This is a genomic window from Streptomyces ziwulingensis (assembly GCF_039542605.1).
GTDB lineage: Bacteria > Actinomycetota > Actinomycetes > Streptomycetales > Streptomycetaceae > Streptomyces > Streptomyces ziwulingensis.
Window position 1 is genome coordinate 1 of sequence record NZ_BAABIG010000061.1, and the last position, 115343, is coordinate 115343.

Annotated in this window: 95 protein-coding genes and 5 pseudogenes (1 of these 100 running past the window's edge); 46 read left to right on the plus strand and 54 right to left on the minus strand. The window is 74.1% G+C overall.

What is annotated here, in order from left to right:
- Together ABEB00_RS27035 and ABEB00_RS27040 are read right to left on the minus strand one after the other, a co-directional pair.
- A partial coding sequence (locus ABEB00_RS27035; protein ID WP_345622973.1) for a hypothetical protein occupies positions 1-357 on the minus strand: 357 nt, incomplete at its 3' end.
- Positions 358-454: 97 nt separating this feature from the next.
- Entirely contained in the window at positions 455-910 is a 456-nt protein-coding gene (locus tag ABEB00_RS27040; protein ID WP_345622974.1) for a YbaB/EbfC family nucleoid-associated protein, read from the minus strand.
- 341 nt (positions 911-1251) lie between these two features.
- On the opposite strand from ABEB00_RS27040, the gene ABEB00_RS27045 reads away from it, so the two are divergent.
- From ABEB00_RS27045 to ABEB00_RS27060, 4 genes are all read left to right on the plus strand, one after another.
- Positions 1252-2997 carry a glycosyltransferase family 2 protein gene (locus tag ABEB00_RS27045; RefSeq protein ID WP_345622975.1) on the plus strand — a complete coding sequence of 582 codons (1746 nt, stop codon included), beginning with the start codon at positions 1252-1254 and terminating at the stop codon, positions 2995-2997.
- Entirely contained in the window at positions 2994-3998 is a 1005-nt protein-coding gene (locus ABEB00_RS27050; protein ID WP_345622976.1) for a glycoside hydrolase family 26 protein, read from the plus strand. The genes ABEB00_RS27045 and ABEB00_RS27050 overlap by 4 nt, the downstream gene beginning before the upstream one ends.
- Complete coding sequence (locus ABEB00_RS27055) at positions 3995-5689, plus strand: ArnT family glycosyltransferase (protein ID WP_345622977.1); 1695 nt, start codon at positions 3995-3997, stop codon at positions 5687-5689. The genes ABEB00_RS27050 and ABEB00_RS27055 overlap by 4 nt, the downstream gene beginning before the upstream one ends.
- A gap of 259 nt (positions 5690-5948) precedes the next feature.
- Entirely contained in the window at positions 5949-8252 is a 2304-nt protein-coding gene (locus ABEB00_RS27060; protein WP_345622978.1) for a hypothetical protein, read from the plus strand.
- Here the strand turns inward: ABEB00_RS27060 and ABEB00_RS27065 are convergent.
- Together ABEB00_RS27065 and ABEB00_RS27070 are read right to left on the minus strand one after the other, a co-directional pair.
- Entirely contained in the window at positions 8233-9648 is a 1416-nt protein-coding gene (locus ABEB00_RS27065; protein WP_345622979.1) for a hypothetical protein, read from the minus strand. The genes ABEB00_RS27060 and ABEB00_RS27065 overlap by 20 nt on opposite strands.
- A gap of 54 nt (positions 9649-9702) precedes the next feature.
- Entirely contained in the window at positions 9703-13254 is a 3552-nt protein-coding gene (locus ABEB00_RS27070; protein WP_345622980.1) for a hypothetical protein, read from the minus strand.
- Between the two features lie 433 nt (positions 13255-13687).
- On the opposite strand from ABEB00_RS27070, the gene ABEB00_RS27075 reads away from it, so the two are divergent.
- From ABEB00_RS27075 to ABEB00_RS27085, 3 genes are all read left to right on the plus strand, one after another.
- Positions 13688-15745, plus strand: a complete 2058-nt coding sequence (locus ABEB00_RS27075) for a cysteine/serine endopeptidase inhibitor (protein WP_345622981.1) — start codon at positions 13688-13690, stop codon at positions 15743-15745.
- A 19-nt stretch (positions 15746-15764) separates the two neighbouring features.
- A complete protein-coding gene (locus ABEB00_RS27080) occupies positions 15765-16841 on the plus strand; it encodes an esterase-like activity of phytase family protein (protein ID WP_345622982.1) in 1077 nt (358 codons plus the stop codon).
- 80 nt (positions 16842-16921) lie between these two features.
- Positions 16922-17209 carry a hypothetical protein gene (locus ABEB00_RS27085; protein WP_345622983.1) on the plus strand — a complete coding sequence of 96 codons (288 nt, stop codon included), beginning with the start codon at positions 16922-16924 and terminating at the stop codon, positions 17207-17209.
- On the opposite strand, the gene ABEB00_RS27090 is transcribed toward ABEB00_RS27085, so the two are convergent.
- The 7 genes from ABEB00_RS27090 to ABEB00_RS27120 all read right to left on the minus strand — a co-directional run bounded on the left by ABEB00_RS27090 (position 17206) and on the right by ABEB00_RS27120 (position 26844).
- Positions 17206-19275: a hypothetical protein gene (locus ABEB00_RS27090; protein WP_345622984.1), complete on the minus strand. Its 2070-nt coding sequence runs from the start codon at positions 19273-19275 to the stop codon at positions 17206-17208. The genes ABEB00_RS27085 and ABEB00_RS27090 overlap by 4 nt on opposite strands.
- Positions 19276-19351: 76 nt before the next feature.
- A complete protein-coding gene (locus ABEB00_RS27095) occupies positions 19352-20929 on the minus strand; it encodes an ABC transporter substrate-binding protein (RefSeq protein WP_345622985.1) in 1578 nt (525 codons plus the stop codon).
- Between the two features lie 59 nt (positions 20930-20988).
- Entirely contained in the window at positions 20989-22080 is a 1092-nt protein-coding gene (locus ABEB00_RS27100; protein ID WP_345622986.1) for a hypothetical protein, read from the minus strand.
- 205 nt (positions 22081-22285) lie between these two features.
- Positions 22286-22936, minus strand: coding sequence for a helix-turn-helix transcriptional regulator (locus ABEB00_RS27105; protein ID WP_345622987.1), 651 nt, complete (start codon positions 22934-22936; stop codon positions 22286-22288).
- Positions 22937-23245: 309 nt separating this feature from the next.
- Positions 23246-25516 carry an FtsX-like permease family protein gene (locus ABEB00_RS27110; RefSeq protein ID WP_345622988.1) on the minus strand — a complete coding sequence of 757 codons (2271 nt, stop codon included), beginning with the start codon at positions 25514-25516 and terminating at the stop codon, positions 23246-23248.
- Positions 25517-25582: 66 nt separating this feature from the next.
- Positions 25583-26359, minus strand: a complete 777-nt coding sequence (locus ABEB00_RS27115) for an ABC transporter ATP-binding protein (RefSeq protein WP_425586575.1) — start codon at positions 26357-26359, stop codon at positions 25583-25585.
- Positions 26329-26844, minus strand: a complete 516-nt coding sequence (locus ABEB00_RS27120; RefSeq protein WP_345622990.1) for a PadR family transcriptional regulator — start codon at positions 26842-26844, stop codon at positions 26329-26331. The genes ABEB00_RS27115 and ABEB00_RS27120 overlap by 31 nt, the downstream gene beginning before the upstream one ends.
- A 157-nt stretch (positions 26845-27001) precedes the next feature.
- Here ABEB00_RS27120 and ABEB00_RS27125 point away from each other — a divergent pair, with 157 nt between their 5' ends.
- From ABEB00_RS27125 to ABEB00_RS27145, 5 genes are all read left to right on the plus strand, one after another.
- Entirely contained in the window at positions 27002-28270 is a 1269-nt protein-coding gene (locus tag ABEB00_RS27125; RefSeq protein ID WP_345622991.1) for an ABC transporter substrate-binding protein, read from the plus strand.
- 203 nt (positions 28271-28473) lie between these two features.
- Positions 28474-30120 (plus strand): glycoside hydrolase family 13 protein, encoded by a 1647-nt coding sequence (locus tag ABEB00_RS27130; protein ID WP_345622992.1) that lies wholly within the window; start codon positions 28474-28476, stop codon positions 30118-30120.
- Positions 30121-30156: 36 nt separating this feature from the next.
- Positions 30157-31485, plus strand: a complete 1329-nt coding sequence (locus ABEB00_RS27135; RefSeq protein ID WP_345622993.1) for an ABC transporter substrate-binding protein — start codon at positions 30157-30159, stop codon at positions 31483-31485.
- Between the two features lie 6 nt (positions 31486-31491).
- Positions 31492-32859, plus strand: a complete 1368-nt coding sequence (locus ABEB00_RS27140) for an ABC transporter permease (RefSeq protein ID WP_345622994.1) — start codon at positions 31492-31494, stop codon at positions 32857-32859.
- Entirely contained in the window at positions 32856-33695 is an 840-nt protein-coding gene (locus ABEB00_RS27145) for a carbohydrate ABC transporter permease (RefSeq protein WP_345622995.1), read from the plus strand. The genes ABEB00_RS27140 and ABEB00_RS27145 overlap by 4 nt, the downstream gene beginning before the upstream one ends.
- Positions 33696-33787: 92 nt before the next feature.
- Here the strand turns inward: ABEB00_RS27145 and ABEB00_RS27150 are convergent, their stop codons facing one another.
- On the minus strand, positions 33788-34564 hold the full coding sequence (locus ABEB00_RS27150) for a polysaccharide lyase family 7 protein (protein WP_345622996.1): 777 nt from the start codon (positions 34562-34564) through the stop codon (positions 33788-33790).
- A gap of 104 nt (positions 34565-34668) precedes the next feature.
- A pseudogene (locus tag ABEB00_RS27155) lies at positions 34669-35577 on the minus strand (chitinase); the annotation flags it as partial.
- 312 nt (positions 35578-35889) lie between these two features.
- On the opposite strand from ABEB00_RS27155, the gene ABEB00_RS27160 reads away from it, so the two are divergent.
- Positions 35890-36618 (plus strand): lysophospholipid acyltransferase family protein, encoded by a 729-nt coding sequence (locus tag ABEB00_RS27160; protein ID WP_345622997.1) that lies wholly within the window; start codon positions 35890-35892, stop codon positions 36616-36618.
- Between the two features lie 64 nt (positions 36619-36682).
- Here the strand turns inward: ABEB00_RS27160 and ABEB00_RS27165 are convergent.
- The 7 genes and pseudogenes from ABEB00_RS27165 to ABEB00_RS27195 form a co-directional block, all read right to left on the minus strand.
- A pseudogene (locus tag ABEB00_RS27165) lies at positions 36683-38086 on the minus strand (alpha/beta hydrolase); the annotation flags it as partial.
- 95 nt (positions 38087-38181) lie between these two features.
- On the minus strand, positions 38182-38955 hold the full coding sequence (locus ABEB00_RS27170) for an urease accessory protein UreD (RefSeq protein ID WP_345622998.1): 774 nt from the start codon (positions 38953-38955) through the stop codon (positions 38182-38184).
- Positions 38943-39626 carry an urease accessory protein UreG gene (gene ureG, locus ABEB00_RS27175; RefSeq protein WP_345622999.1) on the minus strand — a complete coding sequence of 228 codons (684 nt, stop codon included), beginning with the start codon at positions 39624-39626 and terminating at the stop codon, positions 38943-38945. Before ureG ends, ABEB00_RS27170 begins: the two co-directional genes overlap by 13 nt.
- Before the next feature lie 83 nt (positions 39627-39709).
- On the minus strand, positions 39710-40384 hold the full coding sequence (locus tag ABEB00_RS27180) for an urease accessory protein UreF (RefSeq protein ID WP_345623000.1): 675 nt from the start codon (positions 40382-40384) through the stop codon (positions 39710-39712).
- Between the two features lie 16 nt (positions 40385-40400).
- The gene (locus tag ABEB00_RS27185; RefSeq protein ID WP_345623001.1) at positions 40401-42122 is read right to left on the minus strand and encodes an urease subunit alpha; all 1722 of its coding nucleotides are present in this window, start codon (positions 42120-42122) and stop codon (positions 40401-40403) included.
- On the minus strand, positions 42115-42426 hold the full coding sequence (locus ABEB00_RS27190; protein WP_345623002.1) for an urease subunit beta: 312 nt from the start codon (positions 42424-42426) through the stop codon (positions 42115-42117). The genes ABEB00_RS27185 and ABEB00_RS27190 overlap by 8 nt, the downstream gene beginning before the upstream one ends.
- 11 nt (positions 42427-42437) lie before the next feature.
- On the minus strand, positions 42438-42740 hold the full coding sequence (locus tag ABEB00_RS27195; protein WP_345623003.1) for an urease subunit gamma: 303 nt from the start codon (positions 42738-42740) through the stop codon (positions 42438-42440).
- A gap of 704 nt (positions 42741-43444) precedes the next feature.
- On the opposite strand from ABEB00_RS27195, the gene ABEB00_RS27200 reads away from it, so the two are divergent.
- Complete coding sequence (locus tag ABEB00_RS27200) at positions 43445-43918, plus strand: C40 family peptidase (RefSeq protein ID WP_345623004.1); 474 nt, start codon at positions 43445-43447, stop codon at positions 43916-43918.
- Positions 43919-44209: 291 nt separating this feature from the next.
- Here ABEB00_RS27200 and ABEB00_RS27205 read toward each other — a convergent pair whose 3' ends face one another.
- A complete protein-coding gene (locus ABEB00_RS27205) occupies positions 44210-44674 on the minus strand; it encodes an ATP-binding protein (protein WP_345623005.1) in 465 nt (154 codons plus the stop codon).
- A gap of 211 nt (positions 44675-44885) precedes the next feature.
- Between ABEB00_RS27205 and ABEB00_RS27210 the strand changes: the two genes are divergently transcribed.
- A complete protein-coding gene (locus ABEB00_RS27210; protein ID WP_345623006.1) occupies positions 44886-45752 on the plus strand; it encodes a helix-turn-helix domain-containing protein in 867 nt (288 codons plus the stop codon).
- Positions 45753-45761: 9 nt separating this feature from the next.
- A complete protein-coding gene (locus ABEB00_RS27215) occupies positions 45762-45992 on the plus strand; it encodes a DUF397 domain-containing protein (RefSeq protein ID WP_345623007.1) in 231 nt (76 codons plus the stop codon).
- 43 nt (positions 45993-46035) lie between these two features.
- On the opposite strand, the gene ABEB00_RS27220 is transcribed toward ABEB00_RS27215, so the two are convergent.
- Positions 46036-47184 (minus strand): 8-amino-7-oxononanoate synthase, encoded by a 1149-nt coding sequence (locus ABEB00_RS27220; protein ID WP_345623008.1) that lies wholly within the window; start codon positions 47182-47184, stop codon positions 46036-46038.
- 152 nt (positions 47185-47336) lie between these two features.
- On the opposite strand from ABEB00_RS27220, the gene bioB reads away from it, so the two are divergent.
- From bioB to ABEB00_RS27260, 8 genes are all read left to right on the plus strand, one after another.
- Positions 47337-48467 carry a biotin synthase BioB gene (bioB, locus tag ABEB00_RS27225; RefSeq protein ID WP_345623009.1) on the plus strand — a complete coding sequence of 377 codons (1131 nt, stop codon included), beginning with the start codon at positions 47337-47339 and terminating at the stop codon, positions 48465-48467.
- Entirely contained in the window at positions 48460-49776 is a 1317-nt protein-coding gene (locus ABEB00_RS27230; protein ID WP_345623010.1) for an adenosylmethionine--8-amino-7-oxononanoate transaminase, read from the plus strand. Before bioB ends, ABEB00_RS27230 begins: the two co-directional genes overlap by 8 nt.
- Before the next feature lies 1 nt (position 49777).
- Positions 49778-50494, plus strand: a complete 717-nt coding sequence (bioD, locus tag ABEB00_RS27235) for a dethiobiotin synthase (RefSeq protein ID WP_345623011.1) — start codon at positions 49778-49780, stop codon at positions 50492-50494.
- A gap of 153 nt (positions 50495-50647) precedes the next feature.
- Positions 50648-51358 (plus strand): class I SAM-dependent methyltransferase, encoded by a 711-nt coding sequence (locus tag ABEB00_RS27240; protein WP_345623012.1) that lies wholly within the window; start codon positions 50648-50650, stop codon positions 51356-51358.
- Positions 51359-51437: 79 nt separating this feature from the next.
- A complete protein-coding gene (locus ABEB00_RS27245; RefSeq protein WP_345623014.1) occupies positions 51438-51866 on the plus strand; it encodes a GNAT family N-acetyltransferase in 429 nt (142 codons plus the stop codon).
- Between the two features lie 154 nt (positions 51867-52020).
- Positions 52021-53424, plus strand: a complete 1404-nt coding sequence (locus tag ABEB00_RS27250; RefSeq protein ID WP_345623015.1) for a hemolysin family protein — start codon at positions 52021-52023, stop codon at positions 53422-53424.
- Positions 53421-54434, plus strand: a complete 1014-nt coding sequence (locus tag ABEB00_RS27255; protein ID WP_345623016.1) for a hemolysin family protein — start codon at positions 53421-53423, stop codon at positions 54432-54434. The genes ABEB00_RS27250 and ABEB00_RS27255 overlap by 4 nt, the downstream gene beginning before the upstream one ends.
- A 98-nt stretch (positions 54435-54532) precedes the next feature.
- Complete coding sequence (locus tag ABEB00_RS27260; protein WP_345623017.1) at positions 54533-55339, plus strand: SGNH/GDSL hydrolase family protein; 807 nt, start codon at positions 54533-54535, stop codon at positions 55337-55339.
- A 41-nt stretch (positions 55340-55380) separates the two neighbouring features.
- On the opposite strand, the gene ABEB00_RS27265 is transcribed toward ABEB00_RS27260, so the two are convergent.
- From ABEB00_RS27265 to ABEB00_RS27295, 7 genes are all read right to left on the minus strand, one after another.
- Positions 55381-56748: a WS/DGAT domain-containing protein gene (locus ABEB00_RS27265; RefSeq protein WP_345623018.1), complete on the minus strand. Its 1368-nt coding sequence runs from the start codon at positions 56746-56748 to the stop codon at positions 55381-55383.
- On the minus strand, positions 56745-57959 hold the full coding sequence (locus tag ABEB00_RS27270) for a beta-ketoacyl-[acyl-carrier-protein] synthase family protein (protein WP_345623020.1): 1215 nt from the start codon (positions 57957-57959) through the stop codon (positions 56745-56747). The genes ABEB00_RS27265 and ABEB00_RS27270 overlap by 4 nt, the downstream gene beginning before the upstream one ends.
- A complete protein-coding gene (locus ABEB00_RS27275; RefSeq protein WP_345623022.1) occupies positions 57956-58210 on the minus strand; it encodes an acyl carrier protein in 255 nt (84 codons plus the stop codon). Before ABEB00_RS27275 ends, ABEB00_RS27270 begins: the two co-directional genes overlap by 4 nt.
- 71 nt (positions 58211-58281) lie before the next feature.
- On the minus strand, positions 58282-59277 hold the full coding sequence (locus tag ABEB00_RS27280) for a 3-oxoacyl-ACP synthase III family protein (protein WP_345623023.1): 996 nt from the start codon (positions 59275-59277) through the stop codon (positions 58282-58284).
- Between the two features lie 150 nt (positions 59278-59427).
- The gene (locus tag ABEB00_RS27285; RefSeq protein ID WP_345623024.1) at positions 59428-60810 is read right to left on the minus strand and encodes a WS/DGAT domain-containing protein; all 1383 of its coding nucleotides are present in this window, start codon (positions 60808-60810) and stop codon (positions 59428-59430) included.
- A gap of 74 nt (positions 60811-60884) precedes the next feature.
- Entirely contained in the window at positions 60885-61772 is an 888-nt protein-coding gene (locus ABEB00_RS27290; RefSeq protein ID WP_345623025.1) for an SDR family oxidoreductase, read from the minus strand.
- Positions 61773-61823: 51 nt separating this feature from the next.
- Positions 61824-63344 carry an ABC1 kinase family protein gene (locus ABEB00_RS27295; protein WP_345623027.1) on the minus strand — a complete coding sequence of 507 codons (1521 nt, stop codon included), beginning with the start codon at positions 63342-63344 and terminating at the stop codon, positions 61824-61826.
- A 276-nt stretch (positions 63345-63620) separates the two neighbouring features.
- On the opposite strand from ABEB00_RS27295, the gene purB reads away from it, so the two are divergent.
- Both purB and mug read left to right on the plus strand, forming a co-directional pair.
- Positions 63621-65063, plus strand: coding sequence for an adenylosuccinate lyase (gene purB, locus ABEB00_RS27300; RefSeq protein WP_345623028.1), 1443 nt, complete (start codon positions 63621-63623; stop codon positions 65061-65063).
- A gap of 8 nt (positions 65064-65071) precedes the next feature.
- Positions 65072-65617 carry a G/U mismatch-specific DNA glycosylase gene (gene mug / locus ABEB00_RS27305; protein WP_345623029.1) on the plus strand — a complete coding sequence of 182 codons (546 nt, stop codon included), beginning with the start codon at positions 65072-65074 and terminating at the stop codon, positions 65615-65617.
- Positions 65618-65635: 18 nt separating this feature from the next.
- Here mug and ABEB00_RS27310 read toward each other — a convergent pair whose 3' ends face one another.
- Complete coding sequence (locus ABEB00_RS27310) at positions 65636-66097, minus strand: hypothetical protein (RefSeq protein ID WP_345623030.1); 462 nt, start codon at positions 66095-66097, stop codon at positions 65636-65638.
- Positions 66098-66137: 40 nt separating this feature from the next.
- Positions 66138-66281, minus strand: a pseudogene (locus tag ABEB00_RS27315) (ABC transporter permease); the annotation flags it as partial.
- 186 nt (positions 66282-66467) lie between these two features.
- Here ABEB00_RS27315 and ABEB00_RS27320 point away from each other — a divergent pair.
- Positions 66468-66647: pseudogene (locus ABEB00_RS27320) on the plus strand (response regulator transcription factor); the annotation flags it as partial.
- A 100-nt stretch (positions 66648-66747) separates the two neighbouring features.
- Positions 66748-67902, plus strand: coding sequence for an ROK family transcriptional regulator (locus ABEB00_RS27325; protein ID WP_345623033.1), 1155 nt, complete (start codon positions 66748-66750; stop codon positions 67900-67902).
- 69 nt (positions 67903-67971) lie between these two features.
- On the opposite strand, the gene ABEB00_RS27330 is transcribed toward ABEB00_RS27325, so the two are convergent.
- Complete coding sequence (locus ABEB00_RS27330; RefSeq protein WP_345623034.1) at positions 67972-68733, minus strand: GntR family transcriptional regulator; 762 nt, start codon at positions 68731-68733, stop codon at positions 67972-67974.
- 266 nt (positions 68734-68999) lie between these two features.
- On the opposite strand from ABEB00_RS27330, the gene ABEB00_RS27335 reads away from it, so the two are divergent.
- The gene (locus tag ABEB00_RS27335) at positions 69000-69878 is read left to right on the plus strand and encodes an alpha/beta fold hydrolase (RefSeq protein ID WP_345623035.1); all 879 of its coding nucleotides are present in this window, start codon (positions 69000-69002) and stop codon (positions 69876-69878) included.
- Here the strand turns inward: ABEB00_RS27335 and ABEB00_RS27340 are convergent.
- Together ABEB00_RS27340 and ABEB00_RS27345 are read right to left on the minus strand one after the other, a co-directional pair.
- Complete coding sequence (locus ABEB00_RS27340) at positions 69830-70699, minus strand: esterase/lipase family protein (RefSeq protein ID WP_345623036.1); 870 nt, start codon at positions 70697-70699, stop codon at positions 69830-69832. The two genes, ABEB00_RS27335 and ABEB00_RS27340, sit on opposite strands and share 49 nt — an antisense overlap.
- Before the next feature lie 112 nt (positions 70700-70811).
- On the minus strand, positions 70812-71357 hold the full coding sequence (locus tag ABEB00_RS27345; RefSeq protein WP_345623037.1) for an SRPBCC family protein: 546 nt from the start codon (positions 71355-71357) through the stop codon (positions 70812-70814).
- Positions 71358-71723: 366 nt separating this feature from the next.
- Here ABEB00_RS27345 and ABEB00_RS27350 point away from each other — a divergent pair, with 366 nt between their 5' ends.
- From ABEB00_RS27350 to ABEB00_RS27375, 6 genes are all read left to right on the plus strand, one after another.
- Positions 71724-72389 (plus strand): hypothetical protein, encoded by a 666-nt coding sequence (locus ABEB00_RS27350; protein ID WP_345623038.1) that lies wholly within the window; start codon positions 71724-71726, stop codon positions 72387-72389.
- A 49-nt stretch (positions 72390-72438) separates the two neighbouring features.
- A complete protein-coding gene (locus tag ABEB00_RS27355; protein WP_345623039.1) occupies positions 72439-74238 on the plus strand; it encodes an NAD(P)/FAD-dependent oxidoreductase in 1800 nt (599 codons plus the stop codon).
- 156 nt (positions 74239-74394) lie between these two features.
- A complete protein-coding gene (locus tag ABEB00_RS27360; protein WP_345623040.1) occupies positions 74395-74919 on the plus strand; it encodes an RNA polymerase sigma factor in 525 nt (174 codons plus the stop codon).
- A gap of 109 nt (positions 74920-75028) precedes the next feature.
- Positions 75029-75922, plus strand: a complete 894-nt coding sequence (locus ABEB00_RS27365) for a TrbL/VirB6 family protein (RefSeq protein ID WP_345623041.1) — start codon at positions 75029-75031, stop codon at positions 75920-75922.
- A 100-nt stretch (positions 75923-76022) separates the two neighbouring features.
- On the plus strand, positions 76023-77594 hold the full coding sequence (locus ABEB00_RS27370) for an ABC1 kinase family protein (protein WP_345623042.1): 1572 nt from the start codon (positions 76023-76025) through the stop codon (positions 77592-77594).
- Positions 77595-77647: 53 nt separating this feature from the next.
- Positions 77648-78529, plus strand: coding sequence for an SAM-dependent methyltransferase (locus ABEB00_RS27375; RefSeq protein WP_345623043.1), 882 nt, complete (start codon positions 77648-77650; stop codon positions 78527-78529).
- 79 nt (positions 78530-78608) lie between these two features.
- Here the strand turns inward: ABEB00_RS27375 and ABEB00_RS27380 are convergent, their stop codons facing one another.
- The 9 genes and pseudogenes from ABEB00_RS27380 to ABEB00_RS27420 form a co-directional block, all read right to left on the minus strand.
- Positions 78609-79901, minus strand: coding sequence for a wax ester/triacylglycerol synthase domain-containing protein (locus ABEB00_RS27380; RefSeq protein WP_345623044.1), 1293 nt, complete (start codon positions 79899-79901; stop codon positions 78609-78611).
- A 52-nt stretch (positions 79902-79953) separates the two neighbouring features.
- Positions 79954-81273 carry an NAD(P)/FAD-dependent oxidoreductase gene (locus ABEB00_RS27385; RefSeq protein ID WP_345623046.1) on the minus strand — a complete coding sequence of 440 codons (1320 nt, stop codon included), beginning with the start codon at positions 81271-81273 and terminating at the stop codon, positions 79954-79956.
- A 137-nt stretch (positions 81274-81410) separates the two neighbouring features.
- Positions 81411-81983 (minus strand): annotated as a pseudogene (locus tag ABEB00_RS27390) (flavin reductase family protein); the annotation flags it as partial.
- The gene (locus ABEB00_RS27395) at positions 81955-82422 is read right to left on the minus strand and encodes an SRPBCC family protein (RefSeq protein WP_345623048.1); all 468 of its coding nucleotides are present in this window, start codon (positions 82420-82422) and stop codon (positions 81955-81957) included. The gene ABEB00_RS27395 and the pseudogene ABEB00_RS27390, both read right to left, overlap by 29 nt.
- A 74-nt stretch (positions 82423-82496) precedes the next feature.
- Positions 82497-83852, minus strand: coding sequence for an aspartate aminotransferase family protein (locus ABEB00_RS27400; RefSeq protein ID WP_345623050.1), 1356 nt, complete (start codon positions 83850-83852; stop codon positions 82497-82499).
- Positions 83849-84976, minus strand: a complete 1128-nt coding sequence (locus ABEB00_RS27405) for an SDR family oxidoreductase (RefSeq protein ID WP_345623051.1) — start codon at positions 84974-84976, stop codon at positions 83849-83851. The genes ABEB00_RS27400 and ABEB00_RS27405 overlap by 4 nt, the downstream gene beginning before the upstream one ends.
- A 78-nt stretch (positions 84977-85054) precedes the next feature.
- Entirely contained in the window at positions 85055-86188 is a 1134-nt protein-coding gene (locus ABEB00_RS27410) for an acyl-CoA dehydrogenase family protein (RefSeq protein WP_345623052.1), read from the minus strand.
- A gap of 114 nt (positions 86189-86302) precedes the next feature.
- A complete protein-coding gene (locus ABEB00_RS27415) occupies positions 86303-87265 on the minus strand; it encodes a bifunctional lysylphosphatidylglycerol flippase/synthetase MprF (protein WP_345623053.1) in 963 nt (320 codons plus the stop codon).
- Positions 87249-87749, minus strand: a complete 501-nt coding sequence (locus tag ABEB00_RS27420; protein ID WP_345623054.1) for a hypothetical protein — start codon at positions 87747-87749, stop codon at positions 87249-87251. The genes ABEB00_RS27415 and ABEB00_RS27420 overlap by 17 nt, the downstream gene beginning before the upstream one ends.
- Before the next feature lie 261 nt (positions 87750-88010).
- On the opposite strand from ABEB00_RS27420, the gene ABEB00_RS27425 reads away from it, so the two are divergent.
- The 3 genes from ABEB00_RS27425 to ABEB00_RS27435 all read left to right on the plus strand — a co-directional run bounded on the left by ABEB00_RS27425 (position 88011) and on the right by ABEB00_RS27435 (position 93361).
- Positions 88011-89597 carry an alkaline phosphatase D family protein gene (locus ABEB00_RS27425; RefSeq protein WP_345623056.1) on the plus strand — a complete coding sequence of 529 codons (1587 nt, stop codon included), beginning with the start codon at positions 88011-88013 and terminating at the stop codon, positions 89595-89597.
- A gap of 235 nt (positions 89598-89832) precedes the next feature.
- On the plus strand, positions 89833-91179 hold the full coding sequence (locus tag ABEB00_RS27430; RefSeq protein ID WP_345623058.1) for a GNAT family N-acetyltransferase: 1347 nt from the start codon (positions 89833-89835) through the stop codon (positions 91177-91179).
- A 493-nt stretch (positions 91180-91672) separates the two neighbouring features.
- Positions 91673-93361, plus strand: coding sequence for a DUF885 domain-containing protein (locus ABEB00_RS27435; protein ID WP_345623059.1), 1689 nt, complete (start codon positions 91673-91675; stop codon positions 93359-93361).
- Positions 93362-93429: 68 nt separating this feature from the next.
- Here ABEB00_RS27435 and ABEB00_RS27440 read toward each other — a convergent pair whose 3' ends face one another.
- The 5 genes from ABEB00_RS27440 to ABEB00_RS27460 all read right to left on the minus strand — a co-directional run bounded on the left by ABEB00_RS27440 (position 93430) and on the right by ABEB00_RS27460 (position 101767).
- On the minus strand, positions 93430-93951 hold the full coding sequence (locus ABEB00_RS27440; RefSeq protein ID WP_345623060.1) for an Imm21 family immunity protein: 522 nt from the start codon (positions 93949-93951) through the stop codon (positions 93430-93432).
- Positions 93952-93984: 33 nt separating this feature from the next.
- Entirely contained in the window at positions 93985-96978 is a 2994-nt protein-coding gene (locus ABEB00_RS27445; protein ID WP_345623061.1) for an AAA family ATPase, read from the minus strand.
- Complete coding sequence (locus ABEB00_RS27450; RefSeq protein WP_345623062.1) at positions 96975-98138, minus strand: exonuclease SbcCD subunit D; 1164 nt, start codon at positions 98136-98138, stop codon at positions 96975-96977. Before ABEB00_RS27450 ends, ABEB00_RS27445 begins: the two co-directional genes overlap by 4 nt.
- A 153-nt stretch (positions 98139-98291) precedes the next feature.
- Positions 98292-100010, minus strand: a complete 1719-nt coding sequence (locus tag ABEB00_RS27455) for an XRE family transcriptional regulator (protein WP_345623063.1) — start codon at positions 100008-100010, stop codon at positions 98292-98294.
- 215 nt (positions 100011-100225) lie between these two features.
- Complete coding sequence (locus tag ABEB00_RS27460; RefSeq protein WP_345623064.1) at positions 100226-101767, minus strand: hypothetical protein; 1542 nt, start codon at positions 101765-101767, stop codon at positions 100226-100228.
- Between the two features lie 161 nt (positions 101768-101928).
- On the opposite strand from ABEB00_RS27460, the gene ABEB00_RS27465 reads away from it, so the two are divergent.
- The 4 genes from ABEB00_RS27465 to ABEB00_RS27480 are packed head-to-tail and all read left to right on the plus strand — an operon-like array spanning position 101929 to position 109092.
- Positions 101929-104832, plus strand: coding sequence for an ATP-binding protein (locus tag ABEB00_RS27465; RefSeq protein ID WP_345623066.1), 2904 nt, complete (start codon positions 101929-101931; stop codon positions 104830-104832).
- Between the two features lie 5 nt (positions 104833-104837).
- A complete protein-coding gene (locus ABEB00_RS27470; protein WP_345623067.1) occupies positions 104838-105869 on the plus strand; it encodes a hypothetical protein in 1032 nt (343 codons plus the stop codon).
- Positions 105866-107620: a hypothetical protein gene (locus ABEB00_RS27475; RefSeq protein WP_345623068.1), complete on the plus strand. Its 1755-nt coding sequence runs from the start codon at positions 105866-105868 to the stop codon at positions 107618-107620. Before ABEB00_RS27470 ends, ABEB00_RS27475 begins: the two co-directional genes overlap by 4 nt.
- Positions 107617-109092, plus strand: coding sequence for a hypothetical protein (locus ABEB00_RS27480; RefSeq protein ID WP_345623069.1), 1476 nt, complete (start codon positions 107617-107619; stop codon positions 109090-109092). Before ABEB00_RS27475 ends, ABEB00_RS27480 begins: the two co-directional genes overlap by 4 nt.
- Before the next feature lie 19 nt (positions 109093-109111).
- Here the strand turns inward: ABEB00_RS27480 and ABEB00_RS27485 are convergent, their stop codons facing one another.
- Together ABEB00_RS27485 and ABEB00_RS27490 are read right to left on the minus strand one after the other, a co-directional pair.
- Positions 109112-109327, minus strand: coding sequence for a hypothetical protein (locus ABEB00_RS27485; RefSeq protein ID WP_345623070.1), 216 nt, complete (start codon positions 109325-109327; stop codon positions 109112-109114).
- Positions 109328-109515: 188 nt separating this feature from the next.
- Positions 109516-110142 (minus strand): YigZ family protein, encoded by a 627-nt coding sequence (locus ABEB00_RS27490; RefSeq protein ID WP_345623071.1) that lies wholly within the window; start codon positions 110140-110142, stop codon positions 109516-109518.
- A gap of 94 nt (positions 110143-110236) precedes the next feature.
- Here ABEB00_RS27490 and ABEB00_RS27495 point away from each other — a divergent pair, with 94 nt between their 5' ends.
- Complete coding sequence (locus tag ABEB00_RS27495; protein ID WP_345623073.1) at positions 110237-110644, plus strand: CoA-binding protein; 408 nt, start codon at positions 110237-110239, stop codon at positions 110642-110644.
- A gap of 60 nt (positions 110645-110704) precedes the next feature.
- Here ABEB00_RS27495 and ABEB00_RS27500 read toward each other — a convergent pair whose 3' ends face one another.
- Entirely contained in the window at positions 110705-111469 is a 765-nt protein-coding gene (locus ABEB00_RS27500; protein ID WP_345623074.1) for an acyltransferase, read from the minus strand.
- Between the two features lie 130 nt (positions 111470-111599).
- On the opposite strand from ABEB00_RS27500, the gene ABEB00_RS27505 reads away from it, so the two are divergent.
- On the plus strand, positions 111600-112133 hold the full coding sequence (locus tag ABEB00_RS27505) for a gamma carbonic anhydrase family protein (protein WP_345623075.1): 534 nt from the start codon (positions 111600-111602) through the stop codon (positions 112131-112133).
- Between the two features lie 35 nt (positions 112134-112168).
- Here ABEB00_RS27505 and ABEB00_RS27510 read toward each other — a convergent pair whose 3' ends face one another.
- Positions 112169-112825, minus strand: coding sequence for a DedA family protein (locus ABEB00_RS27510; protein WP_345623076.1), 657 nt, complete (start codon positions 112823-112825; stop codon positions 112169-112171).
- A gap of 40 nt (positions 112826-112865) precedes the next feature.
- Complete coding sequence (locus tag ABEB00_RS27515; RefSeq protein ID WP_345623077.1) at positions 112866-113312, minus strand: hypothetical protein; 447 nt, start codon at positions 113310-113312, stop codon at positions 112866-112868.
- Between the two features lie 84 nt (positions 113313-113396).
- Here ABEB00_RS27515 and galU point away from each other — a divergent pair, with 84 nt between their 5' ends.
- Positions 113397-114353, plus strand: coding sequence for a UTP--glucose-1-phosphate uridylyltransferase GalU (gene galU, locus ABEB00_RS27520; RefSeq protein WP_345623078.1), 957 nt, complete (start codon positions 113397-113399; stop codon positions 114351-114353).
- A gap of 77 nt (positions 114354-114430) precedes the next feature.
- Here galU and ABEB00_RS27525 read toward each other — a convergent pair whose 3' ends face one another.
- Positions 114431-114868: a DUF4442 domain-containing protein gene (locus ABEB00_RS27525; RefSeq protein WP_345623153.1), complete on the minus strand. Its 438-nt coding sequence runs from the start codon at positions 114866-114868 to the stop codon at positions 114431-114433.
- A gap of 122 nt (positions 114869-114990) precedes the next feature.
- Here ABEB00_RS27525 and ABEB00_RS27530 point away from each other — a divergent pair, with 122 nt between their 5' ends.
- Positions 114991-115343 carry the start of an MFS transporter gene (locus ABEB00_RS27530; protein WP_345623079.1) on the plus strand. 949 nt of this gene lie beyond the right edge of the window, so the window shows 353 of its 1302 coding nt (coding positions 1-353); it begins with the start codon at positions 114991-114993; the stop codon falls past the right edge of the window.

Below are 115343 nucleotides of genomic sequence, written 5' to 3' on the forward strand. Positions count from 1 at the left end.
GCGCCCCCCGCCGCCCTTCCCGCCACCCTCATTCAACTGATCGTTGAGCCGCGTCGCCGTGCTCCTCGCGCCGTCCTCCGCCGCCTCGAAGACGTCGGACAGGGACTCCAGTCCCTGTCCGGCGTTGGTCACGGCCGTACCCACACCCAGCACACCGCTTCTGACAAGGGCCGACTGAGGGTCGTGCTTGCCCTTGAACTGCTGGCCGAACTTGTCGTTGCCGGCGGGGTCGTTCAGGGCTTCGAGCTGATGCTGCACACCCTCGGCGAGCAGCCTGAGCCTCTCGGCCACGGGTCCCAGCGCCCCGGCAGCCCTCAGCAGTCCGTCGGTGTCGACGCGCAAGTTCTCCTGCGGCATGTCTCTCACTCCTCGGCGGGAAGGCGGGTTCGGCGGGGACGACGGGCGACGGGCGACGGGCGACGGGCGACGGAGCCAGGGTGTGAGTCGAAGTGGGTCAGTTGTGCGCGATCCTCGGACCGTCCCCGGTGTCCCGGGAGATGCGGCCCTGGTCCACGTACTCCCGTACCGCTTCCGGCATGGCGGGATCGCGCGGCATCAGCCGGCCCACGTCTGCGGTACCCCGCAGCAGGTGCTCGGCGTCCAGGCCCTCGGGCAGGTGCGGTGTCATCACCTGGGCCAGTTCGGCGGTGGCCTTCGCCCTCGCCTCCTGGACGGTGGAGACCACCAGGTCGGCCAGTTCCTTCGGCGTCATCCGCCGGTAGGCGTTGGTGGGGAACTCCACCGCGGTCAGCTCGCCCTGCGGGCCGACCGTCACCTTCATCGCCTGCGCCTTGGCCGTCGCGGTGCCGGACACCTCGCGCATCCTGCGCTGCAACTCACCGATCTGCTCAAGCTGCGCCCGGTAGGTCGCCTGCAGTTCCTCGATCTGCTCGTCGAACGGCGTGGACATCCGCTCACTCCTCCTCCGGCCGGTGATCTTCCGCCCGGAGCACTCCGGGGCGCGGCCGGCTCGACGCCACCGCACTGCACCCAATGAACACGAACCGGGCAGTGCGGGAAAACAGCAGGTCCGTGGGGCTGCCCGGTTGAACGCCGACACTGTCCGAAAGGACGGCCGCACCTTGGTGCAGAAGTCGTGCACCAACAGGCTCCGTTCGGACGGTCCGCGAGTGGCCCGCCGCGCGGCTCCCTAGCCTGACCCGCGTGCTGTCAGGCCGAACGGCGAGCGGACACCCGAGTCCGGCGCGTGCGGACAGCATCCCCACCAGCCGCCCTCTGGAGCCCGACGTCATGGCTGCCCACCGAGTCCTCCTGTCCACCGGGTCCGCACGACCGTCCCACCGGGCACACCGCCTTGCGGAGCGGCGGCCGGGACGCCCGGCGGCTCCCGACGGGCTGCTCCCCACGCCGCCCGACGACCACGAGAAGTACTCCTACGTCGTGCGCCGCACCTGGCTGCTGACCACGCTGTCGTTCCTCGGCTTCGTCTGCGTCCTCTACAGCCAGGTCGACTCCGCCCGGCACGGACCGTGGATCTGGCTGTTCGCGCCGGTCCTGCTGCTCTCCGCGCTGGGTTTCCTGATCTCGCTGCGGCTGGACCTGTTCACCTCCGACTTCGACGTCAAGGCGCACCGCGCGCTGGTGCGTTCCTGGTCGCCGCGCGAGTACCCGTCGGTCGACGTGTTCCTGCCGGTGTGCGGCGAACCCATCGAGGTGCTGCACAACACCTGGACCCATCTCCAGCGCCTGGTCGAGGCGTACCCGGGGACGGTCTCGCCCCTCGTCCTGGACGACTCCGACAGTCCGGAGGTCGCCGCCATGGCGGACGACTTCGGCTTCCGCTACCTGGTGCGGCCCAACCGCGGCTGGTACAAGAAGGCCGGCAACCTGCGCTACGGATTCGCCCGCTCGGAGGCCGAGTTCATCCTGATCCTGGACGCCGACTTCGTCCCGCGCACCGACCTGCTGGAGGAACTCCTGCCGTACATGGACGCCGCTGAGGACGTCGGCATCGTGCAGTCCCCGCAGTACTTCCGCGTGCTGGACCAGCAGAACTGGATCGAGCGCGGCGCGGGCGCCGTCCAGGAGTTGTTCTACCGCTCGGTGCAGGTCTCCCGGCAGCGCAGCGACGGCTCCATCTGCGTCGGCTCCTGCGCGGTGTACCGGCGTACCGCGCTCGCCGAGGTGGGCGGCACCAGCCTCATCGAGCACTCCGAGGACATGCACACCGGGTTCGACCTGCGGGCCCGCGGCTGGGACCTGCGGTACGTGCCGCTCGCGCTGGCCACCGGGCTGTGCCCGGACACCATCGGCGCGTACTACAACCAGCAGTACCGCTGGTGCATGGCGTCCATGAGCATGCTGGGCAGCCTGGAGAACTTCTGGAAGGTGCCGATGCGCTTCGCCGGCCGCCTCTGCTACATCTCGGGGTTCGTCTACTACATCGAGACGGCACTGCTGGTCTTCACCGGGCCGCTGATCGTCTCCGTGCTGCTGCTCTTCTTCCCCGAGCAGGTGAAGTTCACCGACATGCGGCTGCTCCTGCCCGGTGTGCTCTACCTCGTCGTGGTGTACCCGCTGTGGCACCGCAACCCGTACCGCCTGGAGGCGTGGGCGACGCGGGTCCTCTATAGCTGGTCGCACGTCTTCGCCATCTGGGACGTGCTGCGCCGCCGGGCCATGGGCTGGCAGCCCACCGGCTCGGGCGGCGCCCGCCGGAACAACACCCGGCGCCTGTGGACGGGCATCTGGGCGTGGACCGTCCCGGTCACCGTGCTGTGGGTCGGCGCCGCGGTGTGGCGGATGGCCACGATGGTGCCCGAGGACTTCGCCCTGCCGCTCGCCTCCGGTCTCTTCTACGCGGCCGCGGTGCTCCGCGTCGTCGTCCTTCCCCGCCCCGAGGAGCCCACCGCCGGGGCATCGGCGGCCGAGTACTCGGTGGCCGAACACTCCGGGGCCGAGCGCTCCGCGGCCGGGATGGATGCGGCCGGTGCCGCCGCGCCGTTCGCCGGCGCGCCGGAGAGGGCCTCCGTATGACCGCCGTCGCCCGCAGGGACGCGCTGCGCTGGACCCTGGCCGCGGCGGCCTCGGCGGCGGTGTCGGCGGGCTGCGCCCCGAGCCGTACCGCGCCGATCGGCGCCGGCGGGGAGGGTTCCGAACAGCGGACGGCGCCCTACGTCCCGTTCGACGTCACCTGGCTGATCCGGCCCAAGCGCGACCGCAAGTACCTGGGAGTCTCCTTCGCGGGCCGGCCGGTGACGGCGGGCTTCCTCGGCCTGTGGGCCGAGCGGACCGGGAAGGCGCCCACCCTGCTGTCCCAGCGCTTCGCCTGGGGCGAGGACTTCCCCACCGACCAGGTCCAGGCGGTGTGGCGGCAGCGGATGCTGCCGTTCCTCACCTGGGAGCCGTTCGAACCGACGCTCCGCGAGATCGCCGAGGGCCGCGAGGACGACTACGTGCGGCGCACCGCCGTGGCCGTCCGCGACCTCAACGTGCCGATCGCCCTCAGCTTCGCGCACGGCATGAACGACGACAGCCGTCCGTGGGGCACCGGCGGGGCCTCCCCGCGGGAGTTCGTCGCCGCGTGGCGCCGCCTCCACGACCTCTTCCAGGACACGGGGGTGTCGAACGTCGTCTGGGCCTGGAGCCCCACGGTGACCGCGAAGCCCCGGGTGCCGCTGAAGCCGTACTGGCCGGGTGACGCCTACGCCGACTGGCTGGGCCTGACCGGCTACTACACCAAGGCCGGCCCGCACGCCTACGACACGCTCTTCGCCCCCGCCGTGCGGGAGGCCCGCGCGTTCACCCGGGCCCCCGTGCTGCTCGCGGAGACCGCGGCGGCGCCCGGTGCCCGCAAACCGAAGGACGTCGAGAACCTGCTGCGTGCCGTGACCGGCCGCCGGGACGTCGTCGGCTTCGTCTGGTGGGACGCGCGGCAGGGGACCGACTGGCGGATCGACAGCGACTCCGGGGCGCTGGCGGCCTTCCGCCGCGGCGTCGCCGACGACCGGTTCGGCTTCGACGTGAGGCGCCCATGACGACCACCGACGACCGCGGGCCCGCCACCGGCGGGTACGACAGCGAGTCGACCCTCCAGTTGCGGGTGGCGCCGGTCCGGGGCCCGCACCCCGCCCCCGGTTACACCTTCGACGAGATCACCCGGGCGGACTGGGTGCTCGGCCGGATGCCGGACACCGGCTGGTCGGCCGCGCCCGGCCGCCGCCGCACCCTGGTCGCCCGCGTCCTGCTGGCCTGTCTGCTGCTGGTGCAGGCGACCTTGTCGCTGCGGCTGCACAACTCCGCCTTCGAGGACGAGGCGTTGTACGTGTACGCCGGGCACGCCATGATCGACCACCTGTTCCACGGCGCCCCCGACTACGGCGGTTTCGACACCTACTTCTCCGGCTCCCCCGCCCTCTACCCCGTCCTCGCCGCCTGGGTGGACTCCGCCGCGGGGCTGACCGGGGTACGGCTGCTGAGCCTGGCGTTCATGCTGGGCGCCACCGCCCTGCTCTACTCCTTCACCCGCATGTTCTTCAACGAGCGCACGGCGCTCTGCGCGGCGGGCATCTTCGCCTTCGCCCAGTCGACGCTGTTCCTGGGCAACTTCGCGACCTACGACGCCATGTCGATCTTCCTGCTGGCGCTGACGGCCTGGATCCTCGTCCGGGTCGCCCCGGGCCACTGGGCGCTGTCGCTGGCCGCGGCGCCGGTGGCGGCCTTCGCGGTAGGAGTGAAGTACGCCTCCGCGCTGTACCTGCCCACCCTCGCCGTGCTGCTGGTGCTGGTCGCCCACCGGCGGCTGGGCACGCGTCAGGCCCTGCGGCGCGGCGCGGTGTTCACCGCGGGCGTGACGGTACTGCTCGGCATCGCCCTGCTGAGCACCGACTACCTGCAGGCGATCCGGAGCACCACGACCGAGCGGGCGCACGGCACCACCTCCCTTCTCGATCTGGCCTGGGACTGCGTCAGGTGGGGCGGGCTGCTCTTCGGCCTGGCCTGCCTGGGCACGGTGCTGTACACGCGCCGGGCCGGGCTCGGCGAGGTCCCCGGCCGGCGGTGGGCGGCGCCGGTGCGCAACTGGCGGCTGGCGCTCGGCACGGTCCTCACCGGCACCGCGCTGCTGGCCCCCGCCTACCAGATCCACCTGCAGACCAGCATCTCGCTGCACAAGCACATCGGGTACGGCCTGCTGTTCGCCGCCCCGATGGCGGGGGTCGCCCTGACCCGCCTGATGGGGGCGCACTTCCGCCTCCCGCAGGCGGTCATCGCCGTCGGCGTGCTCGCCCTCACCTTCGGCATGTCGCAGTCGGCGCAGAACTACGGTGTCTGGCCCGACACCACCTATCTGATCCCGGAGCTGGCGAAGAACGTGCGGCCCGGGCAGAAGTGGCTGGGGCAGCCGCACGAGGGGCCCGTCTACTACCTCAGTGACCAGGGCCTGACCGACTACACCCTGTGGACCTCGATCTTCTACATCGACTACGCCGGGCGGAAGGACAAGCACCTCAGCGGTCCGGAGGGCTACCGGGCGGCGATCGAGGACGGTTACTTCGACGGGGTGGTGCTGGACTGGTCCGACCAGCCCGGTGACGTCCAGGCGCTGATCCGCGACGAGATGCGCCGCACCGGCCGGTACCGGCTGGGCAGCGCCCTGACGTACCGCACCTCGGTGGGCACCGGGCACTTCGAGATCTGGCTCCGCCTCCCCGCCGCGCACGGCTCCTGACCCACCGCCACGCGCCCGGCTGGGGGCGCCCTTCCGTGATCCCTGCCCGAAAGGGCACGGACACTTCCCCGCCGGGCGGCGGCAATGTCGGCGATGGCCGGTTTCTATATCATCGGCCCGGACGTCACGCCGAGATCCAGACCGCGGCGCGGACGAGCGGGCTCAGTACGACCACGGAGATACCGCGGATGAAACGCAGTCAGGCGACAGGGACGGCCGACCCCCGGCCCTCGTCTCCTTCCGGCGGGGACACCCGGCGTTGACCTCGAAGAACCGGGACGGCGGCGGTACCGCCGGCCGGAAGCGGCCCTGGCTGCCGTCGAGAACGCGCCCGGCACCGCCCCCCGTCGAGCAGCACCACGCGCCCGCCGGGCGGCCCGCGGACACCACCGGCACCGACACCGCGCGCCTCGCGGTGCGGCGGGTCGGCCACACCTGGCTGGTGCACCCGGCCCTCGGCTCCGACCGCCAGTCACGGCTGTTCGCCGCCGGTCTCGCCACCGACCCCGAGTACACCCTGGTGGTGGTCGACCTGCCGGCCGGATGGCCGCTGGACGCGGTGGAGGAGGCCGTGGCGGGCGCGGTGCCGACCGGTCCGCGCGGGCTGCGCGTGGTGTTCGGCAGGACGCCGGACCGGGGAGCCGTCACCGCGGGGCTCCGGCTGGCGCAGCGGCTGGGGAACCACGTGGTCGTCCCGGACGGCGTGGTCCGCCCCTCCGCCGGCGGCACCCTCTTCATCGGCGCCGACCGCGGCCGGGGCTGGGTGCTGTGCACACCGCAGGGCCAGGTCCGGTACGTCTCCCGCCGCTTCCCCCGGCCCGGGTGGGACGAGAGCCTGCCGGACCGGCCCCGGCCGGTGGGACCGTCCGCCGTGGCCGAACCGCTGGGCGCCGGGGTGTGGATACGTCCGGTGCGCGAGGACGCCGGCCGGCACCGCCACCGCGGTCACCTGGCCGCCCGGCTGCGCGGCCGGAGCGACGCGCCCACCGTCGTGATCGGTGCTCCCGGCGGTCCGGAACCGGTGCTGGAGGACCTCGCCCACTTCTGGCGGAGCCTCACCCAGGAGACCGCCGGCTGCGCGCCGCGCGCCGTGCTGTACGGGCCGGTGCGCCGGCCCGGGGGCCGCCCCTTCGGCGCGGCCCTCGCCGCGCTGACCGGTGAACCCGTCCATGTGTACAACGGCTTTCCCGTCAGCGATCCGCTGGTCGGCCGGGCCCCGTCCGACGAGGTCCTGCTCCTGGGCGGGGACGGCACCCCGGGCCGGCCCGTCTTCGCCCGCGAGTACCTCCACCTCCCGCCGGAACCCGGGGCCGCGCCCCACCCGATGCTCGCGGTGGACCACCGCTGGCCCCTCGGTCATCTGCCGATGCTCCGCCAGGGCCTGTACCGGGGCGGTCCGAGCGTCGCCCTGGAGGTGCTTCCCTGGGGCCTGTGGATCCGCCCCTCCGTCGAACCGGCGCACGCCGAGGCGGTACGCGCCGCGCCCGCCGACCCGCACCACGAGCTGATCCTGTGCGACGACAGCGTGCCGGGAGAACTGCCCCGGCTGCAACGGCTGGCCGAGGACGTCGTCCGGCGCCTGCCCGCCGAGAGCGGCCTGCTGGTCCGCGTACTGACGGCCGCCCGCCCGTGGGGCGCCCCGGCCGACGAGGCCGCCGTGGCCCCGGCGGCCGGTGACGGTGGCGGTGGCGGTGGCGGCATGACGGCCCAGGTCGGCGCTGTTCAAGGCGGTGATGACGTGGGCCGTGACGACTCGGGCCGGGTGGTCGCGGTCGACGGCCCCTCGACCGCGGTCGCGGTCCGCGAACCCGGCCGGGCTCTGCCCGCCACCCCCGCCGGGCCCCGTCCGGGGGCGGGTTCCCCGAAGGACGCGGCCGTCGTCGCCATGGCGCTGCGGCACGACCCCGGGCTGAGCGGGGACCTGCCGCCCGAGGCCGCCCTGGCCGGGCTCGTCGCCGTCCGCCTCCAGCTCACCGTGCACGGGTGGCACGCCGGGCTGGAGGAAGGGCGCCCCGGCGCGGGCCCGCCGCCGGTCGACGGCCCGGCGCTGGCCGGCCTGGCCCTGCTGCCCGTCCACCGGGGCGTGGTGGCGGTCCGCACCGACCTGGACCGGTCGTGGACCGGCTGGTACGAGGCGCGGGGCGAGGTGGTCACGCACCGCGTGTTCGCGGCGTCCCTCACCGGCAACCCCGGCAGACCGGGCAACGCCGACATCCTCATCCGCTCGGTCACCGGTCGCCGCACGGCGCTGCTGGAGCCCGAACGGCCGGACCGGGTGCTGTTCCCGCCGGGCACCCGGTTCGAGGTCGTGGAGGTACGGGACCGGCCGGGCGAGCGCGTCGTCGTGCTGCTGAGCGAAATACCGGCCGTCGCCGACCGCCGCGGGCGATCCGCGCCGCGCGAGTTCGAGGAGGCCCTGCGGGTGTGGCGGGCGGACGAGGAGAGCGGCGTCGTACGCGATCCGGCGCCGGACCCGTTCGCCGGTCCGCCCGGACCGGCCGCCGCGCCGGGACGGTTCCCGGTCGCGGCCCGGCCGGTCGCGCTCAGTGGGCGGTTCCGCTGACCCACAGGACGGTGCCGTCCTGCTGGATCACCACGTCCCCGTCGCTCTGCAGCACCAGTTCGGCGCCGTCGTGCCCCGCGGTCCCGGAGGACCAGGCCGTCTGGTCGTCCGCCGTGTAGACGACGAGGTGCCCGTCGGCCTGGAAGACCGCCTTGTGCCCCTTGCCCTCGGTGTGCGAGGACCAGCGGACCGTGCCGCTCTCGTCGGTGACCACCAGGTTGCCGTCCTCCCGCATGGACAGGACGGCCCGCTCCGACTCGACCGACTGGCCGATCTCCAGCACCCGGGTCGCCTGTACGACCGTGTCGCCCTGCGCCTCGGGGGCTTCGGTGCCCGCCTCGGTGGCCTCGGTGGCCTCGGTGCCGGTCTGGGTGGTCCGGGTGGTCTGTATGGTCTGCGCCGCCGGGTCGCCCGGGTCTCCCGGGTCGGGCGTCAGGGTCCGGGCGGCGGGGTCGGACGTCGCCTCGGGCGTCGTCGCCTCCTCGGTGACCTGGGCGGCCTGGGCGACCGGGGCCGGGGTCTCTTCGGGTTCTTCGGCTTTCTCGGGTTCCTGCGCGTCCGGGGTCTCGTCCGGGCTCGCGAGGAGCGCGACGGCGGTGTCCGGCTGCGTCGTACGGGCGGACAGCGGTACGGGGGTGACGGCCGCCGGGGCGTCCGAGTCCTCCGCGGTGTCCGACTCCGCCGGCGACTCCTCGCGCGCGATCGTCACCCGGTCACGGTCACGGTCACGGTCGCTGGAGGTGGTGGACGGCGCTTCGGCCCGGCGGGTGCTCTCCTCGGAGGACCCCGTGCCCTGGCGGGAGGACGAGGTGCCCGCGGCGGGGTGCGGGGCGCGGATGCCGGGGCCCTGGTAGGTCTTGCGGGGCGAGACGGGAATGGTCGAGTCCGGGTCGGGCGAGGAGGACGAGGAGGCCCGGGGCTCGGGCGTCCGGTCGGGCCGGGCACTGCCGGCGGTGGACTCCTGCGAAGGCTGGGGGGTCGGGACGTCGAGGGTGAAGTTCGGGCTCGTGTTCCCCGGGGAGGCGCTCTCGCGGCCCGAGGCCTCGTAGTCGACCTCGTTGTCGCTGTCGTTGCTGTTCAGGGCCAGCGGCAGCGCCACCAGGACGGCCCCGGCCACCGCCGCCGCGGCGAGCAGCGGCCGATGGCCGGACCTGGTGCTGGTGGTGGGTTCGGTGCCCTCCTCGCCCGCGTCGTCCGCGCCGCCGCCCGGCGGTCCCTCGGGCCGCTGTCGGCCGTGCCACTCCAGCAGGCCGGGCCGCGGCTCGGTGCGCCGCGTCGGTCGTGCGACGGGCTCCTCGGCGGCCGGGGCGGACAGGACGACCGCCCGCCGCATCCTCAACTGGTCGGTGGCCTCCGGTGCGGTGCCGCGCCGCGGCGTCCTGCGCTCAGCGGACATGTTCTTCTCCTTCGCGGTGGGATGGGGGCCGGCCCGGCGAGGCCGGCCGGGGTGTCAGGTGCCGATGCCTCTGTCCGGGAAGCGGATGGCCGGCGGTCCGGTCAGCCGGGGCGGCCACGGGGCGGTGGCCCCGCCCGCCGGGCTCCGGTCCGCCGCCTGCGTCAGTTGGGCCAGGGTGCCCCGGTCCTGGGCGTCCTGTTCGCCGGCGCGGGCGGCCGTCTCGGCGTCGGCCACCTCGCGCAGCAGTACGGTCGTCGCGTCCGGGCCGCCGTGGGTGCCGAGGACCCGGAAACGGGTTCCGGGAGCGAAGACGACCTCCTCGGCACTGCCCGCCCCGGGAGCGGTGTACAGACTGCGCACGCGTCGGCCGGTCACCGACCAGATCAGGTACCGGTGGGTCCCCGACGGGGGTGCGTGCTCCAGCTCGTACGTGGCGACCGGTCCCGGCGCGTGCAGTTCCCCGCCGGGCGCCGGTGTCCGCGCCCCCGGCGGGAGCGCGCCCGCGTCGCGGACGACGACGCCCCGGTACGACGGCAGCCGTCGCAGCCCGGACGCCAGACAGGCCAGGAACGGGTGGGCGTCGTCGGAACCGGACGCCAGTCGCCACTCCAGCCAGCTCCAACTGAGGGGCCCGTCGTCGAGGCTCAGGAAGGAACGTACGGCGATGAGATCGGCGAGCACGGCCTCGTCCTGCCCGGGGACGCGCAGCCCCGGCATCACGGTCAACGTGCGGGTGACCGCGGCCTGCTGCTGCCACCACTGCTCACCGGCGAGCCCCCGCAACGCCTGCCGCTCGGCGACACCGCTGCGGTGCAACGGCCCGACCCGCACCGGAGCGGCGCCGGGCGCCCTGGCCTCCCCGGCGGCCACCCGGCCGGGCACGGGCGGCAGTCGCGGCCCCCCGACCGGCGCGGAAGACCCGGCCGACCCGGCCGGTCCGGTCATCTGAGCGGGGAGCACCGGCGGATGCCCCGGTGCCGTCCCCCGAACCGGAGACACGGCCGGACCCCGGGGCCCCGCCACCGCGGCGGGAGCGAGGGGCGAACCTCCCCCGTGCACCGCCGCCGGAGCCGGAGCCGGAGGCCCAGCCGGGCGCCCCACGCCCGCGCCCGGGGCAGCAGGCACGGACGGATGCCCCGAACCCGGCGCGGGAGGCACGGGCGGCAGCCCCGGGCCGGTGACCGACGCGGGAGGCACGGGCGGCAGCCCCGGGCCCACCACCGGAGCGTGGGAGACAGGCGGGCCTCCCCCGTACGTCGCCGGCGCGGGAGGCACGGGCGGGTGTCCCGGGCCCGCCACCGGGGGGAGGCCGGCCGATGGCGGTGGCGTCGCCACCGGGACCGGTACGGCGGGTGCGGCCGGAGCCCCCGGGGCGCCGCCGCCCGCCGTGACGGCCTGCCCGGTGGCGGAGAGGGCGGTCGGCCCCCCGGTCGGCGCCGCCCGCTGAGTCCGCCAGGACGCGGATACGGGGCGGCCGGCCGGGCTGCCCGCCGGACGGGTCGCCGCGAACGCCTCCGCGAACCCCGGCGGCACCGCGCTCCGCACCCGGGAGCCGGGCGGCGTGACCGAACCGCCGACGCCACCCGACGCGTTCACCACCGCACCGCCGACAGCCGCCGGCCCGAGCCCGTCAGCACCGCCGGCTCCTGCCGTGGAGGACCCCCCGGAACCACCCGGAGCCGACGGAAAGGCCGCCGCGGAACCACCCGCCCCCGACACGGAAGCCGCCCCAGAACCACCCGCCCCCGAAGCCACCCCGAAACCACCCGCCCCCGACGAGGAGGTCACCCCAGGTCCACCCGACACCGGCACGGAAGTCGCCGGAGTATCGCCCCAGGCCGACGGGGAGGACGCGGCGCGGCCACCCGGCGCCGCCCCCGAGCCGCCGGCCGGCCCCCCGGTGGCCCCCATGCCCCTGCCGGACGGCACCCCGGCGGACCCCGTGGCCCCGCCCGACGTCACGCCGAGGGACCCGGCGGAGCCACCCCGCGCCGGGCCGGACGACGTGGCGCCGCCGGACGGCGACGGTGAGGTCAGCGTCGGGCTGTCCGCCCCCGCCGGGGGCGGGGCCGCGACGTGGCGGATGCGTACGCTCATCGGCGAGGCGTGCCAGGGCGCCTCCGCGGGGACGTCCGGCTGCGACGCGGACGGACCCGCGGGCTCCGTCCTGCCCGGCGCGGACCCGGCCGCCCGCGTCTGCGCGCCGTCCCGGCCGGCCGGCTCCGCCTCCTCGCCGACGGCACCCGTCTCCCCGTCGTACACGAGCGCGAGACCGCGGCGTTCGGTGACCCGGCGCAGGTGCCGCCGCCCCTGCGCGCCGCAGGTCCCCAGGACGTGGAGCGTCCTGCGCTCACCGCCCGCGGGTTCCAGTTCGCCCAGGAACGCGTCGAGCACCGGCCACAGGCCGTCGTCCAGCGGCCGGCCGGGCGCGCCGACGTCGACCACCATCGTCTCGGGGTCCAGCTCCCACCCGGCCGTGCCGGGCCGCGGGTCGTCCCGGGGCCCCACCCACAGGCCCGCGCGGGTGACGACGACCTGCCACTCGTCGTCCAGCAGCAGCGCCCCGTTCTCGGAGGCGGCGGGCAGCCCGGCGACGGGCGGCCGCCACTGCACGACGCGCGGCACCGGGGTCCGGCCGTCCTGCGCCGGGAGGCAGGCGACCGCTTCGGCGTAGGGCCGCCACGACGGTTCGCCGTCCGCTCCGATCAGTACCACGGCCGTCTCCGCCACCGTGCCGTCGGCCGACTCCAGCAGGGCCGGTACCCCGCTGACCACCTCCACCTCGGCGCCGAGCAGTTCCGCGGTCTCCTGCCCGGTGGCCAGCAGGTCCCGCCCGTCGCCTGGGACCAGCCGGACGGCGGCGCGGGCCCGGGAGGGCAGCAGGTTCAGCAGCGCGGCCAGCGCCGGGCCGGTCACCGGGGGCGTGCCGGGAGCGCCGACGACGACGGCGAGCCGGTGTTCGTCCACCGGCAGGGAGGCGGCGACGGCCCGCGCGGCCTCGGTCAGCGGGCCCGGCCGCCGGATCAGTACGCCCGCGGGTACGGACTCGACGACGTGGTCCGCGACGGCGTCGGCGGTCAGGTGGGCCGCCGCGTCCTCCCAGTTCGGCACGGGGTGGCGCAGGCCCAGGGGCCGCGGCCGGTCGAGGCCGGGGGTGAACCGCCACCAGCCGCCGGTGCCGTCGGGTGCGGCCGGGGCGAAGAGGGAGCCGCCGGGTGCGACCACGACGGGCCCGGCGGGGGCGACGACCTCCACCTGCCACTCCTGGCTGACGCGTCGGGCCACGGCGGGCCGGCCCGGCCGGTCGGCTCCGGCCCCCGCCCACACCAGACGTACGGAGGTGACACCGGTCTTGCGGAAACCGTCCAGGACCGGCGCGAGCTGCTTCCACCTGCCCCGGGAACCGTCGACGCCCGCGCCGACCACCACGGTCGCCTGCTCCGGTCCGGCCAGCCGCAGGGCGTCGGCCGTGGCGGCGAGGTCCGCCGTCTCCTCGGCGTCGGAGCCGAGCAGCCGGACGGGTCCGTAGCCGTCCTGGCCGGAGGCACCGCCGAGCCGGGCGGCAAGCGTGCGCAGGGGGTTGAAACCTCCGTTGCGCCGACTCACGCGGCGCCGCCCGCAGCGCGGGCGGCACTGTCGGACCGCTCAGCGAGTGTGAGCCGGTCAGCAGTCTCGCTCATGACCTTCCCACCGCTCGCCGTCACCTCGTCATCGCAGCAGAGGCACCCGGCGGCCCACAAGCGGGGCGGCCGGGTCGTGCACTTTTGTACGGCGCTTCGTGCACGAGTCGACAGCGGGCCGGCGGCGCGCGGCCGGCCTCGGGCCCCGGCCGCCGCCGGCCGCGTGGCCGAAGAGGCGAAGTGAGTGCCTCGCCGGGCACACGGGCGTCCGTTCGGCACCGGGTCCGCCCCTGATCTTCCATGATCGCCGCGAGTCGATCTCAAACATCGAACCTCACACCTCGAACTGCACACCTCGAACTTCACACCCGAACTTCACACCCGAACCTCACACCTCAAAAGACCGACCAGGAGCGATCGTGTCCATCCGGAACCGGAACCGGGTCATCGCGGGCGGCGCAGTCGCCCTGGTGGCCGTCACTCTGGGCGGTGTTTCCCTGGCGCTGGCCGACAACTCGGTCGACGGCCAGGAGATCTCCGGCCAGATGACGTACTACAACGACAGTGGGGCCGGCGCCTGCGGCACCCAGGTGGACGCGGCCTCCGAGGAGCTCGTCGCGGTGTCCCACGAGTGGTGGACGTCCGCCAACCCCAACGAGGACCCGCTGTGCGACGGCGTCTCCGTCAAGGTGTCGTACGAGGGCAAGACGATCACCGTGCCGGTCAAGGACATGTGCCCGTCCTGCGACTCCGGTCACCTGGACCTCAGCCAGCCCGCGTTCGAGCAGCTCGCGCCCCTGGACAAGGGGCTCGTCAAGGGCATCACCTGGAAGTTCGTCACCGCGGACGGCAGCGACCTCACTCCCGCGGCCACGCCCTCCGGCGGAACCGCCCCGGCCGGCCCGCACACCGGCATGGGCTTCCCCACCCGCTATGCCGCGCCGTACGTGGAGACGTGGAACTCGCCGTCCGCGCTGGAGGAGGCGCGTGCGGCGGGCCTGAAGTACGCGACGCTGGCGTTCGTGCTGGACGGCGGCGGCTGCAAGGCCACGCTCAACGGCAACACCCCCGTCACGGACGAGGGCTGGCTGGCCGCGGTGACGGGGCTGCGCGGTTCGGGCGGTGAGGTGATCGCGTCGTTCGGCGGCGCCTCGGGTACGGAACTGGGCCAGGCGTGCGACTCGGTGGAGGCGCTGCGGGAGCAGTACCGGTCGGTCGTGGACGCGTTCGGTCTGTCGCGGGTGGACTTCGACATCGAGGGCGCCGGGCTGGCGGACAAGGCGTCGGTGCAGCGTCGTAACCAGGCGCTGGCCGGGCTGCAGAAGGAGATCGAGTCGGCCGGCGGCCGGCTGGACGTGCAGTACACGCTGCCGTCCGGCCGCAAGGGCCTGGAGGCCGACGGGGTCGCGTTGCTGCAGGACGCGGAGAGCGCCGGGCTGCGGGTGTCGCTGGTGAACATCATGACGATGGACTACGGCGGCGCGGTGGCGGACATGGGGCAGGCCGCGATCGACGCGGCGACCGGTCTGCACGGGCAGTTGGGGCAGATCTGGCCGGCCAAGTCGGAGCAGGAACTGTGGGCGGCGCAGGGCAACACGCCGATGATCGGGGTGAACGACACCCCGGGTGAGACCTTCACGACCGCCGACGCCGAGCTGCTCGCGAAGTTCGCCGTCGACAAGGGCATCCAGCAGTTGTCGTTCTGGGCGGCCGGCCGGGACAAGGCCTGCCCCAGCGCCGGCACCCTCTCCGAGGACTGCAGCGGCACCGAGCAGGAGCCGTACCAGTTCCTGAAGACCTTCAACACCGTCAACACCACCGCCCCCGGCGGTACCGCCCCCCTGGCCGTGCCGAGCGGGCCCTCGTCGAGCCCGACGGCCACCGAGTCGCCCGAGGAGGAACCGGCCACGCTGCGCGACGCCATGGTCCCCGCGAGCCCCGACACCACCACCGGGAGCATGCGGATGGGCGGGGTCGCGGCCACCTCCGGCAAGACGATCGAGAACGCGTTCACCACGGGCTACACCTGGTTCGACAACACCCCCCGGGGCAGCGCGCAGATCTCCGACCCGGTCGTCCACCAGCAGGCCGGCGGCACCGGCACCTACGCCGACCCGATCACCGTCGCCGTCGGCCACAGCAACGAGGGCGGCAAGGACACCCTGGACTACCCCGCCGGGACCCGGTTCTACATTCCGAAGGTACGGCGGTACTTCATCGTCGAGGACGCCTGCGGTGACGGCGGCAGCCCGCAGAACGGGCCCTGCCACAGCCTGGACACCGCACCCGAGGGCGCGACGACCTGGCTCGACATGTACGTCGGCGGCGCCGAAGGCGACGACGAGGACGCCGTCCAGGACTGCACCGGCACCCTCACCGGCCTGACCACCGCCGTGCAGGACCCCGCCGACGACCTGCCGGTCGTCAAGGGCGCCCTGTTCGACAACGGCAAGTGCACCGAGCTGTACGACAACTGAGACCGAGGAGACTGACACCGTGCGCCTGCGTGCGCTTGTTCTCGCCGCCGCCACCCTGGCGGCCCTGTCCTGCCCCGCCGCCACCGCCACCCCGGCCCTCGCGTCGACCGGTACGTCCGGCGTGACCGGTGTGACCGGTGCTGCCACCGGCCGTGCCGCCTGCTCGCCCTCGACGGACATCCAGCGGTTCTCCGACACGCTCGACAAGACCGTCTTCGGCGGCGTGCCGGTGGCGGAGATCTCCGGGTTGGCCGTCGACCGCGACCACCGGCTGCTGGCCGTCGCCGACGAGTCGCACCTGTTCACGCTCGACGCCGGGGCCCGGCGCGTGGAGTCCGTCCAGGCGCTGGCCGACGGGCAGGGCCTGCCCCTGGATTCCGAGGCCGTCGCGGTGGACCGGGACGGCACCCGGCTGGTGGCGTCCGAGACGGAGCCGTCCGTCGCGCGCTTCAGCCGGTCCGGTGCCTTCCTCGGCCGGCTCGCCGCGCCGGACGCCCTGCGGGTCGCCCCCGCGGGGCGGGCGGTGCGCAACCAGACCTTCGAAGGGCTCGCCCTGCTCCCCGGCGACCGCACCCTGGTGGCCTCCATGGAGGGCGCCCTCACGGGCGACGGGGCCGACGTCCGGCGGCTGCAGACCTGGACCCGCGGGTCGGCGCACGGCGGGTTCCGCCCGGCCCGGCAGTACGCGGTCCGGGCCGACGCCGGTCTGACCGTCTCCGACATCACGGCGACCCCGGACGGCCGCCTGCTCGTCGTGGAGCGCGGCTTCACGGCGGGGGTGGGCAACACGGTGCGGCTCCAGCTCGTGGATCTGCGGCACGCCTCCGACGTCGGCGGCGTGGCGCGGGTCGACGGTGCCTCGGGCGTCCGGTTCGCGCGCAAGACGCTGCTGGCCGATGTCGCCGACTGCCCCTCGCTGGGGGCCACCAGCGCCCAGCCGCAGCCCAATCCGCTGCTGGACAACATCGAGGGCGTCACGGTGACGGGCCGCACCCGGGACGGGCGCCTGCGGCTGCTCATGGTCAGCGACGACAACCAGAGCGCCGGCCAGAAGACCCGGCTCTACTCGCTGACGACGCGGTTGCCGCGTCGCTGAGACGACGGCCAGGACGACGGGCCCGCCGCGACCCTCGCGGCGGGCCCGTCGTCCTCGCTCACGCACGGAGGAGGAACCTGATGGGCCGCATCAGCGCGCACACCCGTACCCGTAACGAGCGGGCCGTCCGGGACGCCATGGAACGCATCCTGTCGGGCTGCCTCGGCGAGGACCCGCGGTCCGGCCTGAAGACGCTGGCCGACGAGGCGGGAGTGCCCCGCAGCGGGTTCTACCCGCGCCTAAAGCCCGACGGGACCAGCGTCCCCGGCCCCTACCAGCACCTCGCCACCGAGTTCGCCCGCCGGCTGAGCGCCGTGCGCGCGGAGCGGGCGGCGGCCCCGGGGTGCGGGCCGGCGGCCGCTGGCTAGGGGACCTGCGCCCGCGAGGCCGGGTCCGGGTTCCGGTGCGGGTCCGGGTGCCATGCGTGCCAGGCCCGGGTCAGTTCGCGCACCGCCGCCCGGTCCAGTCGCTCGTCGGCCGGTGTCGCGTGCGGGCCGGTCTCGCGCATCATGACGACGCCGGGGACGGCGGAGTCGACGTCGAGCACCCGGAACCGGGAGCCGGGCAGGAACAGCACCCGGTCCGGGCAGAGCGGGTCGAGCAGGTCGGTACGGCGGCCGTCGGCGGACCAGATGAGGAAGTCGGTGTTGCCCGGTTCGTCGCCGGGGCCCAGGGTCGACGCCTCGCACGCGTTCGGGTCGGTCACGACCGGCCGGCCGGCGTACCACTGCCGCATCGGCTCGTCGAGCGTCGTGCGCAGCCCTGTCGCCCCTTGGTGGACGGGGAGCATCCGCAGCCCGCCGCGCAGCAGTTCGTCGGGGACCCCGGGTGCCGCCGTCCCGTCCGGTCCGCCGCCCGCCAGTCGCCGCAGTACGGCGGCGAGTTCGGCGGGGGCGTCCGGGTGCGGGTCGGCCCCGGCGAGACCGGGGTGCCTGCGCAGGATCTCGGCCGCGAGGGAGAGCAGCCCCAGGTGCCCGCCGGCCGAAGTGGCGGGCGGGCCGGGCGCGCCGGGCTGCGGCCGGGGCGCCGCGGCGGCGGTGGTGAGGGGGCCCGCTGCCGGGCGGGGGGAGCCGGGGCCCGGCGCGGGGACGACCGGTGCGGGGCGGCCGAGCGGGGCCGCGGGGCGGCAGACACCCACCCGTACCGTCCGGCGCAGGTCGGACGGGAAGGTGCGGACCAGGTCCTGGGCGAGCTGCCGAAGCCGGGGCAGGTCCTCCTCGGACCCGGCGTCGCACAGGACGCGTTCCCGTTCCGGGTCCGGGTCGGCGGACCGTACCTCGGCGGCGTGCGCGGGGTCCGGCGCGAGGCGCACCCACAGGCCGCTGGGCACCACCTCGACGACCACGCCGTCGGCGAGGCGGTGGGTGCCGGGACGGATCTCCGGCAGGTCGCCGAGCGGCCACCGGTGGACCGCCGCGTACGGGACGGGCGGCGCGCCCACCGTGTCGCTGGGCGGCGGGTGGACGAACTCGCGCGCCCGCAGCGGCCGGCCCGGTGTGCCGTCGTCCCGGACCAGCAGCACCTCGCCGGAACCGGCGTCGGAACCCTCGGGACCCTCGGAGCCGGCCGAGCCGCCCGCGCCCCGGGGCAGGCCGCTCAGCATGCGCACGGGTTCGCCGAGCACCTGGGCGAGTACGTCTGCGAGGTGTCTTCCTCCGCTCAGGCGCCCGGGGCCGTAACTCGCGAACCGCACCGCCGGGCGCAGGGGCGGGGGCAGTTGCTGCCAGAACCGGGCGATGTCCGCCACCGGCAGCGCCGGCTCCCCGGGCACGCCGATCACCACGGTGACCGACTCGGGGGACACCGCCGTACGGCCGCGCAGGGCCGACCGGTGTGCGGTCCTGGCCGGGTTCTCCTGAGCCGCGTGCAGCCAGACGCCCGCGGGCAGCGGCTCCGCCACGGTCCCGCCGAGGGACCAGGGCCGGTCGGGGAGGGCGGCGGCCCACGGGAGTCTGGGGAAGGTCCTGGAGTCGTGGGTCCCGAGTGCTCCGGGTGCGCAGCGGATCCACCCGGGGCCGCGTTCGGGGGGGATGAACAGTCCGCCGCCGGGGATCGGCTGCGGGGTGCCGGCCGCCGCGATCACCGTCCGGCCCAGGTGGTCGGCGAGCCGCCTGGCCACCTGCGCGGTCTCGCGGCGGGGCGGCCGGCCGAACACCACCCGCAGGCCGTCGCGCCCGGCGGGGACCGCGCGGGCCACCCGGTCGACGGTGTCGTCGTCCGCCCCGTCGGGCAGATCGACCACCAGGACGGTGCACTCGGGGTCGGGCGCGAGGCCGGCGGCGAACGCCAGCGCCCGCTCGTCCACCGGCCCGGCGGGGGCGATCAGCCATGCCGTGCCCGCTCGGTGGGCTCTGATCCCGTCCTCGGCCGTGCTCCGCCCGGCGGCGGCCGCCGGGCGCCGGATCGTTTCCGCTCCTGTTCGAGTGCCGCTCATGTCCTGCTTCTCCGTGGGGACGTGTCTCCCGGTCCGGAACGGGTGCGACCGCCCGGTCCCGGGACGCGGGCCGCCCTCAGTCCTTGGCGAGTTTCCAGAACCGGAAGACCGTGGAGGCGTCGAGGCAGTATTCGACGCCGTCCCGGACGTTCTCGCGGACGACGGCGTACTGCTTGGCCTGCCACACCGGCAGGATCGGGATCTGTTCGGCCACGATCTTCTGGAGCCGGCCGTAGTCCGGTTCGGTGGCGCTGCGGTTGCTCTCGATGGCCGTCCGCGGGATCAGCCGGTCGGTGATCGTGCGGTTCTCGAAGCCGTTCTGCAGCACGTTGTCCTCGCCGAAGAAGGGCGCGGTGAAGTTGTCGGCGTCCGGGTAGTCGGGCACCCAGCCCTTGACGTAGACGCCGTACTCGCCCGCCGAGATGCCCTTCTCGTACTTCTCGTAGGGCACGGACTTCATGTCGGCCTCGAAGAGTCCGCTGGCGTTGAGCTGTTCGGCGATGGCCGCCAGTTCGGCGTCGGTGGCCGGGCCGTACCGTGACGGGGTGGACCACAGGGTCAGCCGCACCTTGTCGGTGATGCCGTCGGCGCGCAGGGCGGCGGTGGCCTCGGCGGTGGAGGGGCGGTCGCCGTAGATGTCGAAGAAGGCCGTGCTGTGTCCGGCGATGCCGGCCGGGATGATCGAGTACAGCGGGATGGCCGTGTCCCGGTACACCTCCTTGATCAGGGCGTCGCGGTCGAGCAGGTGGGCCATGGCCTTGCGCACCGAGAGGCGGCCGGTCACCGGGTCCTTCATGTTGAAGACCAGGTGCTGGACCTCGGCGCTGCTGCCCTCGACCACCCTGACGTCGTCGCGGTCGCTCCCCAGGTCGATGTCGGCGATGTCGTCCGCCGACAGGCCGCGGTAGGCGATGTCCACCTCGCCGCCGAGCAGCGCCTTCTTCAGGGCCTGCTGGTCGCCGTGGAAGAACTTGAGGGTGACGCCGGTGTTCTCCCTCTCGGCGGTGCCCGTGTACTCGTCGTTGACCCCGAAGTCCGCCTCGGTCCTGCTCAGCCCTTCCAGTGTGTACGGCCCGGAGCCGACGGCGCCGTCGTCGTCGCGCAGCCGGGTCCGCGGGTACTCCCGGTGGTCGACGATGGAGCCCGCGCCCGAGGCGATCTTGCTGGGGAAGGTGGCGTCGGGGACGTTGAGGTGGAAGACGACCGTCCGCTCGTCCGGCGTCCGCACGCTGTCGAGGGAATTGAACATGACCGCCGGACCGGAGGGGTCGTTGATCCGCAGCATGCGGTCGAAGGAGAACTTGACGTCGCGCGAGGTGAGGTCGTTGCCGTTGGCGAACCGCAGGCCCTCCTTCAGCGTGCACGCGTAGACCCGGCTGTCGGCGTCGGTGAAGGAGCACGTCTTGGCGGCGTCCGGCTGCGGCTCGGTGCCCCCGCTGGGGAAACTGAGCAGCGACTGGAAGACGTTGTTGAACAGCATCCACGAGCCCGGGTCGTAGCCGGAGGCCGGGTCGGTGGCCAGCACCTCGTCGGAGATGCCGACGACCACCCGGGGTTCGTCGCCCGTCCCGATGATGGTTCCGCATCCCGTCAGCAGGCCGAGGGCCAGCCCGGCGGGGACGAGCGGACGTGCCCACGGGTAACGCCTGTTCACTTCAGGTGTCTCGTCTCTGGTGTGCGGTGGGGGGCGGGAGGCGAGGAGGTGAGGGGGTGTCACATCGCGGTGCCGGTGGACCACAGTACGGTGCCGCCCTGCTGGACGACCACGTTGCCGTCGGCCCGCAGCACCAGTTCGGCGCCGTCGTGGCCGTCGGTCCTGGAGGACCACGCGGTCTGTCCGTCGCCGGTGTAGACGGCCAGGTTGCCGTCGGCCTGGAAGACGGCCTTGGCACCTTGTCCGGCGGTGCCGGACCACCACAGGGGGGTGCCCTTCTTGTCGTAGAGCACCAGGTTGCCGTCGCCCTGGAAGATCAGGTCGACGCGGTTGGTGGACCAGCTCTGACCCGCCTCCAGGACGCTGGTGCCGTGCAGCACGGTCGTCGTCCAGTCGGGCTGCTGGGTGGTGGCGGCGGGCTTGGGGGTGGCACTGGCGCGAGAGGGCTTCGCGGTCGCGGTGCGGGTGGGGGTGCCGGACTCGGAGACGGCGGCCACCAGCCGGGCCTCCTGGGTGGGCGCGGTCGCCGCCACCTCGGCGATGCGGTCGCCCTTGTCGCCGGCCCTGCCGCTGTCCTTCGCCGCGCCGGTGGTGCCCGGCCGCGGGGACGCGCTGGTCGAGGGGTCGGGCTCGTCGGGGGTGTGGTCCGGGTCCACGTCCTCGGCGCCGGCCTGGACGGTCTGCGCCGGGGCGTTCTCGTCGAACCAGGAGGGGACGAGCAGGAAGAGGGCGCTGAGTACGCCCGCCCCGGCCAGTACCGGCTTGACGAGGGACGCCCGCGCGGCGGCGCGCCGCCCGCCGCCGGTGGAGTGGCCGTCGTGGCCCCGGGTACGGCGGCCGGCGGGCGCGGCGGCCGGCGCCGGGTCGGCGGCGGGCGTGATGTCGGTGCCGTGGCCGGCGGCGGGCGTCATGTCGAGGCCGTGGCCGGCGGTCCGGCCGGTGTGGAGGGCGTGCGCGCCGGGCTCTTCGGGCACCCAGGCGGCCAGGCGCCGGTCCGTCGTCTCGTCGGCCGCCGCGGGGGCCGGTTCCGCCGTGCCCGCCTCGTCCGGTGCGGCGAGCTGCCAGGGCAGTTCGCTCTCCCAGACCGCCTGTCCGCCCGACGGCCCGGCGAACTCGTCCGGACGCGCGGCGTCCGGCTCACGGTGGCTCATCTGCATGCCTTTCCCGGTCGTGCGGGTGGGGTCGATCGACGGCGGCCGAGGTCGACGGCGGCCGAGGGGGTGCGCTCCGCCCGGTGGTCACAGGCCCGCGCCCGAATCCTAGGGCCGGTGTCGCGGCGTACGGGCCGGTGACCACGATGCCTGCACGGACGTGCAGCAGCCGTACCCTTCTCGACACACCTCCCGGCGCCCGCGGTCACAGGATGCCCATACGGATGGCGTAGGCGACGGCGTGGGTGCGGTTGCGCAGTTGGAGCCGCTTGATGACGGACTGGATGACGCTCTTGATCAGGCGCTCCGAGTAACTGAGCTTGGTGGCGATCTCCACCGTGTCCATCCCCTCGGACAGCAGCCTGAGCACGTCGACCTCGCGCTGGGTCAGGTCCACCGGCAGCAGTCCGGTGGGGGAATCGCTCTTCTGCATGGTGCGCATGCGGTCCAGCAGCAGGTTCATCAGCACCGGGGGGACGGTCGACCGGCCCTGGTGCGCCTCGACGGCGGCCGCGAGAATCTGGCTGAAACTGGTGAACGGCCGTACCAGGAAGCTCACCAGGCCGTGGTTGACCGCGAGCGCGAGCTGCTGTTCCGAGATCTGGTCCGCGACCAGCACGATCCGGGTCCGTCCGCCGGTGAGCTGGGAGGCGCGGCTCATGGTGGAGAGCGTCTTGCCGCTGACCGAGGCGGTCAGCACCACCAGGATGTCGGCGTCGGCCAGTTCGTCGGCGGTCAGGACCCTGACCCGCTCGTCCGCCTCCAGGAAGGACACCGTCCCGTCACGGGTCAGAAGGTCGTCGGCCTGCACGACGACCGCCGGAACAGGGCGTGCTTCGATCTTGACGTCAGGCATGGGACTCCTTGTCGAGGCGCGGCACCGCGCGGGGGAATCGCGGAGCACGGCGCGGCCCAGTGCCACGAGCCATACCTGTGGGGTGGAACGGTCCAGGCGGCCTCGGACTGGGCGGGCCTTCGAGTACGCACTCATTCGCTCAGGACCGATCATCACAGGTCGCGGGAGCTGTCCGCGCGGTCAGCGGATGACGATGCACTAACAAGCAAAAGCCATGCACTGAGGTGCAAAGCCCCGAACTAAAACGCCTGGTGAGCGGGTGTCAGGCGGTGTCCCGGGCGGTCGTCGCGGGGGTGCTCGGCCGTCCTGTCAGCGCACCGCGTCCGCGCGGTGGCGGTGGGCCGCGCGGGCGGCGGGCAGCACGGCGAGGACGGCCGCGCCGGCCACCGCGGTCAGGGCGAACGCCAGCAGCCGGCCGGCCGGGGGCAGGTGGGCGATGCCGGCGCCGATGCCCGTCGACCGTCCGTGCGCGTCGATCAGCCGGCCGGCCAGCGGCAGGCCGGCCGCCAGTCCCAGGGCGACCGCCGCCAGGGCGGTGCAGGCGGTGGCGGTGACGGTGATCGCGGTGATCTGACGCGGGGTCAGGCCGATCGCCTTCAGCGCGAGCAGGTCCCCCTCGCCCTCCCGGACGGCGGCGCCGATCGAGGTGAGCAGTTCCACCAGCCCGATGAACGCGAGGACGGCGATCAGACCGGCGATGACACTGCGCAGCGGTGACAGTCCGTCGGTGGGGTCGGCCACCGCGTGCACGTCGAGGTGGCCGCCGCCGCGCGCGGCCACCGCCGCGGCGACCGCGCCCGCGTCCGCGCCGGGGCGGAGCCGGAGCTGGTAGAGGGTGGCGCCCAGTTCGGGGTCGCCCGCGCGCAGGTTGTCCAGGGAGGTGGAGACGACCCGGCCGGCGTTCTCCGGTTCGATGGCGCGTCCCACGAGGTGCAGGACGTGCGGGTGCGCGCCGACGGTCATCCGCACCCAGTCGCCGACCCGTACGTGCAGCAGGTCGAGCAGGCCCTGGCCCGCCACGGCCTCGCTCGGGCCGTGCGGGGCGCGGCCCTCGGCGAGGGCGTACGGGTAGGGGTCCGGGCCGGTGCCGAGGCCGCGCAGGGCGATGGTGGCGTTCTGTCCCGGTACCAGGGCGCTCACCTCGACGCCCGGGTAGACGGCCGCGATCCGCGGGTCGCGGCGGAGCAGGGAGCGGGTCTCGGCCTCGCCGAGTCCGTCGGCGCGGACGGTGAGCGCGGCGGCGAGCCCGGCCTGTTCGGGGTGTTCGCGCAGCCGGTCGATGGTGCTCCACGCGCTCATCGCCACCACGATGAGCAGCAGCGGGAGGGCCAGCCGGGCCACGGTCGCCAGGGACCTGGAGCGGCGGGCGACCACCCGGTGCACGCCCAGTACCAGGGCGGGCGGCAGGCGCCGGCCGAGTGCCTCGCGGGCGAGCGGGGACAGGCCCGCGGTGGTGGGTCCGGGGCGCCGCGGTTCGGGCACCGGCGGGACCAGCCCGGCCCGCCAGGCGGCCAGTGCCGTGGTCACGCCGATGAACAGCACGGTGCCGGCGGGCACGGCGGCCAGCGCGGTGGTGTGGTGCGGCAGTCCCTGCCAGATCCCGATCGCGTCGCCGACGCGTCCCGGTACGCGACTGCCCAGCGTCTGGACGAGCACGGCGGCGACGGCGGCTCCGGTCAGGGCGTGCGCGAGGTGCTGGAACACGAAGACGCCGACCACCTGGCCGGGGGTGAAGCCGATCGCCTTCAGCACCGCGATGTTCCGCAGGTGGCCGCGGACGCGGGCGGCGATCGCCCCGTACACGGCGAGGCAGGCGGCGAGCAGCGCGGCCAGGCCGAACAGTCCCAGCACCTGGCCGAGCAGCCGGTTGTCGCCCTGTGCCTGGGCGCGGGCCTGCTGCCAGGTGGACACCTCGCCGACCGCGCCGGCGCCGAGCACGGTGACGGCCCGCTGGACGGCGTAGTCGGTGCCGTCCGGGTCGCTCAGGCGCAGGCCGGTGACCTGGCCGTCGGGGGCGCGGACGGCGGCCGGGGGCGCCCAGACCAGGCCGGGCCGCGCACCGGGGCGGTAGCGGGGTTCGGCGCTCTCGGCCACGCCGAGGACGGTCAGTGTCCGGGCGGTGCCGGGCAGGGCGAGGGTGTCGCCGGGGCCGGCCAGCAGCGCGCGGGCGAGCCGGGTCTCCAGCACCACCCCGTCGGTGTCCGACTCGCGCAGCCAGCGGCCGGCGGTCACCCTCGGGCGGCCCACGGACGGCGCGGTGCTCGTGCCGCGCAGCTCGGCCGAGGCGCGGGCGCCGTGCGCGGTGAGGGCCACCGACTCGGTGGGGTAGGGGCCCGCCACGGAGTCGACCCCGTCCAGGCCGGCCAGGCGGCCGGTGTCGGCCGAGACGCTGGTGTGCAGCCACACATGGGCGCCGCGGGTCTCGGTGAAGACCCGCTGCCACGGGTTGGTGGCGTAGGTGAACAGCGCGGTGGCCAGCAGGAGGGCGATGACGATGCCGACCGTGGCGAGGACCAGGAACAGCGCCGCGCCGCGGTGGCTGCGGAGGTCGGCCCGCGCCCAGCGCGCCATGGCCTGCATCTCGTCACCCCCTCCGCTCGTGTGCGCGGCGCCGTCCGGCGGCCGGCTGCCGGTGTGCCACCGGGTTCAGCCCCTCAGCCGGAGCACGCTGGACGTGTCCGTCGAGCGGGCAGGCCAGGTGTCCAGGGCGGCGTCGTCCGCGATCCGGCCGTCGAAGAAGCTGATCACCCGGTCCGCCGCGCTGGCCAGCCGGGCGTCGTGGGTGACGAGCACGATGGTCTGGCCGCGTCCGTGGAAGCGGGTCAGCAGCCGGGTCACCTCGCGGGTCCCCCTGCTGTCCAGGCTGCCCGCGGGCTCGTCGGCGAGGAGCAGGTCAGGCTGGTTGACCAGGGCGCGGGCCAGCGCGACGCGCTGCTGCTCGCCGCCGGAGAGTTCGCCGGGCATGTTCCGTTCCTTGCCGCTCAGTCCCAGCTCGGCCAGGAGTTCCGCGCGGCGGGCGCGGGCCTGCCTGGGCGGGGTGCCGGCCAGCAGGGCGGGCAGTTCGACGTTGTCGACGACCGAGAGGTCGGAGACCAGGTTGAAGAACTGGAAGACGATGCCGATGCGCCTTCTGCGCTCCACCGCCCAGCGGGCCTCGCTCCAGGCGGCGGTCGGCGCGCCGTCCAGTTCGATGCCGCCCGCGTCCGGTCGCTGGAGTCCGCCGAGCAGGTGCAGCAGGGTGGACTTGCCGGCCCCGGACGGGCCGGTCAGGGCGACGAACTCGCCCTTGCGGACGGTGAGGTCGACGCCGCGCACGGCGTGCGCGGGCGCGCCTTCGCCGTGGTGGGTCTTGACCAGACCGACGGCCTTCAGCAGCGGCGTGCGAGCCTCGCTCACTCCAGCCCCTCCAGTTCCTCCTGGCATCGCTCCAGCCAGTCGAGGTCGGCCTGCAGATGGAGCATGGCGCCTTCGATGAGCAGGTGGGAGATGCGGTTGTCGCGGTCTTCGGCCGCGGCCAGTTTCGACAAGGTGCGCATGGTGTTCAGGTACTGACGTCGCTGGCCGTTGATGAGGGCGATCTGGTCGGCGAGTCCGGTGCGCGGGGCGAGGGCGAGCTTCATGAAGAACTCGTCCCGGACCCGGGGTTCCTCCGAGGTCTCCCCGAACCAGACGTGCAGCGCCTCCCGGCCGGCTTCGGTGAGGTGGTAGATCTTCTTGTTGGGCCGGCTCGACTGCGCCACTTCCTCGCCGTCGATCAGTCCCGTCTTCTCCAGGCGGCCGAGGGTGACGTAGATCTGGCCGATGTTGGGCTGAGGGTATGCGGCGCCCAGCAATTGCTCAAGGTCCTGCTTGAGCTCGTAGCCGTGCGCGGGGCCGCGTGCCAGCAGGGCCAGGAGAGGCAGCCGCACTTGCGCTCTGCACCTCGTTTCCGTGTCGGGCGGAGCGGCCCTGGGCGGGAGTGCCCGTGTCCGATAGGCCGCGGCCCCTAGTATCAGGCATGCCTAACAGGTATACATGCATTCGCGCCGCGGCGAAGGGGCCCGGCACAGTCGAGCGGAGGGACCCATGCGGTGGGCTCAGGCCGCCGGCCGGGGTCTGCTCGTTCTGGTGGTGCTCCTGTCCGGCTATGTGTCGGCCGGTGCGCGGCCCGGTGGGCCGGGCTCCGGCCGGGGTCCGCTGACCCTTGCCACGGCCGGTGACCTGACGGGCTATCTGGGGCCGCTGCTGGCCGGCTGGAACCGGGCGCATCCGGACGAGCGGGTCACCCTGGTCGAGCTGCCGAACTCGGCGGACGAGACCCGGGCGCAGATGGAGACCGATCTGCGCGACGGCGACCGCGGCCGGTTCGACGTCCTCAACATCGACGTCGACTGGACCTCGCAGTTCGCCGCCGCCGGCTGGATACGCCCGCTGCCGCGCGCGGCCTTCCCGCTGGGGAGCTTCCTGCCGCCGGTCGTCGGCACGGCCACCTACGAGGGGCGTCTCTACGCCGTTCCCTACGTCACCAACGCCGGGCTGCTCCTGTACCGCGCGGACGTCCTCGCCGCGGAGGGCCTGGACCCGCCGCGCACCTGGGCGGAGCTGGAACGGGACGCCGAGACCGTCGCGCCCCGGCACGGGCTGGACGGGTACGCGGGCCAGTTGCTGCCGTACGAGGGGCTGACGGTGAACGCCGCCGAGGCGGTCTACTCGGCGGGCGGCACGATCCTGCACGACGAGGGCAGGCGGGTCACCGTGGACTCCCCGGCCGCCCGCGAGGGCATCGGCTTCCTGGTGCGGGGGGTGCGCGAGGGCTGGATACCCGAGGCGGCGCTGACGTATACGGAGGAGGAGTCCAAGCGGGCCTTCGAGGAGGGCCGGCTCCTCTTCCTGCGCAACTGGCCCTACGCCTACGTGGCCGCCGACGGCGCGGGCTCGGCGGTCGCCGGGAAGGTCGGGGCGGTGCGGCTGCCCGGTTCGGACGGGCCGGGCACCAGTGTGCTCGGCGGCTCCAATCTGGCCGTCACCGCGCACGCCCGGCACCCGGATTCGGCGCGGCGGCTCCTCGCGTATCTGACCAGCGCTCCGGTGCAGCGGCAGGTCCTGACCCGGGGCGCGCTGCCGCCGGTGCGGGCCGCGCTCTACGAGGACCCGGCGCTGGTACGCCGGTTCCCGTATCTGCCGGTGCTGCGCGCCGCGGTGCTCTCGGCCGCGCCGCGGCCCAAGAGCCCGCGCTACGACCAGGTCAGCCTGGTGGTGCAGGCCGTGGTCCACGACGCCCTGACCGGGCGGCAGAGCACGAGCGCCGCCGTCCGGCGGCTGGCCGCGGAACTCGCCGCGGTCGCCGAGCGATAGCACCCCCCTCTCCCCCCTCACTCCCCCTCTCCTTGCATAACCGTTAGGTAGTTGGCGGCGCTTCACGCAGTCGTTCTAGGTGGTTTTGTCCGCATTTTTTGAGCACATTGCTCAGCACTTCCCGTACGAAGCATTGACACCTGCGCGTCACGTCTACCTAACATGCATGCATAACAGCACCAACACACAGACAGGCACTCGGGGTGATTTCCCAGCACGAGGACGCGCGCCACTGGTGGCGTGACGCGGTGATCTACCAGGTCTACGTCCGCAGTTTCCTGGACAGCACGGGCGACGGCATCGGCGACCTGGCGGGGGTACGGGCCGGACTGCCCTACCTCAGGAAGCTGGGTGTCGACGGCATCTGGCTGAGCCCCTTCTACCCCTCGCCGCAGCACGACCACGGCTACGACGTGGCCGACTACCGCGACGTGGACCCGGTCTTCGGCGACCTCGCCGAGTTCGACCTGCTGATGGCCGCCGCCCGCCGGCTGGGCATCAGGGTCCTGCTCGACATCGTGCCCAACCACTGCTCCAGCGAGCACCCGTACTTCCGCGAGGCCCTCGCCGCGCCGCCCGGCAGCGCGGCCCGCGCCCGCTTCCACTTCGCCGACGGCCGCGGCCCCGACGGGTCCGAGCCGCCCAACAACTGGCACGCCATGTTCGGCGGACCGGCCTGGAGCCGGGTCACCGAGGCCGACGGCCGCCCCGGCCAGTGGTACCTGCACATGTTCACGCCGGAGCAGCCCGACTGGAACTGGCGCGACCCCGAGGTCCCGGCCGAGTTCGACCGGACGCTCCGGTTCTGGCTGGACCGCGGTGTCGACGGCTTCCGCATCGACGTCGCCGCCGGGCTGTTCAAACACCCCGAACTGCCGGACTCGCCGGACCCGGAGGCGGACGCCCGCACCCGCGACTCGGTCAACCCCCTGGCGTGGAACCAGCCCGAGGTGCACGACGTGTGGCGGCACTGGCGCGCGGTCTGCGAGGAGTACACCGGTCTCGACGGCCGCGAACGGCTCCTGGTCGGCGAGGTGTCGGTGCCCACCGCACGCGACCACGCCCGCTACGTCCGCCCCGACGAACTGCACCAGGCCTTCTTCTTCGACCTGCTCAGCGCCCACTGGAACGTGGACGCCTTCCGCAAGGTCATCTCCGAGGCCATGCAGGACATCGCCGGCACCGGTTCCACGGTCACCTGGGTCCTCAACAACCACGACCAGGTGCGCACGGTCACCCGTTACGGCGAGCCCGCCACCGAGGGCAGCGGCCTGGGGTCCGCCCGGGCCCGCGCCGCCGCGCTGCTGATGCTGGCGCTGCCGGGAGCCGCGTACATCTATCAGGGCGAGGAGCTGGGGCTGCCCGAGGTCGTCGATCTGCCCGACGACGTCCTCACCGACCCGATCTTCCGGCGCACCGGCAGCCGGGCCCGTATCCGCGACGGCTGCCGGGTGCCGCTGCCGTGGTCGGGACAGGCCTCCCCGTTCGGCTTCACCGCCGCGGCCGAGGGCGTCAAGCCGTGGCTGCCGCAGCCGGAGTGGTTCGCCGAGCACGCCACCGACCGGGCCCTCGCGGACACCCGCTCGTTCTGGCACCTCTACCGCGACGGCCTGCAACTGCGCGCCGCACTGCCCCAGTTGGGCGACGGCACCCTGCACTGGCTGGAGACCCCGCCCGGGGTCCTCGCCTTCTCCCGCGGCGACGGCCTGGTCTGCGCCGTCAACTTCGGCACCGCCCCCACACCCGCGCCGGTCGACGGCGTCCCGCTGCTCACCAGCGGTCCCTGCCCGCCCGGGAGCCTGGCCGGCTCCACCGCGGCCTGGTGGATCACCGACGGCCCCTGCGCCTGACACCTCACCCGCCCCACCCCTGAAAGGTCATCAACGATGATGAGACGACGCACCACCCTGCTCACCGGCTGTATCGCCGCGGCCCTGGCACTCGGCGCGACCGCCTGCGGCGGCAGCGAGCCCGTCGCCGCGGGCGGCGGTGACAAGGCACTCGACGGCCAGACGGTCACCGTGGCCGGGGTCTGGTCCGGCAGCGAGCAGGAGAACTTCCAGAAGGTGCTCGACGCCTTCACCGAGAAGACCGGCGCCAAGACCCAGTTCGTCTCCACCGGCGACAACGTCTCCACCGTCGTCGGCAGCAAGATCGAGGGCGGCGACGCCCCCGACGTGGTCATGGTCCCGCAGGTCGGCGTGTTGCAGCAGTTCGCGAAGAAGGGCTGGCTGCAGCCGTTGTCCAAGCCGGTGGAGAGCGCCGTCGACGCCGGCTTCGCCGACGTGTGGAAGAAGTACGGCAGTGTCGACGGCACGCTGTACGGCCTGTACTTCAAGGCGGCCCACAAGTCGACGGTCTGGTACAGCCCCGAGGCCCTCACCCAGGCCGGCGTGGAGCCGCCGAAGACGTACGACGAGATGCTGGAGGCCGGGCACACCGTCTCCGACTCCGGACTCGCCGCCTTCGCCGTCGCCGGACAGGACGGCTGGACGCTCACCGACTGGTTCGAGAACATCTACCTCTCCCAGGCCGGCCCCGAGAAGTACGACGCCCTCGCCGCGCACGAGCTGAAGTGGTCCGACGCCAGCGTGGTGAAGGCCCTCACCACCCTCGGCAAGCTGTTCGAGGACAAGCAGCTCATCGCCGGCGCCCAGAAGGGGGCCCTGAACACCGACTTCCCGGGCTCCGTGGAGAAGGTGTTCGGCCCCGAGCCCGAGGCCGGCATGGTCTACGAGGGCGACTTCGTCGCCGGTGTCGCCAAGGACCAGTACGACCGGACAGTGGGCGAGGACGCCGACTTCTTCCCCTTCCCGGGGGTCGACGGCAACGACGCGCCCGTGGTCAGCGGCGGTGACGCCGCGGTCGTCCTGAAGGACAGCAAGCACCGCGCCGCCGGCATGGAACTGGTGGAGTACCTGGCCTCCGCCGAGGCCGCGGCGGTGTGGGCGGGCGAGGGCGGCTTCCTCTCCCCGAACAAGAAGCTGAGCCTGGACTCCTACGGCGACGAGGTCACCCGCGCCACCGCCGAGTCGCTGGTCGGGGCCGGTGACTCGGTCCGCTTCGACATGTCCGACCAGGCGCCGGCGGCCTTCGGCGGCACCAAGGGCACCGGCGAGTGGAAGCTGCTCCAGGACTTCCTCCGCGACCCCTCCGACCCCAAGGCCACCGCCGCCGCGCTGGAGAGCGCCGCCGCCAAGGCCTACCGGGACTGATCGGCCATGACCGACACCCTCGTCAAGGACACCCGTCCGCCCGCCCCGCCGGACACCGCCGCGGCCGACGGCCGGCGGCGGGCCGGACTGCGGGGCCGCACCATCGCCGTGCTCTTCGCCCTGCCCGCCCTGCTGCTGCTCGGCGCGCTCGTCGTCTACCCGGTCCTCTTCTCCGTGGGCCGCAGCTTCTTCGACGCCTCCGGCACCCGGTTCATCGGCGTCGACAACTACACGGAGGTGTTCCGCGACCCGGCGACGCTCAAGGCCGTCCGGAACACCGTGATCTGGGTCGTGGTGGCCCCGGCGCTGCTGACCGGCCTCGGCCTGATCCTCGCCGTCCTGGTGGAGAAGATCCGCTGGGCCACCGCGTTCAAACTGCTGCTGTTCATGCCCATGGCGGTGTCGTTCCTCGCCGCGGGCATCATCTTCCGCCTCGCCTACGACGAGGACCCCGACAAGGGCGTGCTCAACGCCGCGGTCGTCTCCGTGCACGACGCCTTCGCCGGCACCTCGCCCTACCCCAGCGCCCGGGCCCGCGACGGCCGGGACCTGGTGCGCGGCGAGGACGGCTCCTACCGGACGGCCGCTGCCGTCTCCCCCGGCCACACCGTCGCCCTGCCCCTGGTGGGTGTGCTCCCCGCCGACCTGCCCGGCGACGCCGAACCCGCCCGCGCGGCCGCGGCCCGCCGGGCCGCCGACGGCGAGCTGCGCGGGGTCGCCTACCTGGACTTCGTGCCCGGCGGGGGCGGCACCCAGGGCGCGGTCGACCGCGGCGAGAGCGGCCTGCCCGGGATGACGGTGCAGGCCGTCCGGGACGGCAAGACGGTGGCGACCACGACCACCGCCGGTGACGGTTCCTACGCCTTCACCTCACTCGCCCCCGGTGAGTACACCCTGGCGCTGCCCGCCGCCAACTTCGGCCAGCCCTACGACGGGGTGTCCTGGCTCGGACCGGCCCTGGTCACGCCGGCCATCATCGGGGCCTACCTGTGGATCTGGACCGGCTTCGCGATGGTCCTGATCGGCGCCGGCCTGTCCACCATGCCGCGCGACGTGCTGGAGGCGGCCCGGATGGACGGCGCCAACGAGTGGCAGATCTTCCGCCGCATCACCGTGCCGCTGCTCGCCCCCGTGCTGACGGTGGTGTTCGTGACCCTCGTCATCAACGTGATGAAGGTCTTCGACCTCGTCTACATCATCGCGCCCGGCCCGGTGCAGGAGGACGCCACCGTACTGGCCACCCAGATGTGGCTGGTGTCCTTCGGCGGCGGCAACGACCAGGGCCTGGGCAGCGCCCTCGGTGTGCTGCTGTTGCTGCTGGTGGTCCCGGCGATGGTGTTCAACGTCCGCCGTTTCCGAAGGAGTCAGCGATGACCGCCGTCCGGCGCTGTCTGAGCAGTGGGCTGGTGCAGGCCTTCCTCGTCCTGGTCGGCCTGATCTGGCTGACCCCCCTGGCCGGGCTGTTCCTGTCGTCGCTGCGCTCGTCCGAGGACACCGCGACGGGGGGCTGGTGGACGGCGCTCACCAGTCCCGGGCAGCTCTCCTTCGACAACTACTCGGCGCTGCTGGGCAACGCGGGGATGACGCAGGCGTTCTGGAACACCGTGCTGATCTCCGTGCCGACCACCGTGCTGGTCGTGGTGGTCGCGGCGCTCGCCGGATACGCCTTCGCCTGGCTGGACTTCCCCGGGCGGGACGCCGTGTTCCTGATCGTCGTGGCGCTGCTGGTGGTGCCGGTGCAGATCGGTCTGCTCCCGGTGGCCAAGCTCTTCGGCCAGCTCGGCCTGTTCGGCTCCATCCCGGGCGTGGTCCTCTTCCACGTCGCCTACGGGCTGCCGTTCGCCGTGTTCCTGCTGCGCAACTACTTCGCGGAGATCCCGAAGGAGATGCTGGAGGCGGCCCGGATGGACGGCGGCGGCGAGTGGCGCATCTTCGTCCAGTTGGTGCTGCCGGTGGCCAAGCCGGCCCTCGCCTCGCTCGCCATCTTCCAGTTCCTGTGGGTGTGGAACGACATGCTCGTGGCGCTGCTGTTCGCCAACAGCTCCGCCCAGCCGCTGACGGTGGCGCTGCAGTCGCAGATCAGGCAGTTCGGCAGCAACATCGACGTGCTCGCGCCGGGCGCCTTCCTCTCCCTGATCGTGCCGCTCGTGGTGTTCTTCGCCTTCCAGCGGCACTTCGTGCAGGGGGTCATGGCGGGGTCGGTGAAGTGACCGACGGCCGGTAGCGAACCGCCGCAGCACCGGGCCAGGCCACCGTACTCCGGTACGGTGGCCCGGCCCGTTCGGTCGCCGGCCGGGACGGATCAGCTATGGGAGACGTTCAGCCCGTAGAAGGCCACCCGGGCGCCCTTGGTGGTGCTGTCGGAGGACGACTGGTTGTAGGAGCCGGCCTTGAAGTACTGCTTGTACGGGAAGAAGGACGACGGGATCGAGTAGTGCGTGGTGCTGCCGTTGACCGTCAGGTCGATGGTGTCGCCGCCGGAGACGGCGATGGTGTAGCTCCAGGTCTTGCCGACCGAGACGTGTCCGACGTCGTGGAGCGTCTGGCCGCCCGCGGGTGAGTTCTCGGTGCCGACGACGATGTCGCCGTTGGAGCGGTAGTACAGCTCGACGAGCGGTTTGGTGGACGTGCCGCCGCTGCCCAGGTGGATCTGCCCGACGCACACGTTGGACGTCACCGACACCACGCGCAGGGTCGCGTTCAGCTTGTGGCTGCCGCCGAGCGACCAGTTGGCGGCGCTGCCGCTGCGGTTCATCTCGCGCAGTTCGGAGCGCGCGTACTTGGAGTTGGGGGTGGTGACGCCCTTCTCCGGTGCCCAGAAGGTCATGGCGCCGTCGCGGGTGTCGGTGTAGAAGTACGCGTCCTGGTACCCGTTGGCCCCCTGCAGCCGGGAGGAGGAGATGGTGGTCGGCGAGCCGGGGGAGCCCACGGGCTCCTGCAACTGCCAGACCGACAGGTCGAAGTTGCCGCCGGGCGCCTTGCCCGGGTCGGCGGCGCCGGCGTTCGGGCTCCCCAGGAAGGCGAGGGTGCCGACGACGCTCACGACGGTGGCGATGGACAGGACTCTGGTACGGGTCATGGTGGGGGGCCCTTCGATGGTGTGGGGAGTGACGGCGGAGGGGAGGGCATCCGGCCCTGCACTGTCATGAACCGGTCAACCCGATAGGTGACGCGTGGCCCGCGTCAGCCGGTGTAGGCGGCGAACACCTTCGTGTAGTCCCAGGCCGACTGGCTCACCCCGGAGCAGGTCTCCGAGTCACCGCCGGTGCAGGGACGGTCCCGGTTGACCGACCAGAAGGTCAGCCGGGCCAGGTGGTGCTGCTGGGCGTAGGCGAGGATCGTGCGGAAGTCCGCGACCGTGACGACCTCGTCCATGTCGGTGACGCCGTTCATGGAGGAGATGCCCATGGTCCGGTACGCCTGGTCGTCGCTGTAGCCGTAGGCGCTCTTGAGGGCCGACTTGAGTCCCTCGGCGGCACGCAGCGTCAGGGTGCCCATGTTCTGGCCGGCCGCGCCGAAGTCGAACGGCATGATGGTCCAGCCGTCGACCGCGAGCCCCGCCGCCGCGGCCCGGTTGATCAGGCTCCGGTCGGGGCCGCCCTGGTCCGTGCCGATGGTCACGTACACCTTCAGGCCCGGGTTCGCGGCCTTCACCGTTTTCAACGCGTCGACCGTACGCTGCTGGACGGCCGAACTGGCGTAGGCGGCGGCCTCGATGTCGATGTCGATGGCCTTGAGCCCGTAGGCGTTGACGACCTTCTGGTAGGCGGCGGCCAGCTCGCCGGCGCTGGAGCAGGAACTCTCCAGCTTGTTGCCGCTGTAACCGCCGAACGAGGGGATGACGTCGCCACCGCCCGCCCGCACGGTGGTGACGGTCCGCTGGTCGACCCCGCCGGTGAGCGCGCGGGAGCCGTCCCACTGGGGGTTGCAGTACCCGTTGCTGAGCACGAAGGCGAGGGTGAACCAGCGCACGCCGGTCGCGTTGGTGACGGTCGTCGGGCTGGGCGGGTTGCCCCAGCCGTTGTAGAGGTACGGCGCCACCGCCATCGGGGCGGCGGCCGGGGCGGCGCTCCCGGCCCGGGCGGCGGGGGCCGGCAGGAGCGCGGTGGACGCGGCGAGGGCCGCGGCGAGCGCGCCGCCCGTGACGGTGATACGGAATCGTGGTCGCACATTCATGGGGGATCACTGCCTTTCGTCTGAGCGTGCACAGCAGACGGTGGGGAAGGCGAGGTACATGTATGTGAACGTCGAGCGCACTTCTGAACCGGTGCGCGTGCGGTGAACTTAAAGGTCTGCACCATTCCCGTCAAGAGGGATGCCCGGAGAAGAACACGCCCGCTGCGGGGGACGGATGATGGGCAGGCGCCGGGGAAGTCGGCGAAGGGTCAGAATGGGAGACGAGCCGTGTTCTACCACCTGCTCAAGTACGTGCTGTTGGGTCCATTGCTGAAACTGGCCTTCCGGCCCCGGATCGAGGGGCTGCACCATGTGCCGGCGTCGGGCGCCGCCATCGTCGCCGGCAACCATCTGTCGTTCTCCGACCACTTCCTGATGCCCGCGGTCCTCAAGCGCCGGATCACATTCCTGGCCAAGGCCGAGTACTTCACCGGCCCCGGCCTCAAGGGGCGGCTCACCGCGACCTTCTTCCGCGGCGCCGGACAGATCCCGGTGGACCGCTCCGGCAAGGACGCCGGGCAGGCCGCGATCCGCGAGGGGCTCTGCGTCCTCGACAAGGACGAGTTGCTCGGCATCTACCCCGAGGGCACCCGGTCGCACGACGGGCGGCTCTACAAGGGCAAGGTCGGTGTCGCCGTGATGGCGCTGCGGGCCGGGGCGCCGGTGGTGCCGTGCGCGATGATCGGCACGTTCGAGGCGCAGCCGCCGGGCCGGAAGATCCCCCGCGTCCGCCCCGTGGTGATCCGCTTCGGCGAGCCCCTGGACTTCTCCCGCTACGCGGGCATGGAGCACGAGAAGGCGGTCCTGCGCGCCATCACCGACGAGATCATGTACGCCATCCTGTCGCTGTCCGGGCAGGAGTACGTCGACCGGTACGCCGGCGTGGTCAAGGCCGAGGAGGAGGAGAAGGAGAAGGCGCGGCGGGGGCGGCGGTTCCCGCGGCTGCCGCTCGGGTAGCCGGCGGGACGTGACCTGACGGAGGGGCGGCCGGTGGAACCGGCCGCCCCTCCCCCGTGCCGTACTACGGCTTCGGCGTGGCGTGCGGGGCGCAGGTCACGTCCCGGGCGCCGACCTTGCCGGTGAGCAGATAGGCGTCGACGCGGTCGTTGACGCAACGGTTGACCAGACCGGTGACGCCGTGCGAACCGGCGTCCCGTTCGGTGATCAGCCGGGAGCCCTTGAACCGCTTGTGCAGTGCGACGGCGCCCTCGTACGGGGTGGCCGCGTCCCGCTCGGACTGGACGATCAGCACCGGCGGCAGTCCCTTGCCGGTGTGCACGTCCAGCGGGGTGTTCTGCTTGGCCGGCCAGGTGGCGCAGGGCAGGTTCAACCAGGCGTTGTACCAGGTCAGGAACGGATGCCGGCTGTGCAGCCGGGTGTTGTCCCGGTCCCAGGTCCGCCAGTCGGCGGGCCACTGGGCGTCGGCGCACTCGACGGCCGTGTAGACGGCGTTGCCGTTCTCCGAGGAGGCGTTGCCCGCCGTGTCGGTCGGGTCGGGGGCGGCGGCGTCGACTCGGGCCTGGGTGTCACCGGCGACGTAGGCGCTGAAGACGGAGGCGACCGTCGTCCAGGCGGAGTCGTAGTAGGGGGCGCTCTGGAAGAAACCGGTCAGTTCGGACGGGCCGACGACCCCGCCGAGCGGGCTCTGCGCGGCGGCGGCGCGCAGCCGCAGCCACTGGGCCTGGACCTCGGCGCGGGTGTCGCCGAGGTGGTAGGCGGCGTCGTTCTTCGCGACCCGGTCCTGCCAGTCCCGCCAGCGCCTCTCGAAGGCGACGTCCTGGTCCAGGTTGGCCTGGTACCAGATCTTCTCGCGGGACGGGTTGACGACGCTGTCGACGATCATGCGGCGCAGATGGCCGGGGAAGAGGGTGCCGTAGACCGCGCCGAGGTAGGTGCCGTAGGAGACGCCGAGGTAGTTGAGCTTCTTCTCGCCGAGCGCCGCGCGGATGACGTCGAGGTCCCGGGCGGTGTTCGGGGTGGTCAGGTGCGGGAGCATCGCGCCGCTGCGCTCGGCACAGCCCTCGGCGTACTCGCGGGCGAGCTTGCGCTGGGCGCGCTTGTCGGCCTCGGAGTGCGGTACCGGGTCCGCCTTGGGCGCCTTGACGAACTCCTGCGGGTCGACGCACGAGATCGGCGCCGACCTGCCGACGCCGCGCGGGTCGAAGCCCACGAAGTCGTACGCCTCGGCCGTCTTGGTCCAGATCGGGTTCTTCGCGGTGACCCGGGTCGGGAAACGCAGGCCGGAGCCGCCGGGGCCGCCGGGGTTGTAGATCAGCGCGCCCTGCCGCCGGTCCGGGGTGCCGGTGCTGCCGACGCGGTCCACGGCGAGCTTGATCTGCCTGCCGTACGGCTTGGCGTAGTCGAGGGGGACCGTGACGTGGCCGCACTGGATGGGCTGGGGCAGGTTCCAGTCGGCGGGGCAGTCCTGTAGGGCGATCCTCTCTGACCTGACTCCGATCTGACCCTGATCTGACTCTGATTTGACCCTCTCACGACCCCGGGCCCGGTGTCCGGGCGCGCTCAGTCCAGCGACGCCAGTGCCTCGTCGAGCAGCCGGCGCAGGATCAGCGCGTCGGGGGCCACCGCCGTCACCAGTACGGCGGGCCCGGCGAGCGGGGTGACGGCCGCGCGTCCGTCGCCGAGGACCCGGGCCGCCGGGGGGCGCTCGGCGAACTCCGGGCGGGCGACGAGGAGCTGGCCGACCGCGCGGTGTCCGGCGAGCACGGCCGGGCCGTCCCAGCCGCCGGGCGCGCAGGGTCCGCAGGCCAGTTCCTGGTCGAGCACGAGGCGGCCCGCGATCCGCGCGGTGAGGCGGCTGGTGAGCCGTCCGGGTTCCTCCCCGGTACGGCCGAGCACCTGCTCCTCGCGCAGCACCAGCCGGGCGGTCGCGGCGAGGTCGACGCGGGTGGTGACGTACAGGTCGCTGCCCCGGGCGGAGATCAACTGCTCGGGCAGCCAGCGCAGTTCGCCGCCGTCGGCGACGGTGAGCGCCACGTCGTAGTGTGCTTCGCCCTTGGCCTGGCCCGGCAGGGCGAGGGTGGCCGCGACCGACCCGACGCGCAGCCGGGCGCCCTCCTCCACGACCGCCTCGACGCGCAGCCGGTCGCCGCCGAGGGGGCCGCTCATCGCCCCGACGAGCATGACGTGCGCCTCGGTCCCGCTCCCCCGGGTCCGCCTCGGCGCGAGCGGGCCCTCGCCGTCGAGTTCGGGCAGCGCGGTGTGGCCGCGGCCGTCGAGCCGGGCGCGGACGCGGGCGGTCGCGCGCAGACCGGCCGTGGCGCTCACGCCGTCCACGCGGCGATCTTGGCCCGGACCCAGTCGGCGACGTCCCGCACGCCCGTTTCGGCGCGCAGCGACTGCAGGACGACGGGCAGTTCACCGCGCTGCGCCTTGGCGTCGGCCGCCATCCGGGCCAGGTCGGAGCCGACGTACGGGGCGAGGTCGGTCTTGTTGACGACCAGCAGGTCGGCGGTGGTGACGCCCGGTCCGCCCTTGCGCGGGATGTCGTCGCCGCCCGCGACGTCGATGACGAAGACCTGCGCGTCGACCAGCCCCCTGGAGAAGGTGGCGGTGAGGTTGTCCCCGCCGGACTCCACCAGGATCAGGTCCAGCGGGCCGGTCTCGTCCTCCAGGTCCTCGACGGCTTCGAGGTTGGCGGAGATGTCGTCCCGGATCGCGGTGTGCGGACAGGCGCCGGTCTCCACGGCGGTGATCCGCTCGGGCGGCAGTACGGCCTCGCGCAGCAGGAACTCGGCGTCCTCGCGGGTGTAGATGTCGTTGGTGACGACGGCCAGGGACAGTTCGTCGCGCAGCGCCCGGCAGAGCGCGGCGACGGTGGCGGTCTTCCCGGACCCGACGGGCCCGCCCAGCCCGATGCGCAGCGCCCGGCGCGTACCGTCCGGCCGGCGGGCGTCGGCGCTGACGGCGGTGGTGGAGTGGGAGTGGGCGAGAGAGTCGAGATGCATGGAACGGCTCCTTTTCGGGCGGGCTGGTCGGAAGGGGTCGGCGAGGGCGGGAGCCTGCGCCGCGAAGGCGCCGGCGACAGACCCTAGGAGGCGAACAACCGCACCGGCCACCCCGCGTGCGCCTGGGCCGCGATCTCCAGCAGCGGCGCGGACGCGCGGGGCAGCGCGTCGACTCCGTCGTCGACGGCCCGCCGCGCCGCCGCCACCCCCCGGTCGACCACCCGGTCCAGCTCCGGCGCGAGCCGCGCCAGCACCGCCGTGGCGTCGAACGGGTCGAGGCTCAGCAACCGCACCGTCGCCGTCGCCGGCCCGCTCACCCCCTCGTACGCCGCGCAGTACGCGGCCTCGGCCGGCCCGAGCCCCGCGGCCCGCGCCGCGAGCCCGAGGACGACCGGCTGGTGGGCGCCCTTGGGAAAGGCCGCCGCGAGGGCGTCGAGTTCGGCCGACGGCCAGGTGGCGCGGGCGGCGCGGGTCAACTGCCGGCCCAGCTTGCGTGCGGTGCCGCGCAGTGCGGGCGAGGGGGTCCGGGCGTCGGCCGCCGCGTCCAGTTCCCCCGGGTCAAGCCCGAGGGCGGCCGCCGCCGCGAGGGCCGCGGCGACCAGCCCCGCCGTGTGCAGCCGGCCCCGGCAGAACTCCGCCAGATCCTCGGCGCCCGTGATCCGCCCGGCCCGCACGGCCGCCTCGGCGCCTCCGGAGTGCGCGTGCCCGCCGGCGGGGAAGCGGCCGTCGGCCAGGACGAGAAGCGCTGCTGTGGACATCGTCGGTACCCGGCGTTCAGAAGAGGAAGTAGCGCTGCGCCATGGGCAGTTCGGCGGCGGGCGTGGCCTCGGTCAGCACGCCGTCGATGTGCACGGCGAAGCTGTCGGGGTCGATCCGCACCTCGGGCCGCGCGTCGTTCTCCCGCATGTCGGCCTTGGTGACCGCGCGCGTGGAGTCGATGACCGCGAAGCGCTTGCCGAGCCCCAGCCGCTCCGGCAGCCCGTCCTCGATCGCCGCCCGGGCCACGAAGTTGACCGAGTTGGACGCCGGGGCGCGGCCGAGCGCCCCGTACATCGGGCGCGGAAGGATGGGCTGCGGGGTCGGGATGGAGGCGTTGGCGTCGCCCATCTGCGCGTAGGCGATCTGTCCGCCCTTGATCACGACGAGGGGTTTGACGCCGAAGAACGCCGACTCCCAGAGCACGAGGTCGGCGAGCTTGCCGGTCTCCACGGAGCCGATCTCCCCGGCCATGCCCTGGGCGACGGCGGGGTTGATCGTGTACTTGGCGACATAGCGGCGGACGCGGTGGTTGTCGGCGCGGCCGTCGCCCGGCAGCGCGCCGCGCCGGCCCTTCATGACGTGCGCGGTCTGCCAGGTGCGCAGGACGACCTCGCCGACGCGGCCCATCGCCTGGGAGTCGGAGGAGATGATCGAGATGGCGCCCAGGTCGTGCAGGACGTCCTCGGCGCCGATGGTGGAGGGCCGGATGCGGGACTCGGCGAAGGCCAGGTCCTCGGGGACCGCCGGGTTGAGGTGGTGGCAGACCATCAGCATGTCGAGGTGTTCCTCGGCGGTGTTGACGGTGTACGGCCGGGTGGGGTTGGTGGAGCTGGGCAGGACGTGCGGCTGGGAGACCACGGTCATGATGTCCGGCGCGTGTCCGCCGCCGGCGCCCTCGGTGTGGTAGGCGTGGATACCGCGCCCGCCGATCGCGGCGAGGGTGTCGCCGACGAAACCGGCCTCGTTGAGGGTGTCGGTGTGGATGGCGACCTGGACGCCGGTGCGGTCCGCCACGGTGAGGGCGGCGTCGATGGCGGCGGGGGTCGCGCCCCAGTCCTCGTGGATCTTCAGGCCGACCGCGCCGCCCCGGATCTGGGAGAGCATCGCCTCGTGGGAGACGGTGTTGCCCTTGCCGAGCAGGCCGATGTTGACCGGGTACGCCTCCAGCGCCTCCAGCATCCGGGCCAGGTGCCAGGGCCCGGGGGTGACGGTGGTGGCCTTGGAGCCCTCGGCCGGTCCGGTGCCGCCGCCGACGAGGGTGGTGACACCGGAGGCCAGCGCCTCCTCGACCACCTGCGGGCAGATGAAGTGCACGTGGGCGTCGACGGCACCGGCGGTCAGGATCCGCCCGTTGCCGGCGATGATCTCCGTCTCCGGGCCGAGGACCAGGTCGGGGTGGACCCCGTCCATCGTGTCGGGGTTGCCCGCCTTGCCGATACCGGTGATCCGGCCGTCGCGGATGCCGACGTCGGCCTTGACGATGCCCCAGTGGTCGATGATCACGACACCGGTGATGACGGTGTCGGGGGTGCCGTCCGCGCGGGTGGCGCGGGACTGGCCCATGGACTCGCGGATGACCTTGCCGCCGCCGAAGACGGCCTCCTCCCCGGAGCGGCCGGGGCCGCCGCAGCGGTCCTCCTCGATCTCGACCAGCAGGTCGGTGTCGGCGAGCCGGATACGGTCGCCCGTGGTGGGCCCGAACAGGTCGGAGTAGGCGGCACGGGAGATCTCAGGCATCGAGGGCACCTCCGGTCTCCCCCCGCAGTCCGGGTACCACCCGGGCGCCCGCGAGGGGTACGAGTTCCACGTCGACCGGGATGCCGGGCTCGAAGCGCACGGCCGTGCCGGCCGGGATGTCGAGCCGCTTGCCGCGGGCGGCGGCGCGGTCGAAGTCCAGGCCGGGGTTGGCCTCGGCGAAGTGGTAGTGGGAGCCGACCTGGACGGGCCGGTCGGCGGCGTTGAGGACGGTCAGCCGGGTGGTCTCACGGCCCTCGTTGTAGACGATCGGGTCGTCGGCGAAGAGGAACTCTCCGGGAATCACGGCGGCCCCCGTCAGATGATCGGGTCGTGGACGGTGACGAGCTTGGTGCCGTCCGGGAAGGTGGCCTCGACCTGGACGTCGTGGATCATCTCCGGGATGCCGTCCATGACGTCGTCACGGCCGAGCAGCTTGCGGCCGGAGGACATGAGTTCGGCGACGGTACGCCCGTCGCGGGCGCCCTCAAGGATGTGCGAGGTGATCAGGGCGACGGCCTCCGGGTGGTTGAGCCGCAGGCCGCGGGCCCGTCGCTTCTCGGCGACATCGGCCGCCACGTGGATCATCAGCCGTTCTTGCTCGTGCGGGGTCAGTTGCACGTCCCACCTCAGTCCTCGCTCCGGACCGTGCGGGGTCCGGTTGCCGCAGCCACGGGGCAACGTCGCAGGTGGCCGGAGTGGAAGGCTAGTTGCGCCGGGTTTCGGCCACGTTAACCCGGAAACGATCAAGGTCGGTTGCCCAGGGCTACTTCTTGGCCCTTCCTTTGCCGGCCCGTGGGCATCGGCCGGCGGGGGCGCGGCCGGCGCCGGAACGGACCGGACGGCGTACGCCCTTTCGGCGTACCACGCCTCCCCCGTCGAGCCGGTCCGGCTTGCGCGACCCGCCTGGCCAGGGGGCGGAAAACCGCGCTGCGCCGCTGGTCCGGGGGTCATCGGCCGGCCCAACTGACGTGCGACGGCGGCTCCGTCCACCCGAACGGGTGATTGGTGAGTAACCACACAAACAACCCGTTCCGTTGGGATTTTCCGACTTAAGTGCGCCAAGATCCCTGTCTGACGACAAGACCCCGCCGCCGCGGCGGGGCGATCCGGGCGGACGCCGAGTCCTGCCGCCGTCCGGATGACCGGTCGACAGGAGTGGATCGGCAGGAGTGGAGGACCCGAGCACGACGGGTCGCCGGTACGGTCGCGCCGCGGCCGGGCCGAGCAGCCCTTGGGGTGAAGCCGCACGTGTGCGGCCGGGCAACTTCGCCAGCCCGAATCCGACAGGTCATCCTTCACAGGCGGCTGACGAAGGGTTGCGCATGACCGCGCTTAATCGTGTCCCGTCGCTGATGGTCCGTGCCGGTACGGCCTCGGCCCTCACCATCGCCGCCGTGGGCGGTTCGATCGTGGTGCCCGGCATCGCCTCCGAGGCCGCCGCCGCGGTCACGTCGACGAAGGCACTGAAGATCGCGGCCTCCAAGAAGGGTGCCCCGTACAGGTACGGGGCCGTCGGACCGAGCAGGTTCGACTGCTCCGGGCTGACGCTGTACTCGTTCAAGAAGGCCGGCAAGAAGCTGCCGCGCACGGCGGCCGCGCAGTACAACCGCACGCGCCACATCTCCGCCGGCCACCGCAAGGCCGGGGACCTGGTCTTCTTCCACTCCGGCCGCAGCGTGTACCACGTGGGCATCTACGCCGGGAAGGGCCGCATCTGGCACGCCCCGAAGACCGGCGACGTGGTCCGGCTGCAGAAGATCTGGACCCGCGGCGTCTGGTACGGGCGGGTCAGGTGACCCGGCCGGATCAAGCGATACGGCTGTCCGGGTGAGCCGCCGGGGCGGCGGCGGGCCCTTCTGACGGGCCGTCGCCCACCGTCCTCCTGACGGGCCGTCCCGCGCTGTCCGGTGCGCCGGGACCACCGCCCGGGCCCCGCTGCCGCCGCCCGGGCGGCGGGGCCGCCCTCCCGCTCCCCCGCGCCGCCCGCTCCGGTGCCCGCTCGGCGCCACCCCGCGCGCGCACCCCCGGCGCCGAACCCGTACGCCCTCGGCGCCCTTCCCGTGCGCCCCCGCCGCCCGGGGCGCCCCTCACGACCGCCGCTCGGGCCGCCCCGCCGCCGGGACCGGGGCGGCCCGGGCCGGCCACGGCAGCTCCACGAAGACGGTCTTGCCGCCCTCCCGGGTGGGCCGGACGCCGAGCCGGCCGCCGCACTCGGTGGCCAGCCAGCGGATGATCACCAGGCCGCGCCCGTTGTCCTGCCGGACGGCCGCGGGCAGCCGCTTGGGCAGGCGCGGGGAGCTGTCGGTGACGCCGACGGACAGGTGTTCGTCGCGGTCGAGGGCGAGGTCCACCGTGAACGTGGGCGACTGCCCCCTCGTGTGCTGGACCACGTTGGTCGCCAGTTCGGAGACGATGAGCCGGACAGTGTCCGAGACCTCCGTCCGCGCCGGCATCCCCCACTCCGCGAGCGTGCCGACCGCGCAGGCCCGGGCCGCGGCGACCGACGCGGGATCGCTCGGCAGCGTGACGGATGCTTCGAGATGGTCTGCCATGGCGACGTCGTCCCTTTCCTGGGGACCGCGGCCCGACAGGGAGCGGAGGGTTCGAGTACGGTCCCGGACTGTGCTTGGCCGCCAGAGTGCCATCACCGCACCGGTGAAAGGCGGCGATCCACCAAGATGTGCATATATCTGTCGCTCAAAGCGGTGAACTCTGCGACAGCAGACCGTATGTGGACGACTCATAGGGAGTAAGGAGTAGGCCATGCAGCACGGTCCCTTGGTACGCCGCCGCAAACTCGGCGCCGAATTGCGCGTCCTGCGCACCACGGCGGGCATCACCAGTGGCGAGGCAGCCCGGCTGGTGGGCTGGCACCAGTCGAAGGTGAGCCGGATCGAGACCGGCACCAGCGGGGCCAAACCGGCCGACGTGCGGTTACTCCTGGACGCCTACGCGGTGGCCGACCCGCAACAGCGTGACCTGCTGCTGGCCCTGGCCGGCTCGGACGACGACGGCGGCCGGCAGCACTGGTGGCACGCGTACCGCGGCGTACTGCCGCCGACCTACCGCGACTTCATCAGCCTGGAATCGCAGGCCAGCGCGATGCGCACGCTGGAGACCACCGTGGTCCCCGGCCTGCTCCAGACGCCCGAGTACGCACGCGCGGTGACCCGGGCCGCGGTGGACGGCGCGTCCGAGGAGCGACTGGACACGCTGGTGGAGGTGCGGCTGGCCCGGCAGGACGTGCTGCGCGCGGGCACTCGTACCCCGCTCCGGCTGAACGCCGTGCTGGACGAGGCGGTGCTGCGCAGGGAGGTCGGCGGACCAGGGGTGATGGCGCGTCAGCTCGAACGCCTGATGGAGGCGGCCCGGCTGCCCCATGTCCGGCTCCAGGTGCTGCCGTTCTCCGCCGGGGCGCATATCGGGGTGACCGGTCCTTTCGTAATCTTATCTTTTTTGAGCACTTCTGAACTTGACGTAGTTGTTCTCGACCATTTGACGAGTAGCCTCTATCTGGAACGGAAAGAAGACCTGGAGGCATACACCGATGCCTTCAACGCCTGTCGGAAGCACGCCCTTTCGCCCGACGACACGTTGGATCACCTAGCCGCGACCGCGGCGGGAGCGTAGGGAGGCACCATGTCCGCACTTCCCCGGCACATTCGTTCCAGCACCGAGCTGCACGGTGTGCGGTGGCTGCGCAGCAGCTACAGCACCGGAGCCAACAACTGCGTCGAGACCGCCCGTCCGCAGGCCGGCCCCCGCGCCGGGCTGCTGGCCGTGCGCGACTCCAAGAACCCGGCCGGACCCGCGCTGCTCTTCTCCCCCGGGAGCTGGACGGAGTTCACGGCCGGGCTCTGCCACGGGTAGGACCCGGCCGGCACCGGGCGACGCACGGCCGTGCCACGCCGACTCATGGCCGCGTCTCGCCCGCCGCAGGACGCGATCCGCCGATCACCCGCACCGCATGGTCGATCTGCTCCCCGGAGAGGTCCGCTCGGGCGGTCAGCCTGAGCCGTGAGATGCCGTCCGGCACCGAAGGAGGACGGAAGCACCCCACGGCCAGGCCGGCCGCGCGGCACCGAGCCGCCCACCGCACGGCCGCCTCCGGGGACGGAGCACGTACCGAGACCACCGCGGCGTCGGGACGTACCGCCTGCAGGCCCGCGGCGGTCAGCCCCGCGTGCAGACGGGCCGCCACCGCGCGGGCGCGCGCCGCCCGCTGCGGTTCGCGCCCGAGCAGCCGCAGCGCCGCGAGCGCCGCGCCCGCGGCGGCCGGGGCCAGGCCGGTGTCGAAGATGAACGTCCGCGCGGCGTTGACCAGATGGTCGATCACCCGTGCGGGCCCGAGGACGGCGCCGCCCTGGCTCCCCAGCGACTTGGAGAGGGTGAGCGTCACGACGACGTCGTCGGCGCCCGCGAGCCCCGCCGCGTGCGCGGCTCCCCGGCCGCCGTCCCCGAGGACCCCGAAGCCGTGGGCGTCGTCCACGACCAGTCCGGCGCCGTGTTCCCGGCAGACCCGGGCGAGGGCGGGCAGCGGGGCGGCGTCGCCGTCGACGGAGAAGACCGTGTCGCAGACGGCGACGGCCGGGCCGTCGTACGTGCCGAGCGCCTTGCGCACCGCCTCCGGGTCGGCGTGCGCCACGACCTGTGTGGTGCCGCGGGCCAGCCGGCAGCCGTCGATGAGGGAGGCGTGGTTGCCGGCGTCGGAGACCAGGAGCGAGCCGTGCGGCGCGAGCGCCGTGACCGCGGCGAGGTTGGCCGCGTAGCCGGAGGAGAAGACGAGCGCGGCCTCGAAGCCGCAGAAGGCGGCGAGTTCGCGTTCGAGTTCCGCGTGGAGTTCGGTGGTGCCGCTGACCAGCCGGGAGCCGGTCGCGCCGGCGCCCCAGGTCCGCGCCGCCAGGGCCGCGCCCTCGGTCACCTCGGGGTGCCGGGCCAGGCCCAGGTAGTCGTTGCCCGCCAGGTCGAGGAGCGGGGAGTCGGCCGGTCGGGGGCGCAGGCTCCGGCGCAGTCCGGCGCGGCGGCGCAGCTCCGCCTGCTCGTCGATCCAGCCGAACGCCATCGCGGAGTCCTCTCAGGCTTTTTGTAGGCAGTGGACAGACATTAGCGGTCCGGTCACCGGTGCACGGTGTGGTGATACCCACACGCCGAACAGCCCTCGTTGTACGAAGTCTCCTTGGCCCGGGGCCACCGGGTACGACAGGATCGGCTCCCATGAACCTGCTGAACACCCTGGTGGACAAAGGGCTCCGGCGCGAGGCGCCGACCCGCGAGGAAGCCCTGGCCGTCCTCGCGACGACCGATGACGACCTGCTCGACGTGGTGGCCGCGGCCGGCAAGGTGCGCCGGCACTGGTTCGGCCGGCGGGTGAAACTCAACTATCTGGTCAATCTCAAGTCCGGCCTGTGCCCGGAGGACTGCTCGTACTGCTCGCAGCGGCTCGGTTCCACCGCGGAGATCCTCAAGTACACCTGGCTCAAGCCCGACCAGGCGTCCCGGGCCGCGGCGGCGGGGGTGGCCGGGGGCGCGAAGCGGGTCTGTCTGGTGGCCAGCGGGCGCGGGCCCACCGACCGGGACGTGGACCGGGTCTCCGACACCATCAAGGCCATCAAGGAGGGGAACGAGGGCGTCGAGGTGTGCGCGTGCCTCGGTCTGCTCTCCGACGGCCAGGCGGAGAGGCTGCGCGAGGCGGGCGCGGACGCCTACAACCACAACCTCAACACCTCCGAGGCGACCTACGGGGAGATCACGACCACGCACACGTACGCCGACCGGGTGGACACCGTCACCAAGGCGCACGCGGCCGGGCTCTCCGCCTGCTCCGGGCTGATCGCGGGCATGGGCGAGAGCGACGAGGACCTGGTCGACGTGGTCTTCTCGCTGCGCGCCCTGGACCCGGACTCGGTGCCGGTGAACTTCCTGATCCCGATGGCGGGCACGCCGCTGGCGAAGGAGTGGCACCTGACCCCGCAGCGGTGCCTGCGCATCCTGGCGATGACCCGGTTCATCTGCCCGGACGCCGAGGTGCGGATCGCGGGCGGCCGCGAGGTGCACCTGCGCACGCTCCAGCCGCTCGCCCTGCATCTGGCCAACTCGCTCTTCCTCGGCGACTACCTCACCAGCGAGGGACAGGCCGGCCGGGCCGACCTGGAGATGATCGCGGACGCCGGGTTCGAGGTGGAGGGCACCGGACAGGTGACCCTGCCGGAGCACCGGGCGGGCGGGTGCGGGACCCCCGGGGGCGACGGCGGCGGGTGCGGGGGCGCGCGGGCCGAGGAGTCCCGTACCGACCTGGTCGCCGTGCGGCGGCGCGGGGCGGGAACGGACCTCGCGCCCAATGCCTGACCGGACCGGCGAGGCCCGGGGGGAAGCGATGGACCCGGCGGCCGTGGCGGAGCTGCTCGCGCTCGACCGGCGGCACGTGTGGCACCCCTACGGACCCATGCCCGGCCGGCCGGACCCGCTCGTCGTCGCCTCGGCGAGCGGGGTGCGGCTGCGGCCGGCCGACGGCTCCGGGGACCTGGTCGACGCGATGTCGTCCTGGTGGTCGGCGATCCACGGCTACAACCACCCGGTGCTGAACGAGGCCGCGCGCGAGCAGTTGGGGCGGATGAGCCATGTGATGTTCGGCGGGCTCACCCACGAGCCCGCCGTACGGCTGGCCAAGCTCCTTGTCGACATGTCGCCGGACGGTCTGGACCATGTGTTCCTCGCCGACTCGGGGTCGGTGTCGGTCGAGGTCGCGGTGAAGATGTGCCTGCAGTACTGGCGTTCGCTGGGCCGCCCGGCCAAGCGGCGGCTGCTGACCTGGCGCGGCGGCTACCACGGCGACACCTGGCAGCCGATGTCGGTGTGCGACCCCGAGGGCGGCATGCACGGGCTGTGGTCGGGGGTGCTGCCGCGCCAGGTGTTCGCGGACGCCCCGCCGACGGCGTACGAGGAGTCGTACGCGGAGCACCTGCGCGCGCTCGTCGCGCTGCACGCCGACGAACTGGCCGCCGTGATCGTCGAGCCGGTGGTGCAGGGCGCGGGCGGGATGCGGTTCCACTCCCCCGCCTATCTGCGGGTGCTGCGCGAGGCGTGCGACGCCCACGACGTGCTGCTCGTGTTCGACGAGATCGCGACCGGGTTCGGGCGCACGGGGGCGCTGTTCGCGGCGGAGCACGCGGCGGTGACCCCGGACGTGATGTGTGTGGGAAAGGCGCTGACCGGCGGTTACCTCACCATGGCGGCGACGCTGTGCACGCCGCGGGTGGCCGAGGGGATCTCCCGGGGCGAGGTGCCGGTGCTCGCGCACGGGCCGACGTTCATGGGCAACCCGCTGGCGGCGGCGGTGGCGTGCGCGTCGATCGGGCTGCTGCTCGGGCAGGACTGGCTCGCCGAGGTGAAACGGATCGAGGCGGGCCTGCGGGACGGGCTGGCGGAAGCGGCCGAACTGCCGGGCGTGCGGGACGTCCGGGTGCTCGGCGCGATCGGGGTGGTGCAGCTCGACCACCCGGTGGACATGGCGGCGGCGACGGCGGCGGCCGTACGCGAGGGCGTGTGGCTGCGGCCGTTCCGCGACCTGATCTACACCATGCCGCCGTACGTCACGGACGACGCGGACCTGGCGCGGATCGCCCGCGCGGTGTGCGCGGCGGCGCGGGAGGGATGAGATGCCGGTACTGGTGATCACGGGGACGGGCACGGAGGTCGGCAAGACGGTGGTGACCGCGGCGCTCGCCGCCGCGGCCTCGGCCGCCGGACGGTCGGTGGCGGTGCTCAAGGCCGCGCAGACGGGGGTCGGGCCGGACGAGCCCGGCGACGCGCGGGAGGTGGCACGGCTCGCGGGCCCGGTGACGGTCGCCGAGGTCGCCCGCTTCCCGGAGCCGCTGGCGCCCGCGACGGCCGCGCGCCGGGCGGGATCGCCGCCGGTGCGTCCGCACGAGGTGGCGGACGCGGCGGCCGGCCTGGCCGCCGAGCACGACCTGGTGCTGGTCGAGGGCGCGGGCGGGCTGCTCGTACGGTTCGACGCGGCAGGCGGCACGCTGGCGGACGCGGCGTCGCTGCTGCGGGCGCCCGTGCTGGTGGTGGCGCCCGCCGGGCTCGGCACGCTCAACGCCACCGAGCTGACCTGCCGTGAGCTGCGCTCCCGGGGGCTGACCCCGTCGGGTGTCGTCGTCGGCAGTTGGCCCGCGGCGCCGGACCTGGCCTCGCGGTGCAACCTGGTGGATCTGCCGGAGGTGGCCGGCGCGCCGCTGCTGGGCGCCGTGCCCGCCGGGGCCGCCGCCCGCTCCCCGGCCGGGTTCCGGGCGGCGGCGCCGGGATGGCTGGCGCCGCGACTGGACGGCACCTGGGAGGCGGCGGAGTTCGTCGGGCGCGAGGGGGCTTGAGGGGGCGGCCGGGGCGGGCGCGCCGGGCACGCCGGGCCCGCCGACCGCGCCGACTGCTGCGACCGGCGGGAAGCGGCGGCCGCCCGCGGGGGTGCGCGGACCTCTCCCGGGGGACACTCCTGTGAGGCGCTGCCGCCTGGTGAGGGAGGTCTCATGCCGTTCCGCTCCGCGGGGAAGCCGGGGAAGCCGGGGAAGCCGGGAGAGCCGCGGCACCAAGATGCCGTGCACCATCCCAGGTTCGCCCGCCGCTACGCCCGGCTCAGCGTGGCCGCCGAGACCCGGATGGGCGTGGGTGCCGTACGGGACCGGCTGCTCACCGGGGTCTCCGGGCGGGTGATCGAGATCGGCGCGGGCAACGGGCTGAACTTCGCGCACTACCCGGGTTCCGTCTCCGAGGTCGTCGCCGTCGAACCGGAACGGCTGCTGCGGCGGCTGGCGGTGGAGGCCGCCCTGCGCGCCGAGGTGCCCGTCGACGTGGTGCCGGGCGCCGCCGAGGCGCTGCCGGTCAAGAGCGAGGCCTTCGACGCCGCCGTGGTCTGCCTCGTGCTGTGCAGCGTCCGCGACGTGCAGCGGACGCTCGCGGAGCTGCGGCGGGTGCTGCGGCCCGGCGGCGAGCTGCGGTTCTTCGAGCACGGCCGAGGTGGCGGGCGCGCGATGCGCCTCACCCAGCGCGCCCTGGACCGGACGGTGTGGCCACCGCTGTCCGGCGGCTGCCATGTGTCCCGGGACCCGGTCGCCGCGCTGCGCCGGGCCGGTTTCACGCTCGGCCCCTACCGGCGGACCCTGCTGCCGGAGAAGGGACCGCGCCTGCCCACCTCGTACTGCGTCCTGGGCACGGCCTGGCCCGCCGGGGACGCGGGCTGACCCCCGGCGCAGACCTGTGCCGGGTGTCCGGATGCCGGAATCCCGCTTCCGCGCGCGCCGCGCGTGATGGGATCGGCCCATGAGCGATCTGCGGATACGGGCCGCCGGCCCGGAGGACCTGGACACCGTGCTGGCCTTCTGGAAGACGGCCGCCGAGGGCACCAGCATCAGCGACGACCGGGACGGCGTGGAGCGGCTCGTCGCCCGCGACCCCGAGGCACTCGTCCTGGCCGAACAGGACGGCGAACTGGTCGGCACGGTCATCGCGGGCTTCGACGGCTGGCGGTGCCATCTCTACCGGCTCGCGGTCCGGCCGGACCGGCGCCGCCGGGGAATCGGCTCGGCCCTGCTGGCCGCCGCCGAGGAGCGGTTCGTGCGCCTCGGGGGGCGGCGCGGGGACGCGATGGTGCTGGTGGACAACGAACGGGCGGGGCACGCGTGGCGGGCGGCGGGCTACCGACCGGAGGAGCACTGGCGGCGCTGGGTGAGACATCTCGGGGCGCGGTGATCCGTTCGGCGGGCCGCGCGGGCATCTTCTGCGCCTGCCGGGTCACTCTCTCGACCATGACCCCTGCCGAACGTCCGCCCGTCCGCCGCCCCGCCGGTGGGCGACGGCGCGCGTGCCGCGCCCCGCTGCCCGATCATGGCACGGAGGTGAACCGATGACCGAAGTGCTCCTGCTGCTGGCGGCCGTCCTGCTCTCACTCGCCTGCGGCGCCTTCGTGGCGGCGGAGTTCTCGCTGACCACCGTGGAGCGCGGCGAGCTGGAACGGGCGGCGGCCGGCGGGGACCGCGGCGCGGCGAGCGCCCTGAAGGCCGTGCGGAACCTGACCTTCCAGCTCTCCGGGGCGCAGCTCGGCATCACGGTCACCAACCTGGTGGTCGGCATGCTCGCCGAGCCGTCGATCGCCGCGCTGCTGGCGGGCCCGCTGCGGGACCTGGGCGCCTCCCCCTCGACCGCCTCCTCGATCGCGCTGGTGGTGGGCACGGCCCTGTCGACGGTGGTCCTGATGGTCGTCGGCGAACTGGTGCCCAAGAACTGGGCGATCTCCTCGCCGCTCGCGGTCGCGCGGCGGGTGGCGACGCCGCAGCGCTGGTTCAGTGCCGCCTTCCGGCCCTTCATCAGCCATCTGAACACCACCGCCAACCGCGTGGTGCGGCGCTTCGGCGTGGAGCCCGCGGAGGAGCTGGCCTCGGCGCGCGGGCCGCAGGAGCTGGCGGCGCTGGCCCGGCACTCCGCGAAGGAGGGCGCCCTGGAGGCGGACACCGCCGAACTCTTCGTCCGCACCCTGAACCTCGCCGACCTCACCGCGGAGCACGTCATGACCCCGCGCGTGCAGGTGATCGCCCTGGAGGACCGGGCGACCTGCGAGGACGTGGCGAACGCGACCCGGGCGACCGGGCTGTCGCGGTTCCCGGTGTACCGGGACAGCCTGGACGCGGTGGTGGGCACCGCGCACATCAAGGACGTCCTCGCGGTGCCGGCCGAGCGCCGGCGGCAGGTTCCCGTCGCTGAGCTGATGCGGGAGCCGCTCCTGGTGCCCGAGTCACTGACCGTCGACCGGCTGCTCGACCGGCTCTCCGGCCGGCGGACGATGGCGGTGGTGATCGACGAGTACGGCGGCACGGCGGGCGTGGCCACGCTGGAGGACATCGTGGAGGAGGTCGTCGGCGAGGTCCGTGACGAGCACGACCCGCACGAGACGCCCGAGCTGGACGCGGCCGGCACGGACGCGGGAGGCCACGCGCTCTACCGGGTCGACGGCTCGGCCCGGGTGGACCGGCTCGCGCGGCTCGGGCTGAGGGTGCCGGAGGGGCCGTACGAGACGGTGGCCGGGCTGGTCGCGGCCGAGCTGGGCCGCATCCCGGCGGCCGGCGACACGGTGGAGGTGACCGGCTGGCGGCTGGAGGTCGTGGACGCGGCCGGCCGCCGGGCCGCCCGGGTGCTGCTGCACGCCCCGCTCGACGCCGAGCGCACCGCAGACGCCGGAGACGCCCGCGACAGTGGTGGCAGCGGCGACAGCCGTGACACCGGAGACAGCGATGACGGGGAGGCCGGGCGGTGACGGTCGTACAGCTTGTGATCGGTCTGGCGACGCTCGTCGTCAACGGGTTCTTCGTGGGCGCCGAGTTCGCGCTGATCTCGGTGCGCCGCAGCCAGATCGAGCCGCACGCCGAGGCGGGCGACCGGCGCGCGCGGCGGGTGCTGTGGGGTCTGGAGCACGTGTCGGCGCTGATGGCGGCGGCCCAGCTCGGGATCACCCTGTGCACCCTGGTGCTCGGCATCGTCGCGGAACCGGCGATCGCGCATCTGCTGGAGCCGGTGTTCCACGCGATGGGCCTGCCGTCCGGCGCCGGGCACCTGGTGTCGTTCGTGATCGCGCTGGCCGTGGCCACCTACCTGCACATGCTGCTGGGCGAGATGGTGCCCAAGAACATCGCGCTGGCGGAGCCGGTGCGCAGCGCGCTGCTGCTCGGACCGCCGCTGGTGGGGCTGTCCCGGGCCCTGAAACCGGTGATCTTCACGGTCAACGCCTTCGCCAACGGGCTGCTGAAGCTGTTGCGGGTCGAGGCGAGGGACGAGGTGGCGGCGGCCTTCACGGACCGGGAGCTGGCCGAGATCGTCAAGGACGCCGGTGCGGCGGGCCTGATCGACGACCGCGCCCGGGAGCGGCTGAACGACGCGCTGGAACTGGGCCGGCGGCCGGTGCGGGACGTGGTGCTGCCGCTGGAACGCGTGGTGCACGCGCGCGTGGGCATCACCCCGGAGGGGCTGGAGCGGCTGTCGGCCGGTTCCGGGTTCTCCCGCTTCCCGGTGGTGGACGACGGGCGTCGCATCGTCGGCTACCTCCATGTGAAGGACGCGCTGGACGCCTCACCGCGGGACGCGGCGTTCCCGCTGGACGACATGCGGCCCGTGGCGCGGGTCCGGGAGAGCACGCCGCTCGACGACGTGCTCACGGCGATGCGGCGGAGCCGGACCCATCTGGCGGCCGTCCTCGGGACCGACGGGCGGCTGGCGGGCCTGGTGACCATGGAGGACGTGCTGCGGGAGCTGTTCGGACGCCGGGCCTGACGCCTGGCCGACGCCGGGCGGGCTCCGGGTGGGGGTGGCGTACCGCGACCGACCGGCGAGTATGCCGTCGGGTGCCTCGGTATACCATCTCTGTCGCCATGCAGACGCAGACAGACTCCCCGGACCCCACGTACACCAGCCTGGTCGCCGTCGGCGACTCCTTCACCGAGGGCATGTCGGACCTGCTGCCCGACGGCACCTACCGCGGCTGGGCCGACCTCCTCGCCGCGCGGATGGCCGCCCGCACCCCCGGCTTCCGCTACGCCAACCTGGCCGTGCGCGGCAAGCTGATCGCCCAGATCGTCGACGAGCAGATCGAGGTCGCCGCGGCGATGGGCCCCGACGTGATCACCCTGGTGGGCGGCCTCAACGACACCCTGCGGCCCAAGTGCGACATGGGACGGGTGCGCGACCTGCTGACCGAGGCCGTGGAGCGCCTGGCCCCCGCCTGCAAGCAGCTCGTACTGATGCGCAGTCCTGGCCGGCAGGGGCCGGTGCTGGAGCGTTTCCGGCCGCGCATGGAGGCGCTCTTCGCCTGCGTCGACGACCTGGCCCAGCGGCACGGCGCCCTCGTCGTCGACCTGTACGGGGCGCGGTCGCTGGCCGACCCGCGCTCGTGGGACGTGGACCGGCTGCACCTGACCGCCGAGGGCCACCACCGGGTCGCCGAAGCCGTCTGGCAGTCGCTCGGGTACGAGGCGGAGGACCCCGAGTGGCACGCGCCGATGCCGGTGGCGCTGCCGCCGGGCTGGATGCTGCGGCGGACCTCGGACCTGCGGTTCGCCCGGCATCATCTGCTGCCCTGGATCGGCCGCCGGCTGACGGGCCGCTCCTCCGGCGACGGACGCCCGGCGAAGCGACCCGACCTGCTGCCGTACGAGGGGCCCGGCGGAACCCACCTGTAGAACGCCTGTGCGGTGTCCGGGGAGCACCTGGGCGCCCGGCCTCACGGGCCCAGACGGCCGGGCTCCCGTTCCGGGCCCCCGGGGGCGTCGAGGACGGCCCGCGCATCGGGGATGTCGAGGGCGTCGAGGGCGTCGAGCCAGAGTTCCGGCAGGCGGTCCCCTCCGGTGAAGGCTCGGTCGTGCACCACGGTGAACCGGCGGGTGTCCTCGTAGCCGGTGAGGGAGACGTAGCACAGCAGGCCGCGGGTGATGCCGGTGAACATGGCGGCCGCCGTGACGCGCCCGCCGAGACAGGTCAGCGGAGTGGGGAAGGCGACGCTGCTGGCGTAGAGGGGGGTGGTGCGGGGCAGCGCCATCCGGCGGACGAACCAAGCGCCGGCGGCGTCCGGCACCGCCGACAGAATGAGCCGCATCGCGTCACGCTGGCCGGCCGCGGTGGCGAGAGCCGTCTGCCGGTGCACCTGCCGGAGGCAGTCGGCGGGTGCCGGGAGGTGGCTCGGGAGCAGCACGCGCATGGCCACGACCTGGTTGCCGGGGAGGTGTTCCTGGCCCGCGGTCCGGGTGGACATCGGTACCAGCGCCGGCAGCGGGGGGCAGCCGCCGGAGGTGGTTCCGCCGCCGTTCAGGGAGCGGAACGCCCGGGCCAGTGCGGCGAGGTAGACGTCGTTCACCGTCGTGCCGCGCGCCCGGGCCAGGGCGCGCAGCCGTCGCGCCGGGACGTCGGCGTGGACCAGCACCGGCCGCCCCGCCGGTGGGGCGCTGAGCCGGGGCCAGTGCGGTACCGGCCCCCAGGAGGCGGTGAACTGGCCGGTCACCCGGCGCAGGGCGGCCCGGGTGGGGCGCCGCGGGAGGTGCGGGTACGGTCCCCGGTTGCCGGGGCCGCCCAGCAGCGCCGCGACGGTGTGCGCCGCGCCCACTCCGTCCTGGAGGGCGTGGTGGATGCGGTAGCAGAGCCGGTAGGCGTGCGGATCGGTGCCCCGGATGAGCCACAGGTCCCAGGGAGCCGCGTCTTTCGAGGGCAGCGGGGCGTTGAGGGCGTGGTGGCCCGTCGCGGCCTGCGAGGGGGTGTGCGGGTCGGGGAGGAGTTCCTTGACGTGCGTGCCGACCGGCGTGGGCGGGGCCGGGGGGATCGTGCCGTCGCGGCGGGGCAGCAGGCGGTGCAGTGCGGGCAGGTGCGGCAGGCGGCGGGCGGCCAGGTCGCGGAGCGCGTCGAGGGAGGGCGGCGGGCCCTGCACGTCGAGGAGGAAGCCGACCGGCAGGTCGTCGCCTCGGGAGGCCCACATCGCGCTGCGGTCGACGGCGGTGGCCTTCGGCGGGGGTTCGGCCATGTCGGCTCCTGGAGTGGTCGGGGGTGCCTGGCGGTGCCTGGCGGTGAACATCACCGTGTACTGCGCGGTGGCGTGGCTCATGGCCGGGAGAAGACGAGGACCACGTTGTGGCCGCCGAATCCGAAGGAGTGGCTGACGGCGACTTCCACGCGCTGGAGCCGTGGCCGCCGGGTGACGCAGTCGATGTCGAAGGCGGGGCCGGCGCCGAGGTTGGCGGTGGGCGGAACGGTCTGGTGGGTCAGTGTCTGGATGGTCAGGACCGCCTCGATCGCGCCGGCGGCGCCGAGGGTGTGGCCCAGTACCCCCTTGGCGGAGGTGACGCTGGGGCGGTGCGGGAGCGTTCTCGCGATCACCGCGGCTTCGGCACGGTCGTTGAGGGGGGTGGACGTCCCGTGCGCGTTGACGTGATCGATGTCCGCCGGCCTGACGCCGGCGTCCCGTGCCGCCTGCCGCAGCGCCGCTTCCGCGCCGGGCGAGCCGGGCGGCGGCGCGGTGGGATGGTGGGCGTCGGTGCTGCCCGCGCATCCGGCCAGCAGGGCGTGGACACGGGCGCCCCGGGCCCGGGCGTCGGCCGCCCGCTCCAGGACCAGCACGCCCGCCCCTTCGCCCATCACGAATCCGTCGCGGTCCGCGGCGAAGGGCCGTGAGGCCCCGGTGACGTCGTGCCCCCGGGTGGACAGGGCGCCCATGCGGTAGAACCCGGCCACCACCAGGGGGGTGACGGCCGCCTCGGTGCCTCCCACCACGGCGATGTCACAGGTGCCGGCCGCGAGCAGGTCGCGGGCCAGGGCCAGGGCGCTGGCCCCGGAGGCGCAGGCGGTGCTGGTGGCCAGGCTGGGTCCCTGGGCCTTGAGGTCGATCGCGACCTCGCCCACCGCCATGTTGGAGATCACCAGGGGGATGGTGAGCGGTGAGACGTGTTCGGCGCCCTGCCGGGCGAACACGTCGCTCTGCCGCTGGAAGGCGTCGCTGCCGCCGATGCCGCAGCCGATCACGACCGAGACCCGTGACCCGTCCCACGCGCCGGGGTCGAGGCCCGCGTCCCGCACGGCGTCCCGGGCGGCGAGGACCGCGAGTTTCGCGAAGCGGCCCATGCGCCAGACCTTGCGCCCGACCCGGTCGTCCAGGTCGTCCACCTGGACCTGGCAGGCGAAGTCGACCTTCGCACCGCGCAGTTGCGGTACCCGGGTCGCCAGGGACTCGCCGCGGCAGACCGCGGCCCAGGTGGCATCGGCGTCGCCGGCGCAGGTGAGCAGGCCCATGCCGGTGACGGCGATGCCGGGGCGGTTCACGCGGCATCGCTCCCGCCGGCGTCGGCGCGGGCCTGCAAGCGGTCCACCAGTTCGGCGAGGGACGACGAGGTCCCGGCGTCCCGCTCCTCCAGCTCGATCCCGGTCTCTTCCCGCAGGACGAGGGCGAACTCGGCCAGCGCCAGCGAGTCCATCTCCAGTTCTTCCAGCGTGCTCTGCGGGGAGATCAGTTCGGCGGGGACACGGAACTTCTCGGTGAGGATGCCGACGATGACGGCGTAGACGGGGGGCATGGTGGTACCTCTCTGGGGGGGATGTCCGCACGCGCGCGAGGGCGTGCGGGGTTCGGGTGAGCGGCGCCCGCTCACCAGCGGACGACCATCGCTCCGGCGCTCGCTCCGCTGGCCAGGCCGAAGAGGCCGACGAGGTCTCCGGGGGCGAGCCGTCGCTGCTCCACCGCCCGGGCCAGTTGCAGGGGGAGGGTGGCCGTGCCGACGTTCCCGTGCTGCGCGAAGGTCGGGATCACCTTCGCCGGGTCGACGCCCAGGGTCTGGCAGAAGAGCCGGGTGAAGGCGGTGGACGCCTGGTGGACGCAGACCAGGTCCAGTTCCTCCATCGTGACGCGCAGACCGTCCAGCGTGTCACGGCCCGCCCGGTCCATTCCGGCGAAGGAGGCGACCAGCGCGTCGGAGTCGATGCGCAGCACACGTTCCCGGTCGTCACCGAAGTACGGGTTGACCATCGTGGCGGCCGGCCAACCGCCGGAGTTGGCGAAGAACTTCGCGCCGACGATGCCCGGGGCGGTGCCCGCTCCGAGGAGGACCGCCGCGCCCATGTCACCGGCGGTGAGGCTGGACAGGGCGTGGATCCACTCCGCGCGCTCCGGCAGCGTCCAGCGGCTGAGCCGGCTCCCCGTCTCCCCCGTCACGATCAGCACGCGCCGGTGCTGGCCCGTCCTGATGAGGGCGTCCGCCACGTGCATGGCGTCCAGCACTCCGTTGCAGGCGTTCTTGATGTCGAAGACCGGGGCGGTCACCGCCAGTTTGTGCGCGACGATGTGGGCGGTCGCCGGCTCCTCCATGTCCTCGCTGACCGCCGCGTAGATCAGCAGGTCGACGGCGGAGGACGGCAGGCCGGCGGCGTGCAGGGCCTGGCGTCCGGCGAGGGCCGCGAGGTCCGAGGGCCATACCGTGTCGGGGACGGTGCGGCGCTGCCGCAGTCCGTACATCTGCTGAAGGGTTCCGGGCAGCAGGGAGCCGGCGGGGTTCCTGGCCCGCAGGATCTCCTCGATCTGCTGTGCCGTCTGGAAGTCCTCGGGCACATGCACGGAAACCTGAAGGATTCTGCTGTACGTCGTCACGGTGGTCTCCCTCGTGCGCGGTGCGCGGTGCGCGGTGCACATGAGTGCGTGAGTGGTGGGCTCCACGGGAGCGGGAGCGCCGGCGGCGGGCCCGGGTGAGGGGCAGGGGGTGAGGGGGGCGAGGGGCACGCGGCGAGGGGGCCGGGGGGCTCAGCCGCGGAGTTCCGCTATGGCGTCCTGCCACAGCTCGGGCAGGGCTTCCGGACGGGGCACCGGAACGTGCGGGGCGACCGCGAAGCACAGCGTCGCGGTGCCGTTGTACGTGGTCATGGCGGCGGCGACCTGATGGCCGGGCGGCAGGGGCCCCAGGGGGTGGACGGCTTCGACGCGGCGGCCTCCCACCCGGAGCGGGCGCCGGGGGCCGGGAGCGAAGGTGGCCACCAGTGAGACCAGCCGGGGGTCGAGTCCGCGTGCGACGAGCAGGGAACCGCACCGGGACGGCACCAGGTCGGCCAGCGCCGACCAGGCGGGCCGGGGCAGTTGCCGCCGGGCCCGGCGGCCGGCGGCGGTCACCGCGGCGAGCCTGGCCGCGGCGTCCGCCTCGGCGCAGGGCAGGTCGATGTGGGCCGCCGTGTAGTGGTTGCCCAGGGTTCCGTGCCGTGGCGGACGGCGGAGGTCGAAGGCGGCCAGCGCGCGGACCGGTGACGGCGAGGGACGGCGCAGTCCCGGGGACCAGGCGCGCAGGGCGCCGGTGAGGGCTGCCAGGAACACGTCGTTGCGGGTGGCGCCGATCCGCTCCCCCACCGCGTCCAGCTCGACGAGTGGGAGGCTCGTCGCGAGGAGCCGGGCGGCCCCGGCCGGTCCCGCGGGCCCCTCGGGTCCCGCGGGCCCCTCGGGTCCCGCGGGCCCCTCGGCCAGGCGGCGCGCGTCCCGGCCGGCCCTGAGGTAGGAGGAGGCGGACCGCAGCGCGGGCGCGGCCTGGCGCAGGCGCGACAAGGCGTTGGTGGACGGCGCGGGAAGCGGCCCCGTGCGCTGCTCAGCGGTGGGGGTTCGGGTCCCGGTCGGGGTTCGGGCCCCGGTCGGGATTCGGGTTTCGGTCGGGATTCGGGTATCGGGGCATGGCCCGTCCGGGTCGAGGAGCGTCGCCAGGGCCGTGAGCGCGGCGCCGTCCGCGAGACCGTGGTGCACCCGGAAGACCAGCGCGAACTCGGTGCGGCCGTATCCGTCGACGATCCGTACTTCCCAGGGCAGGGCGGGCAGGGGGCGCGTGAGGATTTGTTCGACGGTGCGCCACAGCCCTGCCGTCCCGCTCCCGGAGGTGATCGTCTCGATGAAGAGCCGGGTGCCGGGGAGCGAGGCGGTGAGTGACGGCCACCCCGCGCCCCCGCAGCGCCGCAGCGTGGCGTGGAGGGGAGTGTCGATCCGGGTGACCAGCCGCAGCAGTGCGGTCTCGTCCGGCCGGTGGCCCCGGCAGCGCAGGACCGCCCCGAGCGCCATGGAGTGGTCCTGCCAGGTCTTCGGAGGACGGAAGAAACCCCGGTCGATGAATCCGGCCTTCGGAGGAGGGAGAGGAGTGGGGAGGGGGGCGGGCATGGATGTCTCCCGTCGTAGCGGGGCGGCGGCGGTCCGGGGCCTGTCCGACAGTCGGGAAGCTGACGGACGGCCCCCTAGCGCAGGCTTCCGAGCATCCGTTTCACCAGTGGTGCCAGCAGGGCCGGTGCGGGACGCAGACCGGACGAGACCTCTTTGAACCCGTCGCTCCAGCGCAGAGGGGTGACGGCTTCGGCGACGGCGCTCCAGTACGCGTCGGCGCCCACCAGGTAGCGAGCCCGTGGGCGCGGTGCGGTCAGCGCGCGCCGGATGGCCTCCGCGACCACCTCGGGGCCGGGAAATCGGCTCGCCAGCCGGACGATCCCGCCGGTCATCCCGTAGTGGCCGGTGAAGTCGGAGTCGCGATAGGCGTCGATGTGCCGGGCGGAGGTGTGCCACAGGGGGGTGTCGATGATGCCCGGTTCGATCAGGACCACCCGTACGCCGTCCCGGGCCGCCTCCATGCGCATCGCGTGGCTGAGCCCCTTGAGCGCGTGCTTGCTCGCGCTGTACCAGCCGAGGAACGGCACGCCGAGCCGGCCGGCGATGGAGGAGACGTTGACGATGCGGCCGCACCCTCGCTGCCGCATGACGGGCAGGACCAGCGAGGCGATGCGGGCGGGGGCCAGCAGGTTGACGTCGAGCAGTTCCCGGACCTGTTGTTCGCTGGGGTCGTCGACCGCTCCGGGCAGCGCGACCCCGGCGTTGTTGACCACGGCCCACGGGCCGCCGCCGGTCATGCCGGCGATCCGGCTGAACGCCGCACGGCAGGAGGCCGGGTCCGCGACGTCCAGCAGTTCGGTACGGAGCGCCAGCGACTCCGCTCCGGCCAGCGCGCGGAGCGGCTCGGCCTTGGCGTCGGTGCGGACCGTGCCGATCACGTCGAACCCCGCTCGTGCCAGAGTCAGCGCCGTGGCCCGGCCGATGCCGCCGCTGGCACCGGTGACCACCACTGTGCGTCCCACTGAAGTGACCTTTCTGTTGTCGCGCCGGCGAGGACCGCCGCGCCTCGCGTTTCATCGACGGCTGCGCAGCCAGCACCGCAGGGCGGTCGCCGCCAGCGCCGTGTGCAGCACCTTCCGCACCCGTGCGTCGGCCCGTTCGCCGAACAGGGACACCCGGCGCTGCACCTGGTCGACCTGCACCGTCAGTTCGCCGTCGGCGAGCCGGCCCAGGACGCTACGGGCGTCGCTCAGCGCGAGTCCCGATCCGGCGACGAGGCTCATGGCCAGGCGGGCGATCTCGGTGCTCGACGCCAGCTCGCGGGCGCAGCCCGCGACGAGACCCGGCATGCACTCGGTGAAGGTCTCCACGACCGACAGATCGGGGGCGAGATGGCGTACCGAGCCCTCCAGGTTGGCGAAGGACCGGCCCACGATCGACACCAGGGGGTTGACCTGGATGCCCCGCCGGGAGGAGAGGAGCAGCACCTTGGTGAGCTTGGCCCCGAAGTCGAGCTGGTTCAGGGAGGAGAAGAAGACCTGGGGCACGAGCAGCGCCATGTCCTGCCGGAAGGCGGCGATGTCGGCGTGCTGGGTGCCGCGGCACATCTCCGACCAGCTCTGGGCGACGACGTGGCTGTCGTTCTGGGCCAGCCCGATCATGACGAGGAGGAGGGACATGCTGAGCCGTCGGTCGACCCGTCCCGCCATGCCCCAGTCGATGATCGTCACGGGGCCGCCGGGCTGGACGAAGATGTTGCCCGGATGAGGGTCGGCGTGGAAGACCCGGTCGAGGAAGTAGCCCTTGCACATGAAGTCGAACAGCTCGCGTCCGATGGCGGACCGCTCGTCGTCGTCGAACGCGTCGGGGTCGGCGTCGCGGATGCTCGTCCCCGGCGCGAGGCTCTGGATCAGGACCCTCGGAGTGGCCAGGACGACGTCGGGGACCCGGATCCGCTCGTACCCGGTCGCCGCTTTCCGCGCCAGTTCCATGGTGCGGGCCTCGGCCGTGAAGTCCAGCTCGGTCGACATCGCGTCCAGGACGGCGCCGAGCAGGGACTCGACGCCCAGGGAGTCGTCGAGCAGGGGTGCGCGGCGCGCGAAGACCCTGGCGGCGAACCGGGCGATCCGCATGTCGTCGTCGACCGTGCCCTTGATGCCGGGCCGCTGGACCTTGACGACGACTTCCCGGCCCCCGGTGAGGCGGGCGCGGTACACCTGCGCGATGGAGGCGGACCCCAGCGGTTCCACCGCGTCGAACTCCTTGAATTCGGCGGCCCAGTCAGACCCGAGTTCCGCCCGCAGAACCGGTTCCATGCGGGCGAAGGGCAGGGGTTCCGTACGGTCGTGGAGTCGTTCGAGTTCTTCCGCGACGTCGGCGGGGACGAGGTCCGGGCGGGTCGAGAGGAGCTGTCCGATCTTGATGTAGAAGGGCCCCAGCGATTCGAGGGACGCTCGTACCCGGGCGGCGCGGGAAGGGCCGCTCTCGGCGAACTCGTACTGTTTTCCGGCCAACCGGTCGAGTCGCTGCCGTACCTCCTGCTCCGCCAGCTCTCCGAGGACTGTTCCCAGGAACCGGACACGCGCACCAAGCAAGAGTCCGCCTTCCGACGCCGCCCCGCGTGACCTCAGGTCGCGCCCGAGGCGTACTTCGCATTCTGAAGCGCTGTGGCGTTGCGGTCATTTTCAGAGTGCGTCACCGGAATACTCGCGTCCACCCTTGCTCGGGGGCGTGCGGGAGTGACCGGGGCGCACTCGCTCAGCCATGTCCGTGGCCCGTGGGGAGGGCGGGTCCGCTCGGTGGTCCGCCGCGGCGCGGGGGCCGCACGGACGATTCGGGGTCCCCTGGGACGCCGGGTAAACTCCGTGCACGTGACTTCCGCTCCCGCCAAGCCCCGCATCCCGAACGTCCTCGCCGGCCGTTACGCCTCCGCCGAGCTAGCCACGCTCTGGTCCCCCGAGCAGAAGGTGAGGCTGGAACGGCAGCTCTGGCTCGCCGTGCTGCGGGCGCAGAAGGACCTCGGCATCGAGGTGCCCGCCGAGGCGATCGACGCCTACGCGCGCGTGCTCGACCAGGTGGACCTGGCCTCGATCGCCGAGCGCGAGAAGGTCACGCGGCACGACGTGAAGGCGCGGATCGAGGAGTTCAACGACCTCGCCGGGCACGAGCAGGTGCACAAGGGCATGACCTCCCGGGACCTCACCGAGAACGTCGAGCAGCTCCAGGTCCGGCTCTCGCTGGAACTGGTCCGCGACCGCACGGTCGCCGTGCTCGCCCGGCTGGGCAAGCTGGCCGGTGAGTACGGCGAGCTGGTCATGGCCGGCCGCTCCCACAACGTGGCGGCGCAGGCCACGACGCTGGGCAAGCGTTTCGCCACCGCCGCCGACGAGCTGCTCGTCGCCCACGGCCGGGTCGAGGAGCTGCTCGCCCGCTACCCGCTGCGCGGCATCAAGGGCCCGGTCGGCACCGCCCAGGACATGCTGGACCTGCTCGGCGGGGACATGGACCGGCTCGCGGAGCTGGAGGACCGGATCGCCGGTCACCTGGGCTTCTCGCAGGCGTTCACCTCGGTCGGCCAGGTCTACCCGCGCTCGCTGGACTACGAGGTGGTGACCGCGCTGGTGCAGCTCGCGGCGGCCCCGTCCTCGCTCGCGAAGACGATCCGGCTGATGGCCGGGCACGAGCTGGTCACCGAGGGCTTCAAGCCGGGCCAGGTCGGCTCCTCGGCGATGCCGCACAAGATGAACACCCGCTCCTGCGAGCGCGTCAACGGCCTGATGGTGATCCTGCGCGGCTACGCGTCGATGACCGGCGAGCTGGCGGGCGACCAGTGGAACGAGGGCGATGTGTCCTGCTCCGTGGTGCGCCGCGTGGCCCTCCCCGACGCGTTCTTCGCGCTCGACGGGCTGCTGGAGACGTTCCTGACGGTGCTGGACGAGTTCGGTGCCTTCCCGGCCGTCGTCGCCCGTGAACTGGACCGTTACCTGCCGTTCCTCGCCACCACCAAGGTGCTCATGGGCGCGGTGCGGGCGGGTGTCGGCCGTGAGGTCGCGCACGAGGCGATCAAGGAGAACGCGGTCGCCACGGCGCTCGCCATGCGGGAGCGGGGCGCCGAGCGCAACGACCTGCTCGACAAGCTCGCCGGCGACGAGCGTCTGCCGCTGGACCGGGAGCAGCTCGCCGCGCTGATGGCCGACAAGCTCTCCTTCACCGGTGCCGCCGCCGGCCAGGTGGCCGCCGTCGCCGGCCGGATCGAGGAGATCGTCAAGCAGCACCCCGAGGCCGCGGGCTACACGCCCGGCGCGATCCTCTGACGCGCCCCGTGGCCCGCTTCACACCGGCCGAACTGGAGGCCGCCCGCGACCGTCTGCTGCCGGACGTCGTCGCGGACGGCCTGCACGTCCTGTTCTGCGGCATCAACCCCGGTCTGCTGTCCGCGGCGACGGGCCACCACTTCGCCCGGCCCGGCAACCGCTTCTGGCCGGTGCTGCACCTGTCCGGATTCACCCCGCGCCTGCTCAGGCCGTCGGAACAGCAGGAGCTGCTGTCCTACGGGCTCGGCATCACCAATGTCGTCGCGCGGGCGACCGCGCGGGCCGACGAGCTGACCGCCGAGGAGTACCGCGAGGGCGGCCGGCTGCTCGCCCGGAAGGTGGCGCGGGTGCGGCCCCGCTGGCTCGCCGTGGTGGGCGTGACCGCGTACCGCGCGGCCTTCGACGACCGCAAGGCCCGGGTGGGCCCGCAGGAGCGGACGTTCGGCGCGACCCGGGTGTGGGTGCTGCCCAACCCGAGCGGGCTGAACGCCCACTGGACGGCGGCGACCATGGCGGAGGAGTTCGCCCGGCTGCGGGCCGCCGCGGAGGCGTAGGTCTGGGCGGGGCGTGGGTCAGGGCGGAGGCGTCTGCGTGACGACGGCCACGAGCTGGACCTCGTCCTCCTCGTCCCGGTCGGTGACGGCGACGGCGATCCAGCGGCCGGTCCCCACCGCCTCCCAGAGCCAGGCCACCCGCGCGCGGACGCTCAGACCGGCCCAGGGCTCGGGTATCTCCCCCTCATGCTCGGTGCGCAGCAGGATCGTCTGGAGGTTGAGCGGGTCCGCCCGGCCCCAGCGAACGGACAGGCGCTCCTCGACGGCGTCGCGCTCCTTCTCGAACTGCTCGACCGTCACCGCGCGTTCCGCCCCGTCGCCGCCCCTGAGGCCGTGGCTGCCGCGCAGCACCGCGAGATGGTGCCGGACCGCGAGCTGGGCGCGGGGTGCCGCGGCGCCGACGGCCGACGGGCCGTGCTCCGCCGGGAAGGGGCGGGAGCACAGCTCGTCGACGAGGGCGAGGTGCCGTGCGATGTCCATGGCTCCAGTAAAGCGCCGCCCACTGACAATTGGCTGCGCGTCAGGCGTCCCAGCGACTCAGCCGCCACACACCGGCAAGCAGGACGGCGCCCGTCCACAGCGCGGTCACGGCAAGTCCCGACCAGGGGCCGAGACTTCCGTCGTACGTCTGGTGCACGACGATCTGACCCGCCTTGTCGGGCAAGTGGGCCGGGAGGCGCGGCAGAGCACGTCGGGGCCGCCGCGGGGCTCTGTTCCTGCCGTCGCTCCCAGCGAAGGTCCCGGTCACCGCACCCTTTAGGCTGGCCGGATGCCGGTCACCGTTCTGCTCGTCGACGACGAACCCCTCGTACGCGCGGGTCTGCGGGCCGTGCTGGAGGCGCGGCCCGACATCGAGGTGCTGCGGCTGATGGCGCGGGGCATGTCGAACGCGGAGATCGCCACGCGGCTGGTGGTCGGGACGGAGACGGTGAAGTCGCATGTCAGCGCGGTGCTGGCGAAGTCGGGGGCGCGCGACCGCACTCAGGCGGTGATCGCGGCCTACGAGTCGGGGTTCGTGGCGCCGGGCTGAGTGGGCGGCGGCGCACGGGCGGGGCCGCCGGGACGCTCGCCCGGACCGGGTGCGCCGAGTACGATCCGGCCAACACGCGCACGAGCTGGGAGGACGGACGTTGGGGCAACTGACCGGCGGGGACCCCTCACTGCTGCGGAGGATCAACTCCGCGGTGGTGCTGCACGCGCTGCGTGCCACGGACTGCGCGACGCTGACGGAGATCACCCGGGTGACGGGCCTGTCCCGGCCGACCGTGGAGGGCGTGGTCGACGGGCTGATCGAGGGCGGGCTCGTCGTGGAGACGGCGCCGGAGGAGGGCACGGCCCGGCGGCAGGGGCGGCCGGCGCGGCGGTTCCGGTTCCGGGCGGAGGCGGGGCATCTGCTGGGGCTGGAGATCGGTCCGCACCGCGTCTCGGCGCTCCTGGCCGACCTGGACGGCCGGGTGATCGGCGCGCAGGCCAAGGATGTGGACGAGGGCGCCGGTGCGGACGAGCGGCTGGAACGGTTGCGCACCTCGGTCGCGGAGCTGCTGCGGCGGGCCGGTGTCGCGCGCGGTTCGCTGCGGGCGGTGGGGGCCGCGACGCCGGGGATCGTGGAGGCGGACGGCACGGTGCGGCTGAGCACCGCGCTGCCCGAGTGGACGGGGCTGCGGCTGGGCGAGCGGCTGAGCCGTTCCTTCAAGTGCCCGGTGCTGGTGGAGAACGACGCCAACGCGGCCGCGGTCGCCGAGCACTGGAAGGGCGCGGCCGCCGACTCCGACGACGTGGTGTTCGTGCTGGCCGGGCTGAGCCCGGGGGCCGGTTCGCTGATCGGCGGGCGGCTGCACCGGGGGTACGGCGGGGCGGCCGGGGAGATCGGCGCGCTGCATCTGCTGGGGCGTGAGGTGACACCGGAGACGCTGCTGTCGACCACCGACGAGCCGCTGCATCCGCTCGACGAGCAGGCGGTCGCCGCGGTGTTCGCGCAGGCCCGGGAGGGTGACCGGCGGGCCCGCGCGGCCGTCGACCGCTTCCTGCGGCGCCTGGTCCACGATGTGGCGGCGCTGGTGCTCGCCCTCGACCCGGAACTGGTCGTGATCGGCGGCTGGGCGGCCGGCCTCGACGGTGTGCTGGAACCGCTCCGGCACGAGCTGGCCCGGTACTGCCTGCGTCCGCCGCGGGTGGCGCTGTCCCTGCTCGGGGAGGCCGTCGTCGCGACCGGTGCGCTGCGGCTGGCGCTCGACCACGTCGAGGAGCAGCTCTTCGCGGTCGAGGGGACGACGGCCCGCCGCTGACGGCTCCGCCGGGGCCGGGGGTGTCCGTTCCGGTGGGTGTTCGGGGGTGTTCGAGCGCCGTCCCCGCCGTCAGGACGCCCGGGGCTCCGGGGTGTCGTGTATCTCCACGTCGCCCGAGTCGCCGAAGGTCAGCCGGCAGGTGTCGGCGCGGTAGGTGGCGACGGAGAGCGCGGCGGTGCGCTTCCCGGTGGACCAGCGGGTGGTGACGACGAGGACGGGGGCGCCGGGCAGCCGGTCCAGCTCCCGTGCCTCGTCGGCGCCGGCCGAGCCGAGTTCGACGGCGCTCTCCTGCCGCTCCAGTTCCAGGTGGTGCAGGGCGCGCAGCACGGCACGCGCGCGTGGAGCCCCGGCCGGCGTGTCGATCGCGGACAGGGCGGGGACGGCCGGAGACGGGACGTAGAGCAGTTCCGAGGCGACCGGCCGGCCGTGGGTGACCCGGGAGCGGCGCACGGTGTGCACGGGCTGCTCGCGGTCGGTGCCCAGCGCCTCCGCGACGGTCGCGGGCGGCGGCGCCAGCTCGCTGTCGAGCGGCTCCCACACGTCACCGGCCGCGCCGGGCCAGGCGTGCGGGCGGTCGCCGACGGCCACGCCCACGCGCGGCGGGGCGACGGTCGTGCCGACGCCCCGGCGCCGCTGGAGCCGGCCTTCCAGTTCGAGCTGTTCCAGCGCCTGGCGGAGCGTGGCGCGGGCGACGCCGAACCGGGCGGCGAGATCACGCTCGTTGGGCAGCACCTCGCCCACGGAGAACTCCGAGTCCAGAGCCTCGCTGAGCACCGTCCTGAGGTGCCAGTACTTCGGTTCCGGCACCGTTTCGAGCTGCGTGGTCCCCACCCTGTCCTCCGCATTCGCCGTGGTCCGGCCGCGTTTTCAGCGCCTTGTTTATTAAAGGTTGTTGCACTTCTCAGCGACCATAGGACGGCCCCCACCCTTGGTCAAGACCAATCCCGGCCTGTGGACGCGCCCGGCCCAGAGCCAGGCGGATCACCGGCCCCGCCGCCGGGTTCGAACAGAAGCGCGGCACGGGTCTACCCGCCGGTAGCCTTTACTGACACTCTGTCTACGAACGATTTCGAGACGCGCCCCCGACAAGGAGTTCCATGTCCGCCACCGTCTCCTTCACCGCCCCCACCTCGTACGGTCCGCAGGAGGTCACCGTCTCCTACGCGCGCGTGGGCCGCGGCGAACCGCTGCTCCTGCTGCACGGCATCGGCCACCACCGGCAGGCGTGGGACCCGGTGATCGACATCCTGGCGACCGAGCGCGACGTGATCGCGGTGGACCTGCCGGGGTTCGGTGCCTCGCCCGCGCTGCCGGACGGCGTGCCGCACGACCTGCCGACGACGACCGCCGTGCTCGGCGCGTTCAGCGCGGCGCTCGGCCTCGACCGGCCGCACGCCGCGGGCAACTCGCTCGGTGGCCTGCTCGCCCTGGAGCTGGGCCGCCAGGACCTGGTCCGCTCCGTCACCGCCCTCTCCCCCGCGGGCTTCTGGACCCAGGCCGAGCGCCGCTATGCCTTCGGCGTCCTGAAGGGCATGCGCGGCACCGCCCGGCGGCTGCCGCTCCCGCTGGTCGAGCGGCTGTCGCGGACGGCGGCCGGCCGCACCGCCCTGACGAGCACCATCTACGCCCGCCCCGGCCGCCGTTCCCCTCAGGCCGTGGTCGCCGAGACGCTGGCGCTCGCCCGCGGTACGGCGTTCGCCGAGACGCTGCGGGCCGGCCGCGAGGTCCTCTTCACCGATGACGTCTCCCGCATACCGGTCACCGTGGCGTGGGGCAGCCAGGACCGCCTGCTGATACCCCGGCAGGGTCTCCGCGCCAAGCGGGTGCTGCCCCGGGCCCGGCTGATACGGCTGCCCGGCTGCGGTCATGTCCCGATGAACGACGACCCCGCGCTCGTCGCCCGGGTCCTGCTCGACGGCAGCCGGGCTCAGGAGGCCAGCGCCTCCAGGACGACGCTGAGGGCGGTCGCGTTGTAGGGCATGCTCACATGCGGCGTGCGGTCCTCCGGGTCGATGTCCTGGATGACGACGTTGCGCACGTGCCGCCCCTCGGTCTCCGCCAGGGCGCACGAGGTGTACGGGGTGACCACGTCGTCGTAGGCGGTGGCGACGACCGTGTGCCGCACGCCCTCGGTCGTCTCGCCCAGTCCGGCGAGTTCCCGCTGGAAGGCGTGGTCGTGCTGGAGCTGCGGCCAGGCGGGGACGGTCTGGCCGATCACGCCCCGCTCGACCAGTTCGACCGCGCCGGGGATCTGGCGGGCGAGGTTCATCAGGCCCTGGGCGGTGATGCCGTGGTTGCTGGGCGCGATGCCGACGAAGTTGTGCACCTTCGGGCCGCCGCCCAGCGCGTTCAGGTAGTAGCGCGGCATCATGCCGCCCTGCGAGAAGCCGACGATGTCGACCTTCTCGGCACCGGTGCGCCGCAGCACCTCGTCGACGAACGCGCCGAGCTGCCGCGCCGACTTCCTGATGTCACCGAGACCGAAGATCACCGGGTTGAGGTGTTTGCCGTAGTCGAGACGGAAGACCCGGTGGCCGTTGCGGCGCAGCAGGGGCACCGCCGAGGTCCAGGTGTAGCCGCGGTTGCCGAACGTGCCGTGCACGAGCACCACCGGGCGCGGGTGTTCGGCGGTGAGCGGCAGATCCCAGTCGTCCTTGCCCGCCTCGATGTCGACGGTGGTGACGAGCTGGGCGCCGGCCACCTCGGTGAGGGCGGCCGCCCGGTGGCGGGCCGCCTCGAAGTCCGTGGCGATGTCGTCCGTGTTGAGGCCGGGAAGGCGGGGGCGGAAAGCACACACGGTGTTTCTCCTCTCCTGCGGATTTCTCCGGCCTCCCAGTTTCGCGTCCAGGGATTTACTTAACGATCCCTCGTTCGGAGGAAAGGAATTAGCTCTTTCGCGTGAATAGGGTTCACCCCTGGGGGTGCGTACAGCGGACGGATTCGCTCGCTCCGCGCGCGAGTCGCGGTGCCAGCCGGGCGGTGACGGCCCGCAGGATCCGTACGTACCGGCTCCACCGGACCGGGTGGGCCACGCCCCCGGTCAGCGCGTGCTCCGCGCGGTCCAGGCAGTGCCGGAAGACGACGTCGTGCAGGGGGCGGAAGAACAGCGGCCAGGCCGGCCAGAGCGGCCACAGCGGCCGCATCACCAGGGTGTGCCGCAGGACACTGTGCCGGTCGTCCAGGCGTTCGACGCCGAACTCGTGGAAGCCCCCGAAGCCGCGCGGCCCGGTGATCCGGAACCGGACCCAGCGGCCGGGGACGTAATGGCTGACGACGTAGCGCACCGGGCCGTGGCCGCCGTGCACGCCGACGGCGAGCGGGGCGTCGAAGCGGATCGGCGGCCAGTCGGGCGGCCAGAGGAGGTCGCCCCCGGACCCCAGGGTGTCGATGAGGGAACCCACGTCTTCCGGCCGAGCCGTAAAAGCGCGTTCGTGAATGTTGAGTACGGCGATCACGAAAGGGATCATGCCCGGCTCGCGGCTCGGGGTGAATTCCCCGAACGGGGGCCGCAGCGCGCGCCCGGCGCGCGTTCGGCCCACCGCGCGCCTTCGCGGTCACCTCTCCGCGCCCGCACCGGCCACGCCGTACGGTGGCCGATTCGCGCCGCTCCCGCCCGTCGCGGCCGGCGGCCTCCACCGCGCCCCGACTCCGTTCCGGCGCGCCCGCGGCGAGCTTTCCGGACCGGTGTGCGACTCCGGCGGGGGCGAAGATCGGCCAAAGGGCCGGGGACGCCGGAGCGGGCGGAGGGTGGGAGCGGAATCCGAGCGTAAAGCAAGGTGAGAAGGAGCGATCGACGAGCGCCGCGCGCAAGGGGGGTGGTCATGGCCCGAGGAGCCGACATTCCCGGTTCCGGACGCCCGGGGACCGGTCGGCCGGAGGCCGGCCGGCCGGCCGGACCGTCCGAGGGGCTGCCCTCGGCGTGGTCGCCGCTGCTCGCCCGGCCGGGGCTGGCCGAGCTGCTCGGGGAGCCGCTGGTGGACGCCGCGCTGGGGCACCTGCACCGGCTGCTGCCGCCGCCGGTCGCCGTGCACTCCCTGCGGACGTTCCTGCTGGCCGACGCCTGGGCGCGGGCCTGCGGGGCCGACTACGACCGGGCCGGGCTGCTCGCCGCGACGGCGTTCCACGACACCGGGCTGGTGGGGCGCGCGCCGCTCGGCCGCGGTGGCTTCCCGGCCCGTTCCGCCGAGTTGCTCGACGAGTTCCTCGCCGGGCAGCGGGTGGACGGCGAGCGGCGCCGGGCGCTGACCGGGGCGGTGCGCGCGCACCTGCGGCCGTTCCCCGCGCGGGACGCCGGGCCCGAGGCACGGCTGCTGCACTTCGGTGCCTGGCTGGACGTCACCGGACGTGGTGCGCGCCGGCTACCCGGGGAGCGGCGGCTGCTGACGCGGCTCGCGCCGACGCCCTGGTTCGTCCTCTCCTTCTCGGCCCGGACGGCGGCCTGCGGGCTGCGCCGGGTGCTGCCCGGCCCGCCGGACGCCCGCCGGTGACCGCGGGGCCGGGCCGTCCCGCTTCTGTCGTCGCGAAAGGACCGTAGACATGCACCAAGAGGACCAGCGGGTTTTCGATGTCGCCATCGTCGGAGGCGGCATCGGCGGGACGATGCTGGGGGCGATCCTCGCCCGGCACGGCGTACGGACACTGCTCCTTGAGGGCAGCGGGCACCCTCGGTTCGCCATCGGCGAGTCCACCGTCCCCGAGACCACGTTCGGCCTGCGGGTCCTGGCCCGCCGCTACGACGTGCCGGAGATCGAACACCTCGCCACCCACGGGGCGCTGCGCCGGCACGTGTCGTCGAACTGCGGGGTCAAGCGCAACTTCAGCTTCGTCTACCACCGGGAGGGCGAGCCGACCCGGGCCGAGGAGTGCACGCAGTACCCCACCTGGGGCCCGCCGCTCGGCCCCGACTCGCACTACTTCCGGCAGGACGTGGACGCCTACATGTTCCACGTCGCCGTCTCCTACGGTGTCACCGCCCACACCCACACCCTGGTCGAGGACGTCAAGTTCGAGGACGACCACGCCACCCTGATCACCCGCGACAAGGGCAGTTTCCGCGCCTCGTACGTGGTGGACGCCGGCGGGATGCGCGCCCTGCTCCCCGAGCGCCTCGGACTGCGCCAGGAGCCGCCGTACCGCACCCGCTCGCGGACGATCTTCACGCACATGGTGGACGTGCGGCCCTTCGACACCGTGGCGCCGCCGCGCGAGGAGCACGGCATGCCCAGCCCGTTCAGCCAGGGCACGCTGCACCACCTCTTCAAGGGCGGCTGGTTCTGGGTCATCCCGTTCGACAACCACAGCGCCGGCACGAGCGGTGTGTGCAGCGTCGGCGTCAACCTCGACCTCGACGAGCACCCCCGTCCGGAGGGGGTCCCGGCCGAGGAGGAGTTCTGGCAGCACGTCAACCGGTTCCCCAGCGTGGCACGGCAGTTCGAACGGGCCCGCTCGGTGCGGCCGTACGTGTCGTCGGACCGCACCCAGTTCTCCTCGCAGCAGGTGGTGGGCGACCGCTGGTGTCTGCTGCCGCACGCCAGCGACTTCATCGACCCGCTCTTCTCCAGCGGGCTCGCCGTCACCGTGATGTCCCTGAACGCGCTGGGCCACCGGCTCATCGAGGCGGTGCGCCAGGACGACTTCGACACCACCCGGTTCCAGTACCTGGAGCACTGGACCAAGCGGATGTTCCGCTTCTACGACGACCTGGTCTCGTGCAGCTACATCGCCTTCGACGACTTCGACCTCTGGAACGCCTGGAACCGGGTCTGGACCATCACCACGCTCTACGGGACCAACGCCCAGAACCAGGCCGCCGTCACCTTCGACAAGACCCGGGACCGCGCCGCCTTCGACGTCCTGGAACTACCGCCCTACCGAGGGCTCCAGGGCGTCGACAACCCCTGGGTGGAGCGATTGTTCGAGCAGTCCCGGGACGCCGTACTGGCCTACCGGGACGGTGGGCTGTCCAGGGAACAGGCGATCGAGCGGATCTACGCGCTGCTGCGGGAGAGCGAGCTGTGCCCGGCCGTGTGGGGCACCCTCGACCCGAAGGACCGCTGCCCCGCCGGGGTGTTCACGCTGTGGCCGCTGATGAAGATCCTGCTCTGGGGCAAGTTCCGCTCGCCGCAGCATGTGCGGGGCTCGTACTTCACCGGCGGCGGGCGCATGGTGGGCAAGGAGGCGGTCGAGGTGTACGCCGCCGAGCTGCGGGGCGGTGCGACGCGGGCACACCAGACCGGCCGGGACATGTGGTTCAACTGGAACCGCGACTGGACGCGGCGTCCCGCGCCCCGCACCGCGGCCGGACCCCGGTCCGGGGAGGCAGCCACGGGAAAATAAGCGCGAAGAATCATTCCTGCCGAGCGCCGGACGCTGGACAAACGTACTCCGTTTGCCGCCCAGAAGCCTCGGGTAGGTAAATCCCATGGTCGACAGATCTCATATCGACCACCGATTTCCCTGCCTGAACTGAAAGACAACGGGCTGCAATCCACAATGGCGCTAAATTCCACCTGCCACTCGCCCGCTGCGTGCTCCTGGGAAGAAATCTTCCAGCATCAGGACCGCCTCATGCGGTTGGTTCGACGACGACTTCCGAGTTTTCAGGACGCCGAGGACTGCGTTCAGGAGACAATGGCCCGCGCAGCCGCACACGCCACGTTGGACAGGAATCGACTGGGTCCCTTTCTGACATCCGTGGCGATTCGCCTCTGTATCGATTTCTACCGCGAGATGGACCGTCGCAGCAGGCTCGTGCAGCGTGCGACCCTGCTGGACTCCCCTGGCATCCCCGAGGAGGACGTCTGTGACGAGGATTTCGGCAGATGGCTGCTGGGGCAGGTGCGGAAACTGCGCGGCCGTGAGCAAGAAGTCATACTCGCCCGCGCCGCGGGAATTTCCACCGCTGAATTCGCCCGCATGCACAACATCTCCGTAAAGGCAGCAGAGGCCGCCTTCACCCGCGGCCGGGCACGCCTGAAGACGGCGTGCGCAAGAGCCCTGGAAGGCTGCGCACGATAAATCCCGGCGCCACCTCGCCGGCCAGAGACCCACCTTCGGAAAATCTCCGGAGGTGTGAGCCCGCCATGTCATCTCCGCGTACCGCAGAGAACGGAAGGGATCCTTCTCCATGGGCAACAACAAGAACATCCAGGACATCTTCAAGGACCTCGTCGGCAGTATGGCCGACAGTTCGAAGGAGGCGTTCGACGACATTCTCAACCGGTCGGAGAGCTCGGACTCGAAGTCCCGGAACCCCGTCGACACGCTGGCCGGACTGCCGGCGAGCACGCTGGCCGCCCTGGCCGGCGCGGTCAACCCGGCGACCGCCCTCGCCGGGGCCAGCAACCCCCTGGCCGCGCTCGCCGGCGGGGCGGGCAACCCGCTCGCCGCGCTGGCCGGCGGTGGGGGCAACCCGCTCGCCGCGCTCACCGGGGCGGCCGGGCAGTTGGGCGGCATCGGCGGCGCCGCGCAGAACCCCCTGGCGGCACTCGCCGGCGGCGGGGGCAACCCGCTCGCCGCGCTCACCGGCGGCGGAGGCAACCCCCTCGCCGCGATCGCCGGCGGCGGGGCCAACCCGCTCGCCGCGCTCACCGGGGCCGCCAACCCGCTCGCGGCACTCGCCGGCGGCGGGGCCAACCCCCTCGGCGCGCTGGCCGGGGCGGGCAACCCGCTCGCGGCGCTGGGCGCGGCCGGCAACCCGCTGGCCGCGCTCACCGGTGCGGCCGGTGCCCTCGGCGGACTCGGCCAGCTCGCCGGAGGCGCGGGGCACGCCGCGGCCGGCGTGGGTGACGTCCTGTCGTCGGTGGCCTCGCTCCCCGCCCAGCTCAACCAGCTCGGCGAGATGATCACCTCACTGCTGCAGGCGCTGCAGAGCCAGGTGGGCCAGGCCGCCGGGCAGGCCGCCTCGGCGACCGGTCAGGCGGCGGGCGGGGCGGCCAAGGCGGCCGGTGGCACCGCCAAGGGGGTCACCGGCGCCGCCGGCGGCCTCGGCTTCCGGGGCGGACTGCCCTCCGTCCTCTGACCTGCCCCGCCCCACCCGCCCGTCCCGCTCCGCCGGTCGCACCGTGACCCTCCGGCTGACGGCGTGGCATCCGCCGTGCACATCGAGAGGATCGCTCACCATGCCGTCTGCCGTCGGCGACCGGCTGCGTCTCGTGGTCAAGGTCCTGGGAAGCCTCGTCGCCGACGAGGTCGGCCAGGCCACCAGGGCGCGGCGCCGGAAACGGGACACGGGGCCCCCGGTGGTGTCCGCCGATCCCCTGGAGGGGACGTCGGCGGGCGTCACCGGGGCCGAACAGCGCCGAGCCAGGGCGGTGCGCCACGCCCTGGAGAGCCTCGGCCCGTTCTACGTGAAGCTGGGCCAGATCCTGTCCACCCGCCCCGACATGGTCCCCGAGTCGATCCGGGACGAGCTGCAGAACCTGCACGACCAGGTCGACGTCCAGCCGTTCTCGGAGTTCGAGCCGGTGCTGGCCCGGGATCTCGGACCGGACTGGAAACTGCGCTTCGACGACATCGAGACCGTCAAGCCGCTGGGGGCCGCCTCGCTCGCCCAGGTCTACCGGGTGATCCTGCCCGGCGGCCGGCCCGCCGTGGTGAAGATCCAGCGGCCCGGCATCCGCGAGGGCGTCCTCGCCGACATGGCGCTGATGCGCCGGGCCGCCAGAATCGTCGCCAAGGTCGCGCCCCGCTTCAACGAGGTGATCGACATCGAGGCGATGCTCGGCTGCGTCTTCGACGCGATGGAACCCGAGCTGGACTTCAACGGCGAGGCCCGCAACATGGACGAGGCCCGCGAGCACATGAAGTCCTTCCGCACCCTGGAGGTGCCGCGGGTGCTGCACTCCAGCCCCCGGGTGCTGGTCCAGTCGCTGGCGGCCGGGACGTCGGTGCGGCACATCGACCGCGCGCACTTCACCGACAGCGAGCGCATCGAGCTGGGCAAGGACCTGCTGCGCTTCATGTACCACGGGTACTTCGTCCACCGCTTCTTCCACGCCGACCCGCACGCGGGCAACGTCTTCGCCGCCCCCGGGGTGCCGGCCACGGTCATCGACTGGGGCATGGTCGGCCGGCTGGACCGGCGTACCAGCCTGCAACTGCTGCCGCTGTTCATGACCCTCGCGCAGAACGACGGCGCGGGCCTCGCCCAGCACTGGGCGGAGATGGGCCGCGTCACCTCGTGGAGCAACATGGCGGCGTTCACCTCGGACATGGCCGCCTTCGTCCCCAAGGTCTCCCATCTCTCCCTGGCGGAACTGAACTTCGGTGTGTCGCTGACCACCGTGCTGGCCAAGGCGACCAAGCGGGGCATCGGTTCGCCGCCGGCGATCTCGCTGCTGGGGAAGTCCTTCGCCAACCTGGACGGCTCCGTGCGCCATCTGGCGCCCGAGATCACGCTGCCCGAGGTGTTCGAGGGAGAGGTGCCGAGGATCCTGCTCGCGCTGGGCAAGGAGTTCCTCGGCCGCAACCAGTTCGCCCGCAACTCCATGGAGGTGCTGCTCGCCGCCGTCACCAGCCCGGAGCAGCTCCGCTCGGTCCTCGGCGACGTCGCCAACCGGCAGTTCGCGCTGCATGTGCACGAGCCGCGGACGCCCGCCGCGATGGGCGGCCAGCGGCCCACCCGGCCCTCCGGCGGCCTGCTGGCCCTCGGGGCGCTCGCCTTCCTGCTCGGCCGCAGCCGCGGCCGCTGAGCCGGCCCCGCACGCCCTCTCCCCCGCCCCGCCACCCACTCGGAGGTTTCCCCATGCCGGACACCGCACGGCCGCAGCAGTCCTCGCCCGCGTCGGGCGTCCCCCTGCCGGACGGGCTCTCACGGGTCGCCCTGTGGACGGCGGCGGCGCACGCCGCGGAGCACCGGCGGCCGGCGCCGTACGTCCTCGACCCGTGGGCCGGTGACTTCCTGCACGCGGCCGGGTTCCGCGGCGGTCCGCCGGGGGACGGCCCGTTGCAGCGGCTGCTGCCCGACTGGGCGGTGGTGCGCACCCGGTTCTTCGACGAGCATCTGACCTCCGCCGCCCGTTCCGGCTGCCGTCAGGTGGTGCTGCTCGACGCCGGGCTCGACACCCGCGCCTTCCGGCTCGACTGGCCGACCGGCGTGCACGTCTTCGAGGTGGCGGACCCGGCACTGCTGACGTTCAAGGACTACGTGCTGGACCTGGCGCCGCCCACCTGCGGCCGCCGCAGCGCCGTGGGCGTCGATCCGGCCGGGGCCTGGGCCGAGCCGCTGCGGGCGGCCGGTTTCGATCCGGCGCTGCCCACCGCCTGGCTCTGCGAGACGCTCCTCTACCACCTCCCGCCGCGACAGGTGGCGTCCCTGGTCGACGCCATGACGCGGCTGTCCGCGCCCGGCAGCACCTTCGGCGCGGAGTGCGTCAACGCGCGTGCCGTCGACTCCCCGGTCGTCGCGCCCTTCCTCGACGCCCTCGCCGCCACCGGCATCGCCTGGCACTGGCGGCTCGCCGAGCCGGAGCGCTGGTGGGCCGAGCAGGGCTGGGACGCGGCCGTCGCCGACCTCTTCACCCTGCCCTACGTGGTCCAGCGGCTGGCACCCCACCTGCCCCTGCTGGGCGAGGCCGCCGCGAAGACGGTGTTCCTGACCACGGGGACGCTCGCCGCGCGGGGATGAACCGGCGTGCCGACGGCTCCCGGCGCCGCGCGCCGGAAGCCGTCGTACCGTGCCGGACGGTGTCGTACGGGGCCGGCGGCTACCCCCGCTCCAGTTCCTCCAGCGCCGCCAGCCACAGGTCCGGCAGGGCGTCGGCGGAGGTCAGGTTCTCGTCGTGGACCACCGAGAGGCAGGCCGCGTCGCCCTGGCACGTCATCGTCACCATGCAGCGGATGCCGGAGGCCAGGCCGGAGTAGACGGCGGACCACCGGGAGGCCACGCCCCGGTGGACCAGCGGGCCGCCGAAGTTGACGCTGCTCGCCGGGCAGGCCACCACCCGGCCGTTGACCAGGCGCAGGCCGATCCGGGCGCCCAGCGCCCGCGGGGTCGCGGCCAGCAGCAGCCGGAAGGCGTCGCGCCGCCGCCCGTCGCGCAGTCTGCCGGTGCTGGCCGCCACCCGCCCGAGCGCCCGCCGCGGTGACTCCTCGTCGCAGGGCAGCAGCACCCGCGCGGTGACCATCCGGTTGCCCGGGTACCCCTCCTCGCCCGGTGCCCGCACCGACATCGGCACCACCACCGGGAGCGGCGGGTGGACGGTGCCGGTGGCCTTCAGGTGCCAGGTGCGCACGGCGTGCGAGAGCGCGGCGAGGTACACGTCGTTGACGCTGCCGCCGTGCGCCCGGCCGAGGGCGCGCAGCCTGGCCAGGGTGGTGTGCGCGTGGCGCACCGCGGCCAGGCCGCCGACCGGCCCGTCGAAACCCGGCTTGGCCCTGGCCGGTCCGAACCCGGTCGCCACGTCGCCGAGGACGCCGGCCAGCCCCGCGAGGGCCGGGCGGGCGCCGCCCTGCGCCGGCGGCCCGTTCCCGGGGTCGTCGTCGAGCAGGGCGCGGGCGGCGTGGGCGGCACCCACGCCGTCCTGGGCGGTGTGGTCGGTGCGGTAGCACAGGGCGTGGCCGCCCGCCGCGCCGTGCACCAGCAGCACCTCCCAGAGCGGGCCGTCCCCGGTCTCCAGGGGCCGGGACAGCAGCAGCCGCCCCAGCCCCGTGCCGTCGATGGGCCCGGGCAGGTGCACCTCGTGCACGTGCCGCTCCACGGCGACGTGGTCGATCCGCCGGAACACCGGGCTGTCCCGCGCGGGACGGTAACGCAGCGCCGGGATGGCGTGGACGCGTTCGGCCACCCGCGCGTGTACCGCGTCGAGGGCCGGGGCGGGGCCGTCGAAGGCGAACACGAACGGGACGGGCAGCGGTCGGCCGCCCGCGGCCAGCCGGTAGGCGACGTCCACGGTCCCCATCCGGAGGGTGGCCGGCAGCCCGGCGTCGGCGTCGATGGCCACACCGGTGGCGGCGTGGCCGTCGGCGCCGGTACCGGAGCGGGGGCGCGTCAGTCGCATCGTGAACCTTCCTGTGGGGTGCGTGGGACAGCCTGCCGGTTCGCGGTGGTCGTCAGCACGTGCGACGCACGACCCGGCCGTGTATGTCCACGTAGGCGCGGAGCAGGGCCCGGCCGGGGCCGCGTACCGGCAGGCGGGGGGCGCGCGAGCGGTGCCAGGGCATCGGGTCGCCCGTTCCCCGCTCGCCCAGCAGTGCGGCGGCGACGTGCTCGCCGTGCGCCACCGACAGGGCCAGGCCGTGGCCGCCGCAGCCGCCGATGTACCAGACGTCGGGGAAGCCGTGCAGCGGCCCGACCACCGGCACGTCGTCGGCGGTCATGGCGATCCGGCCGGACCAGCGGTGGGTGACGCTGACCTGGGCCAGCTCGGGGTGGAGGGACCGCAGCCACCGCTCCAGCCAGTACCAGGCCCGCTCGCGCTGGGCCTGCAGCCGGGGCGTGCCGAGACCGGACGGGAGGGCCGCGCTGCCGCCGCCCGCCATCACACCGCGGTCCGGGAGCAGCCGGAAGTACGGCGCCAGCGGCACCGCGTCCACCACCGAGTACCCCGCGCGCCCGCCCAGTGCCTCGTACGCCGGGGCGCTCAGGGGCGCGGTGGCGAGCGCGTACACCTCCAGTGGGAAGACCGTGCCCACCGGAAGGTTGAGGTGCTGTGCCGCGGAGTTGACGGCCAGTACCGCCTGTCCGGCGTAGAGCCGGCCGTGCGGGAAGACCAGTTCGGGGCCGACCAGGTCGCCGGGGCGGACCGTGAGGAGCGGGCTCTCGCCGTAGAAGCGCACGCCCTTGGCGACGCAGGCGCGGGCCAGCGCGCCGGTCAGGGCGGCCGGGTCGAGGGCCGCCGCGGGGCGGTGCACCAGCCCCGCCCGGTAGGCGACGCCGACCCTTTCGCGGATGCCGGCCGCGGAGAGGACCGGTACGTCCAGGCCGAGTTCGCGGTAGGCGCGGGCCTGGCGGGCGAGGGCCATCAGGCCCCCGGGTGAGCGCGCGGCCATGATCTGCGCGCCGGGCCGCACCCAGGGCACGTCGAGCCGGGCGCACAGGTCGAGGACGTCCGTGACCGCCCGGAGGCTGGCCTGGTGCATGCGGCGGGCGGTGCCCGGACCGAAGCGGCGCACCGCCCGGTCGACCGCCGGGCCGGCCCGGGGGCCGAGCAGGCCGGTGCCCCGGCCGCTGGCGCCCGCGGCCGGTCCCTGGGCGTCGATCACGGCGATGTCCAGGCCGGGGGCGCGTTCCGCCAGGTGGTAGGCGCAGGCCAGGCCGGCCAGACCGGCGCCGACGACGGCCACGTCCGCGGTGACCACGCCGTGCACCTGGGGCTGGGGCGCCGGTTCCGCCGGGCCCCAGTACGGCGTCCCGGCCGGGGGACCGCTCATCCGAGCCGTTCCGGGTGCGCGCCGGCCGGGGCTCCGGGGCCGTCCCGGTCCGCGCCGGCCGCCGGGGCTCCGGGGCCGTCCACGACCGCCTCGGCCAGGGGGCCGGCCGGGACGTCGAAGCCGTCCAGGTCCGCCCCGGTCAGGAAGCCGAACCGGCGGTCGTGCCAGAGCAGTGGGCGGCCGCCGCCGACGTGCACGGCCGCGACCCGGCCGACGACCAGGTGGTGGTCGCCGTAGCGGCGTACGTCCTCCGTCAGGCAGACCGACCAGGCGAGCGCGCCGTCCAGCACCGGCACGCCCAGCACCTGCCGGGTGCCGGTGCCCGCGAAGCGTTCGGCGGCGGTCGTCGTGGGCGAGGCGAACCGGCCGGCCAGTTCCCGCTGTTCCTCGCGCAGCAGGTGCACGGCGAAGGCGCGGCGGGCCCGGACGGCGGCGAGGGTGCGGGAGCCGTCGCGCAGACAGGCCAGCAGCAGCGGCGGGCGGGCGGAGAGCGAGGTGACGGCGGAGACGGTCATGCCGAGCGGGCCGTCCTCGCCGCGAGCGGTCACGACGGTGACTCCCGCGGCCAGCTTGGCGTAGAGCCCGAGGCAGCGGGCGGCGCCCGGGCCGGGCTCCTCGCGCAGCGCCTCGCCGGACGGGGCCGGGGGCGGGAGCGAGGGCGTGATGTCCGGGTGCGCCCGGTCAGCGACCGGCCGCGGCGGCGCGCTCATCGGTCACCTCCGCGCCCAGCAGACCCGCCACGATCTCCCCGATGAGGGTGCGCAGGGTGGACTCGGCGACCGGGTCGAGGATGTCCGCGAGGCTGGGGATGCCGAGGTCGAAGTCGGCCGTGAAGACGACGAGCGTGCCACCGTCGCGTGCCTCGCAGCGCCAGTCCCCGGCGAAGGTCTGGAAGTCGCCGCTGAGCTGTTCGAAGGCCAGGCTGAGGGTGTCGGGGGCGAAGGTGTCCCGTTCCCGCCAGCGCATCAGGCCGCCGCGGAAGAGGACGGTCCACTGCGAGAGCGCGGTGCCGTCCGGCAGCGGCGGTTCGACGGTGACCTCCCGGACGGTCTCGGTGAACTCGGGATAGCGGCGGAAGTCGCTGATCCGGCGGTACGCCTCGGCCGGGTCGACTCCGTCGGCGATCGCGTGCAGAACCACGTGGGGCATGGGCTTGTCCGGTTCCTTCCGGTCTGTCTGTCTGTCCGGTTCGTCTTTCCGGTCTGTCCTTTCCGGGCGGGCGGTCAGCCGGCCATCCGGGCGGCGGTGCTGCGCAGGCCCTCGGCGAGGGTGGTGCGGAAGAACGCGAGCGCGGCGTCGTCGACCACGGCGGGCGGGGTCAGCCGCAGCACCCGGGTGGAGTTGAGCGAGTGGTTGACGAGCACGCCGCGCGCGATCAGCTCCAGCAGGAGTTCCCCGACGGCCTGCTCCCGGGCGAACTCCATGCCGATCAGCAGGCCCCGGCCGCGCACCTCGTGCACCAGACCGCCCTCGTAGGGCGCGCAGACCTGCCGTACGTCGGCGAGCAGCCGCTCACCGAGGGCCGCGGCCCTGGCCACGGTCTGCTCGCGTTCCATCGCCCGTACGGTGGCGAGCGCGGCGGCGCAGGCGATCGGGGAGGCGCCGAAGGTGGAGGTGTGCAGATACGGGTCGCGGCTGAACGGGCCGTACGTCTCGGCGGTGGCCGCCATCGCGGCGATCGGTACGACGCCGCCGCTGAGCCCCTTGCCGATCAGCATGATGTCCGGGCGCACGTCCTCGGCGTCGACGCCGAACCAGGTGCCCAGCCGTCCCATGCCGGTCTGGATCTCGTCGACGACGAGCAGGGCGCCGTAGGACCGGCACAGCTCGGCGACCCGGCGCAGGTAGCCGGGGCGCGGGATGCGTACGCCGCCCTCGCCCTGGACGGGTTCCAGGACGACGACCGCCTTGTCGCGGCGGGCGGACAGGGCCTGTTCGAGGTCGGCGGGATCGTCGTAGCCGACCTGGGTGACGTCCGGGAGCAGGGGCAGGAACGGCTTCTGGTACGTGTCGTTCGCGGTGACGCTGAGCGCGCCGAGCGTCTTGCCGTGGAAGCCCTTGCGGGTGGTGATCACCGAGGTACGGCCGTGCGCGCGGGCCAGTTTCAGGGCGGCCTCGGTGGCCTCGGCGCCGGAGTTGACGAAGTGGATGTGGTCGAGGCCGGGCGGGGTGTGCGCGGCCAGGGCCCGGGCGGCGTGGGCGGCGACGGGTTCGAGGAAGACGCGGCTGGCCAGCGGGTGGGTGTCGATCTGCCGGTGGACGGCCTCGACGACGGCCGGGTGGCGGTGGCCCATCAGGAAGACGCCGTAGCCGCCGAAGTTGAGGAAGCGGCGGCCGTCGTCGGCGTGGATCCACGGTCCCTCGGAACGGACCTCGGCCATGCCGCCCATGACCCGGCCCATCACCGCGCGCCCGGAGCCGATGTGCTTGAGGTAGAGGTCGACGATGTTCTCGCCGGGGCCGGTGCCGGGTGCGGGGCCGGTGCCGGGTGCGGGGCCGGTGCCGGGTGCGGGGCCGGTGCCGGGCTCCGGCGCCGCCGGCGCGGGTGCGGTTCCGGTCTCCGGGGGCGAGAGGGTCATGAGGCCACCTCCGTGGGGGTCCGGTCCGCCGCGTGGAGCCGGCGGGACAGTGCGGGCCGGCCCTCGGCCCAGCTCTCCAGGTTGCGCACGAGCGCGGCCCGGATGTCGGTGTGGGTGACATGGGTGCCGCAGTCGGGCTCGCCCAGGGAGGAGTCGAAGGGCAGGTCGCTCTGGAACACCAGCAGCAGCTCCGCGTAGTAGCGGAACCGCTGGCGGACCGCGCTGGGCAGCGAGGTGCCCTCCAGCATCGGCAGCAGCAGCCGGTGCACCGCCTCGACCGGGATCAGCCGGGGCCGCGGCGGCCGGGGCAGACCGAGCCGGACGGCGAACTCCCCGCAGACGTCGGCGATCTCCCGCAGCTCGACCGCCTCCTTGCCCGCGGTCAGCCAGTACTCGCCGCTGCCCACCCCGCCGCGGACGAGGTCGCCGACGGCGCGGCAGACGTAGTCCTGCGGGACCATGTCGATCCGGGCCTCGGGGGCGCCCGGCAGCACCGGGACCTGGCCCATGACCATCGCGGCGATCGTCTTGGTCAGGCCCTGCTGGCCCGCGATCCGGCCGGTGGCGGAGTGGCCCATCACGACGGAGGGGCGGACGAGAGCGCCCGGCAGGCCCGAGTCGCGCATCATCTGCTCGGCGCGGGTCTTGGAGTCGAGGTAGGCGGCGGCGCCCGGGAAGCGCTCCCGGTCCTCCTCGGACGGCGTGTTCGCCACGAAGGCCGTGCTCACCAGGTACAGGGGGGCGTCGGCGCGGGCGGCCAGGTCGAGGACGGTGTCGGTGCCGAGGGTGTTGGTCCGCACGATCTCCTCGGGCGGGATGTGCCAGTTGGTCTGCGCGGCGGAGTGCACCACCACGTCGACCCGCAGGGCGAGTTCGTACCACTGCCGGGGCGAGAGGCCGAAGCGCGGGGCGAGCAGGTCGCCCTCGATCTCGCCCACCCGCGGGTCGTCGAGCGGTCGGGTGCGGCGCAGGCAGAGCAGGTCGAAGTCGGGGACGAGTTCGTCGATCAGGGCCCGGCCGAGCACGCCCGAACCGCCGGTGAGCAGCAGGGTGGGCCGGCCGTCCGGCCCGGTGCGGGCCGGGACCGGCGACAGAAGGGGGGGAGGTGGGGTGTTGCGCGACATGGTCGGCTCCATGAAGGGTTGACGAGGGAGGTCGTGGACGCCGTACGGGGGGAGCGGGCGGTGCGGCTCGTCCGTCCGTCAGGCGATCGTCAGCGGCGCGTCCGCCAGGTACGCGCAGAACGGCCCGGTCATCCGGGAGCGGGCCGGCGGGTGCAGGGACAGTCCGTGGGCGCAGGCGGCCAGGTGGCCCACCTCGTCGGAGGTCATGAAGTTGAGGCCGCCGAGGAGTTCCACCGCGCGCGGGACGATCCGCCCGAGGGCGTCCTGCACGCCGTACCGGGTGTACAGGGCCTGCGCGAGCGCGGACTCGCCGAGGTCGCCGGCGTCCACCCGGCGGGCGACGCCCTCGGCGGTGGCCATGGCGGCCTCGGTCTCCATGAAGAGCCGGACGCGTTCGTGTTCGGGGATGCGGTCGTTGAGCAGCACCCGCTCCACCAGCGCGCTCGCCGCGCCGAGGTAGCTGCCGGTCATCAGCGCCTGGAACCAGATCAGCCCGGCGGTCTGGAGTTCGTCCAGCCGTTCGCCGGTGGTGGTCGCGGTGCGCAGCACGAGTTCCGCGGGCACCACCACGTCGGTGAGGGTGACCTGCTCGCTCTCGGCGCCGGCCAGGAACGCGCTGGACCAGAACCCGGTGACGCAGACGCCCTCGCTGCCGGCCGGCACCAGCGCGACGGCGAGTTCGTCGCCCTTGCCGTCCTCGCGCGGGATCAGGACGCTGGCGGTGAGGATGTCCATGGAGTGGGCCAGGCTGCACGGCCGTTTGACACCGTTGATCCGGATGCCGTCGTCGACGACCTCGGCGGACATGGACGGGTCCAGGATGCCCGCGCCGCTGCGCCCCTCGGCGAACCCGGAGGCCACGACGCGGTTGCCGGCCGCGACCTCCTCGACGAGCGTCCACTCGGCGCCGTCGCCGAGATCACCCAGGCCCACCAGGGTGGCCATGGAGAAGTGGTGCATGGTGGTCGCCACCGCGAGCGACGGCGAGCGGCTGCCGAGCGCCCGCTGCACCCGCAGCGCGTCCAGCGCGCTCGCGCCCCGCCCGTGGTGGGACTCGGGGACCAGGAGCCCGGGACCACCGCTGTCCCGGAACAGCCCGACGCCCGGACTGCCCGGCCGTTCCAGCTCCATCAGCGGCGTCTCGCGCAGCGCGGGGTCGAGGCCCGGGAGCAGCTTGGCGAGCGTGGTGCGCTCCCGCTCTAGGAATCTCATGACGGGCGGTCCTCCTGGGTGAGTGGCCGGACGGTGAGTGGCTGGGCGGGTGAGCGGCCGGATGCCGGACGGGTGAGTGGCCGCACGGACGAGTGGCTGACGGCGCCCGGCCTCTCATACGGCGTTGGTGGCGCGCAGGAGTTGCCAGACCGCGCCGGGCCGCGGCCGGCCGCGGAAGGCGATGTACTCCGGGAGGACCTCGTGCGGGGCCCATTTCTGCTTGTACTCGAGTTGGGAGGCGGCCGGGTAGACGGCGTCGCCGTGCTCGGCGAGCCACCGGGCGAAACGGCTGAACAACGGGCTCGCACCGGGCAGTTCGTGTTCCTGGGCCAGCCCGGTGAACGGGGTGAACCCGAAGTGCAGCCAGCCCGCGCAGTCGGCCACCAGCCGTTCCATGACGGTGGCGTTGAGCGCCTCCATGACGCCGGGCGGCGCGTCGGGCCGGCGCCGGCTGAGATCGTGCAGCCAGCCGGGGCGGGTGCCGTAGACCGGCGAGTAGTTGATGTAGCCGACCACCTCGCCGTCGACGCGGCCGGCGAAGAGCCGGCGGTGCCGCTGGAGCGAGCCGGTGCGCTGGCCGACGAGGAACCGCAGCTCCTTGACGAGGCGGCCCTTCTCCCGCAGCCAGCGCTGGTCGAGCCGGTCCAGCTCGCCGCAGTCGTCGCCGTCCAGGATCTCGGTGACCTCCAGTCCCGCGCGCCGGGCCCGGGAGATCTTGTTGCGCAGCCGGACGAAGCGCGAGCCGCGCAGGGTGAAACGGGAGAGGTCGACCGCGTACGAGGCGCCGATCTGGTTCACCGTGAAGCCGTGCGCCGCGTACAGCTCGGCGTCCGCCCGCTGCAACTGCACCGCGACCAGCCGCCGCCCGGCGTGTGCCGTGAAGGCGTCCAGGAGGCGGGCCCGGTGCTCCGGCGCCGTGAACGGTCCGCCGAACTGGAGCACATAGCGCCCGGACAGGCGATAGGCGCAGGCACCGTCGAACCGGTCGGCACGGAAATACTCGTTTCCGCTGTTGAGGGCGAGAAAAGAACTCGGATTGTCACTGTGGGCGGCGAGAGTGTCAAGCACGGACGGCATTCGTGCCCTCCACGGGGGTGCGCTCGGTCGCGTGACCGGCGAATACGGGACGGTGGCGCTGCTCGAACTCCGCGAACTCCGGATCGCGCTCCGGCTCGAAGGCGACACCGAAGCTCTTCAGCGAATTGCCGAAGAGCGCCCGGTCGCCCATGAGGTGGACGGGCAGGGCCAGCAGGGCCCATTCCGGCCGGACGAACAAGGCCCAGGCGCCGGCCAGGAGAGCGGCGGTGACCAGGCTGTGCATGACGTTGTAGGCGACGTAGTAACCGCGTCGGACGCGTCCGTCCGGACTGCGCCGGAAGGCGATCGCCCCCGGCAGGTAACCGACGACATCGATCACCACGAAAAGCAGCACGAAAACGCCCCAGCGGATTTCGGAGAGATGCTGGAAGGCGAGTACGAGCGAAACGGTCAGAAAGCCCAGCCATTCGAGTCGGGAGAGAGCGAAGGTGGTCTTCGTCTCGAATCGGTTCTTGGCGTCCACGGGCGCTCCAGGATTGCGCGTACGATTCCGGGGCCCGACATCAGCCTGCCCCCTCGCTGTGGTCTGTCACTTCTGTTTACGCGCCCGGAGGCGGAACCCCTCGTAATGCGGGGGCGGTTGAACCGGTGGGTCGGCTGATCCGGGTGCGGCGGCCGAAGCGGGCCGGGCGGTTGTTCATCCGGGGTTCGTCTGCGCGACTCGGCGCCCCAGTAGGTGTGGCACGTCCCCCTGGCCGGAACACGTCCCCGGAAGGCCCCACCCATGTCACACCGCCCGTTCCCCGGCCGCCGCAGCGTGCTGCGCGGCTCACTCGCCGCGTCGGCGGCCCTCACCCTGCCCACCGCACTCGGCGCGGCACCGGCCTTCGCGCGCTCCGGACGTCCCGGCGCGGGCTGGGGCGTGCAGACAGGAGACGTGACCGAGCACTCGGGTCTGGTGTGGGTGCGCTCCGACCGGCCGGCCCGCATGATCGTCGAGACGTCCGCGACCGAGTCGTTCCGCAACCCGCACCGCCGGCTCGGTCCGCTGCTCGGCCCCGGCACCGACTTCACCGGCACCACCCGGCTGAGCGGGCTGCCGGCCGGCGAGCAGATCCACTACCGCGTGCTGCTCGCCGACCCGGACGACCCGCGCCGCACCGGCGAGCCGGTCACCGGCACCTTCCGCACCGTGCCCGACCGGCGCCGCGACGACGTGCGCTTCGTGTGGTCGGGCGACCAGGCCGGGCAGGGCTGGGGCATCAACCCGGACATCGGCGGCTACCGCATCTACGACGCGATGGCCCGGCTGAACCCCGGCTTCTTCCTGTGCAGCGGCGACAACATCTACGCCGACGGCCCCATCGCGGCCACCCAGGCACTGCCCGACGGCAGCCTCTACCGGAACATCACCACCGAGGAGAAGGCCAAGGTCGCCGAGACCCTGGCCGAGTTCCGCGGGGCGTTCCGGTACAACCTGCTCGACGAGAACCTGCGGCGCTTCAACGCCCAGGTGCCGTCGATCATCCAGTGGGACGACCACGAGGTGCGCAACAACTGGTACCCGGGCCAGGTGATAGCCGAGACGGACAGCCGTTACACCGAGAAGAGCGTCGACGTGCTGGCCACCCGGGCGCGGCGCGCGTTCGCCGAGTACTTCCCCGTCTCCACCCTGCGGCCGGGCGCCCGGGAGGGCCGGGTGCAGCGGGTGCTGCGTCAGGGCCCGCTCCTCGACGTGTTCGTGCTGGACATGCGGACCTACCGCAACGCCAACTCCGCCGACGACCAGAAGGTGGACCCGCAGGGCATCCTCGGCCGGGAGCAGTTGGAGTGGCTGAAGCGGGAGCTGTCGCGCTCGCGTGCGGTGTGGAAGGTGATCGCCTCCGACATGCCGATCGGGCTGGTCGTGCCCGACGCGACCGAGGGGGCGGCGAACATCGAGGCGGTGGCGCAGGGCGACCCGGGCGCCCCGCTCGGCCGGGAGCTGCAGATCGCGGAGCTGCTGCGGTTCATCAAGCACCGGCGGATCACCGGCACGGTGTGGCTGACGGCCGACGTCCACCACACCTCGGCCCAGCACTACCAGCCCGCGCGGGCCGCCTTCACCGACTTCGAGCCGTTCTGGGAGTTCGTCTCCGGCCCGCTGAACGCGGGCGCCTTCCCGGCCAGCGCGCTGGACGGCACGTTCGGTCCGGAGCGGGTCTTCGTGAAGGCACCGACCGCGTCGAACGTCTCGCCCGCCGAGGGATACCAGTTCTTCGGCGAGGTCGACATCGACGGGGGCAGCGGGGAGATGACGGTGCGGCTGCGCGAGCAGGACGGCACGGTGCTGTTCACCAAGGTGCTCCAGCCGGGGCGGGTCGGCCAGTAGGGCCGGCCGGCACCGGCCGGTGCGGCCCGCAACTCCCCGCCCCCGCAGGTGAAGTAGCCTGTTGCCGTGTCGCGCGCCGGTGTCATCCCGCGGCGCGCGGCACGGTCGCCGGGGAGACAAGCGGCGCGATTCGGAACGTGACCGACATCACTCACCGATCTTGGCCAAAGCACTCTTTACCCATCGGTCACAGGGCGTTCGTGATCACGCAACACGTTTCCTCCACAGTGGGCACATGAGCCGAGACATGTCCGAGGTGACCCGTACGGAACACGACCGCCCCGCGGACCGGCGGCGCCGCAACGCCGCCGAGGTCGCCGCGGCGGTGACGGCGGGCCTGCGGAGTTGGTGGCCACGCCGCCACGGTCACGCGCCGCCGACGGACGATACCGGCGCCCGGCCGCCCGCCGCGGGCGAGGCCGGGCAGCCGTCCGCGGCGAGCACCCTGTGGCGGATGCGGACCACCGTGCGGGACGAGCCGGGGTCGCTGGCCGCGCTCTGCGTCGCCTTGGCCGGGCGGCGGGTGGACATCCTCAGCCTGCAGACGCACCCGCTGGGCGACGGCACGGTGGACGAGTTCCTGCTGCGCGCGCCGGGAGAGCTGGCCGCGTCCGAGCTGACGGGGACCGTGTCGGCGGCGGGCGGCGCCGACACCTGGTGCGAACGGGCCGACGCCCACGACCTGGTCGACGCGCCGACCCGGGTCCTCGGGCTCGCCACGCGGACCGCCCTGGACGCGGCGGAACTCCCGCTGTCGCTGCGCCAGTTGCTGGGCCGGTGCACCATCCGGTCGCTGCCCGCCCCGCGGTCCGGCGGCGGGCACGAGCGGGACGGCGTCCTGGTGGAGGGCGCCCTGGAGGACACGGTGATGAGGCTGCGCACCCCGGAGGGCGGCGTGATCAGCGTCGAGCGGCCGTACCTGCCGTTCACGCCGACCGAGTTCGCCCGCGCCCGGGCCCTGGTCGAACTGGACACCCGGCTCGGCCCGCGGGTCCCGCTCGGCGAGGACGTGCTGACGCTGCCCGAGGGCAGTGACCTCACCGTCCGCCGGGCCGACACCGGGGACCTGCGTGCCGCGCGGGCGATGCACGACCGCTGCTCCCCGCGCACCCTCCAGATGCGCTACCACGGGCCGGTCGGGGACGCCGACCGCTATCTGAACCACCTGCTCAGCCCGCGTTACGGCCGCACACTCGCCGCGCGGACCGCGAACGGGCGGATCATCGGGCTCGGCCACCTGCTCTGGGACGGGGACGAGACCGAGGTCGCCCTGCTCGTCGAGGACGACTGGCAGCGCCGGGGCATCGGCGCCGAACTCCTCGGCCGGCTGGTCACGATGGCCGCCGAGGCGGGCTGCGCGAGCGTGTACGCCGTGACGCAGGCGTCCAACACCGGCATGGTCGCGGCCATGCGCGGCCTCGGCCTGCCCCTCGACTACCAGATCGAGGAGGGCACGCTGGTGATCACGGCCCGTGTGGACACCTCGGTGGCCGGTTCCCCCCGGCCGGCGAGCGGGTCGTACGAGACGAGCGGGTCGGGCAGGTCGAGCGAGTCGTACGAGGGGCGGATCGGCCGGGAGTAGCCGCGCGCACGCGCGGGACGGCGCCGTCCGCGAGGAGCACCCGGACCGGCCGGGTGCCCCCGCCGCGGCGGACCGGCGGGTGCGCCCCGGCCACCGGTCGCGGCTCGATCCGGCCAAGCTGGGCCGCGGTCTCCGGGCACCGCGCTCCGTGCGGGCCGGCCGCACCGGCGGGAGCGGACGGGTCCGCGCGTGGCAGTGATCCAGGCGCCGCCCCGGTCGCGGACCGTCTCCCCCCTCACCGGCCCGGCCGGCCGCCTCGGCCATGTCGCCGTCGCGGACGTGGCCGGTCTTCAGCGGCTGGTGCCGGCCGAGTCCACCGCCCGGCGCGAGGCGGTCCGTGTCGGCACCCGGCCGGTCTCGCGGCGGCCGGCGGGGGGCGTGCGGCCCGCCGCTGCCGCCCGCCGCCACGCCGTGAGCGAAATCGGGCCTCCTCCGGCGGCCGGCCCGGCCCACCGGGCTGACGCGGCACCGCTGTCCGTACGAGGATGTCCGCATGTCAGAGACCAAGAGCCCGCTGCCCCGCGAGGTCGCCGACGCCTACGTCGACGATCTCATCGCCCTCGACCCGGTCACCGGCACATATCTGGGCGTGCCGGAGAGTTCCGGCCTGCTGCCCGACTTCTCGCCCGCGGGCCAGCAGGCCCTCGCGGAGCTGGTGCGCACCACGCTCGCCCGGCTGGACGAGGCGGAGCGCAGGCCCGGCGGGGACAGTGACGCCGAGCGGCGCTGCGCCCGGCTGCTGCGCGAACGGCTCACCGCCGAACTGGCCGTGTTCGAGGCGGAGGAGGGACTGCGCTCGGTCGGCAACCTGAGCACGCCCGTGCACCATGTGCGCGAGGTGTTCACGGTGACGCCGGCGGAGACCGAGGAGGACTGGGCGCGGATCGCCGAGCGGCTGCGCGCGGTGCCGGCCGCGCTGGAGGGCTACCGCGAATCCCTCGCACTGGGCCTGGAGCGCAAGCTGTTCGCGGGACCGCGTCCGACCGCCACCTTCGTGACCCAGCTCGGTGAGTGGGCGGACACCGGTGCGGGACGCGGCTGGTTCGAGGACTTCGCGGCCGCCGGTCCCCAGGCGCTGCGCACCGGCCTGGACGAGGCGGCGCGCGCGGCGACGGCGGCCGTGGTGGAGCTGCGGGACTGGATGCGCGACACCTACGCGCCGGCGATCGAGGGCGCCCCGGACACGGTGGGCCGGGAGCGTTACGCCCGCTGGGCCCGCTACTTCAACGGCACCGACCTCGACCTGGACGAGGCGTACGCGTACGGCTGGTCCGAGTACCACCGCCTGCTGGCCGAGATGAGGACGGAGGCGGAGAAGATCCTGCCGGGCGCCGACACACCGTGGACGGCGCTCGCCCACCTCGACACGCACGGCCGGCACATCGAGGGCGTGGACGAGGTCCGCGACTGGCTGCAGGGCCTGATGGACCGGGCGATCGAGTCGCTGGACGGCACCCACTTCGAACTCGCCGAGCGGGTACGGAAGGTGGAGTCGCGCATCGCTCCGGCGGGCAGCGCCGCCGCGCCCTACTACACCTCGCCGTCGGAGGACTTCTCCCGGCCGGGCCGCACCTGGCTGCCGACGATGGGGCAGACCCGCTTCCCGGTGTACGACCTGGTCTCCACCTGGTACCACGAGGGCGTCCCCGGCCACCACCTCCAGCTCGCGCAGTGGGCGCACGTCGCGGGCAGCCTCTCCCGCTACCAGGCGTCGGTCGGCATGGTCAGCGCCAACGCCGAGGGCTGGGCGCTGTACGCGGAGCGGCTCATGGACGAACTCGGTTTCCTCACCGACGCGGAGGAGCGGCTCGGCTACCTGGACGCGCAGATGATGCGGGCCGTCCGGGTCGTCATGGACATCGGCATGCACCTGGAGCTGGAGATCCCGGCCGAGTCGCCGTTCCACCCGGGCGAGCGGTGGACGCCGGAGCTGGCGCAGGAGTTCTTCGCGGCGCACAGCAGCCGTCCGGCCGACTTCGTGGAGAGCGAGCTGACCCGGTATCTGACCATTCCGGGCCAGGCGATCGGCTACAAGCTGGGTGAGCGGGCCTGGCTGCTGGGCCGGGAGAAGGCCCGGGAGCGGCACGGTGACGCCTTCGACCTCAAGGCGTGGCACATGGCCGCCCTCTCCCAGGGTTCGCTGGGCCTGGACGACCTGGTGGACGAGCTGGCCCGGCTCTGAGCCGGCCCGTGCGGTGAGATCCCGGCGGGGAGCGGTACGGGTGCGCCCGGCCCCGCTCCCCGCGCGGGTCAGTCCGTGAGCCGCCGCAGGTGGACGAGGCCGAGCCAGGTCTCCGGGCCGGGCTGGACGCGGGCCGCCCGGACGGCGTAGGTGCCGGGCCCGAGCGGGACGCGGACGCGACCGGTGCCGGTGCCCGCGCCGCCGGGCCGGGCGGCGTCGAACAGCAGCACCGGGCCGGGGACGCGCCAGCACAGCTCGGGCTGCCAGTCGGCGGTGCGCAGCGCCTCGGGGACGCCGGCCGGCGGCGCGTCCTCGGCGCCGGCCGGGTGCCACCGTACGAAGGCGGTGTGGCCGGGCAGGTAGGCGGTGGCGGTGGCGGCGGGTTCGTCACCGAGGACCAGGGCCGTGGTGTCGCCGACCGGGAGGAGTCCGGCCGGTCCGCCGACCTCGCAGGCCCGGTCGTAGTCGGAGGCCGTCTCCTCGCCGTCGGCGCCGGCCCAGAACGGCAGGACCGTCTCCGGTATCGCTATCAGCGGCCCGCCGCCCGACTCGACCCACTCCACCGCGCCCGGCTCCGCGTATCGCACCATGGGGCAGAACCTACACGTAGGCCGGCGGCCGGTTCAGGCCGTGCCCCGCTGCCGCAGCACCGACCCGGTGCGGCTCTTGACGACCTCCAACTGGGCGTGGACACGGCGGCGGAGGTCGGCGACATGGCTGACGATGCCGACGCTGCGGTCGCGTTCGCGCAGTGCGTCGAGCACGTCCAGGACCTCGTCCAGGGTCTGGTCGTCGAGGCTGCCGAAGCCCTCGTCGATGAAGAGGGTGTCCAGGCGGACCCCGCCGGTCTCGTCGGTGACGACGTCGGCGAGTCCGAGGGCGAGGGCGAGGGAGGCGAAGAACGTCTCGCCGCCGGACAGGGTCGCGGTGTCCCGCTCCCGGCCGGTCCAGGCGTCCACGACATGCAGTCCGAGGCCGCTGCGTCCGCGTCCGGCGCGGTCGTCGGAGTGGACGAGGGTGTAGCGGCCGGACGACATGTGCCGCAGCCGGGCGGTGGCGGCGGCGGCGACCTGCTCCAGCCGGGCCGCCAGCACGTACGACTCCAGCCGCATCCGGCGTTCGTTCTGTGTCGAGGTGCCTGCCGCCAGGGCGGACATGCGGGCGACCCGGTCGTGTTCCTCGCGCAGCGGGGCCAGCGCGCGGGCGGCGTCGGCGGCGCGGACGGAGAGCCGGTCCAGTTCGGTGCGGCGCCGGTCGGCGGCGTCCCGCGCGGAGGCCGCCTCGCGCAGCCGCCGGACCGCCGTCTCGGCCGCCTGCCGGGCTCCGGCCAGGTCGGCCGGCGGTGCCCCGGCCGCGGCGACGGTCTCCTCCTCGGCGAGCACCGCGCGTACGGCGGCGTCCTCGGTCTCCCGGGCGTCGAGCCGGCGTTGCAGCTCGCGGTGGGCGGCGGCATCCAGCAGCGCGCCGGCCGCGGCCTGCGGGGTGTCGAACCCGGCGCGGAAGGCGGCGTCGGACAACCGCGCGTCGGCGTCCTTCAGCCGCTGCGCGCGGTCCTCGGCGACCCGGGCGGCCTCGGCCGCCTCAGCGAGCAGTGTGGCCCGGCGCCGCATCCGGTCGACCCGGGCGGCCACGCTCTCGGCACCACCCCGGGCCCGCGTCACCTCCGCTTCCAGCAGGGCGCGTTCGCTCTCCAGGCGGTCCCGGTGGCCGACCCGGGAGGCGGTGCGGACGGCGGCCTCCCGCTGGGCGGTGATCCGCTGTTCGCGTTCGCGCTCCGCCCGGCCCAGCTCCTCCCGCGCGGCGTGCAGGGCGGAGGCGGCGGTCCGTGCGCTGGTGTACTCCCGCTGGAGTCGCTCGGCCTCCTCGGCGAGCCGCTCGGTGGGGGTGTCGCCCGCTTCCGCGGTGGCGGCGGCCAGCGCCTCCCGTACGGTGCCCAGGCGCCGCTCGTCCGCCGCCCACCGCTCCTGCGCCCACTGGTGGGCGGCGAGGGCGTCCTCCTCCGCGGCGCGGTCGACGTGGCCCGCGTCCTTGCGGGCGGGGGCGGGGTGTTCGGTGGCGCCGCAGACGGCGCACGGGGCGCCGTCGGTGAGGTGGGCGGCGAGTTCGGCGGCGATGCCGTCGAGCCGCTGTTCCTTCAGGTCGAGCCAGTGGGCGCGGGCCTCGGCGGCGCGGGCGGCGGAGGCGAGCGCCTGCCGCTGGGCGGCGTCGGTGTCGGCGGTGGCCCGGTCGCGCTGCCGGGCCGCCCGCAGCCGGAGCTGGGCGGGTTCGCGGCGCGCGGCGAGCTGTTCGGCGAGCGCGGCGGCCCGCTGGGCGGTCTCGATGCCGTCCTGGAGGGTGCCACGGGTCTCGTCCCAGCCGGCCAGCCAGCCCTCGGCCTCGGCCAGGACGTCCTCGTCGGCGCGCTCCTGGCGGTCCAGTCCGGTGCGTTCCGCGACGAGTTCGGCGAGGCGCTGTTCGGCCCGGCGGGCGGCGTCCAGGCCGCCCAGTTCCTCGGCGGCGCGGCGGGCGGCGGCGGCCAGTCCGGCCGCGCCCTCCTGGTCGGACGCGTCGGGCAGGGCGGCCCGCGCGCGGGCCTCGGCGCCGGCCGCCCGGCGGTGCTCGGCGTCGGCGGCCTCCCGCAGCTCCAGCGCGGGTTGCACCGTCTCGGCCTTGCGGGCGCGTTCCATGCGTGTCCGGTCCCGCTCGTCCTCCTCGGTCCGCTCCGCGAGCCGTGCGGCGCGTTCCTCCGCCTCGGCGTACCGGCGTTGCAGCCGGTCGCGTTCGCGGGCGTCAGCGAGCTGCTGCTGGGCGGCGGCCTGGGCGGACTCGGCGGCCGCGAGCCGGCAGTGGGCGACGGTGAGCTGCTCGCGGGCGGTGGAGCGGGCGACGGCCGCGGCGGCGAGCACGGCGTCGGCGAGGCCCGGCTCACCCGGCGCCGGGCCGGGCAGTTCCATGGCGTCGCCGGCGGCCTGCTGCATGCGGTGGGCGTCGGCGAGCAGCGCGGTGTCGCCCTCGCGCACCCGGGTCTCGGTGGCCCGGCGCCGGTCGGCCAGACTCTTCTCGACGTCGGCGAACCGGCGGGTGTCGAAGAGGCGGCCGAGCAGCTTGCCGCGGGCCTCGGCGTCGGCCCGCAGGAAGCGCGCGAAGTCGCCCTGGGGCAGGAGCACGACCTGGCAGAACTGCTCGCGGCTCATGCCGAGGAGCTGGGTGATCTCCTCGCCGATCTCCTGGTGGGAGCGGCTGAGGTCCCGCCAGGCGCCGGTGCCGGCGTCGTACTCGCGCAGCCAGGTCTGGGCCTTGTCGAGGGTGGTGCCGGTGCCGCGCTTCTTCGGCCGCTGCCAGGGGGGCTGCCGGGTGATCTCCAGCTTGCGCGAGGCGACGGTCAGTTCGAGGCGGACCTCGGTGCGCAGGTGGGCGGGGGCGTGGTCGCTGCGCAGGCTCAGGCCCTGGCCGCTGTGCCGGGCGCCCGGTACCGAGCCGTACAGCGCGTAGCACACGGCGTCCAGGACGGAGGTCTTCCCGGCGCCGGTGGGGCCGTGCAGCAGGAACAGCCCGGCCGCGGACAGGTCGTCGAAGTCGACGCTCTGGGCGGAGCCGAAGGGCCCGAAGGCGGTGAGGTCGAGCCGGTGCAGCCTCACCGCGCCACCTCCCGCACGCTCTCGTCGGCGCGCACGGCGTCGAAGGCGTCGCGCAGCACGGTCCGCTCCCGCGCGTCGGGGCCGGCGCCGCGCACATGGGCGACGAAGTCCTCGGCGATCTGCTGGTCGTCGCGGCCCGCCAGCCGCCGGGCGTAGGAGACGTCGGGGTCGTCGGGGGGCCGGTCGGGGTCGAAGACGAGGGTGAGGGTGTGCGGGAAGCGGCCGGTGAGCCGGGCCATGGGGTCGGCGGGGCGGACCGGGTCGGTGAGCGTCGCCTCGACCCACGCCTCCTCGTGCCGGGTCAGCTCCGGGTCGGCGAGCAGGTCCTCCAGGGTGCCGCGCAGCCGGGCCAGCGGGCGTTCCACCGGGCAGTAGAGGCGCTCGGCGGTGACCTCCCCGCCGGCGTCCAGGTCGATCAGCCACATGCTCTTGCGGTGGGTGGCCTCGGAGAAGGAGTACGGCAGCGGGGAGCCGGAGTAGCGGACCCGGCCGGTGAGGGTCTGGCTGCCGTGGAGGTGGCCGAGGGCCACGTAGTCGACGCCGTCGAAGACCGCGGCGGGTACGGCGGCGACGCCGCCGACGGTGATGTCCCGCTCGCTGTCGCTGGGTTCGCCGCCGGTGACGAAGGCGTGCGCGAGGACGACCGACCGGGTGCCGGGCGCCCGGGCGGCGAGGTCGGCGCGGACCCGGTCCATGGCGGCGGCGAGCACGCTCTCGTGCCCGGCCCGCGCCACGCCGAACTCGTCCTTCACCAGGGCGGGTTCGAGGTAGGGCAGGCCGTAGAAGGCGACCTCGCCGTGGGCGTCCGCGAGCAGGACGGGGGTGCCGCACTCGGCGGGGGCGGTCCGCAGGTGGATGCCGGCCCGGTCGAGGAGCCCGGCGCCGACGCCGAGGCGGCGGGCCGAGTCGTGGTTGCCGGAGATCATCACGGTGGGCACGCCGAGGGCGGCGAGCCGGTGCAGGGCGTCGTCGAACAGCTCGACCGCGGCGAGCGGCGGCACCGCCCGGTCGTACACGTCCCCCGACACGACCACGGCGTCGACGTGGTGCGCGCGCACGGTGTCGACGAGGTGGCCGATGAAGGCGGCCTGGGCACTCAGCATGTTCACCCGGTGGAACGCCCGGCCGAGGTGCCAGTCGGACGTGTGCAGCAACCTCAAGACACCGCTCCGCCCCGCACGTCTCCTCCAGCAGTTCCCTGGCCACCGGGGACCGACACCGGCCGCGTGGCGCATCCACCACGCTAGCGCGACTCTCTCCCTGAACCCTCACGAACCCCGGCTCACCCCTCACGTTCAGCCGGTTTCGTAGGTTTATGTCGGGTTTTCCGGGTGGTGTGGAGCAGGCCGGCGAGGTGGGGCACCGGCCGTACCGGCGTCGGACGCGGTCGCCGACCGGTGGAGGTGCGCGGGCAGCCGCACCCACCAGGCCGCCCGGCACCGCAGCGCCTCCGGCAGCCGCCGGTCCTGTGCCAGTGCCCGCAGGTGGTGCTGTTCGCCGCCGATGCCGAGGGCGTAGACGAGGTCGCGCACCAGCCGGGCGCTGAGTTCGCTGCCGGCGCGGACCGCCGCGGTGTGCAGGGCCAGGGCGGGTTCCCAGAACTCGTCGCCGCTTCGGCCGCCCATGTGCGCGAGCGCCCGCGCGGCGGCATCGGCCACACCGGCCGGCGCGCCCCCGCGCAGCACGACCCGTTCGGCCTGGCGGCGTTCCGCCGGGCCGCCGAGTTTGCCGAGGGCGTGGAAGAGCCGGATGACGGTCCCGGCGTCGCGGCCGAAGCCGAGCCGGGCGATCTCCCGGCTGACGGCGGCGGCGAGCGGGGTCCGGTAGGGGGTGACGCGGAGCAGCAGGAGGGCGTGCAGCCGGACGTCGTAGACCGGGTCGTGCAGGGCCTCGTCCACCAGGAGGGGCAGGATCGTGTCCTGGAGGCGGTCGTTCCCCCAGGGCGCCGAGGACACCGCGGAGGCGACGATCCGCGCGACCCGCGAGTCCTGGCGCACCGCGCCGCGCTCTCCGTCCCGGCGGACCGGGACACCGGGGCCGGCCGAGGCGGGGAGCCGGCGCAGTTCCTCCCGCAGGGCCGGTGACAGCGCCGCCGGGGCGCGGGAGCCGGCGAGGGCGAACACGGAACGGGCGAGGGTGCGCGTGTCGTGGTAGCGGGAGCCGGGTTCGCGTGACAGGCCGGCCGCGTGCCCGGCGACCGCGCGGATCTGCTCGGGGCCGAGGTGGCCGTGTCTGAGCTTGCGCACGCAGCCGAGCAGCGCGCCGTAGTGGGCGTCCTCGTTGGTGGGGGCGGCGAGTTGGGCGAGCAGATGCCGGGCGGCGTCGGGATGCGTGCTGCCGTCGAGCAGGCACACCGTCTCCACGTAGGCGTGGTTCGTGGGGTCCGCCGCCCAGGCGGCGACCGCCGCGACGGCGGCCGGCCCGCCCGCGGGGTGTGCCAGCAGCCGGTTGAACGCCTCGAAGCGCTGTTGCCAGGCCGGCCCGTCGGAGACGACGGTCTCGGTCAGCAGCCGGTGCGCGACGGCCGACCAGTCCCGGGCGCGCAGCCGCATACCGGGTTCGGTGGCGAGGAAGACGGTCAGGTCGTCCCAGTCGGCACCGGTCACCACCGCGCCGCTCGTCGCCGCGTCGAGCACGAGGTCCACCCTGCTGCCCGCCGCCGCTGCCGCCCGGGGCGGGCGGGCCAGCAGGAGGCGGCCGCCTCCCGGGTCCCGTCCGGTGCCCGGAGCCGAGTAGCGGTTGACGGTGTCGACGGCGCCGGTGAGGTAGCGGGGCGGCAGGCCGAGGAGTTCCTCGTAGCGGCGCACCGCGAGGTAGGGCACCCGGACGCTCCCGGTCTCCCACCGCGAGATCCGGCTCGGATCGGCCTCGTCCGGCCAGGACCCGCCGCGGAAGGCCGCCGCGAAGGCGTACGCCTTGGTGGCCCACATCCGGTTGCCGCCGAGCAGGCGGTTGACGCGCAGCAGCCAGGCGATGCGGCGCGGTGCCGGGAGTCCGCCGGCCGGGCCGTCCCGCGGGGCCGTGAATACCACAGGGTCCCCCCTCACGCAGTCGTCGTTGCACTCCCCGCGCTTGGCTGCAATCTACCGACCACGCGCCCCTGATGCCCCGTAACGTCATAGTTGATCACCACCAGAAGGGGGCAACACCATGGTTCGCAGCAGCCTTCGTGACACGCGTCCCGGCGGCGTCCGGCACGGGCCCGAGGACGGGGACGACGCCCTGCTCCCGGCCCGCCGTCCCGTAGTCACCCCGTCCGGATGACCCGGGCCGCCAGGTCCGCCCGCAACTCGTCGGCGCGGGCGGCCAGATGGGAGGGACGCAACTCGCCCAGCAGGGAGGGCCAGCCGCGGTTCGCGACGCCGTCGAGCCATTCGAGCGCTCGCCAGGCACAGCGGAACTGATCGTCGACGAGCCGGTCGGGGAGCCGGGGATCCGCCGCACACGGGGGTTGCGGCGGATCGGGCAACGACAGCAGCAGATCGCGGCCGGCCGCCGGCCCGAGGTCGGCGCGGCGCGCCGCGAGCGTCTCCTCCACCCGTTCCAGCGCGCGGTCGATACCGGCCCGCCACACGTGCCCCGGGGTGCCGGCGACGGCGGTGAGGTCCCGGCGGGCGGCCCACCAGTCGAGGTAGCGGGGCGAGGGGCGCACGTACAGCACTCTCGCGGGGGTGCGGCGCAGCAGTTCCAGTGGCACCCGGCCGTAGTGCGGGTCCTCGGCGAAGACGTACGGGCGGACCAGGGCCACCGCGGGCCACGGCTGCCGCAGGCGTTGCCGGTCGTCGATGTGCCGGGCGATCACGGCCCAGCCGCGCAGCCGCGCCGACCGCCGGTGCGGAGGATCGCCCGGCACCACCCGGCCGCCGTCCACCACGGTGGCCGAGCTGACCGGCACGTACTCCCAGCCGAGCGCCTCGGCGATCAGGGCCGCGGTGTGCGCGGCGGACCACACGGCACCGACCACCACCAGCGGCCGCTGCTCGGTGCCTTGCCAGGGCTGCAGAGCGGGCCGGTGCAGGTCGGTGAGGACGTTCTGGACGAGCAGGTGCCCGGGCCAGCGGGCGGCGGCGGGCGCCCACAGGGAGGTCCCCGGCTCGCCCTGCCAACTGTATTCGCCCGCGCCGCGCAGCGCCGGGGAGAAGACGATCCGCAGCTCCGCCCGTACCCGGGCGTGCGTGCCGTCGGCATCGGTGCCGTCCGCCGGCCCGACGTCCGGCAGCGCCGCGCCCGGGTGGTCGGCGCGCAGCGCCCGCTCGGCGAGCTGCCGCCTCGACAACGCGAGGGCCCCGTCCGCCAGCCGGAACTCGCCCACCAGCACGGTCGAGAGGGGATGGTCCCGTCCGGAGCCGAGATGGGTGAGCCCGGCGGTGAACCGCCCGGCCGCCCCGCGGTCCGCGCTCAGCGCCGCCGCGGCGCGCAGCGGGGCCGGCAGCCGGACCGGCGGCAGGGTCCGCACGTACTCCTCGACGCTGCCGATCGAACGCAGCGCGGCGGCCAGTTCGGGCGGCGGGTCGTACGGGGAAGCCGTCGGCGCCTGCGATCCGGGCAGCCATCCGATGGCCGCGAAGACCCGCGCGGGAGCGACCCCGGCCAGCTCCGACAGCGACCTGACGAAGCGGGGCGGGGGCATCCGCTCGCCCAGCATGTACTTGCGCACGGTCTCGGTCTTGTACCCGAGGGCACCCGCGAGCGCGCTGTCCCCGCTGGGCCGCCCGTCCGCCGTCAGCGCGGCACGGCACCCCTCCAGGGCGACCCTGACCGCCTCGCGTTCGTCGTCGCTGTACGTCACTGCCGCGCCCCCGCGCCCCCGTACGGAAATGGTGACACGAGCGTACGGATCGGGCGCCCGGGCCGCCCAGGGCTTGGGGGAATCTGGCCCCGACGGCACCGTCTCCGCGGCACCGGTCGGGGACCGGACACCGGATCTGGGGACGGAGGAAGGGGTGGACCGTGGCATCGGAGGAACCCGAGGGGGCGAACATGCCGGACGGCGCGCGCCCGTCGGACCCGGCCCGGGCGGTGACCTGGCCCGAGTGGCACCCGGAGCACGACCCGGGCGGCTACCGACGGCTCGCCCGCTACGTGAGTGTCCAGGCCCTGTGGGACCTCGATCTGCTGGAGCACGAGGCGCACCGCTGGGACGGCAGGCCGCTCGCGCTGCTGGAGCGGCTGTACACCCGGCTGCGGGCCAAGGACGTCCCGTACAACAAGGCGCCGTGGACGGTCCGGAGCCACCAGCGCGTCCGGGACCCGCATCTGGTCGACCGCAGCTCGGGGACCTGCCTCGACCTGAGCCTGATGTTCGCGGCGATGTGCGAGTCGGCGGGACTGCGCCCGTACGTGACGGTGCTGGGCGACCATGCCCTGGTGCTGGTGCACACCGAACCCCGGCCCACGGCCGAGCGGATGAACCGGCCTCCGGTGGCGCTGCCGCCCGGCCACGGCTACGAGCGGGGCGTGTTCCGCGTCTACGGCGGGCGGCTGCGGCTGCGGGGCGGCACGGCCGTCGACGTCGTGCGCGCGTGCCGCGGCGGCGGTGACTTCGCCGAGGCGTGCCGCGCGGGGGCGACGCGGCTCGCCGGGGAGCACGACGACATCCGGATGGTCGACGTCGTGCGGTTGCACTCGGACGGCGACGAGGACGTACGCCCGCTGCCCATGGTCCGCGACGACTCCCGGCCCGCCATCTACCGGCGGCTGCCGACCCGGCCGCCGTTCGTCGACTTCCCCGGGCGCCACGCGTTCGTCCGCGAACTGACGGCCGCGGTCTCCAGGGGCGGCACGCTCGTGCTGTACGGGCCGCAGGGCCTCGGCAAGAGCATGCTCGCCCACCACCTCGCGGCCCGCGCGGACCAAGGGTGCGGATGGTTCCTGGACGCCTTCGACCAGCGGACCCTGACGGCTTCGCTCGGGGACGCGGAGATCGAGGAGCGGGGCCTGGCCGGCGAGGCCCGGGACAGTGCGGACCGCACCGGGTACGCCGCGCTCGCCCTCGAACGGCTGGGCGCCGCCAAGGGCCCCTGGGTGGTGGTCCTGGACAACGTGCGGGCCGGTCCGGGAGAGCTGCGCCTGCCCCAGCCCGCCCGGGAGGGCCAACTGGTGGTCGTCACGACGACGAACCGCGCCTGGGCCCGGCCCGCGACCCATCCCGGCCTGCGGGCCGCGAACGCCACCGCGCTGGAGGTGCCCCCGCTCGGGCCCGACGACTCCCTGCGGGTGCTCGGCGTCGAGGACGCGCCCCTGGACCTGCTCGCCGGACGTCCCCTGCTGCTGGAAGCCAGCGCCCGGTTCCGGACCGTCACCGGCCGTACCTGGTGGCGGCGCGACGCCGCCCTGCCCACCGGTCCCGAGGCGGTGCCCGCGGCCATCTGGGCCGCCGCGGTCCACGGCGCGCCGGACGACGCCTCGCGCGGCCCCCTCCTTGGCGATCCGGCGTCGGCGGAGCACCGGCTGGCGACGGCCATGGCCTGGCTGCCGCCGTCCGGGACGACGCCGGCGCTGCTCGAACTCACCCTGCCGGGAGCCGCGTCGGGGGAAGGAGAGCCGCCCGCGCCGCGGGAGGGGCTGGAGCGCCTGCACTCCCTGGGGCTGATCGACTTCACCGGCGGCCGGGCCGCCATGCACCGGCTGTTCCGGAAGGCGATCCGGGAGGACGGACTGCGGCGCTCGCGGACGGAGACGGCCGCCCTGGTCGGCACGGTCTACCGCAACCTTCTCGCCACGACCGACACCGCCCGCCTCCCCCGGACCGGGGCCGGGCCGGCCGCGGCGGCCTCCCCCTTCGACCTGGTGCTGGACACCACCGAGGTGCGGGCTCTGACCCGCCTGCTCGCCGAGGAGTTGCCCGACCGGGACGCGTTCCGCAGCCTGCACGCCCTGGGTGTGCTGGTGGAGCGGCAGGACCGGGCCACCGCGGCGGACTGCTTCGAGCAGGCCCGGTTACGGGCCGGCCCGATCGACGCGGCCGCGGACGCCGGGCGGCGGGTCATGTTCGCCGACTGCCTGCGGGGCAAGGCCCGGGACGTGCACAGCACACCGGGGCCGTCCCCGAGGGGGACCGTCGAGGAGGCGATCGAGTGGGTGGTCCGGGCGCGCGCGCTGTGCGAGGTCCCCGGGGCCGGACACGCCGAACTGCTGGCGGCCTCCCGGGCCGAGGCGATGCACGGTCTGCTGATCCGCAAGCAGGCGAACACCAAGGGGCCGGCCGCCCACGAACGGCTGGCGCTGCTGCGCCGGGCCGAGCGCATCCTCAGGCACAGTGCCGCCGAGCGGGAGAAGCTCACCGGCGCGGGCTCCCCGGACGTGGACCGCAGCCGCTTCAACCTCGCGGGTCTGGAGATCTCCCTGGCCCAGGCCGACGCCGGGAGCCCGCCCGGGGACCACCTCGACGCCGCCGAACGGCACTACGGGACCGTCCTCTCGATCCGCGAACGCCGCTATCACACCCGGCACCTGGAAGAGGTGATCACCTGCGTGCACGGGATGGCGCTGGTCGGCTACTACCGCGCCGTCCTCCAGCCCGTCCCGCCCGCCGAGCGGGCCCGGCTGCTCACCGACGCGCTGCGGCACGCCCGCGAGGCCCTCGAAGTACGGCAGAGCCTGGCGATCACGATCGAGCGGGACGTCCTCAAGAGCCTCGACATCCTGGCCAAGATCACCCTGGCCCGGCTCGACGCCCATCAACTGGCCCGCGGCGCCGAGGAACCGCCGGACGCGTCCGAGAAGCTCTACGACACCTACCGGCAGGAGTCCGACGGCGGTCGCTTCACTCCCCCGCCGGACCGGCCCGCCGCTCCCGGTCCCCCCGCGTCGTCCCCTCCCCCACCGGCACCACCACCTCCGGACAAGGACTGACCTCCATGACCTCGCGCTTTCCCCCAACCACCCTGCCGGGCACCGGCAAGGACCTGCTGCCCGACATCGACGCCTGGATCACCTCGGAGGCCATGCGGGCTCTCGTCGCCGCCTTCGCGGGCGACCCGGCCGCGCTGTCCGGCACACCGGACACCCTGCTGGAGCGCATCGACCGGCTGCTCGCGTTCACCGGCGGCGTCAGCACCCGTCTGGAGAATCAGGAACGCCACGAGGCCGGCGAACTGCCGATGACCCCGGAACAGGCCGAGACCGTGCTCGCCGCCGCCGCGGCGCTCCGCCTGTGCGACCGGCTGCCGCCGTCCCGGCGGGAGTACGACCACGTGATCATGCTGGGCGGTCTGATCCGCGCCTGCTTCAACCGGCCGGCCTACGCCGCCCGGCTCATCGGCGACGGCACGGTCACGGCCGGGGCGGTCACCGCGCTGGGCGGTCACCGCGACTTCAAGAGGCCCGAGGAGTACGGCGAGACGCCCGTCACCGAACGCGAGCACGTCATCGCCGAACGGCTCGGTCATCCCGGGCTCAAGAACGAGTACGCGGCCCTCGACCTCGGCACCCGGCTGGCGTTCGGACTGGGCGACCCGGAACACGAGGAGGGTGAGGACTCACCCGACCCGGTGAACCTGCCCGGCCTGACCTGGGGCGTGCGCCACTACCGCACCCCGCGGGAGCTGTCCGTACGGGTCGCCGCGGCGCCCTCCCAGGATCCGCCGCGCCGCGCTCACACCGGCGAGACCTACGCCTTCTTCGCCGAGCGGATGGCCGCGCTGAGACCGGGGACGCGGCTGCTGCTCGTCACCACCCCGCTCTACAAGCCCATGCAGCACTTCACCGCCGTCCGGATGCTGGTGCTGCCCTACGGAGCCGAGGTGGAGACGGTCGGTGGCGACGTGGACCGGCAGGCGCCCGTGCTGCGCCAGCCGTTCACCCCGACGAAGTACCTCAACGAGATCCCCACCACGCTGCGGGCCCTGCGGGGCCTCGCCGCGGCGGCGCGGGAGGGCGACAACCCGTGACCGTACGGAGGGACGCGCACCGCATGCCGGAGACCACGGTGGCAGCCATGACCCGGGGCTGGCTGGAACTGCCCGCCGAAGCGCGGGAGGCGATACACCCGCTGGGCGGCGTGGGGAAGGGCGGTCTGCTCACCTACCGGGTCCGGCGCGGCTATCTGGAACGCAGGCTGAAGCGGAGCCGTCCCGAGCTGGGGCCGCTCCTGAGGGCGGGCTCGGGCACCGCTCGTGAACTGGCCGAACTGGCCGGGGCCGTGACCGGACTGGCGCCCGAGGTGGCACTGGACGGTCCGGTCGCGGCCGGTCTGCGCGCGGCGTTCGCCAGGGCGGGGCGGCCGTCCGCAGAACACGAGGACGTGCTGTACCGCTGGGTCGTGGAGTGGGCCGGCGGCCGGCCACCGACGGCCGCGGAGTGCGACCGCCCGGTGGCCGACCGGTTCGGCGGTGACCCGGATGCCCGGCCGCCCTCCTACGCCGCGCTGAAGACGCTGCTGGGGGACCCGGTCGCCGTCGAGCGGCTCGACGACGTCGTCGCGGAGGGCTGGGCGCCGCACACCGCCGGCCGGAGCGGCGCACCGGACCCGGCGCAGCGCGAGGCGCTCGGCGCGCTGCTGGACTCCGATGTCACCAGCGACCTGGACGGGCTGTGGGACGCCTACGCGAAGACCCGTCCGTGGGAGCGGCTGCTGGACGACCCGGTCGACTCCGGGCTGTCGGCGTCGGCCGTCCCCGCCCGGCCCACGGTGGCCGGACGGCGCAGCGGGCGCGGCGCCTCCCTGCCGCCTCCGCTGGACCGGTCGCTCCACCAGCGGCTGGGTCCCGCCGTCTTCGAGAACCCGGACGAGGCGGGCGGGGACTTCCGTGCCGCGACCACCCGCCGCCTCGCCCGCCGGGAGGCGGAGCGGATGTGCCGTCCGCTCGGGCTGGCCGGTGACGACTGGCGGGTGGCGTTCGCGCTGGGCGTGCATCTGGCGTGGGCGGTCGCACCGTCCACGATCGACGAACGGTTGCGGCACGGGTCGCGGGGGCGCCCCTCCGGGCTGCCGCGCCGGGTGGAGCATCTGATCCGGACCGTGGTCGCCGCCGACCGCTTCGCGTACAGCGAGCGACGTGGCGGTGTGCACTCGCTCGCCCGGCAGCGGATGGAACAGGCGCAGGTGCACGCCGTCGCGAGGCTGTGGCCGCGGCTGCACACCCGGGAGGTGCGCGACGAGCCGTTCTCCCCGGAGCTGTCGTTCAGCCTGGTCGGCAGCGCGATCCGCTCGTTCGTCCGCGGGTCGGCCGACGGGGCGGGGCGGGGCGACCCGCGGATCACGTCCATCGGGGACCGCGAGCCCGTGGACCCCGGCACCGGGCCGGCGACGGACCAGGGCTCGGACGCCGCTCAACTGATCTACGAGGTGGTGCTGTTCGCGATCGAGCACCGCCTTCGCGAAGACCTCTCCCGGACCGGCGGGGCCGATCCCCTCGGCCTGATCCGGTGGTTCCTCACGGACCCCGGCGAAGAGGCCGTGCGTACCTGGTGGAACGCCTCGCTGGACGCGTACGCCGACTCGCTCGGGCCCGGGGCCGCCCTTGCCTGCCGGCCCTCCGTCCAGGTGGCCCGGGTGGCCCTGCGGCGCTTCCTGCCCCGCGATGACGACACCGACGAGACCCGCGAGACCGACGAGACCGGCGAGACCGACGAGACCGACGAGACCGACGAGACCGACGAGACCGGCGAGACCGGCGAGAGTCCAGGAGAGCGACGATGACAGTGACCGTACGCGTGGACACGGTCGGCACCGTGCGGATCGGCCCCCCGCCCGAGGTGTGGCCGTTCCACGCGCCGATGGGGCTGGCGGGCGGAACCGTGGTGATCGACCCGTTCGCCCCGGACGCCCCGCCGTACGCGGAGCTGGACGGCCCGGCTGAGGCGGCGGACTGGCTGGAGGCCGTCTACGGCCCGGGGACGCGGGCGGTGGTGCGCGCGACGGTGGCCGCGGCGCGGGCCGGATCGGTCGCCGCTCACGACCGGGTGGACGCGACGGTCCGGTCGGCCGCCGTCCCCTGGTCACCGGGTCCGGGACACGAGTCCCTGGTCCGGCTGGCGATGACGCGCTGGCTGGGCGACTGGTCCCCGGACGGGCTCGATCCGGTCCTCCTGGACCTGGAGGCGGGCGGTCTGCTGTGGGATCTGGACGGTGTCGTTCCGGGGGCTGTGGCGCTGGCCCGGAAGTGCCTGACACGGTCCGCGGACCCGTTGCTGGAGCTGGCCGAGCGACTGCGGCACTGGACGCCGGAGCAGGTGTCGGACGGTCTGGTGGCCGAGGCGGTCCTGGACTCGGTACTGGCGGCGGCCTGCCTCCTCGAAGGCCACCGCCACCACCCGCGGCTGCTCGCCCTCGCCCGCGAGGAAGCGTCGGTACGGGCGTCGGGGGCCCGCCTGTCCGGCCCGGAGAGCCGGGTACCGGCCCTCGCCCGGGTCGAGACGGCCGCTCAGGACAGCGCGGAGGGGACCAGCAGCGTCGACTGGGAACAGGTTCCGGCCCGCGTGCTCGACGCGGCGGACAACACCGTGCGCTGGCGCACCGTGCGCGGCACGGCCGACGGTGACCTGCTCCAGGTGACGGTGCGGGCGGCGCCCCGTGCGGTCCGCGTGGAGGGCCTGGGGTTCCGCGCCTACCATCCGCGGCTCCCGCTGCCGGTCGCGCTGGGCCGGCTGCACCGGCCCGCCGAGCCGGGCGACCCGACCCTGCGGGGGGAGGCCGTGCTGAGCCCGCTGATGCGGGCACTGGACGCGGCCGGGCTCGTGGTCGACGTGTTCGACGCGGCCATGGTGTCCCCGCCGCGCACCGGGCGGGCCGCCCTGCGCGCCGTGCGCAGGCGCCGGGCCGTGCGGCAGCTCACCTCGCTGCGCCGGCGCTGGGCGACCCGCGACGCCGCCGGCATGTCGCGGTGGGTGCCGGCGGCGGCCCGGACCGCCGGTGACCTGGACGAGAGCGCGGCCCGTCGCGGACCCGATCCGCTGGCGACCCGCATGTGGAACCTGGTGTCGGCCGCCGCCGTGACGGCCCGGTCGCTCGGTGCCCCCGACGTACCCGTACCGGAACGCGCCGAGGGGAGGGAGCGGGCGGGGGACCCGGCGGGCCCGCCGCGGGTGCCGTGGCTGCGGGACCCGACCTGGCGTCCCACCGTGGCCGAATGGCTCGCGGTCAGGCCCGACTTCGGCCTGACCGCGAGGTGACCGGGGCCGTCGCCACCGCTCAGCGCCGACGCAGCGCGCGGTCGGCCAGGTCGTAGGCCATGCCGGCGACGTTCAGCACGACCACGGCCCACAGCCCCTCGGCGTTGTGGACGAACCATCCGTCGGCGACGGCGACGACCGTACCGCTGCTGCTGAGCACGGACACCGCCCGTACCGCCCGCGGCAGCCGGAGGGTCACGGTGCGGCCGCCGCGCGGAGAACCTTCGGTGGACATGGACGCTCCTCCTGTGGAGTTCCGGTCCGCTGCCCGAACTCCCGGAGATCGCCCGATTCCGGAAGCCTCGGCGTACGGAGGTGGTCGTGTCCGCACCGGGCGGCTGTCGAGCGAGCCGCCCGCGGGACACGGTGTCATCCGTTACTCCGCTCCCAGCGGCGCGCCGGCCGACGGCCGTGCTCAGCGCGTCACGCGTCCCCGTACGCCTCCGCGCCCACCTCGAACCCGGCCGTTCCGGCGGTCGCGTCGGCGAGCCAGGACCGGAAGGCGGGCAGGTCGGCGTCGGGCAGGCCGATCTCGATCGTGACGGCCTCGGCGTAGCGCACGTCGCGCACCGCGTGTCCGGTGGCGCGCAGTTCGTTCTGGAGCTTGCCGGCCCGCTGGTGGTCGACGGTGACCGTGGCGAGGCGGAAGCGGCGGCGGGTGCGGGTGCCCACGGCGTCGAGGGCCTCGCCGACCGCTCCGCCGTAGGCGCGGATCAGCCCGCCCGCGCCCAGCTTGACCCCGCCGTAGTAGCGGGTGACGACGGCGACGACGTACCGCATGTCGCGGCGGAGCAGCATCTGGAGCATGGGGAGGCCGGCGGTGCCGCCGGGTTCGCCGTCGTCGCTCGCCTTCTGCACCGAGGCGTCGGCGCCGACGACGTAGGCCCAGCAGTTGTGGCTGGCGTCGGCGTGCTCCTTGCGCACGGCGGCGACGAACTCCTGGGCCTCCCGCTCGGTGGCGGCCGGGGCGAGGGCGCACCGGAAACGGGAGCGGTTGACCTCGGTCTCGTGCGCACCCGGGCGGGCGACCGTGCGGTACTGGTCCTGCATCCCGCCACCCTATGCGTTCGGGCCCGGGGGAATCCGGACCGGCCGTCGTCGGTTGTCGCGGTGGGAAGCGTCCAGGAATGCAGGGAGGCCGCCGGTGTACGGCGACGAAGCGACAGTCCGCAAGATCCTCACCGAGTCGGGCGACACCTGGGCCGTGGTGGGCCTGTCGTCCAACCGGGCGCGCGCGGCCTACGGCGTCGCCGCCGTGCTGCGGCGTTTCGGCAAGCGGGTCGTCCCCGTCCATCCCAAGGCCGAGACGGTGCACGGGGAGCGGGGGTACGCCTCGCTCGCGGAGATCCCCTTCGACGTGGACGTGGTCGACGTGTTCGTCAACGGCGACCTCGCGGGTCCGGTCGCCGACGAGGCCGTGGCGAAGGGGGCGAAGGCGGTGTGGTTCCAGCTCGGCGTCGTCGACGAGGCGGCGTTCGCGCGCACCCGCGCGGCGGGGCTCGACATGGTCATGGACCGCTGCCCCGCCATCGAGATCCCCCGGCTGGGCTGAGCCCGGCGGCGGCCCGGGGTCAGGCGGTGCCCAGCCCCTCCAGGAGGTCGGCCGGCCCGCTCAGGACTCCGCGTCGAGCCTGGCCAGGCCCGCCACCGCCGCCTCGTCCAGTGCGGAGAGCGCGCGCAGTTGGCCGGGGGTGACCCCGTCGGGTATCGGCACCGGCGCCGGGGTGCGCAGCGGCGGCTGCCAGCCCTCGTCCGGGGTCCAGCTCCGCACCACGCGGGCGGGCGCCCCCGCCACCACGGCGTGGTCGGGCACCGTGCCGCGGACCACGGCGCCGGCCGCGACGACCACGTTCCGGCCGATCCTCGCGCCGGGCAGGATCACCGCGCCGGTGCCGATCCAGCAGCCGGGCCCGATCTCGACCGGCTCCATCCGGGGCCACTGCTTGCCGATGGGCTGGTGCGGATCGTCGTAGGAGTGGTTCGTGGAGGTGACGTAGACGTAGGGGCCGAAGTAGCAGTCGCTGCCGATGGTGACGGTGGTGTCGGCGATGACATGGCTGCCCCGGCCGAGGACGACGCCGTCGCCCAGGCGCAGGATCGGCTCCGGGCCGAGGTCGAGGTCGGGCATCAGACCGGCGGTCAGCGTGACCTGCTCGCCGATGATGCAGTGCGCGCCGATCCGGATCCAGGGTTCGCCGAAGACCGTGCCGAGCGGGAAGGCCAGCCGGGTGCCGGTGCCCAGCGCGCCGAAACGGAGCCGCCCGGGCCGCTCGGCGGTGACCGAACCGGCGCGCCGTGCCCAGGCCCAGCCCGCGTGGACGGCCCGCTGCGCGAGGCGGCGCCGCCAGGAGGAGAACGAGTTCTTGCGGTTCGGCACCCGCACACGGTACTCAGCGCGCCACCCGGCCACGGGACGGGAACGCTGTGATCTTCACCCCACCCGGTGGCGTACGGTGCCCTACGGCATCGGGCGACGCGCCCGGACCGACCCCGACCAGGAGGCGACGATGACGCACCAGGCCCTGATCACCGGCATCGGCGGCAAGGAACCGCGACTGGACCCGGAGGCGTTCGTGGCGCCGACCTCCTCGGTGATCGGGGACGTGACGCTGCACGCGGGGGCGAGTGTCTGGTACGGCGCGGTGCTCCGCGGCGACGTGGAGAGCATCACGGTCGGCGCGAGCAGCAACGTGCAGGACAACTGCACGCTCCACGCCGATCCCGGCTTCCCCGTCACCGTCGGCGCACGCGTCTCGGTCGGGCACAACGCCGTGGTGCACGGCGCGACCGTCGAGGACGACTGCCTGGTCGGCATGGGCGCGACCGTCCTGAACGGGGCGGTGATCGGCGCCGGTTCGCTGGTCGCCGCGCAGGCGCTGGTACCGCAGGGGATGCGGGTGCCCCCGGGCTCGCTGGTGGCGGGCGTACCCGCGAAGGTCCGGCGGGAGCTGACCCGGGAGGAGCGCGAGGGCCTCACCCTGAACGGCACGATGTACGCGGAGCTGGCGAAGGCGCACCGCGAGGTGCACGGGACGTCGTGAGCCGGGCGCGGGTCGGGCCGTGAGCCGGGCGCGGGTCAGTCGGTGGCCGGGACCGCCTCCGGCTCGGTCACCGCGTCCCCGCGCTCGGCGGCGGCCCGCGCGGCCTTGCGCCGCAGCACCAGCATCGAGGTGACGCCGATGAGCACCGCCGCGACCAGGCCCAGCCAGGAGAAGCGCTTGAGCCAGGACTCGGCGACGATGCCGACGTAGTAGATGACGGCGGTGGTGCCGCCGGCCCAGACGATGCCGCCGAGGACGTTGGCGATCAGGAACTTCCAGTACGGCATGTGCAGCACCCCGGCGAGCGGGCCCGCGAAGATGCGCAGCAGGGCGACGAAGCGGCCGAAGAACACCGCCCACATGCCCCACTTGTGGAAGGAGCGCTCGGCGGTGGCGACATGGCCCTCGCTGAAGTGCCGGGGGAACTTCCGGCCCAGCCAGGCCAGCAGCGGACGGCCGCCCTTGCGGCCGATGGCGTACCCGATGGAGTCGCCGACCACCGCGCCGACGGTGGCGCAGACGCCGAGGACCACCGGGTCGACGCCGGTGTGCTGGGACGACAGCAGCGCCGCCGACACCAGGATGATCTCGCCGGGCAGCGGGATGCCCAGGCTCTCCAGTCCGATGACCAGTCCCACCACGGCGTAGACCACTGCCGCGGGGACGGTGTCGAGCCACTCCTGGACGTGCAATGCCGGCTCCTTCGGTCAGCTCCCTGCTGCTCGGGGAAGCCTACTTGGTCGCCCGGGTCCCGCCACAGTCACGCTCGTCCGCAGCCTCGGGTCGCCCGGCGCTCCTGTCCCGCGCGCAGGGTGAGGCGGAGGTGGCCCGCCGTCGCCCGGACCGGCCGGGCCTCGGGGTCGCGCCGGTGCCGCGGCGCTGCCGGAACGGCTGCCCGGCCGTCCCGCCCCGCGCGGTGGTCCGCAGCCGGTGCGGGCCCGCGCCGAGCCGCAGGGTGCGACGGCGCACGGTGAGGCCGTCGGGCGCGGCGGTGACCAGGCCGCCGGCGAAGTACTCGGGGTGGCCGGGGGCGAGCGGGAAGAGGTCCTCGTCGCCGAGGCGGACCTCGGGGCGCTGCGGGGGCGGTGCGGAGCAGTGCGGGAGGAAGGTCCACTCGTCGTCCTCGGGGACGCTGCTCGGGGGTCTGCACGCACCATGCGACAGGACCGCCCCGGCCACCCGGCGGCACGCGTGCGCGCACCCACAGCTTCCTGCGAGGTCTCTCCCGGCTCACTCCCATCCGGCCGCGCCAGCATGGCCCGCATGATCGTCCCCCACACCCCGACCACGCCTCCCCCGGTCCGCACCCCCGTGCGCAAGGCGGTTGTCCCGGCCGCCGGTCTCGGCACCCGGTTCCTTCCCGCCACGAAGGCGACGCCCAAGGAGATGCTGCCGGTCGTCGACAAACCGGCCATCCAGTACGTCGTGGAGGAGGCCGCGGCGGCCGGGCTCGACGACATCCTGATGATCACCGGACGCCACAAGCGGGCCATCGAGGACCACTTCGACCACGCCTTCGAACTGGAGCAGACGCTCGCGGCGAAGGGCGACACGGTACGGCTGGACGCGGTCCGCGACCCGGCGCGGCTGGCGGACATCCACCACATCCGGCAGGGCGACCCGCTCGGCCTCGGCCACGCCGTGCTCTGCGCCCGTCGCCACGTCGGCGACCAGCCCTTCGCGGTGCTCCTCGGCGACGACCTGATCGACCCGCGCGAGACGCTCCTGGCCAGGATGCTCGACGTCCGCGACCGGCATGCCGGAAGCGTCGTCGCCCTGATGGAGGTGGACCCCGGCCAGGTCCACCTCTACGGCTGCGCGGCCGTCGAACCCACCGGGGAGAACGGGGTGGTGCGGGTCACCGGCCTGGTGGAGAAGCCCGCGGCCCACGAGGCACCGAGCCGTTACGCGGTCATCGGCCGCTACGTCCTCGACCCGGCCGTCTTCGACGTCCTGGAGTGCACCCCGGCCGGGCGCGGCGGCGAGATCCAGCTCACCGACGCCCTCCAGGAACTCGCCGCCGGCGGCACCGTGCACGGGGTGGTCTTCGACGGGCCGCGCTACGACACCGGCGACAAGGCCGAGTATCTGCGCACGGTCGTACGGCTGGCCTGCGCGCGCCCCGACCTCGGGCCCGGGTTCACGGCCTGGCTGACGGCGTTCGTGGCGGGGCTCGCGGGCGACGGCTCGCCCGCGAACCGCGGTGACCTCGCGGCCTGACCCCGGGAGGGCGGGCCCGGCACTTCCGGGAGAGCGGGCCCGGCACTTCCTTCGGGAGAGCCGGCCCGGCGCGGGTCTCAGCCGTTGGGCCGCAGCGTCCAGACGACCGTCATCTCCCCGGTGACGGCTCCGTCCTCGCGCCGGATGGCGACGCTCACCGGGAACTCGGGCCGCTCGCCCGCGTCGAGTTCCGCGATCACCTCGGCGATCGGGCGGCCCAGGGTCGCCGTCGCGGTGACCGGGCCCAGCGCGATCTTCTTGAACGCTATCTCCGCGTTGACGGGCAGCGGCACCGCCCGCGAGAGCTGGTCGCCGAAGGCGGCCAGCACGATGGCGCCGCTGGCCGACTCGCCGAGGGTGAACATCGCCCCGGCGTGCGGCCCGCCGACGTGGTTGCGGTACTCGCTCTGGTCCGGCAGGGCCAGCACGGCCTTCTCCGGAGTGGTCTCCAGGTACGCGAGGTTGAGGGTCCGCACCATCGGCACCGTGGCGGCGAGCAACTCGCCGATCGACATCTGGTCTGCGCTCATACCGACAGGTTACCCGCGAGTAGCATCCGGGGCCAGAGACGGCCGGGTGTGGAAGTCGTGGGGATACCTGGTTGGCACGGCGGCCCCGGCCCGGCGATAGTCGCCGGATGCCCTCCGACCGCGCCTCGCGCCGACGCCCCGCCTGGGCGGGCCGCAACTACACCGTGCTGACCGGCGCCACGGTGGTCACGAGCCTCGGCGGCAGCGGCGCGCTGATCGCCGCCGCCTTCGCGGTGCTGGAGAGCGGCGGCGACGGCGGCGACGTGGGCCTGGTGGCCGCCTCCCGCACCCTGCCGCTGGTGCTCTTCCTGCTGGTCGGCGGCGCGCTCGCGGACCGCCTCCCGCGGCACCGGGTGATGGTGGCGGCGAACACGCTCAGTTGCCTGTCGCAGGCCGCGTTCGCCGTGCTCGTCCTCGCCGGGGAGCCGAGGCTGTGGCAGATGATGCTGCTGGCCGCCCT

Excerpts from the sequence above, each read along its gene's own strand:
- ABEB00_RS27250 (WP_345623015.1), top strand. The coding sequence starts at position 52,021 with ATGACCGAAGTGCTCCTGCTGCTGGCGGCCGTCCTGCTCTCACTCGCC.
- ABEB00_RS27105 (WP_345622987.1), bottom strand. The coding sequence starts at position 22,936 with ATGCCTGACGTCAAGATCGAAGCACGCCCTGTTCCGGCGGTCGTCGTG.
- ABEB00_RS27470 (WP_345623067.1), top strand. The coding sequence starts at position 104,838 with ATGACCTCGCGCTTTCCCCCAACCACCCTGCCGGGCACCGGCAAGGAC.
- ABEB00_RS27275 (WP_345623022.1), bottom strand. The coding sequence starts at position 58,210 with ATGCCCCCCGTCTACGCCGTCATCGTCGGCATCCTCACCGAGAAGTTC.
- ABEB00_RS27115 (WP_425586575.1), bottom strand. The coding sequence starts at position 26,359 with ATGCCAGGAGGAACTGGAGGGGCTGGAGTGAGCGAGGCTCGCACGCCG.
- ABEB00_RS27435 (WP_345623059.1), top strand. The coding sequence starts at position 91,673 with ATGTCAGAGACCAAGAGCCCGCTGCCCCGCGAGGTCGCCGACGCCTAC.
- ABEB00_RS27220 (WP_345623008.1), bottom strand. The coding sequence starts at position 47,184 with ATGGCGTTCGGCTGGATCGACGAGCAGGCGGAGCTGCGCCGCCGCGCC.
- ABEB00_RS27065 (WP_345622979.1), bottom strand. The coding sequence starts at position 9,648 with ATGTCCGCTGAGCGCAGGACGCCGCGGCGCGGCACCGCACCGGAGGCC.
- ABEB00_RS27385 (WP_345623046.1), bottom strand. The coding sequence starts at position 81,273 with ATGAGCGGTCCCCCGGCCGGGACGCCGTACTGGGGCCCGGCGGAACCG.
- ABEB00_RS27375 (WP_345623043.1), top strand. The coding sequence starts at position 77,648 with ATGCCGGACACCGCACGGCCGCAGCAGTCCTCGCCCGCGTCGGGCGTC.
- ABEB00_RS27360 (WP_345623040.1), top strand. The coding sequence starts at position 74,395 with ATGGCGCTAAATTCCACCTGCCACTCGCCCGCTGCGTGCTCCTGGGAA.
- ABEB00_RS27265 (WP_345623018.1), bottom strand. The coding sequence starts at position 56,748 with ATGAGCCACGCCACCGCGCAGTACACGGTGATGTTCACCGCCAGGCAC.
- ABEB00_RS27365 (WP_345623041.1), top strand. The coding sequence starts at position 75,029 with ATGGGCAACAACAAGAACATCCAGGACATCTTCAAGGACCTCGTCGGC.
- ABEB00_RS27525 (WP_345623153.1), bottom strand. The coding sequence starts at position 114,868 with ATGTCGATCGGCGAGTTGCTCGCCGCCACGGTGCCGATGGTGCGGACC.
- ABEB00_RS27210 (WP_345623006.1), top strand. The coding sequence starts at position 44,886 with ATGCAGCACGGTCCCTTGGTACGCCGCCGCAAACTCGGCGCCGAATTG.
- ABEB00_RS27410 (WP_345623052.1), bottom strand. The coding sequence starts at position 86,188 with ATGAGATTCCTAGAGCGGGAGCGCACCACGCTCGCCAAGCTGCTCCCG.
- ABEB00_RS27200 (WP_345623004.1), top strand. The coding sequence starts at position 43,445 with ATGACCGCGCTTAATCGTGTCCCGTCGCTGATGGTCCGTGCCGGTACG.
- ABEB00_RS27085 (WP_345622983.1), top strand. The coding sequence starts at position 16,922 with ATGGGCCGCATCAGCGCGCACACCCGTACCCGTAACGAGCGGGCCGTC.
- ABEB00_RS27310 (WP_345623030.1), bottom strand. The coding sequence starts at position 66,097 with ATGGACATCGCACGGCACCTCGCCCTCGTCGACGAGCTGTGCTCCCGC.
- ABEB00_RS27150 (WP_345622996.1), bottom strand. The coding sequence starts at position 34,564 with ATGACCCGTACCAGAGTCCTGTCCATCGCCACCGTCGTGAGCGTCGTC.
- ABEB00_RS27415 (WP_345623053.1), bottom strand. The coding sequence starts at position 87,265 with ATGCCGTCCGTGCTTGACACTCTCGCCGCCCACAGTGACAATCCGAGT.
- ABEB00_RS27245 (WP_345623014.1), top strand. The coding sequence starts at position 51,438 with ATGAGCGATCTGCGGATACGGGCCGCCGGCCCGGAGGACCTGGACACC.
- ureG (WP_345622999.1), bottom strand. The coding sequence starts at position 39,626 with ATGCATCTCGACTCTCTCGCCCACTCCCACTCCACCACCGCCGTCAGC.
- ABEB00_RS27490 (WP_345623071.1), bottom strand. The coding sequence starts at position 110,142 with ATGCAGGACCAGTACCGCACGGTCGCCCGCCCGGGTGCGCACGAGACC.
- ABEB00_RS27400 (WP_345623050.1), bottom strand. The coding sequence starts at position 83,852 with ATGACCCTCTCGCCCCCGGAGACCGGAACCGCACCCGCGCCGGCGGCG.
- ABEB00_RS27135 (WP_345622993.1), top strand. The coding sequence starts at position 30,157 with ATGATGAGACGACGCACCACCCTGCTCACCGGCTGTATCGCCGCGGCC.
- bioD (WP_345623011.1), top strand. The coding sequence starts at position 49,778 with ATGCCGGTACTGGTGATCACGGGGACGGGCACGGAGGTCGGCAAGACG.
- ABEB00_RS27230 (WP_345623010.1), top strand. The coding sequence starts at position 48,460 with ATGCCTGACCGGACCGGCGAGGCCCGGGGGGAAGCGATGGACCCGGCG.
- ABEB00_RS27110 (WP_345622988.1), bottom strand. The coding sequence starts at position 25,516 with ATGCAGGCCATGGCGCGCTGGGCGCGGGCCGACCTCCGCAGCCACCGC.
- ABEB00_RS27480 (WP_345623069.1), top strand. The coding sequence starts at position 107,617 with ATGACAGTGACCGTACGCGTGGACACGGTCGGCACCGTGCGGATCGGC.
- ABEB00_RS27045 (WP_345622975.1), top strand. The coding sequence starts at position 1,252 with ATGGCTGCCCACCGAGTCCTCCTGTCCACCGGGTCCGCACGACCGTCC.
- ABEB00_RS27440 (WP_345623060.1), bottom strand. The coding sequence starts at position 93,951 with ATGGTGCGATACGCGGAGCCGGGCGCGGTGGAGTGGGTCGAGTCGGGC.
- ABEB00_RS27335 (WP_345623035.1), top strand. The coding sequence starts at position 69,000 with ATGTCCGCCACCGTCTCCTTCACCGCCCCCACCTCGTACGGTCCGCAG.
- ABEB00_RS27040 (WP_345622974.1), bottom strand. The coding sequence starts at position 910 with ATGTCCACGCCGTTCGACGAGCAGATCGAGGAACTGCAGGCGACCTAC.
- ABEB00_RS27125 (WP_345622991.1), top strand. The coding sequence starts at position 27,002 with ATGCGGTGGGCTCAGGCCGCCGGCCGGGGTCTGCTCGTTCTGGTGGTG.
- ABEB00_RS27405 (WP_345623051.1), bottom strand. The coding sequence starts at position 84,976 with ATGTCGCGCAACACCCCACCTCCCCCCCTTCTGTCGCCGGTCCCGGCC.
- galU (WP_345623078.1), top strand. The coding sequence starts at position 113,397 with ATGATCGTCCCCCACACCCCGACCACGCCTCCCCCGGTCCGCACCCCC.
- ABEB00_RS27355 (WP_345623039.1), top strand. The coding sequence starts at position 72,439 with ATGCACCAAGAGGACCAGCGGGTTTTCGATGTCGCCATCGTCGGAGGC.
- ABEB00_RS27485 (WP_345623070.1), bottom strand. The coding sequence starts at position 109,327 with ATGTCCACCGAAGGTTCTCCGCGCGGCGGCCGCACCGTGACCCTCCGG.
- ABEB00_RS27185 (WP_345623001.1), bottom strand. The coding sequence starts at position 42,122 with ATGCCTGAGATCTCCCGTGCCGCCTACTCCGACCTGTTCGGGCCCACC.
- ABEB00_RS27100 (WP_345622986.1), bottom strand. The coding sequence starts at position 22,080 with ATGAGCCACCGTGAGCCGGACGCCGCGCGTCCGGACGAGTTCGCCGGG.
- ABEB00_RS27055 (WP_345622977.1), top strand. The coding sequence starts at position 3,995 with ATGACGACCACCGACGACCGCGGGCCCGCCACCGGCGGGTACGACAGC.
- ABEB00_RS27260 (WP_345623017.1), top strand. The coding sequence starts at position 54,533 with ATGCAGACGCAGACAGACTCCCCGGACCCCACGTACACCAGCCTGGTC.
- ABEB00_RS27380 (WP_345623044.1), bottom strand. The coding sequence starts at position 79,901 with ATGCGACTGACGCGCCCCCGCTCCGGTACCGGCGCCGACGGCCACGCC.
- bioB (WP_345623009.1), top strand. The coding sequence starts at position 47,337 with ATGAACCTGCTGAACACCCTGGTGGACAAAGGGCTCCGGCGCGAGGCG.
- ABEB00_RS27180 (WP_345623000.1), bottom strand. The coding sequence starts at position 40,384 with ATGTCCACAGCAGCGCTTCTCGTCCTGGCCGACGGCCGCTTCCCCGCC.
- ABEB00_RS27395 (WP_345623048.1), bottom strand. The coding sequence starts at position 82,422 with ATGCCCCACGTGGTTCTGCACGCGATCGCCGACGGAGTCGACCCGGCC.
- ABEB00_RS27370 (WP_345623042.1), top strand. The coding sequence starts at position 76,023 with ATGCCGTCTGCCGTCGGCGACCGGCTGCGTCTCGTGGTCAAGGTCCTG.
- ABEB00_RS27140 (WP_345622994.1), top strand. The coding sequence starts at position 31,492 with ATGACCGACACCCTCGTCAAGGACACCCGTCCGCCCGCCCCGCCGGAC.
- ABEB00_RS27425 (WP_345623056.1), top strand. The coding sequence starts at position 88,011 with ATGTCACACCGCCCGTTCCCCGGCCGCCGCAGCGTGCTGCGCGGCTCA.
- ABEB00_RS27430 (WP_345623058.1), top strand. The coding sequence starts at position 89,833 with ATGAGCCGAGACATGTCCGAGGTGACCCGTACGGAACACGACCGCCCC.
- ABEB00_RS27240 (WP_345623012.1), top strand. The coding sequence starts at position 50,648 with ATGCCGTTCCGCTCCGCGGGGAAGCCGGGGAAGCCGGGGAAGCCGGGA.
- ABEB00_RS27205 (WP_345623005.1), bottom strand. The coding sequence starts at position 44,674 with ATGGCAGACCATCTCGAAGCATCCGTCACGCTGCCGAGCGATCCCGCG.
- ABEB00_RS27215 (WP_345623007.1), top strand. The coding sequence starts at position 45,762 with ATGTCCGCACTTCCCCGGCACATTCGTTCCAGCACCGAGCTGCACGGT.
- ABEB00_RS27350 (WP_345623038.1), top strand. The coding sequence starts at position 71,724 with ATGGCCCGAGGAGCCGACATTCCCGGTTCCGGACGCCCGGGGACCGGT.
- ABEB00_RS27285 (WP_345623024.1), bottom strand. The coding sequence starts at position 60,810 with ATGCCCGCCCCCCTCCCCACTCCTCTCCCTCCTCCGAAGGCCGGATTC.
- ABEB00_RS27090 (WP_345622984.1), bottom strand. The coding sequence starts at position 19,275 with ATGAGCGGCACTCGAACAGGAGCGGAAACGATCCGGCGCCCGGCGGCC.
- ABEB00_RS27505 (WP_345623075.1), top strand. The coding sequence starts at position 111,600 with ATGACGCACCAGGCCCTGATCACCGGCATCGGCGGCAAGGAACCGCGA.
- ABEB00_RS27145 (WP_345622995.1), top strand. The coding sequence starts at position 32,856 with ATGACCGCCGTCCGGCGCTGTCTGAGCAGTGGGCTGGTGCAGGCCTTC.
- ABEB00_RS27050 (WP_345622976.1), top strand. The coding sequence starts at position 2,994 with ATGACCGCCGTCGCCCGCAGGGACGCGCTGCGCTGGACCCTGGCCGCG.